Raw genomic sequence first — 107,261 nt, 5'->3', positions numbered from 1 at the left:
TCTTCGGCGCCTCCTCAACCACAGCAGCTTCCTCCGCTACAACAGCAGCATCAGCCGCAGGCGCTTCAGCATCAGCCTTCTTAGTGGTGCGACGACGCGTAGTCTTCTTCGGCGCCTCCTCAACCACAGCAGCTTCCTCCGCTACAACAGCAGCATCAGCCGCAGGCGCTTCAGCATCAGCCTTCTTAGTGGTGCGACGACGCGTAGTCTTCTTCGGCGCCTCCTCAACCACTGCGGCAGAATCAGTTGGTGCTGCGGTAGCAGCATCAACTGCGGCCGCTGTGTCAACAGTTGGTGTTGAAACGCGACGGCTGCGACGCTTCGGAGTTTCGGTCTCGGTTGTTTCTTCAACCATTTTTCAGTCCTTCCAGACGGGATAGTAAATCACGCAAATGCTCAGCTGAGCACATTCCAAACTGCGTGTTATTCCGTAGTAAATAGTGTTAGCCAGTTAACCGCGCGACTGCGCAAATTGCTAAACAACTTCTTCTACTGTAGCACCTTGAATATCGACAGCCAGCACTAAACGCTGCCAATCGGGCGCGTTTTCAGTAACATAATCGACCGCTTCAAGCCTCTGACTTGAACTTTCGTTCAACACCAAAATTGACGGGCCAGCACCTGAAACTACCGATGGGAACCCTTGTGCACGCAGCGCAGCAACCAGATCTCGGGTGCGTGGCATAGCCTCGCCACGATAGTTTTGATGCAGTTTGTCTTCTGTCGCGGCAAACAAAAGATCCGGGCTTTGAGTCAGCGCTGCCACCAACAGTGAGGAGCGCGAAACGTTAAACACAGCGTCAACGTGGGGCACACTGTCCGGCTGCAGGGAGCGGGCAAGTTTAGTTGAGACTTGAAAATCTGGCACCAAAACCAACGGCGCGATACTCCTGTGCACAGCAAGTTTTTTTGCCCGCGGGCCGTTCTCGCTCGTCCAAGCAATAGTTAACCCGCCCATAAGAGCCGGCGCAACATTGTCAGGATGCCCTTCCAGCTCTGTTGCGTAATCCAACAGAGCCTGATCCGAAAGCTCCACCTCGCCAGCAAGCAAACCCTTCGCCATCATCACACCCGCAACAATTGCGGCGCCAGAAGATCCCATACCGCGTCCGTGCGGGATCCGGTTGTGCGCATGAATTTCAAGCGGCGGCACTTCCCGACCCACCCGTTTGAACACATGCGCAACCGACTTTGCCATCAGGTTGCTGGCATCGGTGGGAAGCTCTCCAGCACCGTTACCGCTGATCCGCACAACTGTTTCAGAGCCTGCCGGTAGCACCTCAGCGGTGTGCTCGTCAGCGTATGAGAGCCCCAGTCCAAATGTGTCAAAGCCCGGCCCTAAGTTAGCGCTCGTGGCGGGCACACGCACCCGTACTTTGCGCATTATGCAGAGACCTCAGCAACACGCAGAGTGCTGTCGACAGACAACACAGCATCAAGCGCAGCGATTCTTTCTAGGGTTGCTTTTAGCTCCGCCTCGCGCGCACGATAGGTTCCGATAACAAGAGTTGCGGCGTCTGCAGTATCTTTGCTCGGGCTCTGCTGCACCGTCGCAAGCGAGACGTTATTCTCAGCAAACACACCGGCGATCTGTTGCAGCACACCAGGTTGATCGGCAACTGTCAGCCGCAGCTGATATGCGGTGAGAATCTCCCCGATCGTAAGCACCGGCAGATTTGCGTAACTCTTAAACGAGACACCCGGCCCGCCTGCTACATGGCGGCGCGCAGCGGAAACCAGATCACCCAGCACAGCAGAGGCGGTTTCCACACCGCCGGCTCCCGCACCGTAAAACATTAGCTCGCCGGCGCTCTCAGCTTCGACAAAGATCGCATTCTTTCCGCCGTGCACAGCAGCCAGCGGATGCTCACGGGAGATTAGCGCCGGATAAACACGCGCTGATACGCCCTCAGATCCGTCTTCGCGCTCGACACGCTCAACCACCGCGAGCAGTTTAATAGTCTGCCCGTTCTGTTTTGCTGTCGCGATATCTTCAGCGGTTATCTTCGTGATTCCCTCACGATAAACTGCGTCTGCGGGCAGCTCCGTGTGGAAGGCAATACGCGCCAGAATTGCTGCCTTCTGTGCGGCGTCATAGCCTTCGACGTCGAGGGTCGGATCCGCTTCCAGATAGCCAAGGTCGCTGGCAATCTGCATTGCCTCCTCTGTGGTCTGCCCAAAGCGATCCATGCTGTCGAGAATATAGTTAGTTGATCCGTTTACGATCCCCATTGCACGCTTAATATTGTCGCCTGCGAGGCTGTTCAAAAGCGGTCGAATGATCGGAATCGCCCCCGCAACCGCTGCCTCATAAGACAGCTGCGCGCCAACACGATCAGCGGCTGCCTGCAGCTCTTCCCCGTGCGCCGCAAGCAGAGCCTTATTGGCGGTGATCACATCTGAACCCTGCTGCAGTGCGGTAAGGATCAGGGTTCTTGCCGGCTCAATACCGCCCATAACCTCCACAACAATATCTGCGCCGAGGATCAGCCGCTCGGCGTCGGTTGTGTAAAGCTCCTGCGGCAATTCAACATCCCGCTTAGCATCCAGGTTGCGCACGGCAATTCCGGCGAGCTCCAGCTTTGCACCGATCCGAGCGGAGAGCTCTTCGCTGTGTTCAAGCAGCAACCTCGCCACTTGAGAACCAACCGATCCGCTTCCCAACAGAGCCACCCGAAGATTGCGCAATTCGCTCACGAAACTCACTCTTTTCTGATTCGTTTATTTGGGTAAAAGTCAATGTTAAAAGTTTAGTAGACGCTGCGCGCCACCAAGTCTTTAATTGTTTCTCCGCGCACTATCAAGCGTGATTCACCGTCTCGCACAGCAACCACTGCCGGGCGCGGCACATAGTTGTAGTTGCTCGCAAGCACCCAGCCATAAGCGCCTGTTGCCGCAAACGCGAGCAGATCCCCTTCACTAATATCACTCTGCAAAAGCGCGCGGTGCAGCACGATATCGCCCGTTTCACAGTGTTTACCAACAACACGAGACAGGGCGGGTGGCGCACTGCTTGTCCGGTTTGCGAGGCGTGCAGTGTAGGTGGCGTTGTAGAAAGCCGGGCGAAGGTTGTCACTCATACCGCCGTCGATACTGATGTAGCGACGTTCGGTATAACCCAAATCTGCCGGGTCAGCTGCCTTGTCACTAACGGTGAGGTCAACGGTTTTAATATTTCCTACCGCATAGAGGGTGACTCCCGCTGGGGCGGCAATTGAACGACCCGGCTCAAAGCTTAAGAGCGGCACCGGAATGCCGGCGCGTTCACAGGCGACAGCAACTGTATCTGCCAGCTGCTTGGCAAGCTCGAAAATGTTTGGCGCGCTCTCTACCTCAGCCTCATTGTAGGCAATACCAAAACCGCCGCCGAGATTCAGCTCTGGCACCGGGCCCGTTTTGCTCAGCTCGGCAACCAGCTCAGTCATGCGGGCAGCCGATTCAACAAATCCATCAACCGCGTGAATTTGAGAGCCAATGTGGCAGTGCACACCGCGCAGATCCATGTTTGCATCAGAGCGAATACGCTCGATCAACTCAGCTGCCTGCGTCAGCGGTACCCCAAATTTTTGATCCTCATGCGCGGTTGCTAGGAAACTGTGGGTTGTTGCGTGCACACCGCTGTTGACCCGCAAGAAAACACGCACTGTCTTGCCAAGCTTCGCAGCCTCCTCACTCAGCCGCTCAATCTCATGCGCGCTATCAATGACGATGCTGCCGATACCAATTTCGATCGCTTCACGCAGCTCTGCACGCGACTTGTTGTTGCCCTGCATGGCAATAAGCTTCGGGTCGATACCCGCCGCCAACACAACAGCAAGCTCACCGCCACTGGCAACATCAATGTGGAGCCCCTCTTCTATCGCCCAGCGTGCAACCTCAACACACAAAAATGCTTTGCTTGAGTAGTAGACTTTTGCGTCCGCACCAATACGCTGAAACTCAGACCGCAGCGCTGTGACGGTGTTCTTCGCGCGGGCACGAAACTCTCGCTCATCAAACACAAACAGCGGAGTGCCGTAGTCAGATGCGAGCGCGGTTGCTGCCACTCCCCCAATCTCCAACTCACCTTCGGCATTGCGGGCTGCGGTGCTGGGGAATATCGCCTGATTGATAGCGTTGAGGTCGGTGCTCATGGTGCTCCTCATGGTTGTGGCTGGTGTTGAAATTAGTGCTCAGCGCAGGTGCCGGGTTGTCTTTTCTGCGGATCGCGGAGAAACTCCGGATCAATTTGGAAACTCGCCCGCACCTCTTTCTCTGTCACAGCTACGCGACGCAGCTGCAAACCCTGTGGGATGTAGTTGATAAAGCAAATATCGTAAGGCTCAATGAAGCTGGATGCGACTTCACCGAGTAGGCCGCCAGAGAGGTGGCTCAGCTGTTCTGGGGTTGTTGTGATCCCGCCGGCGCTAATCTGCACCGGGTTCAGCAGCAGAGTCTGCCCCGCACCGGCTAAGGGTTGCACCTCAACACTCGCATCGACGCTTGAGCCAAAAGCGGTCAAAGACTTATGCACGATAATGCGGTTGTCATGAAATTCAACGTCATCAACCCAGTCACCGGCCAGGGTTTTTGCCATTTCACGGAACTGTTCGTGAGTCATACTCACATACGCCCACCCGTTATCTAGCGTGCTCGCAGTTGGGTTTACTCCGATTCCAGCAAAGGTTGCGTTCACGTTGACAGTAACACCGTCAGCAACGGTGTAGTTTGGCACCTGCAGACCCACATTGCGAAATTTTCCGGTCAGCAGCTGCCATGTCAGCGAACCATCGAGATCCACCTCAACAGGAACTGTCGCAGGTATGTGCAGGTTTTCTCGGATTGCGCCAGCAGCCACACTCTTTACTAGGGGCCGCCCCGCAATCTCAACCACGGCCACGATCATGCTGACTATGCCAACCACAACCGCGGTTGTGATAAGCCAGCGCTTTCGCTTACTCACCTAGAGCCGCTCCGGTGCGCTAACACCGATTAGATCGAGACCGTTTGCTAGCACCTGCTGAGCTGCATCGTTTAGCCACAGGCGGGTTTGGTGCAGAGGTTGGATAGCCTCATCACCCTGCGGCAGCACCCGACACTGGTCATACCATCTGTGGTAGCTGCCCGCCAGCTCTTCAAGGTAGCGTGTGATCCGATGTGGCTCACGTAATTGTGCGGCGCCAGCGACAATCCCCGGATACTGCTGCAGCTTACCGAGAAGTTCGGTTTCGCTCGTATGGGTGAGCAGTTCCGGCTGAAAAACATCACGCTGCAGCCCCACAGCGGCAGCATTGCGGTCTACAGCGCAGGTGCGTGCGTGGGCGTACTGCACATAAAACACGGGGTTGTCGTTTGTGCGGCTGCGCAGTTTTTCGCCCTCTAGCGACAGCGGCGAGTCGGCCGGGTAGCGAGACAGCCAAAAACGCAAGGCATCTGAGCCGACCCACTCGAGCAGATCGTCAAGCTCCACAATATTGCCGGCACGTTTAGACAGGCGAGCACCGTTCAGCATCACCAGCTGACCGATCAGCACGGTCATTTGGCGTTCTGGATCCTCGCCCGCAACAGCGGACAGAGCTTTTAGTCGCCCCACATAGCCGTGGTGGTCTGCGCCTAACAGATAGATCTTTTCATAGGAGCCGCGAGACGATTTAGAAAGCAGATAGGCGGCGTCGGCGGCAAAATAGGTGTAGATGCCGTTACCGCGGGTGAAGACCCGATCTTTATCGTCGCCGAAGGTGGAGGTGCGCACCCAAGTGGCGCCGCCCTCTTCATAAACATGCCCGGCTTCACGCAAGCGGTCGAGCGCGATTTCGATTTTGCTTTTGCCGCCGTCCGTCTGTTCGTGCAGAGTGCGCTCTGAAAACCACACATCAAAGTTGACGTTGAAGTTTGCCAGAGAACTCTTAATCTCACCTAACTGCAGGCGATAAGCAATTTCAGTTGTAACGTCAAGCTGCTCTGCTGGGCTCAATTCAACGAGGTCTGGGCGCTCTTTAAGAACTTTTTCACCGAGCACCTGAATGTATTTACCCGGATACCCGTCTTCTGGTGCTGGTTGGTTTAGTGCCGCAGCGAGCACTGAGCGCCCAAATTTCTGCATCTGGGCGCCTGCGTCGTTAATGTAATACTCGCTGACAATGTCTGCGCCGGCCGCTTTCAGAACTCGCGCGAGCGAATCACCGAGCGCCGCCCAGCGGGTGTGCCCGAGATGCACGGGGCCTGTCGGGTTCGCAGAAACAAACTCAAGGTTAATGCTCTGCCCGGAAAGCAAACTGTTGCGTCCGTATGCGGCACCTGCCAGCACAATATCTTGCGCGATTTGACCGGCCGCAGCAACATCTAGCGTGATATTAATAAAGCCCGGCCCTGCTATCTCAACGGCTGCAATGCCGTCTACCAGTTTGAGCTCAGCCGCAATCTGCTCAGCAAGAGCGCGCGGGTTCATTCCGATCCGTTTGCCAAACTGCATCGCCGCGTTTGACGCCCAGTCTCCGTGCGCACGATTCTTTGGTCGCTCAGGTTGCAGCTGCTGTTCGGTAATCTCAATGTCTGCGCTGTTTGCGGCGGCTATCGAGGTGAGAATTCTATGCAGTTCACTGGCGATTTTGTCTGGAGTCACAGTTTAACCTTAGTTCTTTTCTTGTTTTGCAACAATGCCGCGCCGAGCGATGAATGTCACGATAAAGCCAATCAACAGCGCCACGATAACACCGAGATTAGCCCACGCCCAGTCACCTTCACGCCCACCCAATCCGAGCGGCCCCAGCAGATATCCCTGCCAGTTATTCCAGGCCACTGTCTCAGCGTATGAGTTGACAACAAGCCCCCAGCCAACAAACATCGCAAACAGCATCGTGCCAACGGAGATCCAATCAATAGATCCGTAGCGACCGCGCGCATCAAACAGGGCGGCTTCATCATACGGCTGCTTCCGCAGGGCGATATCTGCGATCATGATACCCGCCCATGCTGCGATTGGCACGCCGAGGGTGATGAGGAAGGATTCGAAAGGATCGCGGAAGTTTGCAGCAAAGAACACAACATAGATAGTGCCCAAGGTCAGGATAGTGCCGTCGATACCAGCCGCCGCCGGGCGCGGTAGCTTCACGCCCAAACTTAACAGGGTGAGACCGGATGAGTAGATTCCAAGCACCGCTCCAGAAACCAGTGCGAGCACGGAAGCAATCAGAAACGGCAGCAGCACCCAGGTTGGCAGGAGGTCTGCCAGGGTGCCGATCGGATCGTAGGCAATACCGTCCATTAGTTCCGGGTTGCTGCCGATGATCAAACAACCGCAGATGACCAGAATGATCGGGGAGGTCGCGCCACCGAAGGTGTTCCAGAACACTATTTTGCTGTTGCTCGCATCACGTCGCTGGTAGCGTGACCAGTCTGCGGCAATATTGATCCAGCCCAAACCAAACCCGGTCATCACCATCACTAAGGCACCGATAACCTGGGTAGATCCACCAGACTCCATTGCAAGCACCCGCTGCATGTCGATGCTCGGCGCAACCAAAACAACGTAAATAATCGTAATCGCCGCAGTAACCCAGGTAAAGATCTTCTGCAGTCGCATAATGATGTGATACCCGGCTACGGAGGCTCCGACAATGAGCGCAGCTATGACGATAGTCGCGATAATTTTTATTAACAGCTCACCCTCAAGACCCAGCCGGGTGAGAATCGTGGCGGTTGCGAGCACCGCAAGAATTGCAAGAATTGTTTCCCAGCCCATCGAGATAAGCCACGAAAAAATGCCGGGTATTTTCTGACCCTTCACGCCGAAAGCAGCGCGCGACAGGATCATGGTTGGTGCAGAACCGCGTTTACCTGCGATAGCGATAACACCGCACAGCAGAAACGAGATGGTGACACCAATCACGGTAACCACTGTTGCCTGCCAGAAAGAAATGCCGAAACCGAGCACCCAGGCCGCATACGAGATGCCAAACACCGAAACATTCGCAGCAAACCACGGCCAAAACAGATCACGCGGCCGTGCTGTGCGCTCATTTTCGCTGACAACTTCGATTCCGGCGATCTCCACGCCGGTGTGCTTCGCAGAGATAGTCATAAGCTAATCTTTGCCGGAATTTGCGCGCTTTTCAACTTGGTTACCGTAATTAACGAGCGAGTGCGAGCCACAGCAGGGTGAAAAATGATTTGCGCCCCCGAGAGGAATCGAACCTCCGACCTACGGTACCGGAAACCGGCGCTCTATCCACTGAGCTACGGGGGCAAAAGCGCATCTGTTGCAGACGCACCAAAGCAACCGCTTTAGTCTACCCGATTTTAGACTGTGTCGCGCCCTCGGCAACTCTGATATAGCTGAGATCGCGAATGTTGCGCCCCTTCGCAATGCCTTTTTTCTCAAATGCGGTGAACACGCGTCCGTTGAAACGCTCAGCCCAATCGCCGTTGAAGCCGCGCTTAAAACCGTCTGCTCTGTCAAACACCTCACGCATCTGCTCAGCGTATTCTTCCCAGTCAGTCGCCATGCGCACTATCCCACCGGGCTGTAAGGCGCGAGCGATGAGCGGCACAAAACTATCGTTAATTAAACGACGTTTATTGTGCCTAGCTTTGTGCCACGGATCTGGGAAAAATATCCAGATCTCATTGGCAGAGGCTGCGGGCAGCAAATGTTCCAGCACTTCCGGTGCGTTTGCTTCTATCAGGCGCAAATTGTGCACATCAAGCTGCTCTGCCAGCACCATTGTGCGCGCCAACCCGCCAGTAAACACCTCAAGCGCCAAGAAGTCACGCTCAGGTGTGGCAGCGGCGGCGTGTGTTATTTGGTGCCCCTGCCCCGATCCGATCTCCACTACGAGCGGAGCTTTGCGGCCGAACCAGCGAGCCGGATCGGTTTCCTGATCGGCAGCAATTGAAGTTACTCCGTCACCTCGCTTAGGCTCTATCAGATACTCGGGCGCAAGCTCGTTTAAGGCCCGTTCCTGCCCGGAGGTGAGACGGCCGCCACGACGCACAAAAGACAGCAACCGATGCTGTCGGTTTGCGCCGGTAGCTGCCGATGAGTTTTCAGAGGTAGCATCATTCACCCCTCCACCCTAGCGCAGTGACTGCGGGCTACTGCAGCGTAATGGGCTTGACGAGGTCAGCGTATATCAACAGCAGGCTCATAGCGCCAAAAACGAGCACCATCGCAAAGGTGAACGGCACCATCTTGGCCGTATCTATTTGGCCGGGATCTGGTTTTCCAAAAAGCCTGTAGAGGCGGCGCTTCGCTGATTCGTAGACGGCGCCGGCAACGTGCCCACCATCGAGCGGCAGCAGGGGGATCAGGTTAAACACGAAGAGAGCAATATTTAAACCGGCGAGCAAGCCCACCATCGCCGAGATTTTGCTCTTTAGTTCAATCCCGTCATGGCTGGCAATTTCACCAGCGATGCGCCCCACCCCGACAACACTGATCGGGCCGTTCGGGTCGCGCTCTTCCGCACCAAACGCCGCGTTCCACACATCTATTAAACGCTGCGGCAGGTGCAGAATCACATTCACAACACCCGAAACGTTATCACCCACATAGCGCGGCACCGCACTCAGCGGCTGACGTTGAATCGCGGTCTCAGGCAGCGCACCGATCATTCCCACAGATTCAAGCTGCGGATCACCGTTTGCATCAAGAACGGGCTGCCCCGCGTCAGTGTATACGGCGCGCTCCGTGAGGGCGGGTGTGAGCACAGTCGAGCGAGTTTCACCCGCCCGTTCGTAGGTAATTTCAAGCGGGGTGTTTGGGTTGGCGGCAATAATTTCGCGCAGTTCATCCCATGTGTTGATATTTTTCCCAGAAATCGCTGTGATCGTGTCCCCTGCGGCTAATCCAGCAGCCACTCCAGGTGCGGTCGGATCACCGGGTGCACAGGTCTGTTCTGCAGCTGTGACCGGTTTTAGACATTCGTTCAGCGCGGCAACAGTTGTTGTAGTTGAGGCGACTCCGATGCCTGAGAGCAGCACCGCATAAAGCACCACGCCAAGCACAAGGTTCATTAGCGGCCCGCCCAGCATGATGATTATCTTTTTCCATGCCGGCAAAAGATAAAACGACCGCTTCTCGTCTCCCGGAGTAATGGTTTCAGCGCTAAACTCTCGCGCATCGTTCGCCATTGAGTCTAGGAAACCAGTAGAGGCTTCACGTGGAGCCTCACCCGGTTTCTTTGGTGGATACATGCCAATCATTTGCACGTACCCACCAAAGGGTAAAAGTTTTATTCCGTATTCGGTTTCACCACGCTGTTTAGACCACAGCGTCCGGCCAAAACCAACCATGAAACGGGTTACTTTAACCCCAAAAACTTTTGCAGGAACCAGGTGCCCAACTTCGTGCAGTGCAATAGATGCGGCGACACCGAGCGCCACAATGAGCACACCTACTATGAAAGGCACCAGGTCTTGCAAAAGCGCCACTCGCCGCTACTTGTTCTGGGCGCCAACGATGTCTAGCACAAACACCATCACATCGTCTTCTGTGCCACCCTGCTGCTTATTCCAGTCTGCGCCATAGCCCTCAGCGGGCGGCACGAGCACGACCACACGGGAGCCCACCTTCTGACCCTCAAGTGCTTTCCGGAAGCCTTCGATCACGCCGTCAGTTGGGAAGCTAGCTGCCTTCCCGCCACGTGACCAGCTCGAGTCGAACTCTTTCCCGGTTGACCACAGCACACCCTTATAGTGCACATAGGTCAGTGCGCCAGGCTCTACGGTCTCGCCATCACCCTCAATTAGGTTTGCAACTTTAAGCTCAGTTGGTTTTGCTGCGGCATCTTTAATCGTGATTGTTGGTTCACCGTTTTTGGCTACGTCAACCTGCGGGAAATCGGCCGGAAGCTTAGCCGCTTTTCCTTCTGCCTGCGGCAGGAGCTGATCGTCAGTCAGCGGTGCCGGCACCTTACCTTCATAGTCGACTTCTAAGACCACAGCGTCGTCGCCAGCAAGATCTTGGAACATTTGATCTGCGGTTGGCCAAACATCGCTGGCCTTAGTAACAGTCAGTAATTTACCGTTGTCTGTCACGCAACCGGCAACATTAGTGAGGAATTTAAGCCCGGATGACTCACCGACAGAAGTCTGCACCGGCTGCTGCACAATCTGCTTTCCGGTGTTGCCGTTGTATGCGGTTATTACAAGTTTGTACTGTTCGGTGCGGCCCTCTACATCACCGATAACTTTGCCGCCATCACCCTTTTCCACAACAAACACCTGCTGGGTTTCAGGAGCGGTGATTGGCAGCTTGCCCTTCAGCATATTCTGGCCGTCTTCGCCCGGCGCAACCTCAATCTTCTTTAAGGTCGCGCTTTCCGGCACAACGCAGCCGGCGCCGGTAGCGAGGGTTTGATCTGCACATGCCCCGAGGGTTAACACGGTTGCTGCTCCTGCAACAAGGGCGAGTGAACGCTTCAAAATAATTCCTATCCTCTTCATAGCACGTGCGCAGCACGGCATTTTCAGAGCGGATAAACCGCATTTAACACTAAGAGTCTGTAGCAACTAAATATGAATTAGCTGAACCCGCGCCGACAATCTCTACTATTTTTCGTTCAGTGCGCCACGACGTGCACTATCTTTCATAGCTGTCACCATCGCATACAGTTCTCGTGCCGGAATACCACTGGTTGCAGCAACTGCACGCGTCGCGTCCTTGACGCGCTCACCGCTTGCCACTCGCTCAAGCACCCGCTGAAGCGCAGTTTCCGGAGTATCAATTTGCGGATCTGCCCCGGCCACAACCAAGACAATCTCGCCGCGCACACCCGCTGCCGTCGCAGCTGTTAGCTTCTGCAGCGTGCCTCTGATGACCTCTTCATGCAGCTTAGTAAGTTCCCGACACAGTGCGGCCTGCCGCTCTGCACCAAAATACTGCTGCATAGCCTGCAGCGTCTCATGCACCCGGTGCGGGCTCTCAAAAAACAGCATGGTGCGCGTTTCGTTTGCGAGCGACGCAAACAGTTTGCGCTTGTCACCGCTTTTACGCGGCACAAACCCTTCAAAACTCCAGCGGTCTGTGGGAATCCCAGACACAGCAAGCGCCGTCACTGGCGCGCTAGGCCCGGGAATGCTGCTAATCTCAACGTCACGCGCAATAGCCGCAGCAACCACCCGAAATCCAGGATCAGATACGGTTGGCATACCGGCGTCACTCACAAGCACAACCAGCTGTGTCACCGCAGCTGCTGCAAGCTCATCCGCTTTCTGTCGCTCATTGTGATCGTGCAGGGGCACAAGCTTCGCACTGTGGTTGATGTCGAGCAGCTTCAACAGCTGCCCGGTGGTACGGGTGTCTTCGGCTGCGATAATATCTGCCGCGGCGAGCGTCTCACGCAGTCGGGGTGAGGCATCACCGAGGTTGCCAATCGGAGTTGCCGCGAGAATTAGCATGTCCTTCAGTCTACTCTGCCACTCGATTACCGCGGCTAAGCATAAAATTGAGCGTATGCGACCACTCGGTTCTAGTTATTTTTTGCTTTCTTTTGCGGCACGTTTTCCGTTTGCAATGCTTATAATCGGGTCGCTGACAGTGGTTGTTGCCGCCCGAGAGTCTGTCACCCTTGGTGGCTACAACGCCGCAGTTCTCGGCATTGGGCACGCCTCATTTGCCGGTGTTATTGGGGCGTTAGCAGATCGTTTCGGGCAGCGCCGGGTGGTGCTCAGCGCAACCATTGTGAACACACTAGCGATGCTAAATCTCGCCGTCCTCGCATACAGCTCTGCGCCTGACTGGCTGCTACTAATAGGCGCGTTTGTGCTGGGTGCTTCTGCCCCCTGTGTCGGGCCACTCTCCCGCACCCGCACTGCCGCCGCAACACCTAATCTGCACGACCGAAACCGCGCGTTTGCAACAGAGGCGATGCTCGATGAGATCAGTTTTGTGTTCGGCCCACTCGTGGTGGGTATGCTCGCAACAGCCTTTAGTGCGGCAACTCCGTTAGTTGTGGCAGCGGCGCTAACAATCGTTCTGTGCACCGCCTTCGCCCTGCACAGCTCCGCCAATGCTGTCACAGCTGTGACGCAAGCTACCGCGCCCACCGTACCGCTGAGTCACCTGCTGCACCGCCCTGTTTTAACCACAGCGCTCGGCCTTCTCGCTATCGGATTCTGTTTCGGCAGCACTCTGGTCTCACTGACCGCACTGATGCAGCTGAGCGGCGAGGAGAGTCAAGCGGGTATCTGGTATTCACTGATGGGGGTTGGGTCAGCAGTCTGCGCCTGGCTAGTGGGTCGCCTACCCGCACACATCTCACAAAATCTACGCTGGCTGGTGGCAGGGGTGATAGTAATTGCTGGTGCTGTGCTCTACTCTGTCACCCCAACGGGTTTTGGGCTTGCGGCAGCAATGCTCCTCATTGGTGTTGGGGTCGGCCCTGCGTTAGTCACAATCTACAGTCTCGCGTCTTTACGCTCGCCGGCCGGGCGCGCAGCTACGGTGATGACTGTTTTGGGAGCTGCGCTGACACTCGGTCAGTCTGTCAGCTCTGCGTTGACAGGTTTTGCAGCGGATCGCTGGGGTGTTGAGCTGGCGCTGCATTTACCGCTTGCAGCGGGCGGGCTAATGCTGCTGATCGCCGTTTGGGATGCTCTGGCCGAACGGGCGCGGCGGGCGCGGCAGATTCCAACCACGCGAGTATGACAGTAAACGCAGGGTGATCCCAAAAATAACGCCGACTACGCTCGCAAGCACAATGCGGCCCGTCAGCATCTGCAGAATTGCTGCGACAAACGCTCCCGTAAACGCAGACACCGCATACAGTTCACGAGTGAGCACACCAGGCACCTGATTCACGAGCACATCGCGCACAACTCCGCCACCGATTGCGGTGATTGTGCCCACAAACACCGCAGTTAGCAAGGTGTGCCCCTCTGAAATTGCCCAGGCTGCGCCATTGGCGCTGAAAAGCCCGAGCCCCCACGCATCAAAGACCACCTCGAAGTGACGGTTGCGGGTGATGCCGGGGTGAAAGAAGAACACCAGCAGTGAGCCGGCAACTGCGACGGCTGCATTCGGCCAAAACACAAGACTCGTAGGTGGGTTGATTCCGAGCAGCACGTCGCGCAGAATGCCTCCACCGATTCCGGTTGAGGAGCCCACTACGATGATGCCAAGCAGATCAAGATTCTGTCGCACACCGACGAGCGCGCCAGAAATCGCAAAGGCCAAAATTCCCGCAAATTGCAAAATCTGGTTTATTACTTCGCCGTACACGCCTCTAATTTTAGCGAGCCTTTCGCGTGCGGCGAACACTCTAGGTTTCATTCGGGCAGGGGTGCCAGAATAGAAGCACTATGACTTATCGTGCAGAGTTAGAACTTGCTAAGTTACGGGCGGCAGCACCGTTTTCCCCCACCGAGGTAGCAGAGCTGCGACAGGATTTCAGCGCATTTGCAGCGGATCGCGCAATCTACCTTGACACTGCTGCAACAGCACAGCGCCCAGAAACAGTAATTAATGCAGAAAATAAATTCTTGCGCGAAAACAATGCGGCGGTGCACCGCGGCACGAGCGCCGTGGTTGGCGCAGCGACGCTCGCTTTTGAGGGCGCGCGCGATAAAGTGCACAAGTTCGTTGGTGCACCAAGTGATGCAACAGTTGTGTGGTCGAGCAACGCAACCGATGCGCTAAACACTCTCGCAGGTGGCTTTAGTGAGGCCAGCCTCGGTGTCACCTCCCCCGCTCTGGCAGTGCCAGGCTCTGACCGTTTCGCGCTTGATAGTGACGCTGAAATCGTTGTTACCGCCGCCGAACACCACGCGAATCTTATTCCCTGGCAGCGACTAGCGCAGCGCACAGGTGCAAAACTGGTTGTCGTGCCGGTAACCCCTGACGGTATTTGGGAGCTCGATGAGTTCGTCGCGAGACTCAATAACCGCACAAGAATCGTTGCATTCACCCACATTTCAAACGTCACCGGCTGGATCGCACCGGTGCACGAGGTTGTTGCTGCAACACGCAAACACGCAAATGAGCGTGCGGTTATTGTGCTCGATGCCTGCCAGTCGGCGCCACACATTCCAATCAACTTCACCGATCTCGGTGTTGACTTCATGACTTTTTCAGGTCACAAACTGTTTGCACCATACGGTATCGGGGCGCTGGTGGGCAAAACCGAGCTTTTAAACGCTCTGCCACCAATCCGGGTTGGCGGTTCTGCGATTACCAAGGTGTCGCTCGAGCACGCCGAATTTTTGCCAGCTCCCCACCGTTTCGAACCGGGCACCCAACCCGTGTCACAAGCAGTCGGGCTGGGAGCTGCAATTGACTATCTAGACAGTGTCGATGCCGGCCGCGCTGCCGCAACAGAACACCAGCTGGTCACACAGCTTGTCGAGGGCATCGCCGGTTTAAACGGTGTGCGTTTGCTCGGGCCGAGCAACCCAGAGCAGCGTGTTGCGCTCACAGCGGTTGCTGTGAGCGGTATTCACGCACACGATATCGGGCAGGTTCTCGACACACTCGGAGTTATGGTTCGTGTTGGCCATCACTGCGCACAACCACTGCACCGCGAGCTCGGGATCACCGCCTCTGTGCGCGCGAGCATGCACTTCACAAATACGGACACTGAGGTTGAACAGTTCATCGCTGGATTGAAAGAAGCACAGCGTTACTTTGGAGGGGTGTAAACATGTCTGCACTTGATTCGCTCTACCAAGAGCTTATTCTCGACCACTCTAAGCGCCCACACGGCCGGGGTGAGCTTGAATCAGAGACGGGCCACACCGCATCACACCATGAATTAAACCCAAGCTGCGGTGACGAGATCACCTTCGATGTTGCCTATGATGCGCAAAGCGGCACGATCACAGAGGTTAAGTGGCGCGGGCAGGGCTGTTCTATCTCACAGTCGAGCGCTTCGATCCTCACCGAACTCCTCGAAGAAAAACCTCTGACTATCGCAGAAGCACAAGAGCGCATCGACGCTTTCCGCGAGATGCTACAGTCGCGCGGCGAGGGTGAACCGAATGAACAGCTGCTCGGTGATGCTGTCGCGTTTCAAGGCGTCGCAAAGTTTGTGATGCGCGTTAAATGCGCAATGCTCTCGTGGGTTGCGCTTGAGGCAGATCTGCGTCAGCTAGAAGCGCAGCTCAGCGAATAAACAGCGGCTTAAACTTTGCGCAGGTGCTTAACAGTTACGACTGTGCGCAAGGTTCATGTAGGTGTTTCTTAAGCCGCCCTATTTATACATCGCTTTTTCTCGGGCGCTCGGTTTTGCCCAATCTGCCGGCTCATCCTTGCCGTTCCAAACCTTCACCGCACCCCACACAACCGCAAGCAGAGGAGCTGCAAGCACAGCACCGAGGATGCCGTTGGTGACGGTACCCACAGCAAGAGCGAGCAACACAACAAGAGCGTGCAGACTGAGGGCGTTGCCCATCAGCACCGGCTGCAACAGGTTTCCCTCAAGCTGATTCACCAGGATCACAAGCGCGACCACAATCAGGGCGCTGGTGAGCCCGTTAGAGACCAATGCGACAAGCGCAGCGAGCACACCGGCGGTAACCGCACCAACGATCGGGATAAACGCAAGCACAAACACCAACACAGCTAACGGCAGCGCAAGCGGCACCTGCAGGATCAACAGACCGATCCCGATACCAACAGCGTCAACCAAAGCCACCATTGCTGTACCACGCACATAAGCCCCGAAAGTATCGACTGATGCGGCTCCGATGCGCTGCACTCGCGCATAGTTTTCACCACGGAATGGGCGGCACAGGAAAGCCCAAATCTTTTGTCCATCTTTCAAAAAGAAGAACAGCACAACGATAGTTAGCACGACAGCCGTTGCACCGGTACCAGCTGACGAGAGACCGCCGGCCACACCGCTCAAGAAACCGCTGCTCGTTGCGTATTCAACAGCCTGGTCGCGCACTTCTTCAAACCGATCGACCGGGATTTCAAAAGGCAGGTCTCGCACAAATACGAGCACCTTGTTATAGCCTTCTTCCGCACGCTGTGAGAGCTCGGCCCACTGGTTCTGCACCGCCCACACAATCAGCCAACCCATTCCGACGAAGGCTGCAAGAACGCCCAGCAGCACAATCAGCGTTGCCAGCACACTGGGCACTTTGCGAGCGCGCAACCAAACCATAACCGGGTTGAAGGTGCTTGCGAGAATCACTGCTATCAGAACAGGAATAAATATAGATTTTAGATAACCGAGACCTAGAGTTGCTGCAGTTGCAAGAATCAAGATGATAATAATCTGCAGGGAGCGAGTAGCAAATAGGCCAAAACCGTCACCCCAGGCGCCCACCATGCGGCGGGTGTCTTCAACCCGCTGCGCTTCTGTGTGTGAGCGGAATAGTCTACCTAGCACTTCTCTCCTAGCCTGTTCTCGGTCTAAAATTTTTCCATTATTCTAGCAACGGCTTGTGCGGCTTAGTTAACGGGCGCTCTATTAGCGCTGACAATTCAATCACCGCTAGAATTTGCGCCATGGGTGTTTATCGGGATCTGCGTTCTTCGCAAGGTGTTTATCGAGTACTCATAGCCCAACTTGTTGCACGTTTCCCTTGGGGGATGACGTCGCTCATCATCCTGTTGCATGTTGAGCAGCTCTTTCACCGCTACACTGAGGCCGGCATTGCGCTTGCAGCAAGCTCAATTTCTGCGGCTGTTGCTGGCCCCGTATTAAGCCGCATGATGGGCAAATACGGTATGCGCCCGGTGCTTGCTGTATCAACCCTCGTAACCGCCTGTGCTCTGCTTGCAATCGCTTACGCGCCGGCAAATATTATCTGGATCGTAGCTGCCGCTATCGTTTCCGGTTTCGCCCCGCCAGTCGCACCTGCGGCGCGGACAATCTATCCGAAGATGGTGCCCGGCAAGCAACTCTCTGCTCTTTACGCGCTCGATGCTGCCGCACAGGAGATAATCTGGGTTATCGGCCCTGTTGTTGCAGTTTTTACAGCTGTCCAGTTTGGCCCACCGTGGGGTCTCACAATTGCTGTTTTAATTCTTATCTTGGGCACGACCTGGTTCCTCTCTAACCCCGAAGTTAGTCGCGTCGCAATCCCGACAGCACGCAGGCGTTTTGGCGCTGTGCTGACTCGAAAAACAGTGCTATTCGCAACCCTTACAGGCTTTGCTTTCATAACCGCCTATGCGGCGCTTGAGGCGGGGATTGTGGCCATCTACGGCCACGAAGGTCTCGAGGGTGGCGTCCTGCTAGGAATGAGCGCAGCAGCATCACTGCTGGGTGGTGTCTTTATGGGCCATCGTGCACTGCACAAATGGAGTCTGCCAAGCCGACTTGGTATCGTCACTATCGGAATTGTAATGTGCATTTTCAGCACCAATTTTTGGTGGTTGGCGGCCTGGCTTATGGTTGCCGGGTTCGGTATGGCGCCAGCGTTAGCGTCTATCGCAAGTTTGATTTCATCAACCGTAAAATTTTCAGAAACCGCAGAAGCCTTCGGTTGGAGCAACACAGGCCAGCTGATCGGGGCAGCGCTCGGGTCAGCGTTAGCGGGTGTCTTCATCGACAGCCTCGGGCCGACCGGCGCTTTTGTTGTCGCAGCTGTAGCAGGGGCGCTAACCGTCTTTATCTCGCTGCTGGCAATCCCAGTGGTGCCAGATTTGCGCGGTCGCGATGCGAGCCCAATCGCAGACACCGAGCAGTTCACCGCGATTACCCCACCTGAGGCTATCGGCTAAGCGGTGAGGCAGTTTTTACTGTGTCCACCCAGCCGCTCTGAGTGTGTTTTCAGCGGATTTATGCAACACTATCTAGTGACAGTAGACACCGCTGTTTCACTGATTGGAGAAAAATGAACTACGCAGTAACCAACCCGGCTACAGGTGAAGTTGTCAAAACATACGACACCGCAACCGATGCGCAGATTGAAGCAGCGCTGGAAAGCGCACACGCGACCTATCAGAATTGGGGCAAAACAACCACTGTTGCTGAACGCGCAGAACTTTTGAAGAAGGTCGCCCAGCTGCACATGGAACGCCAGGACGAGTTAGCAGCAATCTTCAACCGCGAAATGGGAAAGCCGCTCGAGCAGGCGAAGGGCGAGGTAGAATTCTCAGCCGGAATTATCGAGGCTTTTGCAAACAATGCTGAAGAGTGGCTCAAGGATGACGAGCTCACGGTAGAAGACGGCTTGAAGACCGTAGTGAAGCGTAAGCCAATTGGTGCGATACTCGGCATCATGCCTTGGAACTACCCTGTCTACCAGATTGCTCGCTTTGCAGCACCTGTGCTTGCGGTTGGTAACACCGTTGTGCTCAAGCACGCCGACCAGTGCCCAGAGACAGCACTGTTCCTCGAGAAAATTTTCCGCGATGCTGGCTTCCCTGAAGGTGCATACGTGAATGTCTTTGCGACACACGACCAGATTTCAACCATTATTGCTGACGATCGCATCGCAGCTGTGTCACTGACCGGTTCAGAGCGTGCTGGCGCAATTGTTGCTGAGCAAGCAGGTCGCGCACTCAAGAAGTGTGTGCTCGAGCTTGGCGGCTCAGACGTTTTCATCGTGCTCGATGTAAAAGACGTAGACGCAGCTGTTGAGTATGCAGTTGGCGGCCGTATGGAAAACACCGGCCAGGCCTGCAACGGCTCAAAGCGCATTGTTGTGCTCGACACCGTTTATGACGAGTTTGCAGAGAAGTTCAAGGCTGCAATCGCTAACCAGAATGCAGACAACGGCGACTACGGCCCACTGTCAAGCGCAAAAGCAACCGAGACTTTGAAGCAGCAGGTGCAGAACGCAGTTGCGCAGGGTGCTGAGCTCGTTGTCGGCGATGCAGAGCCTGACGGCAACTGGTTCACCCCGAGCATTCTCAGCGGCGTGAAGCCGGGCATGGATGCCTACAGCGAAGAGCTCTTCGGGCCTGTCGCTCAGCTTTACAAGGTGTCAAGCGATGAAGAGGCTATCGAGCTTGCTAACTCCTCACAGTACGGGCTCGGCTCTGTCGTTATGTGCGACGATGTTGAGCGCGCAGAGCGTGTTGGTGACCAGCTCGAGGTGGGCATGGTGTTCATCAACGCTTCAGGGCTTGAGGGCGTCGACGTGCCATTCGGTGGCGTAAAGAAGTCAGGCTACGGCCGTGAGATCGGTAAGTACGGTATCGACGAGTTCACAAACAAGAAGCTCTACCGCTTCGCTGCGTAAGCTATCACATAATTGAGCTGCCGCTCTACGGCAGCATCGGGGTCAGCGCCGAGTCACTCTCGACGCTGACCCCTCTTGTATACCCGCTATATTTATCAGCTGTTACACATCAGTGCCGCTGTTGCGCTGCCCACACAACAGCTGGCGCGCCCAGGGATTCCAGCAGAGTGTTTGCGCTACTAAACGGACGGGAACCGAAAAACCCGCGTGACGCAGAAAGCGGAGACGGATGCGCCGACTCTATGATGCGCACAGCAGATGTAGCAGCAACGGTGCGGATGTCACAGTTGGAGCTTTCCGGCACTAACACACTCCGAAAACGCTGTGCGTGCTTCCCCCACAGAATTGCGACGAGCGGCAGTTGCTGCCCGCCCTTGGTGGTGCGCGTTGTCAGCGCTCGCACGAGGTGCTCGACGATAGCGTACCAACCAAACCGTGCGTGTGAGCCTGCCTCCCCCGCGCGCACTGTCAGCGCGGTGTTCAGTAGCAGCACCCCCTGCTGCTGCCAAGCAGCAAGATCCCCAGTTGCGGGAGCAGCAACGTTAAGGTCACTCTCCAGTTCTCTATAAATATTGCGCAGCGATGCCGGCAGCGGCCGCACATCAGCGGCGCACCCAAACGCAACCCCCACCGCATGGCTCGGGGTGGGATACGGATCCTGCCCGATAATCAGCACCCGCACACTGTCAAAAGGCTCCGCTAGGGCAGCGAAAACTCGCGCCGGCTCTGGCAGAATCTGTCGCCCTGCCGCGCGATCCGCAGACACTTTCTGCAGCACTTCTACTAACTGCGGGCGAATTTCATCAAGCACAGGCAGCCATGAGGCATGCACACCCGCAAGCACCGTGTTTACGGTGAAATCGGTGTTATTCACCCTCCAATGTTACAGAGTATGAATTTCAAGTAGCGCCCGTTTACCGCGTGAACTTAATATTCTTACAACACATCAATCGCATCGCACTAACCTCACAAGGAGCACAAAATGTCAGAAAACTGGAGCTTTGAAACAAAGCAAATTCACGCCGGCCAGCAGGTCGACCCAGCCACCAACGCTCGCGCGGTACCGGTGTATCGCTCAACCGCCTACCAGTTCAACAGCACAGATCATGCCGCTTCCCTCTTCTCGCTGTCTGAGTTTGGCAATATTTACAGCCGCCTCATGAACCCCACCAACGATGTGTTTGAACAGCGTATAGCTGCGTTAGAGGGCGGATCAGCTGCGCTCGCTGTTGGCTCCGGTCAGGCAGCAACAACTTTTGCAGTCCTGAACATTGCTAAAGCTGGTGACCACATTGTGTCATCAACCGCGATTTACGGTGGCACCTACAATCTTTTCAAATACACACTTCAGAAGCTCGGCATCGAGGTTACCTTTGTCGACCAGGACGATATCGCAGCGTGGCAAAAAGCAGTAAAACCAAACACTAAACTCTTTTTTGCTGAAACCATTACCAATCCACAAATTAGCGTGTTAGACATCGAGGCTGTCGCTGAAGTTGCGCACGAAAACGGTCTGCCACTGATTGTTGACAACACTATTGCAACCCCATATCTGATTCGCCCGCTCGAGCACGGCGCTGACATTGTTGTGCACTCAGCAACTAAGTTCTTAGGCGGTCATGGCACCACCGTTGCTGGTGTCATCGTTGACGGCGGTAAGTTTAAGTGGTCTGAACATGCCGAGCGCTACCCAGGCCTGACCGCGCCAGATGAGTCGTATCACGGAGTTGTTTACACTGACGCGGTCGGCGACGAAATTGCCTACATTATTAAGGCGCGCGTGCAGCTACTGCGCGACGTCGGAGCAGCTCTCTCAGCAGACTCATCATGGCAGCTGTTGCAGGGTGTTGAAACTCTGTCTCTCCGCATCGAACGGCACGTTGAAAATGCGCAGCAGGTAGCTGAATGGCTCGAGAACCACGATGCTGTTTCAACTGTTTTCTACGCTGGCCTGCCATCAAGCAGATGGTATGAGAATGCAAATAAATACGCTCCTAAGGGTGCTGGCGCAGTGCTGTCATTTGAGCTAAAGGGCGGGGTTGAAGCTGGCAAGAAGTTCATCAACGCACTCGAGCTTTTCAGCCACGTTGCAAACATTGGCGATGCACGCTCACTCGCAATCCACCCGGCCTCTACAACTCACCAGCAGTTGACCCCGGAGCAGCAGGCACAGGCAGGTGTCACCCCCGGGCTGGTGCGTCTCTCAATCGGTATCGAAAGCATTGCCGACATTAAGGCAGACCTAGAAAAGGCTTTGGCTGCCGCAACCGCATAAATCTCCCTCCTCAGGAAGTCGGGTGTGAGAGCCTCTAGCGCTCTCACACCCGATAAAATTATCTGCTAGAAAGACCATGGACTGGCAAACACACGAAGACTCGGCGCAGGCTGATTTTATTACGGATGCCCAACTGCGGGCACTCCTAGGCAAGCCACCGGTGACGGGAGCCTGGCGCACAGGTGACCCTGTTGGTAATCGAAAGTTTGTAAAAATCGGTGCGTTTGAAACTGAAAGCAAAGAAACCCTGCCCGAATCGGTCATCGCCTATGAGCAGTTTGGCGAGCTCAACGACACCCGGGACAACGCTATTCTCGTCTTTCACGCACTTACAGGCGACAGCCATCTGATCGGCCCGGCTGCACCGGGACATTCAACCGCCGGCTGGTGGGAGGATGTTGTCGGCCCCGGCAAACCACTCGATACTGAAAAATACTGTGTGCTCGCGCCCAACGTGCTCGGCGGCTGCCAAGGTTCAACCGGCCCCTCATCGCTGGCACAAGACGGCACTGAATGGGGCGGCCGCTTCCCGTTTCTCACAATTCGAGACCAGGTGAAAGCAGCTGCCGCCTGGGCTGATAAATTAGGTGTTCACAAATTCGCCGCGGTTATCGGCGGCTCGATGGGCGGCATGCACTCACTAGAGTGGGCGATAATGTTTCCCGACAGGGCTGAGCGCATCGCAACAATCGCAGCTCCCCCGGTGCTAACGGCCGATCAGATAGGGCTGAATCTCGTGCAGCTCGAGGCGATTCGGTCGGATCCAAATTTTCACGGCGGCAACTACTACGACCTACCTCACGGTCACGGCCCTCACAACGGGCTTGCCACCGCGCGCAGACTAGCCCTCTTAAACTATCGATCGAACACTGAGTTAGATTCCAGATTCGGGCGCGCATGGCAGTCAACACTAAACCCCTTAGGTGGCGGCGGTCGATTCGCTGTTGAGTCATACCTAGATTTTCACGGCAATAAATTCACAAGACGGTTTGACGCCGGCAGCTACCTCACTCTTGTGCAGGCGATGAACTCACACGATGTTGGGCGCGACCGTGGCGGTGTTGCCGAGGCCCTAAGCGTTATTACAGTTCCCACGCTCGTGGTCGGTATTCCGTCGGATCGTCTGTTTACCATTGATGGCCAGCATCGTATCGCAGCCGCAGTTCCCGGTAGCCTCACCGGCGAGACGGCATTGGAACTGGACAGCCCCTACGGCCACGACGCATTCCTCATCGAGCATGAACGAGTCGGCGCCGCACTGGCTGATCTACTCGATACGCAAACGACATAATCTTCCGGCAGGAATGCGCTAGCGGATCCGCAAGCTAACTAGCTGTAGCGGCGTCGTGTAGTTGCATCGTTAACCTCGCCCACCAATTCTTCGATAACATCTTCCAGAAACAGCACGCCGAGTTCCACGCCGGTGGAGTCGTGCACTCTAGCAAGGTGGGTGCCTTTGCTCTGCAGTCTGTGCAGCACATCTTCAAGATCCGTATCAGCGTTAACCGTCACCATTTGCCGCCACCTTTTAGCGGGGATCGGCTCAGCAAGACGCTTCTCACTCGTGCGTAAAAGGTCTTTAATGTGCACGTAACCAACAAGCTCACTGCTGCTGTCAACGATGAGATAGCGTGAGAATCCGTGCTTTGTGACCGCAGCTTCAACATCGAGCGGTGTTGCTTCTTCCGTTAGCATCACCAACTCATCGCGCGGCACAGCTAGATCTTTCGCCTGTTTATTCGTAAACTCAAAAGCTGCTTTGAGTGCCCCGGAACGATCTTCGAGCATGCCCTCGCGGGTTGAATTCGCTACGATACTCTCAACCTCTTCGAGCGTGAATGTCGAGTTAGCCTCAGACTTCGGTTGCACTCGAAACAGGCGCAGCACACCGTTCGCAATTGCATTCATAAACCAGATGATTGGCTTCACGGCGCGCGAGAGTGCAACCAGCGGCGGAGCTAACAACAGCACCGCGCGATCCGGAATCGAAAACGCCGCATTTTTCGGCATCATTTCACCAAAAACTACGTGCAGGTATGTCACCAAAAGCAGTGTCAGCACAAATGAAATAATCACCACCATGTCGGCGCTAAGCCCCGTGGCTTTAAGCGGCACCTCCAGCAGGTGGTGAATCGCTGGTTCAGATACGTTCAGAATCAAAAGCGAGCAAACGGTTATCCCCAGCTGGCTGGTGGCGAGCATCAACGTAGCATGCTCCATCGCCCAGAGCGCAGTCTTTGCGGCGCGTGAGCCGTTTTCAGCGTGCGGTTCAATCTGCGAGCGGCGTGCAGAAATAACTGCGAACTCGGCAGCCACAAAAAATGCGTTGCAGGCAAGCAGCACAAACAGCCAGATAATTCCAGCCCAGTCACTCATCGTTCCACCTCCCTGTCACGCAGATGCGGCAAAACTATTGTCCCAGTTTCAGTTGACTCACCATTTTCATAACCCTCAGGCAGCGGCGGCCCCTGATAGCGAATGCGCGCGATACGGCGCCCGTCCATTCGCTCCACGCGCAGTGTTGCGCCATCTGCGAGGGATATTTCATCGCCCGGCACCGGAATCTTTCCAAGCTCTGACAGCATAAAACCGGCCACAGTGTCGTATTCACCGCTCTCAGGGATCACAACACCCGATTGCTGCGCGAGTTCGTCTGGCCGCAGTTCACCAGGAATCAAGAGTTTATCGGCAGATCCGATAATTCCGGTCTGTGCGCGATCGTGTTCGTCGGCAACCTCACCGATCAGTTCTTCAACCAGATCTTCAAGCGTCACAAAGCCAGCTGTGCCGCCGTATTCATCAACCACAATCGCGCACTGATAGACGGCGTCGCGCAGCTCAGCAAGCAGCAGGTCGAGTGGCATAGTTTCCGGCACGCGCGTCACCTCTTCAGTGATCGCAGCAACCGGCACCTCACCGCGCTTCTCCCGCGGAATTGCAATTGCCTGCTTAACGTGCGCAACTCCAACAATATCGTCGCGATCCTCATCTATGACCGGGAAGCGAGAAAAACCGGTCTTACCCGAGAGCTCAATCAGTTCAGGCACCATCTCAAGACGCTGCACTGATTCCATCTTCAAGCGGGGTGTCATCGCATCGGCTGCAGCCAGCTCAGAAAGATGCAGGGTGCGGTCGAGCAGAGTTGCGGTGTCAGCCTCTAAAACTCCCGATGCCGCCGAGTGGCGCACCAAAGAGGCAAGTTCTTCTGCGGATCTCGCGCCAGAGAGTTCTTCCTTCGGATCTATCCCGATGCCGCGCAGCATAGCGTTGGCGCTGCCGTTCAAAACGATAATTGCCGGTTTAAAAATCGTTGTAAAAGCTGTTTGGATCGGCACAACAAGTTTTGCTGTTGCCAGAGGCACCGCAAGCGCAAAATTTTTCGGCACTAGCTCGCCGATAATCATTGACAGCAGTGTTGCAACTGCAACTGCGACAGGAACTGTGATGACCGGCAGCAAATTCTCTGCAACTCCAAGACTAGAAAGCGGCCGCGACAGCATCTTTGAAAACGCTGGCTCCAGCGTATAGCCGGCAAGCAAAGTAGTTAGAGTAATACCAAGCTGTGCGCTTGATAGGTGGGTTGAGGTGATCCGCAAGGCTTTAATAACTGGGCCCAGTCGCTTCTCGCCGGCCGCTTGCTGGCGTTCCAGCTCATGCCTATCTAAGGCAACTAAAGAGAATTCAGCGGCAACAAAAACACCGGTGCCAAAAGTTAGCACAATCCCGATTATCAGCAGAAGCCACTCGTTCACAGTAACTCCAAAAAGGCCTCGCCACACTGGCAAGGCTTACTACTTCGAGGCAATGAATCCATAACCGTATAACTGTACCTAAATTAGCTGTGAAAATTAACTTTTAGCCACCCACACGACCCTAAATTTTAGGTAGGCTAGACATACGTGTAGGCAAACTCCACTTGCCGCTTAAACACTCGTGGTAATACCAACGCAGCTATCCCCAGCAGAAAGAGGCAGCTACCGTGACTGATTCAGCATTTGGCGCTAACGCCTGGCTAGTCGAGGAGCTTTATAAGCAGTATCAGACCGATAAAAACTCCGTGGATGAGTCTTGGTGGCCGGTCATGGAGAAGGTTGCGGCAGCTGGTGGTGACATTGATAAGGTGACCGGCGCTTCTTCAGCATCGCAGGCTAGTAAACCGGCAAGTGCGCCAAGCCAGGCACAGCCAACAACTGCTCCTGCAAACTCAGGCCCAGCAGCAACGACGGGCAGCGCTGCTCCTACCGCAAATGCCAGTGTTGCTGCAAAAACTACAAATCAGGCACCACGCACCACCCCGATCCCCGCAGACGCTCCAAAAGTAGCCCCAAAGGGCGATGTTGAGGCTGCCGAAGATGTGATAACACCTCTTAAGGGTGTTGCTCGCACCATTTCAAAAAACATGGATGCGAGCCTCTCAATTCCGACCGCAACAAGCGTGCGCACTATTCCAGCAAAGCTGATGATCGACAACCGGATCGTGATCAACAATCACCTGCGTCGCACGCGCGGTGGCAAGGTGTCTTTCACCCATCTCATCGGGTGGGCCCTAATCAAGACGCTGAAACAGTTCCCAAGCCAGAACGTCGCATACACTGAGGTTGACGGCAAGCCGGCGCTCGTCACCCCTGCGCACATTGGTTTGGGGATCGCGATCGACCTGCCAAAACCTGACGGTTCACGCCAGTTGATGGTGCCTGCAATTAAGCAGGCAGAGACCCTCAACTTTAATGAGTATCTTGCAGCGTACGAAGATCTCGTTAAGCGCGCCCGTGCGGGCAAGCTCACAGCCACAGATTTCCAGGGTGCAACAATTTCTCTCACGAACCCGGGCGGCATTGGCACTGTGCACTCTATCCCGCGGCTAATGAACGGTCAGGGTTGCATAGTGGGCGCAGGTGCTCTTGAATACCCCGCCCAGTATCAAGGAGCTGCTGCAGAAACTCTTGCCAACCTCGGTGTCTCAAAGACAATCACTCTGACCAGCACCTACGACCACCGTGTGATTCAGGGTGCCGGCTCTGGTGAGTTCTTAAAAATTGTGCACGAGCATCTAATTGGCCAGCACGAATTCTATGAAGAAATCTTCGCTGCTCTTCGCCTCCCATACGCTCCGGTGAAGTGGGCAACCGATATTCATATTGACAGCCACCAGGGCAATGTTGACAAGAACGCGCGTGTGCAGGAGCTGGTTAACTCCTTCCGTGTGCGCGGGCATCTGATGGCAGACATTGATCCGCTCGAATACCAGCAGCACACGCACCCCGATCTTGAGATTGAGAACCACGGTCTCACCTTCTGGGATCTCGATCGCGAGTTTGTAGCTGGCGGCATTGGTGGTCGCAATGTTATGAAGCTGCGCGACATACTTGGCGTAATGCGCGACTCTTACTGCCGCAAGATCGGCATCGAGTACATGCACATCCAGGATCCTGAGCAGCGGCTCTGGTTGCGCGATCAGCTCGAGCGCCCGTATGAGAAGCCTGGAAAAGAAACCCAGATGCGCATTCTCGAAAAATTGAACGAGGCTGAGGCCTTTGAGACATTCCTGCAGACCAAGTACGTGGGGCAAAAACGCTTCAGCTTGGAGGGCGGCGAGTCGCTGATTCCGCTGCTTGATGCGATGCTCATCGATGCTGCTGAAGACGGCGTTGAGTCGGTTGATATCGGCATGGCTCACCGCGGCCGTTTGAGTGTGCTCTCAAACATCGCCGGGAAGAGCTACGGCCAAATCTTCCGTGAATTTGAAGGATCACAATCAGAGGCCGGTGCCTCCGGTGACGTGAAGTACCATCTCGGCGCTTCCGGTGTATTCACAGCGCCGAACGGCACTCAGGTGCCAATTCACCTGGCCGCAAACCCCTCACATCTTGAGGTTGTGAACGGTGTGCTCAGCGGTATCGTCCGCGCAAAACAGGATCTAAAACCGATCGGTTCGTTCGCCACTCTGCCGGTTCTTGTGCACGGCGACGCCGCATTCAGCGGTCAGGGAATTGTTTACGAAGTACTGCAAATGAGTCAGCTGCGCGGTTACCGCACAGGTGGCACGATTCACATCATCGTAAACAATCAGGTTGGCTTCACAACTCTGCCAATCGACTCACGCTCTAGTGTCTACTCAACCGATGTTGGCAAGACAGTACAGACACCGATTTTCCACGTTAACGGCGATGATCCTGAGTCGGTTGTGCGCGTTGCTGAGTTAGCGTTTAGGTTCCGGCAGAAGTTCCACAAAGACGTCATCATCGACCTGGTCTGCTACCGCCGTCGCGGTCACAATGAGGGTGACGATCCGTCGATGACCCAGCCTATGATGACCTCACTAATAGAGGCGAAACGCTCAACTCGAAAGCTCTACACGGAAGCACTTGTTGGCCGCGGTGATATCACCGAAGAGCAGTACGAGCAGGCAAAGCTAAGCTTCAGAAAGAAGCTCGAGCAGGCTTTTGACGAGACACATGTTGCGCAGACCGGTGTTATCAACACTGAGCTGGAGAAGGCCAAAGAGGTCCCATCTCTTGCCGATGCTGACCCGGTTGACACCGCTGTATCGACCGAAGTTATAGAGAAAATCGGTGACGCGCACCTGAACAAACCAGACGGTTTCACTGTGCATCCGAAGCTTGAACAGCTGATTCAGAAGCGTGCAAAGATGAGCCGTGATGGTGGCATTGACTGGGGCTTTGGCGAGATCCTCGCTCTTGGCTCTCTGCTGCTTGAGGGCACCCCGGTACGCTTCGCAGGTCAGGATGCACGGCGCGGCACATTTGCGCAGCGGCACGCCGCATTCCACGACTACAAGAACGGCCAAGAGTGGCTGCCTCTGCTGAACCTGTCTGAAGATCAGGCTCGTTTCTGGATTTACGACTCACTGCTGTCAGAGTATGCAGCGCTAGCTTACGAGTACGGCTACTCACTGCAGCGTGAAGACGCACTCGTAATCTGGGAAGCACAGTTTGGTGATTTTGCTAACGGTGCGCAGACGGTGGTTGACGAGTTTATCTCATCCGCTGAACAAAAATGGGGTCAGAGTTCTTCAGTTGTTATGCTCTTACCGCACGGCTATGAGGGTCAGGGGCCAGACCATTCTTCAGCACGTATCGAACGTTACCTGCAAATGTGTGCGCAGGAGAACATGATCGTTGCGCGGCCTTCAACCCCGGCAAACCACTTCCACCTGCTGCGTCGCCAGGCATATCAGCGGCCGCGCAAACCGCTCATTGTCTTCAGCCCGAAGTCAATGCTGCGCCTGCGCGGTGCGACAAGCGGTGTCGCCGAATTCACACAGGGTCGCTTCCGTCCGGTGATTGGCGATAACACTGCCGATGCAACCAAGGTAAAGCGTGTGCTGCTCACCGCCGGCAAGGTCTACTACGACCTGAAAAACGAGATTGCAAAACAGGGCGAAGATCGCATCGCTATCGTGCGGCTGGAGCAGTTCTACCCGCTCCCTGAAACGGAGCTGCTCTCTGCGCTTGAGCGCTACCGCGGCGCCGAGTTCGTTTGGGTTCAGGATGAGCCTGAGAATCAGGGGGCTTGGCCGTTCTTGCAGAACAAGTTCCGCCAGATTCCGACGCTCGCCGAAACCCGTGTTGTATCTCGCCCGGAGGCGGCATCGCCGTCCACAGGTAGCGCGAAAGTGCACGCAGTTGAGCAGGAGCAACTGATAGCTGCGGCAACTTCACTGTAAACACAGACAGCACCGCTAAAAGCGATCATAAATATTGTGGATTAACACAACAGAGCAAAAGGAGCACGAGTGACAAGCACTTGGCGTATGCCGATAGAAGGACACAAGCAGGAACGCCTCTGGATGGCGTGGCCTACCGGTGGTTATCTCCTTGGCGACACTGCTGAGTTTGCTGCGGAGGCACACACGACTTGGGCAGCTGTTGCTAACGCGGCGAGTGAGTTTCAAGCTGTCACCGTGGTTGTAAATCCTGGAGATGAAAAGATTGCTCGCAAGTATCTCAGCAGCTCTATTGAGCTTCTGACTGCACCGCTCAACGATGCTTGGATGCGCGACATCGGCCCGAGCTTTGTGCTCGATACAGATGGCCGACTGGGTGCGGTGAACTATGTCTTCAACGGCTGGGGCCAACAGGAGTGGGCAGAGTGGGATAAAGACCAACACATCGGCCGCATCATCGCCGAAGCAAGCGGAGCAACGCTTATCAACTCTGACATGGTGAATGAGGGCGGCGGCATCCAGGTAGACGGCACCGGCCGTGTCATCATCACAGAAACTGTGCAGCTTGATCCGGGTCGCAACCCCGAATACACGAAAGAAATGGTTGAGGCAGAACTCCAGCGCACTATCGGCACCGATAGCGTGCTCTGGCTCCCTCGTGGGCTGTATCGCGATCACGACGAGTTCGGCACCCGCGGGCACAGTGATATTCTCGCTGCGTTTGCAACCCCCGAGGTGCTGCTCATGCATGAGCAGCGTGACACCAGCCACCCAGATCACGAAATCGCACGCAATAATCTCGAAATCGCGAAGAAATGGCTTGCCGAACGCGGTGACAAAACAGAGATTATCACGCTGCCGGCACCGTCTCAGTTGCGCGATGCAGAGGATTTTGTTGATTACAGCTATATCAATCACGTTGTTATCAACGATGCTGTTATCGCTTGCGCGTTTGGAGACGCGGCTGCAGACGATTATGCACAGTCGGTGCTCGGGGAAGTCTACCCCGGCCGCAAGATTGTGGGAATAGACGCCCGCCCGATCTTCGCTCGTGGCGGTGGTATTCACTGCATTACCCAGCAGCAGCCACAAACCCAGGGTGATAACTAGCCCTCTGCGCTAACTGCGCTGTGCGCATAAAAAATCGCCACTTCCCAAACTTTTTAAATAAACAGGTCACGGGAAGTGGCGATTTTTAATCTAATTAAGACCTACCACATCACTGCAAGCGCTACGTTTAGCGCGAGCAAACCGGCAATACCACCGAGCACACCGGCTGATACATTCTCTTTTTTCCGGTTCGCAATCACTAGACCGAAAATTACGAGCAGCACGGCAGTCTTCACACCGATCTTCATGTTGTTCGGTTCGCTGCCGAGGGCGTAAATCAAGCCAACGAGCAGCAGCCCGGTCACCAACAACGCAGTGGTGGCGTGCATTATGCCATTAGAAATAACTGCTTTACCAGTTTTTGCGTTTTTAAACTGGCCAATTAATGCGCCAAAAATAGCACCGAATGATAAAAGATGCAGAACAAGAACAATACTTTTTAGAATAACCATTCTTCTACAGTAACCTTTTCACAGTTTTGACGTGCTCAAAATGAGTAGCTTTAGGTAAGCCTTCCAATACTAGTGGAAGAAGTGACGCTCGCCGGTAAAGTACATGGTTACCCCGGCTGCTTTAGCGGCAGCGATTACCTCTTCATCGCGCACGCTGCCACCGGGCTGCACTACCGCTGTCACACCAGCGTCAATGAGCACCTGCAAACCGTCTGCAAACGGGAAGAAGGCATCCGATGCAGCAACGCTGCCGGCGGCTCGCTCCCCCGCACGTGACACTGCGAGACGCGCTGAATCTACACGGTTTACCTGCCCCATGCCGACACCGACACTCGCGCCGCCAGCTGCAAGCAAAATCGCATTCGACTTAACAGCACGGCACGCCCGCCAAGCAAACTCTAGGTCGCTAAGCACCTCTGGCGCAGCAGGTTCACCCGCAGCAAGCTCCCACTGGCTAGCCGGCTTGAAGCTGCGATCCGCATCCTGCACCAGGAAGCCCCCAGAAACCGGGCGCACCTCAGTCTTTGACTGTGCAAAATCAGCCGGGAGCTGCAACAGGCGCAAATTCTTCTTCTGCGTCAGAATCGCTAACGCCTCCGGGGTAAACCCGGGGGCCACAATAACCTCAGTGAAGATCTCGGCAACAGTCTTGGCCATTTCCTCGGTCACCTCACGGTTCGCAGCGATTACTCCGCCGAAAGCTGACACAGGGTCGCAGGCGTGCGCAAGTTTATGGGCTGCAGCGATCGCATCTGCAGCATCTGCGGGCGCCACAGCAATGCCGCACGGGTTTTGATGCTTAATAATTGCAACCGCTGGCTGCTGGTGATCGTATGCCGCACGCAGAGCAGCATCAGCATCAACATAGTTGTTGTATGACATTTCTTTGCCGTGCAATTGCTCTGCCTGTGCGATACCGGTGGAGTCAAGATCAGCAAACAAGGCCGCCCGCTGGTGGCTATTTTCACCGTAACGCAAAACAGTTTCGCGAACACCGCTGAGATCATATGTCACCACAGCGTTTTCAACCGGCTCGAAAATCACATCAGCGTTATCTTCGGCGTCATAAGAGTCAACGGCAAGATCGCTCTCACCCCAAGCGTTTTGCTCCTGGTCGAGCATCCAGTTTGCAACAGCACCGTCATAGTTTGCGGTGTGAATAAAAGCTTCGGTCGCTAAGGCGCGACGCTGATTTAGGGTTGTGCCACCGTTTTCGATTGCGGCGATAATATCCGGGTAGCGGGAGGGTGATACAACGATCGCAACATTTGCGTGATTCTTCGCGCTCGCCCGCACCATCGCAGGGCCACCAATATCGATATTTTCGATGATATCTGCGGCTGGTTTACCCGCGCCAACCGTCTCTGCGAATGGATACAGGTTCACAACAACGAGCTCAAATCCGGCATAGCCGAGCTCTGCGAGCTGCTGCTGATGATCTTCAAGTCGAAGATCGGCGAGCAGGCCTGCGTGCACCGCTGGGTGCAGAGTCTTCACGCGCCCGTCGAGTGCCTCCCGAAAACCGGTCACCTCTGAGACATCTCGCACGGGGTAGCCTGCTGCACGGATCTGCGCTGCAGTTGAGCCGGTCGAAACAATCTCTACGCCCGCACTGTTAAGCGCCGCAGCAAGTTCAAGCAGCCCGGTTTTATCACTCACCGATATTAGTGCTCGTTTAACCGCAATCTGGTCGCGGTGCTTGTAGAGGCTCGGATCTTTGCTGGCTACTGCCACTGGTGCTCCTTTGGTTTTAGTTTCTTGCGGATCAGCGCTTTGCACACCCGCTTAGTCTCTGGCGCTAAAAATTACGTTCTCCGCGAGCGAATTGGGCGATCACTCGGCCGAGCAATTGTCGCTCTGCTACCTTGATGCGTTCGTGGAGGGTTGCTTCATCGTCGCCGTCTAATACTGGCACGGCCGTTTGCGCGATAACCGGGCCGGTGTCAACGCCCTCATCGATGTGGTGCACAGTAACCCCGGTTTCAGTAGCACCTGCTGCTAACGCATCACGCACGGCATGCGCACCCGGAAATAAGGGCAGCAGCGCTGGATGAGTGTTTATTAGACGCGGGCTAAACTCAGCGATAAAATTTGGTGGCAAAATACGCATCAAACCCGCTGACACCACCAGACCGTTTGCCGCATCGACGCCAAATTCTTTAATTTTTTCGGCGAATTCTGCACCCCAAGCGGCACGGTCTGTGTAGTCTGACGGCTTCACAATAAAGTTTGGAACACTGTGTGCTTCTGCGTGCGCGAGCCCCGGGGCATCACAATCGGCACCTACCGCTACCACCCGAAACGGCGCTCCAGCTGCGGCCTGTTCGAGCAGGGATTTTAGGTTGCTTCCAGAACCGGAGATGAGCACAACAATGTCTAGCACCATTTAATTTTAACTCGCTAACTCAGCCTGCGCATAGACTGCCCGAAGCTTTGCCACGTGATTGGCCGGGTCAAAATCTGTCGCGTCAATGACCGTCGCCTCGCTTGCAGAAAGCAGCTTAGCTGGATCGCGCACCAGCTCCACTATTTTTGCGGCAATCTCTGCTGGATTAGGCCCTGCAGCATAGATTCCACTGTGGGTAAGGCCCTCCCGCAGCTGCGGATCGCAAACTATAACCGGTCTTCTAGCGTGCACAGACTCAATAATTGTCACCGGTTGATTGTCAAAACCAAAACTTGTTAGCACCGTCGCGTGCGCAGCGCGCATTTGCTGCGTCACCTCTTCGCGCGACAGTCGGCCGGTGAAGGTTATCGGTAGGTGCGCAGCGCTCCTCCGTGCGGCGCGCTCCAGCGGCCCGGCCCCGATAATCTGCACAGTAAGCGCCGCAGATCCTAAAGTTTTAACAACTGCGTCGATAGCCTGAATAAACTCGAGCACACGTTTTTCTGCGACCAGTCGCCCCACCCAGACCAGACGTAAGGGTGCCTCCACTGCCGTTAGTGGCGCACCAAAATCACTGCGTGTGTTCACGTTCGGTATCACCCGCACTTCACCGACACCGGCAGCGCGCAGTTTATCTGCCTGATGAGCAGACGGTGAAATAGTGATATCTGCCCGGCTCGCAGCTGAGGCGGTTACCTCCTGCAACAGCGCATCGGTGCGTTTATTAGGCCATACCCCACTGCCGGGGGTGGCTTTTCCGAGCGCTGCTTCCCCGCGGGTTAACCAGTTTATTCCGCTGCGCACCGCAGCGGCACCGAGTATATCGATCGGCCCTGCAAGGCGCGCCTGCCAGAAGAAAGTGTGCACGGTGTGCACAACCGGAATATCCTCGTCGCGTGCCGCGCTCACCGCGGCAGCAGACAACCCAAACTCAGAGTGTGTGTGCACGATATCAATGTGCAGCCGCCGCAGGTAGTCTGCAAGCTGGGCACGCAAACCCGCTCGGTTGCGGATAATAGGAAGGTCAAGGCCTGGCAGCGTTCCAGCGGGTTTAATCGGTAGCGCACTGCCGCCCCACTCTTTAACCCAGGCATCGTCTTTGGTGCCGGGAGCGATAATCGTTACACGGTGCCCGTAACCAGCGAGCGCGTGCGCGTGATCTAAAAACGCGCTTTGAGCTCCCCCAAGGTATGACAGGGAATAGTCGATAACCAAAGCGACCCTGTGTATCGGGTTAACGCGAGCCTTAGTTAGTTCCACTCTCTAAGTTTACCCAGCCGTTTGCGTGGCGATATCCTCTATGCGCACGATCCGGTCGGCAACAAGCGCCGCCTCTTCTTTGTCGTGCGTAACAAAAATAGCGGTGGTGTTTTTGAGGAGCAGTTTCAGTTCGGCAGCCAAACGCACGCGCAGGTCTGAGTCGAGCGCAGAAAGCGGTTCGTCCAGCATCAGTGCGGCAGGTTTCGGCGCGAGGGCGCGGGCGAGTGCGATCCGCTGCGCTTGCCCGCCAGAGAGTGTTGAGGGGCGCCGATCCGCAAACCCTGACAGGCCCACCAACTGCAGCATTTCGTTAACGCGCAGCTGCCGCTGCTGCTTTGTAAGTCTGCTCCCGTCTGCCTGTCTAACCTCAAGCCCGTATGCGATATTCCCTGCAACAGAGCGATTTTCAAACAACTGCGCATCCTGAAACACCATACCGAAACCGCGTCGGTGTGGGGGCGTATCAAGCACCGATGCGCCGCACCAGCGAATATCTCCGCCGGTAACTTTTGCTAGCCCCGTCACAGCGCGCAGCAGGGTTGACTTACCTGAACCAGAGGCGCCAAGCAGGGCGATAGTCTCTCCGGAAACAACCTGTAAATTAACGTTTTCAAGCAGGGTGCGCCCGTCAGGGGCAGCAACTTTAAGATCAATAAGTTCAAGCAAAGCTGTGTGCCTTTCTGCTGCTCAGTTCAGCCATCAGCATTACCGTCGAGGCGATAACGCCGAGCAGCACCGCCGCCGCGATTGCGGTGCCGTAGTTAGCATCGCCCGGACGTGACGCTAGTTGACCAATCACGACCGGCAGTGTCGTGCTGCCCGGTCGCACCAAAAAACTGGCTGCCCCGAACTCGCCAAGCGCAATCGCAAAAGTGAAGCCGGCTGCCACTCCCAGCGCGTGACGCAGCTGCGGCAGTTCGACTGTGAAAAGACGTCTGACGCTACTCGCGCCGAGTGTTGCCGCCACCTCAAGCTGAGCTTTGGGAACTCCGCGCAGAATCGGTGTGAGCAACCGCAGCACCAGCGGCAGCGCGCCAAATGTTTGCGCAATTGCGATAACCAGTCCGCTCGAGCGCAGATCGAGCGTTGTGCCCCAGGGGTTGTGCATTGCGAGCAGCATACCGAAACCGAGGGTTACCGCCGAGATTCCGACCGGCAGCATCACCGCGAAATCAAAAGCGGAGACACTGAGTTTCCCGAACCTGGTTGCTGGGCGACGCGATGCCAGAATTGCCGCGGGCACAGCTAGCACGAGCGTCAAAACAGTGGCTATTGCCGCTAGCCGCACAGAAACAACAGCCGCATCGAGCACCGAACCACCAAAATTATTCATCGGGGTTGCAAGCGCACGATAGTTTTCAAACGTCCATCTGCCGTCCCGTTTCACTGAGCGCACGAGCAGCCCGATGATGGGGGTAATTTGCAGCACTGCTAAAACGGCCAGAGTGGCAACAAGCAGCGGAATATCCGTCACAGTAATCTGGCGCGCCTGCGAGACAGTGAGCTTTAAACCCTCACCGCGGCGACGCATCCGATGCGAGAGAGCAAGAGCGGCTGCGACAATAACGCACTGGAGCAGGGTCAGCGCGATAGCGGTTTCAAAGTCGAGGAACACTGTCGCGGCGGTGTATATTTCACTCTCGAGATTCGCAAATTTACGCCCGCCAAGAATCAGCACAATGCCAAAACTTGATGCACAGTAAAAGAATACAAGCGCTGCGGATGAGGCGATGGCCGGCAGCAGCTGCGGGAGCGTTACTGTGCGAAATGCCCGCCACCGGCTAGCGCCGAGCGTGCGGGCTGCTTGCGTCAGTCTCGGATCAAGCACCTCCCAGAGGGAGCCAGTGCTGCGGGAGATGAGCGTGATGTTAAAAAACGCCATCGCCATTAAGACCAGGATGAAACTGCGGTCAAGACCGAGCCACTCAAACGCACCACCCGGCCCGTAAAGAGCGCCGAAGGCGAGAGCCACCACCACCGTTGGCATAATAAACGGGATCATTAATAAACCCCGCAAAAGACGCACCCCAGGAAACCTGAGGCAGTGGGTGACAAACCCCGCAGGCACACCAATTACAACCGATATCATCGTTGCGCCGAGCGCCTGCAGCAGGGTGTTGCTCAATACTTTTAAAGTGCGTGCCTCGGCAAACACCGCCGCCGCGCTAAGCGGATCGCCGAGCCCGCGCGCGAGCAACACCCCGAGCGGCCAAAAGAAAAACAGCCCCAACAGCGCTACTGGAATTGTCGCCAGTAACACCCAAAAAATTAGGGTGCCAAGCTGTTGGAGCTGTTTTTGCATGCCTACTCGCTGAAGTTGTTCAGCCAGTCACGCACCCACGTTTCAATTTCTTTGCCAACGCGTTCTGCAGGCACATTCCAGCGAGTAGTTGGACGCGGTGCAAACTTTGCCCACTCTTCTGGCAGCTCGACAGAATCATCAACCGGGTACATGTACATGGTGTCTGGAATGGTTGCCTGGAATTCACCGCTCACCATGTAGTCAATCACGGCTTTCGCACCCGCTTCGTTAGATGCGCCGGCAAGCACACCTGCATACTCCACAACATCGGTGCATGTTTCGAGCAGCGCTTTGGTGCTAGATTCTGTGCCCTCATCGTTTACGGTCCAAGCTGGGCTTGACGCGTATGACAGCACGATTGGGAATGTGCCGTTTTCGCCGCCCTGAGTGAACTGACCGTTATAAGCTGCTGACCAGCCCTGTTCAAGGCGCGCACCGTTGTCTAGCAGCTGCTTCCAGTAATCGAGGTAGCCTTCTTCACCAAATTTAGCAACCGTTCCAGCTAGCAGTGCGCGGCCCGTATCAGAAGCGCTCGGATCGATGATAGCGGTGAGTCCTTTGTAGGTCTCTGCTGTTAGGTCTTCAAATGTTTTCGGCTCAGGAATACCCTTTTCCACAAACCAAGCCGGATCTATGTTGAAACACACCGAACCCTCATCGATAGGGGTTATGCTGTCAGCTTTATCAAACGCGAAATTAGCGGCGTTTGCTGACTGCTTCGCAGGCTTGTACGGCGCAACTGCGCCCTCTTCCACCAGTTTCGCCGCACGCAGGTTGGTCACGCCAAAGAATGCGTCAGCGATTGGGGCGTCTTTAGTCAAAACAAGCTTGTTCGCCAGCTCAGAGCCATCACCAGTTTCAACAACCTTCACATCATAACCGGTGGCTTTGCTCGCAGCGGCAGCAAATTCGTCACCGGGAAAGCTGTCGTGCACGGCTATTGTCACGGTTTTAGCCGCATCGCTGCTACTAGAGTCATCTTGAGAAGCGGTGTTGCCCGCGTTGCCCTGCGCGCAGCCGGCCAAAAGAACGGTTGCTCCCAAAACAGCAAGAATTGCGGTTCGATTGCGATATACGTATGCCAAAATATTCCTTCCTACGCTGGCATTACCCAGATCAGGTTTAACGGTCAGAGCAATAGGCGCTCTCTCTCAGCCCTCCAGTTAAGGCTCCCGTGCTGCTTCAAGTTGAAGCACTACAAAGTTAACACACTTCCCATGCTTGTATGCGCACTGAGCTGATCCATTCTCAGACAGTGTGCAAAAATTATCGGATCCTTAATTAACCAAAGCGCTCTAAGCACTCCTACGGGCTTTGGTCTTTGTTAAGCGCGGTCGTTTTTGTTCCACTCAAAGTTGCGCAGCAGTTCTGCAGTGTCATACTGTTCCTGCTCTTGGCCGACCACTTCGTCGAGGCTCTCATACTCCCCAAGTTCGGCGCTGTCATCTGAGCGCTCAGACGCGGTGTCGTTGGAGACCGGCGCATCCCGTTTAGATTCACGATCCTGCTCTGCTAGGAAATCCTCCCGCGCTCGTGCTGCAAGCAAACCGAATCCCGAATCGACATCTGTTGTGTCAAGCGGCTCAGTTTCCAGCGTCTGCGCCTCATCTGTTTCTGTCAGTGAGCGGCGCCTAAAACTTGTGAAAAATGTTCCAGTTTCCGTTAACTTTGTGAGCGGCGATGAGCGATATGCCCAAGCACCAAACGCTACACCGATTAAAACTTCAACCGCGATAGCGCTAGCAGCGCTAACCGGATCGCTGCCTGTGTAAACCAGAGTTCCGGGGCCTAAAGACCCTCGAGCGATTCCGAATAGGATAAACCCGCAAACCCACGAGAGCGCAGCTACCAACAGCGCCGTAGCCAGGCGTTGCCCTGCGGTCAGCCCTTTCAAACGCGACCTAAAAAGCAGTGTCATGCTCAGCGCAACCACAGTTACGATGAGCGGGGCGATAATGCCAAAGCTGCCCCAGTCTGCTGGCACCCACGCAAAAATTGGTAACGCGGGCAGGGGCCCTGAGGCAAGCTGGAATGGTGAAAACAGGGTTGCTTCGCCAATTGAGAACCCGACGCCAGAGACCCACGCAAGAGCCCAAATGAGCGCAACTGGCAAAAACAGCAGCTGCGCGAGAAAACTAATAATGACGCCCATTAGATCAAAGTGCAGGCTTTGGCTTAAGCGCACATAATCAACGAAATTAATAGCGATATTAAAGAACAGCAGCAGCGCGCTGAGCGCAACCAGGCCGAGCGCCACAGCAGCAAAAATCACTGCGGCGTTACCAAACACCTGCGATATCGAAAATGCTGCCTGCTGCTGCACCCCAAACTTGGGCAGTATTTTTTCTTCTATGAGATCAGGCAGCATCTCACGGGCAGACCACAACACACCACCAAACAGTGCCACTAAAAACAACCATAACGGCCTGAATGCGAGCATCCACATCGAGTGAGGCGAAAGGGAAGACGCCAAAGATGCCGCAATAGTTGAAATTAAAAGAAAACCAGCTGCGGCCGATCCGCACGAAATAAAGAGCTGCGCAGGGTTCGCGCCACCCGCCGCGTGTATACGGCGACCTGCCCGCACTCCCCCAGCAACAGTGAGGCAGGCGATGCCGAGCAGCGGCAGGGAGAGGGGGAAACGTACCGCCTCTTGCCCGGCACCGATATCAACTATCTGTTGGGCGGTGAAATCAAACTGCAGCGGTGCACCGTGCCCCCACAACCAGGCGCCAGAGACCAGTGCTGCTACAACCTCAGCACCCGCTGCGAGCTTGTAAGTGATAATCCACAACAGTGTGGCCGGCACCGCAATCACCGCAAGCCCTGACAGAGCTACTGCGAGCGCTTCAACAGCTGCTGCGATTGCGGCTAATAAGTACTTCATTAAACGCAGTTTACCGGGCCAGCACTGGAATGTGGATCGGGCGTGCGGCAGCTGCTAAGGAATTCGCGGTAAAATCTTGATGTCAAACTAGTTTGCGCATCAGCGCCGGCTTGCAGGCTTAACTTAAGGAGCTTTCTGTGGCACGTATCATCTACACCTATACCGACGAAGCGCCGATGCTGGCAACACACTCATTTCTGCCGATTGTGCAGGCGTTCGCAAAAACTGCGGACGTAGAAGTAGCCACCCGCGACATTTCGCTCGCCGGCCGCATCCTCGCCGCTTTCAATGATCTGCTCCCGGCAGCACAGCAGGTGCCCGACGCTCTCGCAGAGCTTGGTGACCTGGCAAAAACTGCGGAAGCTAACATCATTAAACTGCCCAACATATCTGCCTCTGTGCCGCAGCTCAAAGCAGCAATTGCTGAGCTGCAGGAAAAAGGTTTTGAGCTGCCTGACTATCCAGATGAGATAGAAAGCGATGCTGATAAAGATGTGCGCGCCCGCTATGACGCGGTGAAGGGCTCTGCTGTAAACCCGGTTTTGCGTGAGGGCAACAGCGACCGACGCGCACCTAAAGCAGTGAAGGAATACGCTAAGGCGCATCCGCACACTATGGGTGAGTGGTCGGCCGAGTCAAAGACGAATGTTGCGACAATGGGCGCTGACGACTTTGCGAGCAACGAGAAGTCGGTTACCTTCGATGCTGCTGACGAGCTTGTTATTCGCCACCGTGCAGCTGACGGCACAGAAACTGTTTTGCGCGAGAGCCTGAAGGTGCTTTCCGGCGAGATCTTGGACGCAACGTTTATGAGCGTGGCACGACTTGATGACTTCCTTGCTGCGCAGATCAAACGCGCTAAAGAAGAGGGTGTGCTGTTTTCGGTGCATCTGAAGGCAACAATGATGAAGGTTTCTGACCCGATTATCTTTGGGCATGTTGTGCGCGCCTACTTCGCTGAGACCTTCAAAAAATTTGGTGCTGAGCTAATCGCCGCAGGTCTGAATGGTGAAAACGGTCTGGGTGCGGTGCTCACCGGCATCCAGGGCTGGGAGAACGAGGCCGAGATTCGCGCCGCAATCGATTCCGATCTCGCAAACGGCCCAGCTCTTGCAATGGTAAACAGTGATAAAGGCATTACAAACCTGCACGTTCCGAGTGACGTTATTGTTGATGCTTCGATGCCTGCCATGATCCGCTCCTCCGGTCAGATGTGGAATGCAGCAGGCGCGCAGCAGGACACTCTCGCGGTTATTCCAGATTCTTCATATGCTTCGATTTACCAGGTGGTTATCGATGACTGCCGCAAGCACGGGGCCTACGATCCGCGCACCATGGGCACTGTGCCAAACGTTGGTTTGATGGCCAAGAAAGCGGAAGAATACGGCTCACACGACAAAACCTTCAAGCTTGAATCTGCCGGTGTTGTGGAAGTTGTGAACCAAGCAGGCGAGGTTGTGCTGTCGCACGAGGTGGCAGCCGGTGACATCTGGCGCGCCTGCCAGACCAAAGATGATGCGGTGCGTGACTGGGTAAAACTCGCTGTCACCCGTGCTCGTGCGTCTTTGACCCCCGCAGTGTTCTGGCTCGACAGCAGCCGTGCACACGATGCGGAACTCATTAAAAAGGTAGAGGTTTACCTCGCAGATCACGACACCGACGGTCTCGATATTCAAATTCTTGCGCCCGCGGCTGCTACCGCTCTCTCTGTCGAGCGCATTCGTCGCGGCGAAGACACCATCAGTGTGACCGGTAACGTGCTGCGTGACTACAACACCGACCTTTTCCCAATTCTGGAGCTCGGCACCAGCGCAAAAATGCTTTCGGTGGTGCCGCTGCTTGCCGGCGGTGGTCTCTTCGAGACGGGTGCGGGAGGATCAGCTCCGAAGCATGTTGAACAGGTTGTGACCGAGAACCACCTGCGTTGGGATTCACTCGGTGAGTTTATGGCGTTAGCAGAGTCTTTGCGACACGCTGGCGCAGACTCTTTAGCGGACGCACTTGAAACAGCAACCGCACGCTTCCTGAATGAAAATAAATCACCTTCACGTAAGGCTGGTGAGCTCGACAACCGTGGCAGCCACTTCTGGCTGACTCGCTTCTGGGCTGAGGCTGCAGCAGAGTCTAACGACGCTGAGCTTGCCGCAAAACTGGCTCCTGTTGCTGAGCAACTGGTTGCTGACTCAGAGACTATTGAGACTGAGTTGCTTCAGGCGCAGGGTGAGGCCGCTGACCTCGGCGGATACTACAGGGTAGACGCCGCTAAAACTGATGCGGTAATGCGCCCAAGCGCCACGTTCAACAAGATCATCGATTCGATCTAAAACCACAGCGGCTAGGTCCTTAAAGGGAGCGGGGTTCTTTTTAAGAGTCCCGCTCTTTTTATTACCCCGCACCGCTGGGCACCCAGCAAAGCAGGGCTAAGTTAGAACGTGTTTGAAACGCGAAAATGGCGGTTCGGGTGTTTCCGAACCGCCATTTCATAATCGGAGCTGGTCACTCAGGTGGCGCCCCGATCCTATATGTGCTTAGAGTGACGCGAAGATCTCTTTCATGAGGTTCGCGGTTTCGGTTGGTGTTTTACCGACCTTTACCCCAGCTGCTTCGAGAGCTTCTTTCTTTGCCTGCGCTGTGCCGGCAGAGCCTGACACGATCGCACCGGCGTGCCCCATAGTCTTACCTTCGGGTGCGGTAAAGCCTGCAACATAACCAACCACCGGCTTAGTTACATTCTCTTTAATGAACTCAGCTGCGCGCTCTTCTGCGTCGCCACCAATTTCGCCGATCATCACGATGGCTTTGGTCTCTGGGTCGGCTTCAAACGCAGCAAGTGCGTCAATATGGGTTGTGCCAATAATTGGGTCTCCGCCGATACCGATGGCGGTTGAGATACCAATCTCGCGCAGTTCGTACATCATCTGATAGGTCAGAGTGCCTGACTTTGACACAAGACCGATCGGGCCTTTCCCGGTAATGTTTGCCGGTGTGATGCCTGCGAGAGCCTCCTCAGGGGTAATAATTCCCGGGCAGTTTGGGCCGATGATACGAGTTTTGTTGCCCGTCGCTTTGGCATGAGCCCACAGTTGTGCAGTATCTTTTACCGGCACACCCTCGGTGATAATCACCAGCAGGCCGATCCCTGCGTCAATAGCCTCAATTGCAGCGTCTTTGGTGAAAGCAGGTGGCACAAAAGCGACTGACACGTCTGCGCCGGTCTGTTCCATCGCTTCTGCAACCGTTGCGAAAACAGGCAGCTCAACTGTCTCACCGGCTGCGTTTACGTGTGACACAGTGGTTCCGGCTTTACGGGCGTTGACACCGCCAACAATTTTGCTGCCAGCCGCAAGCATACGCGCAGTGTGTTTGGTTCCCTCACCGCCGGTGATACCCTGCACGATGATCTTTGAATCCTTAGTTAGGAAGATAGCCATTTTCTTAAATCTCCAAAAATCTCTTAGCGGGCGTTCGCGAGCTCAGCTGCCTTGTCGGCGCCCTCGTCCATAGTTGGCATCTGGATCACAAGTGGGTGGTTTGCTTCGTTGAGGATACGGCGCCCCTCTTCAACATTGTTGCCGTCCAGGCGCACAACGAGTGGTTTGTTTGCCTTATCACCGAGTTTTTCAAGCGCACCAACGATACCGTTTGCCACAGCATCACATGCGGTGATGCCACCAAAAACGTTTACAAACACGCTCTTCACCTGCGGGTCACCAAGGATGATATCGAGCCCCTGAGCCATAACCTCAGCTGATGCACCGCCACCGATGTCGAGGAAGTTTGCTGGCTTCACGCCACCGTGATTTTCACCAGCGTAAGCAACCACGTCAAGGGTTGACATCACAAGACCCGCACCGTTACCAATGATGCCGACTTCACCGTCAAGTTTCACATAGTTGAGGTCGTGCTCTTTAGCCTTGGCTTCGAGCGGATCGGTGGCGGCCTTGTCTTCGAGCGCCGCGTGCCCCGCCTGACGGAACTCTGCGTTCGCATCAAGCGAAACTTTGCCGTCAAGCGCAATAATGTTGCCCTCTTCTGTTAGAACAAGCGGGTTCACCTCGACGAGTGTTGCGTCTTCTGACTCATAAACCTTGTAGAGCTTCACGAAAACGTCTGCAACCTTCTGCTGCAGCTCCTCTGGGAAGTTCGCGGCTTTCGCAATTTCGAGCGCCTTTTCGGCGTCGATGCCTTTGATTGGATCAATCTCAACACGCGCGAGTGCTTCTGGCTTCTCTACCGCAAGCTGCTCAATCTCCATGCCGCCCTCAACAGAGCAGAGGGATAGCAGTGATCGGTTAGCGCGGTCAAGCAGCACTGAGAAGTAGAACTCCTGCGCGATGCGCGCACCTTCGGCAACCATCACGCGCTTTACCTCATGACCCTTAATGTCGAGCCCGAGGATCGCTTCTGCCGCGGCGTGTGCTTCGTCTGGATTCTTCGCAACTTTGACGCCGCCAGCCTTACCTCGGCCGCCCGTTTTCACCTGAGCTTTCACGACGACCACTCCGCCGCCGAGCCGTTCAGCGGCTTGACGCGCCTCGTCTGGAGTGTCTGCGATAATTCCGGCAAGCACTGGCACATCATAGGACTCGAACAAGTCTCGTGCTTGGTATTCGTATAGATCCACGCTATTCCAATCAATTTTTGCCGCGCAGACAATTGCCCGCACTGGCAATGGTTTGAGGTTTCTTGCCCTCCCAGTTTACACCGGCGAAGACTTGAATTTCTGCCGTTGTAACGGCTTTTATCTGTGAAAACTATTAGAGGTTTAAGCCTCTCTAAGGCGAGCTTTACTGGTCGAGTTTGCGCATCGGAGCGAGCGACACGAGCAGTTTCTTTTCACCGACTTCTGGGAAGCGCACGAAGGCCACCTGCTTTGCACCGGTTCCCGCAAGTTTAAAGACCTCGCCGACACCGTACATATCGTGCTCAACGCTATCGCCGACGGCTAGATTGACCCCGGCTGCTGCGGCTTTACTCGGGTCGATGATATTTGTGAAGCCCTGCCCCTTAGACAGCCCCTGTCGCGCTTCTCGCTTGCGCTCTTCCCACTTAGCTGTTGCGCTATTATCGCCGCGCACACGACCTCGTCGCTGACCCGCAGATTTTTGTGAGAGGCGTCTAGAATACCCGAGCGAGCTGTCTGCGTCACCGCTCCAAACATTTTCGGAGGATCTACCAGAACCCCAACCGTAGTTTGAATTTTCGGATCCACCCCAGCCCTCGCCGCTGCTAGTCGCCACCGCGCTCGACCACCCGCCGCGAAATCCGGTCGCACCTGAGACTTCATCAATATGTTGACGCCAAACTATCAGATCTTCGGGAATATCATTCAGGAAACGAGATTCAGCTGTTGGGTGCGTTTCACCTGTGTAGGTGTCCCTGGTTGCAGCCAGGGTAATGTAAAGCTGCTCTTTTGCCCGCGTGATACCAACGTATGTAAGACGCCGCTCCTCACTGATTCCGCCGGGCTCTTCAACACTTGTTGCGTGCGGCAGCAGCCCCTCCTCGAAACCAACAAAAAACACTGTCGGAAACTCGAGCCCTTTGGCCGAGTGCAGTGTCATCAACGAAACTTCACCAGAACCGTCTTCGCTCTGCCCGCCGTCTGACACAAGCGCAACCTCTGTCAGAAAATCAATCAGGGTTGCCTCGGTGTTTTCTGCATCGAACTCATTGGCGTGCAGCATAAACTCTTCCACGTTTTCGGCGCGTGCATGCTCCTGCGGGTCAGGTTTTGCTTTCAGCTTTTCAACGTATTGGGTTTCTTTCATCAAGTACTCAACGATGGCGCCCGCACCTTTTGGTTGCAATTCTTTTTCTGCGTTTCCGAAAGCCATCTCACTAGCGGCGGCAAACATTTCGCCAAGCGCCCGCACGGTTTTCAACTTTTGACCGGTGATCCCCGGAATCTCAGCTGCTCTAAGCATTGCCTCGTGGAAGCTGATGTCGTTTTGCTCTTGAAACATTGCGATGGCCGCCTCAGCTGCCGGCCCGACACCCCGCTTGGGGCTTGAAAGCATTCGAGACCAGGCAATTGGGTCGTACGGATTCACGACGCAGTGCAGGTAAGCCAGCACATCCTTAACCTCGGAACGGTCGTAAAACTTCGTCCCCCCAAACACACGATATGGGATTGCAGAACGCACCAAAGCCTCTTCGAGCACACGCGATTGGGTGTTGGTGCGATACAAGATTGCAAGATCACCGTATGCACGGCCTCGATTTGCCAGTGTCTCGATTTCATCGGAAACAAATCTTGCCTCATCTCGCGGTGAGTATCCCGCAAAACCTTGAATTTTCTCACCGTCACCCAGATCAGACCAGAGCTTCTTGTCTTGTCTATCGAAGTTGTGTGAGATTACAGCGTTTGCGGCTGACAAAATATTCTGCGTTGAGCGGTAGTTTTGCTCTAGCACCACCACCTCGGCGTCAGGAAAGTCTTGCTCAAAGTCTTGGATATTGCGAATGTCAGCACCGCGGAAGGAGTATATTGACTGGTCTGAATCGCCCACAACGGTCAGGGCAGCAGAGGGAATTTCACCAAGTTCGTTCAGCTCAGCCACTCTAACCGGCGGCTGTAAATGATCCTGATTTTCTCTTCTAATTGGTTTTGTCAGCTCACTGATTAGCGCATACTGTGCACGGTTAGTGTCTTGATACTCATCAACCAAAATCCATCTGAATCGGCGTTGATAGCGGGCCGCCACGTCAGGAAATGCGCGAAATAGATGCACAGTTTGCGCTAACAGATCGTCAAAGTCCATTGCTCGAGCACGCCTAAGGCTCGCTTCATAATCGGTGAAAAGCTGCACAAACATAGCTTCACGCGGGTTGCTCATATCAGCTTCTCGCGCCACATCAGAAGCATCACGTAGCTCACACTTGGCTTTTGAAATGCGACTCAGCACACTGGCGGGCTTAAACCCAAACACATCCGCAGCGTGCTGCTTAATGAGTGATTTCATCAACGCACGAGTGTCCCCTGTGTCATAGATGGTGAACCCTGAGTTATAACCAAACCGTTCAGCTTCTTTTCGCAAAATGCGCACGCACGCTGAGTGAAATGTGCTGATCCACATGCGTTCAGCTTCTTTGCCAAGTAGCGCAGCTAACCGTTCTTTCATTTCAGCTGCCGCTTTGTTGGTGAACGTAATTGCAAGAATTTGGCTCGGCCACGCATCATGCTGTCGCACTAAATGTGCAATGCGGTGTGTCAACACCTTTGTTTTTCCGGACCCTGCGCCGGCCACAACCAAAAGCGCTCGAGAGCGAGACTCAACCGCACGCCGCTGCTGCTCATTAAGCCCTGCCGTCAGGCTCTCGCCATTACCTAAAAACTGCTCCCAACCGCTATCGGACGCGGATGCAGTAGTGCCAACGCGCTCACCCCATAAATTAAGAGCGCCGCTGTCTTCCGGAATGGTGAAATCTGTCATGTATTCAAGTCTATGAGAGTGGTCTATGACTTTATCTCGGACTTAAACTATCCAGCCGCATCTCCGCCCCTCTTATACTGTCGGCGCATCCGTTATTTATCACCGAAAAACTGGCTGTAAGCATCTTTGTGAGTCTTATCTTTCAGCCACTTTTCGACAAGACGCAATAGGCTATGTGCAATAGCTAACTCCTAATTGAGAGGATCATATTGAGCAGCCCAGCCCTGAGCAACAATCCGGCTTTCTCGAGTCGCACGCTCACCTCAGCAGAGCTTGAGAAACTTTATAACACTCCTGCCGCAGAGAAGACGGTGCAGCAAGATCCGAGCCGTCCGGCACCAACAGCTGCTGAGGTGCTCGGCGGCGCTTCGGATCCGATGACAATTGAGAACACGATCCAAAAGACAGTCGGTCTTTTTGCTATTCTCCTAACGACCGCTGTTGTTGGGTGGATCTTCCCGGCTGTGTCACTGCCAGCAGCTCTTATCGCTCTGGTGCTTGGTTTGGTTATCGGTTTCCGTAAAAAGATCTCACCAGGTCTCATCATGGCATACGCCGCAATCGAAGGGCTCTTCGTCGGTGGCATCTCCCGCATCTTTGAGGGAGCCTATTCAGGCATCATCTTTCAGGCGCTGCTCGGCACCCTGGTGGTTGTCGCCGTCACCCTCATCCTGTTCCGCAGCGGTAAAGTGCGCACCAGCCCTCGCATGAACAAGATTGTAATGATCGCGATCCTGTCTTATCTCGCCTTCTCGCTGATTAATCTCGCCCTGGTATGGACCGGCGCAATGAGCGATCCGTGGGGCTTGCGCGGCATCGAAATCTTCGGAATTCCACTCGGTGTAATAATCGGTCTGCTCGCAATTGGCCTTGCAGCCTACACCCTTGTAAGCGACTTTGAATTTATCGCAAACGGAGAGCGCAACCGCCTACCAAAAATTTACGGCTGGCAGGCAGCCTGGGGTCTGATGGTCACCATCGTTTGGATCTATGTTGAAATTCTGCGCCTAATCGCAATCCTGCGCAGCCAAGATTAACCACGCCCCAACAAAATAAATGCCGGCTCCAGGGCCGGCATTTATTTATTTATTCCCACTCAATAGTTCCTGGTGGTTTTGAAGTAACATCAAGCACTACACGATTTACATCTGGCACCTGGTTGGTGATCTTGTTAGAAATGCGTGCAAGCACATCGTACGGTAGACGAGTCCAGTCGGCGGTCATCGCGTCTTCAGACGACACCGGACGAAGCACAATCGGATGGCCGTAGGTGCGCCCGTCACCCTGCACACCAACCGACCGCACATCAGCGAGCAACACCACCGGGCACTGCCAAATTTCAGCATCTAACCCGGCCGCCGTCAGCTCTTCGCGCGCGATCGCATCGGCCGCGCGTAAGGTTTCAAGACGATCTTCAGTAACCTCACCGATAATGCGAATGCCCAGACCGGGGCCTGGGAAAGGCTGCCGAGAAACAATCACCTCCGGCAAACCGAGCTGTCGCCCAATCTCACGCACCTCATCTTTGAACAGGGTGCGCAGTGGCTCGACAAGCTCGAAAGTTAGGTCTTCTGGCAGCCCTCCCACATTGTGGTGACTCTTAATGTTTGCCGTGCCACTGCCGCCGCCAGACTCAACAACATCCGGGTAGAGTGTGCCCTGCACCAGGAATCGGATCGGGCTGCCATCACTCTCAGCAGCTTCAGCCACCAGCTGCGCCTCGGCTTCTTCAAAGGTGCGAATAAATTCACGCCCGATTATCTTGCGCTTTGTTTCCGGATCGGTCACACCCTGCAGCGCAGTTAAGAATTTCTCGCGCGCATCTACTGTGACCAAACGCACACCGGTTGATGCGACGTAATCAACCTCAACCTGCTCCCGCTCTCCCTGACGCAAGAGACCGTGATCCACAAAAACACATGTCAGCTGATCGCCAACTGCCCGATGCACGAGGGCGGCTGCCACAGCAGAGTCGACCCCGCCAGACAGACCACAAATCACTTTGCCGTTACCAACCTGCGCACGGATGCGAGCAACCTGATCTTCAATAACATTCTCAGCGTTCCACTCCGCCGGAATATCAGCGATAAAACGCAGGAAGTTTTCTAACAGAGCCTGACCGTGATCCGAATGTTTCACCTCTGGGTGCCATTGCACGCCGTACATACGACGTTCTTTAGATCCGAAAGCAGCTACCGGAGTTACAGCGGTAGAAGCCAAAACTTCAAAACCCTCTGGCGCCTGCTGCACAGCGTCGCCGTGGCTCATCCACACGTTCTGCTCAACAGGCTGGCCCTGCAGAATAGCATCTGCCGTATTTGACAGCACCACATCAGTTGCGCCGTATTCACGGTCACCGGTGTGACCCACTACACCGCCAAGGGCCTGCGCCATTACCTGAAAACCGTAGCAAATTCCAAATGTCGGAATGCCCAGCTCAAAGATACTGTCGTCAAAGGTTGGGGCACCTTCCGCATAAACTGAAGAAGGCCCACCTGAGAGCACAAGACCGAGCGGCTTTTTCGCAAGCACTTCAGCAGCAGTAATTGTGTGCGGCACGAGCTCTGAATAAACACCTGCTTCACGAACGCGACGCGCGATAAGCTGCGCATACTGTGCCCCGAAGTCAACTACGAGCACCGGGCGCGGCGCTTCAAGTGTTTGGTTTGTCATCGATAACCTTTCACAGGTTTAGCAACGGATTTATCTAATAAAAATCTACCGGGTTTTTAGGGAAGGATCATCGCCTGCCACGGTTTATTTAAACCGCGGGTGAGGCTTCACTATGATTTTGATTTTGAACTCGATCACGGCCGTCATTAAGTCTTGCTTCCACATCACGCACCACCCAGCGTTCGGCAATAAACGACACGATAATCACGCAACCTGCGAGTGCGAGCAAAATGAAGCGCCAGAAAGGCCAACGCATGCCGCTCCAGACAGTGAACGATGCGATGACATAAACAACATAGAACCAGCCATGCGCAATTAGGAATATAGTTGTGAAGTTAACACCGGCAGGCTCAAAATCAAGCTCCACACCTGCCGGCGGCAGCTGCACCAACTCAAATAGCGCATTACCTGTGTTGACATATACGTCTGAATGCATAAACCAGCGAATCCCTGAGATGATGTACAGACCGAACAGCATCACCCCGGTAATCATCGACGAAATCTTAAAAAATTTTAGAGATTTACGAATCGACGGATAGGTTTCAGGGCGTGGCAGTAATTCAGCCATTGAGTTTCTCCTCTTCTTGCAGTTTCAGTTCGTGCTCGCGCTCGTGCGCATCTCTGCAGAGTCGCACCCAAAAATACACCGCAAAGCCGGCAAACAGCACCCACTCCAAACCGTAAAACAAGTTTATCCAGTTCACGGTCTCAGGCGGGGTGGGGGGAATAGAATCAATTGCCTGCAGCCCGGATACCGCGCGCAGCCCGTTATCTGCTTCCAGCACAACGTAACCCGCGTAGGTCGTAGGCAGCGGATTTTGCCAGAGATTCAAAAGCTGCGCCGGAACAACGCTTGGGTAAACCATTAGCTCCCCCTGCATTTCAGGGGCGCCCGGTGTCTCAAGCGGATTGAGCCGCCCCTCATACAGCGTGCGGTTTTCGCTGATCCCCGCTGCTTCAAGTTTCTCAATAGCCGCAGCCGCTTCGTCAGCGGTAGCTGCCCAGCCAATCGCAACCGCCAGGTTGGCTAACTCTTTCGTATCATGCTCCGCTGCGACGGTTTCCGCATATGCTTGCGTTACAACCCAGTAGCCCACCGCACCGGAGTTAGCGCGATTACCGACAATCACAAATTCATTTGGAACAAGACTAGCGTTAATTGAGACTCTGTGCCCCGCAGCCACATCATTTAACGGTTGGGCCGGCTCAACCAATTCTGCAAGCGGTATCACAGATTCGGTGTCAATCTGCGCCTTATCGTCAAGGGTAATGGCGTTACCCAACTGCCACTGTGCCAGCCAAGCAAACCCCGAAGCAACGGAGAGCACCAAAATGAGCGCGAAAATCCACTTTGGGCGACGCATAATCTGCCCGAGCGTGGGCTCACCTGAATAACGAGGCCGTTTAGTATTTTTCGGGGCAGCCGGTGCTGAGGTCATATGCGGCACACTATCTATTTAGCGGTGTGCACAATTCCAACGCGCTGGAATTCTTTCAAATCTGAATAGCCGGTTGTCGCTAGCGCGGTGCGTAACGCTCCAATAAGGTTCGCGGTGCCATCAGCGATCTGTGACGGACCGTTCAGTATCTCAGAAAGCGGTGCAACCTGCTCCACTGCTACTCGCTGCCCGCGCAGCAGTGAATCATGATGCGCTTCTTGCCCCCAGTGCCAACCGCCTCCGGGTGCTTCAGCTGCGCGCGCAAGCAGCGAGCCGAGCATCACAGCGTCTGCGCCGCAGGCGATCGCTTTCACAACCTCACCTGAAGTTCCGAGGCCACCATCAGCGATCACATGGACGTAGCGCCCGCCAGACTCGTCAAGATAGTCAGAACGCGCTCCCGCCACATCGGCGATCGCAGTTGCCATTGGCTGACTAATGCCGAGAGTTGCTCGCGTAGTTGAGCTGGCACCCCCACCAAATCCAACAAGCACCGCGGCTGCGCCTGTGCGCATAAGGTGCAGAGCTGAACGATAGGTTGCAGCTCCGCCGACAATCACCGGCACATCAAGCTCATAAATGAACTTCTTGAGATTAAGCGGTTCTTTGCCCTCAACCGCAACATGCTCAGCTGAGACTGTGTTGCCACGAATCACGAACAGATCTACGCCGGCTTTTACAACGGTCTCATAGTGTTCTGCTGTGCGATGCGGCGACAGGCTGCCGGCTACCGTCACACCAGCTGCACGTATTTCCGCAATCCGCTCAGTGATAAGCTCTGATTTGATCGGTTCTGCATAAATTTCACGCATACGCTGCACAGCTTGTTTGCTGTTATCGAGCGAAGCCAGCTCATCAAGCAGCGGCTGGGGATCAGCATAGCGTGTCCAGAGGCCCTCAAGGTTGAGCACCCCAAGACCGCCCAGTTTGCCCAGCTCGATAGCAGTGGCCGGTGACATAACCGAGTCCATCGGCGCGCCGAGCACAGGGATTTCAAACTGATACGCGTCTAGGCTCCAGGATGTTGACACCAACTCCGGATCACGAGTGCGGCGGCTGGGCACCACCCCAATTTCATCAAATGAGTAAACGCGACGCGCACGTTTGCCGTGTCCAATTTCAATTTCGTTACTCAAACTGTCCCTTTATCTCTGCGCTTCTTGGCCTGCGACTTGCGCGCTAACCTCGGTAATTTGGTGCTTCAACAACCATCTGAATATCGTGCGGGTGCGATTCTTTCAAACCTGCTGACGTAATTTGCACGAAGTTGCCACGTTCCTTCAGCTCCGGAATTGTGCGGCTGCCGGTATAGAACATTGACTGACGCAAGCCACCGGTCAGCTGATACAGCACCGAAGCAACCGGGCCGCGGTAAGGCACCTGCCCCTCAATGCCCTCCGGGATCAGTTTCTCGTTGCTTGGCACATCTGCCTGGAAGTAGCGGTCTTTCGAGTATGAGGTGCGTTCACCACGAGTTTGCAGAGCACCGAGAGAGCCCATGCCTCGATAGTTCTTAAACTGCTTACCGCCTACGAACACAAGATCACCAGGGCTTTCGTCTGTGCCAGCCAGCAGTGAGCCAATCATTACCGAGCTTGCGCCCGCAACAAGAGCCTTCGCAATGTCGCCGGAATACTGCAACCCACCATCGGCGATGACCGGCACACCCGCTGGCGTTGCCGCTTTTGCTGCTTCGTAAACAGCGGTAACCTGCGGCACACCGACACCAGCGATAACACGAGTGGTGCAGATTGAACCCGGGCCAACACCAACTTTGATCGCATCTGCGCCGGCTTCAACAAGAGCCTTTGCGCCGCTGTAGGTTGCGACGTTACCGCCGATCACGTCAACGCCATTAAACGCAGAATCAGATTTGATCTTCTTGATGATGTCGAGCACACCGGCTGAGTCACCGTTCGCAGTGTCAACAACCAGCACATCAACTCCCGCCTCTAACAGGGTTGTTGCACGCTCCCAAGCGTCACCGAAGAAACCGACCGCAGCTCCAACCCGCAAACGACCGGCATCATCTTTCGTAGCATTCGGATACTGCTCAACTTTTTCAAAATCTTTCACAGTGATCAGGCCGGTGAGCTTGCCTGAATCATCAACGAGCGGCAGTTTTTCGATACGGTGTTTTTTAAAAAGCGACAGTGCCTCAGCGCGGCTGAGGCCGGTTTTACCGGTGACCAGAGGCATGGTTGTCATTGCGTCGCCAACTTTTGTGGTGGCTCGCGCAGCCGGATCAACCCAGCGCATATCTCGGTTGGTGATAATTCCCACCAGTTTTCCCGAGTTGTCGACGACCGGCAAACCGCTGACCTTGTACTCACCGCAGATCTTATCCACTTCTGCGACTGTTGCGTCAACGGTGGTGATCACCGGATTTGTGATCATACCGGCTTCAGACCGCTTCACAAGATCGACCATATTTGCCTGATCGGCAATCGACAGATTGCGGTGCAAAATACCAAGACCACCGTTGCGTGCCATAGCAATAGCCATACGAGTTTCGGTGACAGTGTCCATCGCCGCAGAAATTAACGGAACCCCGATGCGCACGTTGCGCGTCAGCTGCGTTGAAGTATCTGCTTCACTCGGAATTACGTCGGTGTGTGCCGGCAGGAGCAGCACATCATCGTAGGTTAGGCCTTTAAGTGCAAACGGGTCACGCTGTTCCATTGACAACCTTCTTCTCGAGACTGTTTCGGGTCTATATTATCTACCTGAAACAGGCTTCGACCCGGGTCTATTCCGCTGCTTTAAGTCTAATGCACACAGCACTAATGAATGAAGCCGCCCGAGTCTAAACCCGGACGGCTGCAATCGTAAAAAATTTAATTAACCCTCAACCACTGCGAGCAGATCCCGCACTGAGAGAATTAGGTATTCCTCGCCACCGTACTTAATTTCGGTGCCACCGTACTTTGAGTAGATAACCTTGTCACCTACTGCAACATCAACAGGCACACGGTTGCCGTTGTCGTCGATACGACCCGGCCCAACTGCAAGCACCTCAGCAATCTGTGGTTTCTCTTGCGCACTATCCGGAATAACAAGACCTGAAGCAGTGGTCTGCTCAGCTGCAACCTGACGGATAACAATGCGATCTTCGAGCGGCTTAATTCCAACCGACACGGCTGACCCCTTTTCTCTAAAGTCTGTTTCGCCCGCAAATTACCGGGCACTGCACACAAGTTTACGGCGGGGTTAGCACTCTCGCAAGGCGAGTGCTAACTTTTCATCAAAAACTAAGCAACTATTAAGCTTTTCTACCTCTGCCACAATTGAGATATGAATTTCCGCGCGGATCAGCTGCTCACCTCCTGGAGTAGGCTCACAACACCCCTCGGGCACACAGCACTCCAAGCAGCTGATAGCCTCGTAGCTGGCGGGGCTACTCCGGCAGATCTGCAGCGTGAATTACGCAAAAGTTTTAGTGACCCAGAGCTTGTTGCAGCGACGTTAGCGCAACAAGCTCTACGCACAAAAGCCGTAGCGAAATTTGGCCAAGCAGCAGCACAAATGCTCTTCACCCCCACCGGGCTCGAACAGGCCACGCGATTTCCTGTTGCGCAGCATCACGCGACACGGTTTAAGGCACACGGGATCACAAAAGTCTTAGACCTGGGAGCCGGAATCGGCGCCGAATCACTCGCGTTTGCGCAGGCAGGGTTACAGGTAACAGCGGTTGAGATAGATGAGCTGACCGCAACCTTTGCAGCTCACAATCTGCGGGAATATCCAAACGCCAAAGTGCTCTGTCAAAATGCTCTTGCGGTTGATCTCACTGAATTCAATACCGCAGATTCGGCCATTTTCATTGACCCCGCAAGGCGCACCCTCGGCAATCGCAACAGTCAGAGGGTGAGCCCAAGCGACTACTCTCCCAGCCTCGACTTCGTTTTTGCGGTCACCGCAGCACACAACACCGCAGTAAAACTCGGCCCCGGTTTTGATCGCGAACTAATTCCAGAGCACACTGAGGCCGAGTGGGTCAGCATCAACTCGCAAGCTCTTGAGACACTGCTCTGGTCGGGCACCTTGCGCACCCCAAACATCACGCGGCGAGCAACCACTTTTAAAGATAATCAGTGGCAGACAATCGCCGCTGCAGCAGACGCGCCCGACGCCGCAGTGCGCAACTTAGGCAGCTATATTTTCGAGCCCGATCCGACAATTATTCGCGCCAGACAGATTGGCGCTATCTCCGCTGAGCTTAGTGCCGGAATGCTCTCACCAGACATCGCATACCTGACAGGGGAGACGCAACCCCCCACCCCGCACCCGTTTGTCGCTTCTTTTAAAGTGCTCGATGTCACCTCTCTCAAACCAAAGGCCGTGCGTCAAGCTCTGCTCGAGCGCGGCGCAACCAGCGCTGAGTTAAAGAAACGCGGGGTGAGCGCAGACCTGCAGGAGTTTCGGAAAGCGCTCAAGCTGCCACCTGCAAAGAAAAAGGATCCGCGTTTGGAACTAACTGTTTTCCTAACGCGGATCCAAGATAAGCATGCAGCGATTATCGCTGCACGGGTTTAGTTTTATTCAGTAACACCTGCCATGCGCAGCTGATTTAGGATTTCCTGCACCTCAGCCTCACTCAGACCAAGGTTTCGCAGGGCTTCTGGGTCAGCGAGCATAGACAACGCCCAAACGCTGAGCAGAATCCACAGCACAACGAAAATCAAACCGATTGCACCGAGCACGATACCGGTGATCCACAGCCCTTTACGCTGCTTCTTCCGGCCTGCAAGAATACCTGTGATAACCGCTACGAGACCTGCTGGGCCACCAAAGAAAGTAACCCAGGAGAACAGAAAAGCGAGGATACCGGTAACCAGTGAGGTGATTGCCAGACCGTTGCCGTTTTTTTCTGTCACAGTGTATCCGTCAATAAGCGGCGGCTGCGCGGGCGCACTGTACGGCTGACTTGGCTGCTGGCTTGTGTTTTGCGGGTATTGTGGCGCGTCATGATTCATTTAAATGTCTTTCGTCGTCGTGTTCTCTAAGTGCACTAGCAGCGCCTAGACTGGCGGCGAGCGTGTTTTCCTATCATATCGACCGCTTGCTGTTAAGACCACTATTAAGTGCCAGATATTAATTTTCAATCTGCCAAAATAGACACATGCACACACTGCCAAAGCTGGTCGCCTTCGACCTTGACGACACCCTCGCACCATCAAAGTCGCCAGTACCCCAGCCCGTGCTAGAGATGCTCAGCAGGCTCCTCTCTGTGACGCAGGTCGCAATCATTTCAGGCGGTAATTTTCAGCAGTTTCAGACACAGTTGCTCACTGGGCTGACAGCGCAGCGACTCTCATCTGCGCAGCTGCAAAATCTGCACCTCCTTCCCACTTGCGGCACCCACTATGAGCGTTTTATAGACGGCAAGTGGCAAACTGTCTATCAAGAACAGCTGTCAGAGGCAGATCGCAAACTAGCTCTCGAAACGCTTGCAGCAACCGCGCGCGAGCAGGGGGTTTGGGAGGCAGACACTTGGGGAAATATTCTTGAGGATCGCCTCTCTCAAATTACGTTCTCTGCCTTAGGGCAAAAGGCTCCGGTCGCCGCTAAAGCAGCTTGGGATCCTGACGGCACGAAAAAGAACAGACTTGCTGCAGCTGTGCAAGAGCTACTTCCCCACCTCGAGGTGCGTTCCGGCGGATCAACCAGCGTCGACATTACCGCTAAGGGTATTGATAAAGCGTACGGTATGCGAAAGCTTAAAGAAGCGACGGGCATTGCCTTAGACGATATGCTCTTTGTCGGCGACAGACTCGACCCTGCCGGCAATGACTACCCGGTGTACGCGCTGGGCGTTAAAAGCCACTCTGTGCACGGCTGGGAGCAGACCGTAAAAAATCTCACCCGCCTCATTGAGACGGGTGAGATTACAGTGTTACCGCCGCTTTAACACCTAAACGGCTAAAGCTAGCGCTCTCTAACTGAGGGCGCGCTTAAGGGAATCTAGCCCCATAGTGCCCAGTTTCAGCGCTTCTGTGTGAAACTCTTTTAGGCTTTGGCCGCGGGCTTCGGCATCGGCACGCAACTGTTCCCAGACACGCTGACCGATCTTATAGCTCGGCGCCTGACCCGGCCACCCAAGGTAGCGGTTGAACTCGAAATCAAGCTGGCCCTTGCTGGTTGCGAGATTTATTTCCAGGAACTTATATCCGGCTTCTGCGGTCCACACGCCCGTAGCACCCACAGCTTCTTCCCACTCGGTAGGAATCTCAAAACCGCAGTGCACACCGATGTCGAAGACAACGCGGGCCGCACGCATCCGCTGCGCATCAAGCATGCCCATGCGATCTCCCGGATCGTCAAGATAACCGAACTCTTCCATGAGACGCTCAGCATACAGCGCCCAGCCTTCGCCATGACCGGAGACCCACACACCCTCAGCACGCCATTTATTCAGCGAATCAGCCATAGCGGTCGCGGTAGCGATCTGCAGGTGGTGTCCGGGCACACCCTCATGGTAAACAGTTGAGACCTCGCCCCAGGTTGTGAACTCTTCTTCGCCGGGTGGCACCGACCACCACATGCGGCCGGGACGCTCCCAATCACTTGATGGGCCGGTGTAGTAGATGCCACCATCTTGGGTTGGTGCGATCATGCACTCGAGGCGACGCATCGGCCCCTCAATTACGAAGTGCTCTTTAGCAAGCTCTGCCACCGCACGATCGCTCAGCTCTTGCATCCACTCACGCAAGGCCTTAGTGCCGTGCAGTTTCCGTGCTGGATCGCTGTTGAGCACCTCTTTCGCCTCAGCGATGGTAGCGCCCGGCTTAATCTCGTTTGCGACGCTCTCCTGCTCAGCGATTATGCGCGCGAGCTCCTCAACACCCCACTGATAGGTTTCAGCGAGGTCGATTGTTGTGCCGAGGAACGACCGAGAGTGCAGCTGATAGCGCTCAGCACCTACTGCGTCTTGTTCAGGTGCTTGATCTAGCAGTTCGTTGGCAAGAAACGTAGAAAAGTTACGGAACCCCTGCTTGGCGCTCTCTGCTGCGGCTGCGCCGCGTTCTTTGAGCTCAGGATCCGCCTCACTTGCAGCTGCCGCAAGATCGTCGAAAAAGCCGTCGTCAGCAGCGTACGCAGCAAACTGCTCACTGAGCAGGCGCACCTGACGCTTTGCAGCAACTTTGCCTTCAGCTGCACAGTCGCGTAGGTAATCGCCAAACTGTGTAATAGCGGCATTCACGTTTTCCAGTCGCCCAACGATATGCGCGTAGTCGGCTGCACTCTGCTTCGGCATCATGTCAAACACCGAACGAATTGAGTGCGCCTGCGTTGCTAAGGGGTTTAGCTCCCAGCTGCCGAGACCGGCAGCTGCGTGCTCCAAGATGAGGCCGAGACGTTCCTGCATCACATCGACAGTTACACGGTCAACATCATCAACCGGTGTCAGCTGCTCAAGCTCCTTAAGAGTTTCACGGGCGAGATCGACATATTTTTGCTCACCCGCGACAGAGTAGTCATCATACTCTGTCTCAAACCCTTTAACGCCAGAGTATGTTGCGCTAACCGGGCTCAACTCAAGCGACCGGTCATAGTAGCGGTTTGCAAGTTCGTCAATCGCGGTTTTCGCACGCTCTATTTTTAGAGCTTGCGGTAAATCGTGCACTGCCTCAGACATCTTTCCCCTATTCTCCACTCAAAAGCAATCGGCGGTTTGCTTCGCGACGCAAACGCTGCTCGTCTGGGTCTGGCACCGGCGCAGCAGCGAGGAGTCGTTTAGTGTACTCTTCACGCGGGTTGTGCAGCACGGTATCGGTAGGCCCTGATTCAACCTCACGACCCTCCTTCAGCACAACGACCTTATGCGCGAGCATGTCTACTACAGCAAGATCGTGTGATACGAAGAAGCACGCAAACTCATATCTGCTCTGCAGCTCAGCAAACATATCGAGCACAGCAGCCTGCACCGACACGTCAAGCGCTGAAGTCGGTTCGTCAGCAATCAGCACATCAGGATCAAGAGCCAAAGCGCGCGCAATTGAGATGCGCTGTCGCTGACCACCCGACAGCTCGTGCGGATAGCGGTTCACAACCGAGCGCGGCAGCTTCACAGCATCTAACAACTCATAAGCCCGCTCAATGCGGCTCTTCTTGTCACCAACGTTGTGAATCACCATTGGCTCGGTGATAACATCACCGATCGGGAAACGCGGGTCTAGTGAGGCAGCAGGATCCTGGAACACCACGCCGATTTGCTTCCGAATCTTGCGCAGCTCAGCCTTGCCCATGCTGGTGAGCTCTTTACCGTAGAGCTTCAACGATCCCTGTGTAATGGGCAACAACCCCAATACTGACTTTGCGATTGTTGATTTGCCAGAGCCTGATTCTCCAACCAGACCAAGAATCTCGCCGGGTGCGAGGGTGAAAGAAACATCGTGCACAACAACGTTCTTTTTGCCACGGTGCTCGTAGGCGATAGAGATATCTTTCGCCTCCACAGCATACTTCGCATCGACCTTCACAGAGTGTGTGACAGGTTCTGGCTCTGCCACCTCTAAACTGGTGCCGAGCTTTGGCACTGCGGCAAGCAGTTTTTGCGTATACGGGTGTTGCGGGGCTTTCATAACCTGCGCAACAGAGCCGGTTTCAACCAGCTCACCGCGGAGCATCACGCAGACTCGATCAGCCATATCAGCAACCACACCCATGTTGTGCGTGATCAGCAAAATACCGGTGTTGAGTTTATCTTTGAGGCTGCGCAGCAGTTCCAAGATTTCAGCTTGCACTGTCACATCAAGAGCTGTGGTTGGCTCATCTGCAATAATCACCTCTGGTGAGCAGGCTATCGCCATCGCGATAACGATACGCTGCCGCTGACCGCCCGAGAACTGATGCGGGTACTGCTTCAGTCGATTCTTTGCGTCGGGGATCCCGACCATGTCCAGCAACTCAATTGCGCGACGCTTCGCTTCTTCGCCGTAGGCAATGTCGTGCACAATCAACGACTCCGTCAGCTGATCGCCAACAGTGAGCACCGGATTCAAAGCGGTCATTGGCTCCTGGAACACCATCGCCACACGGCGACCGCGAATGCGGCGCAGCTGTTTCGCATCAAACCGGGTAATTTCGTCATCCCCCAGTTTTACGGAACCGCTGATGTTTGCATTCTTAGGGAGCAACCCCATTGCGGTTGAAGAGGTGACCGACTTGCCCGAACCAGACTCGCCCACCAGCGCAACAACCTCACCGGGTTTCACATCAAATGTGACGCCTTTAACAGCGTCCACCTGCCCGAAATCGGTTGTGAAGCTAACTCGCAGATCGGTAAACGTAAGAATCGGCTTGCCATCGCGCTCACTGTTTGGGTAAAGCACATCGTTCGAGGTAGTAATAGCTGTTTTAGACATTCTCAGACCCCTTAGCTGCTTTCTTAGTTACCGGTTTAAGCGCTTTTTCGCGGCTTGAGAGCCCGAGTAACCGCTTTCGCGATAGCTTTCCAGTTTGGCGCGGATCAAAGGCGTCTCGGAGACCGTCACCAATAAAGTTCACCGTCAGTGCGATTGTCAAAATCGTCAGACCGGGCCACCAGAACAGCCACGGACGAGTTGTGAACGCCTTCTCGTTTTGGCTGATCAAAAGACCCAGCGAAGTGTCTGGCGGCTGCACCCCGAAGCCCAGGTATGAGAGCGAGGTTTCCAAGAGGATCGCAGAAGATATTGCAAAAGTAGCGTTCACCACAATCACACCGATGGTGTTTGGGAGAAGGTGCTTAAAGATCACACGCGCTGGTTTTGCACCCATTGAGATAGCTGCAGCAACATACTCTTTTTCTCGAAGCGACAGCACCTCACCGCGCACAAGACGAGCAAGCCCCGTCCAGGTTACAAGTCCGAGCACAAATGAGAGAGTGAGAATGCCGCCGTTAGAGATTTTACCGAGCACCGCTGCAAGCACGAGCAGCGGAACAACAATAACGAGGTCGGTCAGACGCATGAGCACTGCATCAACCCAGCCGCGGAAGTATCCTGCGATAGCGCCGATCAACGCACCGAGAGTGGTCGAGACAATACCTACGATGAACGCCACAACCAGCGACTGTTGCGTGCCGCGCATCACCATCGCAAAGTAATCGCGGCCAAGACTGTCTTGCCCGAATGGGTGCCCGTCCGCAAAGCTTGGGCGACCACCGTTAACAACAGCTCCGGTCGCCGAAAACGGCTTGTCCCACCAGCCGGGAATTCCACCGAGTCCGATCGACGTGAAAGCGATCAAAACAATGCAGCCGAGGATGACGAGGGAAATCATCGCAGCGCGATGGCTGCGAAAACGTCTCCACACCAGCTGCCCCTGCGAGTATGACTTTCCGGTCATTTTACGCAGTTTGGCGTCTTCAACCTCTGCCAGATTGTGCAGGTCAACAGCAGTTGTGGCTGTCGAGAGCGCTCCGGTGTCTACTCCGGGAGCTTTTTCGTTCTCCATTTTTTCGTTCATCTAACTCACACTCGAATCCGTGGGTCAAGCACCGCATAGAGAATATCGGCGACGAGGTTAAAGAAAATTGCAGAAGCACCAGTGACTACGAAGAAGGCCATCACCGGGTTCGGGTCGACAGCGGTGAGCGCTTGCGAGAAGAGATCACCCATGCCCTTCCAACCAAAAACGCGCTCTGTAATCACTGCGCCGCCAATAAGACCCGCAAAGTCGAAGGCCATGATAGTGGTGATCGGAATCAAAGAGTTGCGGAAAGCGTGTTTGATAATCACCTGTCGCTCTGACAGACCTTTAGCGCGAGCAGTGCGAATATAGTCTTGCTTACTCACTTCAAGCATTGAACCGCGAGTGTAGCGTGAATAGCTTGCGATAGAGATCAGTGTGAGAAGAATTGTTGGAAGCAACAGCTGTGTGCCCTTGTCAATGAACTCCTCCCAAAATGTGCCGCTAAAATTCGGAGTTTCAGAACCAATGGTGCCGATCGGGCGAGAAATCCGGCCGAGGTAGACAGGCCAGTAGTAGACCAAAACTTTGTCAACAAGAATTATCAAGCCAGATACAAACGCGGTTATTGCCGCAACCGTAGAAGCTACTCGCTTCGAGAAACCACCCACCAGTTGGCCGATAATAATGCCCACAACAATGGTTGACAGACCCAGCAGAAGTAGCAGCGTCCAGTTAGGCTCCAACAGCAGCCCATGAGTTGCGTAATAGATCGGAAGGCTCAGCCCGGCAGAGATAAGACCCGCATAGAGAACACGACGGTTGTGCAAACCGGCTAACAGCACAGTCGCACCAACAGCGGTTGCTGCTGCGAGCAGCAGAACGACTGCAGGGCCCACACGCGGAGTGCGAGCAAAGTTGGTCCAGGCCAAAATCTGCAAGACCAAAACAACAAAGCCGAGTGTTGCTCCGAAAGTGAGAAGTCGCCGTTTTGCGTTACCACCCAGCACAGCCTGTGCAACAATTCCCAGAACTACCGCAATTATTAGTGTTGCGAGAAGGGGGTAAGTGGGGTTTGCGATCCAGTTATTAAAGCCGATCGCGAGATATTCCTTAAGCAGCACAGCCGCCCAGAACACAGGAAGTGAGAAAAATAGGAAAGTTAAGAATGTAACAGCGTAATCAAGCCCAGAATACTGTCTAATGGCGGTGATAATACCGACTGCAATACCGATGAAAATAGCTAACACAGTTGCAATAATCACCAGTCGCATTGTTGAGCTGACAGCCAAGCCAAGCAGGTCATTAACGTGCAGCCCCTGCCGGTTAAGCCCGAAGTCACAGGCACCAATCACACACTTACTAACTCCGGTAAGCCAAGTCCAGTAGCGCTGGTACCAGGGCAGATCGAGACCTAAGGATTTAGTACGCTGTGCGATCAGCTGTTCACGGTTACTAGAGGTACTTTCACGCAAGTCGGCGAGCGGGTCTCCGGAGTTGATGACGAGCACATACATCAAAAGAGATGCGCCCAACATCACAAGCAGAGAGCTGCCAAAGCGACGCAGAATAAATCTAAGCATTAACGATACTTTCTGTTACAGATGGAGTGCTCACAAAGCTGCTGGCACTATCTGTGCAAAAGCGCGGGGGCTTCTGCGGGTAAACAACTGTGGGGCCTTGGAAAATATCCTGAGCCCCACAGCTGTTCACAATAACTACGCGGAACTAACAGTTTGGTAGTAATTGTAACTTGTTTTTAACTCCGACTACTCAGCTTTGTCAACCCAGCTCCACTGAACCAGGTTCCAAACTAGACCAGACTGAGTTGAGTTTGCACGAACGTTTGCAAGCTTCGCATCGTTAGCAGCAACACCTGGCGCTGCGTAGAGAGGCAGGCTAAACAGATCTTTCCAGAGCTGCTTTTCTACATCCTGGACAGCAGCGGTGATTTCATCTTCATTCGTTGTGCTGGCTGCGCGCTCCCATGCTGCGTCAACCTCAGCGTTAGAGTAGCCACCGTAGTTTTGTGGCCTGTTTGTGGTCGAGATGTTTTGACCTGAAGTCTTCTGACCAGAACCAGCCCAAGCGAACAGTGCGATATCGTAATTTCCGCTTGAGAGGTCGCCGTCAGGAGAGAAGAAGTTTTGTGAACCGGCGTCCTGAATGTTAAAGCCGGCCTTGTCACATGAGTCCTTGATGAGGGCTACTGTGTTGGTGCGACGTTCGTTACCGTTTGAGCCGATACGCACGGTCAGGTCTTTAACACCAGACTTTTCGATAAGCTCCTTAGCGCGATCAATGTCAACCTCGTCATAGCGGCCGTCATAGATTGCAGAAACATACTCTTTGTAATCATCCTGGAAGTTGTAGCGCTCACCACGTGAGTTCAAAATCTCAGCTTCTGGGTTGATCGGCTTAATGATGTTGTCAACGATCTGCTGACGTGGCACACAGAGCGCAAATGCTTCACGCAGCTCTGGGCTGTCTGCGAAAATACCAGCCTTAAAGTTGTAGTCGAGGTGTTCGTAGGTCATTGATGAGAACTGGTGCACAATAACCTGATCACCAAGAGCATTGAGCTGGTTTACAGTGTCTTCGGTAGCCTGTGGCTCAATCGCGTTAACGTCACCGTTCTGCAGCGCCTGAGCGTGGGTTGAAGGGTCAGCTACACGAATTGTGACTGTTTCGGTAGCCGCCTTGTGCTTGCCCCAGTACTTGTCATTAGCTGTCAAAGTAACAGACTGACCTGGGCTAAATGACGTAAGTTTGTATGGGCCGTAAGACGGAATCAAGCTCTCATCAGGCAGAGCATTGGTGTAGTTCCAGCCGCTGTTCCAGAACTCGGCGGCTTTCTTAAGACCTTCGCCGTCCTTCTTCTTTGCCAGCTCAACCAGTTCTTCAACAGAAAGACCGGCCTGCTTTGCCACGACGTGAGCTGGGAGAATACCGCCCATCATGATCTTCCAGTCGGCGTACGGCTTTTCGTAGGTAACGGTGAACTCTTTATCGCCATTAACTTCAGGACCGTTCTTAATCAACTCACCGAAGTCAACTGAAACCGGATCGAACACGGTAGCACCGCTAGCGTCAACAGTTTCAGGGTTTTCAGCAGCCCACTTCAACCAGAAGTCATTTACGGTGATCGGGGTGCCATCTGACCAGACAGCGTCCTTGTTAATGGTGTACTTCACCTTAAGCGGATCTTCTGACACTAGCTCCATCTTGCCAAGGTCACCCTCTTCGTAAAGAGTGCCGTCGGTGCCGTAGTACACAAAGCCTGATGACATCAGATCATAAGCGTACCCGTTGTAGGTTGAGTAGTTATCAGAGTTCAGATAGTTGTAGCTGGTGACGTTGTCACCTGATGCCCAGCGAATCTCGCCCGGTTTTGTTTCGTAGTCGCCCAAATCAGCAAGACCGGTATCAGTAGGCTCTACTGTGTAAACCTGACCGCTGGTTTTGCTTGCATCGGCACTGTTATCAGTTGTTGGCCCTGCCGGCGCACAAGCCGAAAGCAGGAGTGTCGAGCTTGCAAGAATTGCTAACCCCGCGTATACCTTACGATTCTCCATTGAAATTTACTCCTTGTTTATAAAAAGGCGCGGACTAAAAACATAGTTTCAGCCTTGCTATAAAGATAGTCGATTCCAGGAGAGAATACGAACCCAGAAGAGTATGAAACCTAAATGTAATAATTGCTAGCTGCCCGGCACATCAAGATGTTTGCTTAATTCTTCAAGCAATACACGCAGTTGTGGCTCAATATAACGCACAACAGTTAAGCGAATCTGCGCCTGTAACTCCATTAGTGCAAAACACACTGCGGTGCCGGCTGCCTGTGATATCTGATCCGCCAGGTCAATCTCATAGCGCAGCCGTTCTTTTTCTTCCCGCGTCAGTGGCGGTTGTGGCAGCACCGGAGCCGCCGTCGCATTTGCCATATCTTCCAGCGTAAACAGAAAAGGCGCAGATGCGTCATCAGGCTCCGGATCAAGATCCATGCCGTCCAGCTCCGGGCCGAGACCTGTGCGCGGATCGAAACGACCGGCCTGCCACTGCTCCGCTGCTGTAAGTTCTGCGTGCAGCAGCGGAAGTTTTGCAGCGGTAACCTCAGCCACACGCTTATCTATCAGACGGTGAACGCGCGCAACCAGAGCGTGTTTCACCTGATGCGGCACATCATCCGGAAACCCGGCCGCAGCAACTATCGGAGAACCGTAACAGAGACGACACAGCCGCTGCCGAACCCGAGCACGGGACGGTTCCCAGCGCTGCGCCCACAGCGTCCATTCCGTTACTGCTTTTTTAATCTCAACTGCGCAATCCCAGTCTGCAGCATCATAAAAAAACTCAGTCATGGGGCCGCTCCGTGTCAAAGATCTCCTCTAATTCACGTTCGATAACCTCACGATTCTCCCAAGGCCACCTGGGAGTGTGACGCTTCGTAAAAATAAACCTAAACAGCACGAACCAGGCGATTACCTGTGAAACACTGAGAGATAAAGCAAGCGTGATGCCGAAAATCCAGGGTGTGTACCGGTTAATAAAAAGCCAGAGATGCAGCACCAAAATTGCGGGCAGCAGTATGTGCAGCACAGGAAAAGCGCGATCCGCCCGCAATAGTTTGAGACTCTGCAACCAAGCACTGTAAGCCATTATCGCTGCCGCAAGCGGCACTACTACCAGCAGCAGCCATCCGGGCGCAGGGGCGGTTACCGGTTCAAGATCTAAACCGAGCGCAATTAGCCCCCAGGAGGCAACCGTTAGAGACACCGTACCCGCTGTCGCAAATACGATTAAACCCAACACATACGCGCGAGTAGGCCGCCGCACCAAACTCGCAACGGGCGCTAGAGGCGATGAGCGCTCCATTGAGTTTGACACGACGGCCTCCCTAACTAAAACCGCTTATTTTGCAGTGAGCGCTTCACACTTGGCTTCATATTCTGCAACCGCAGCAGCGTTCTTTGCTTTAATGCGACGGCCGCGACCGCCGATCCAAGCGCCAAACCACACCGCTACCTCACGCGCAACAACACCGGCTGCGAGCACTCTGACGAGAGTGCCCACTTCAAGAGCGCCAAGCACCGCAGTTCTGTCAAGGCTGACGAGTGCGCGCAGTGAAACATCGATACCGTGCAGGTTGTGTGAAACTACGAACCCGAGCGTTGCTCCCACCCAGGCTAAAACACCGACGAGGAACCCACCGAGCACATACGCCCACCAGCCCGAACGACCAAACACAAGCACAAGCAGCACCATGCCGAGGAAGAATCCACCGACCGCACCAAAGAAACCGGGCGACAGCAGTGTTGGAATCAGATTGCTCTCACTCAAAAGCGCTTCAGGGCGGAAATAGCGCAGCTCGAATAGTGCAATCACTCCCGCATACACGGCCGCAAATATCACCGTTGCAAGAAGCGAGATAAGCACACCGGCGGCGCGATTTCCCTTAATAACTGGCGGCTCTGGTTCTTCACGGTAAAAGTTAGCCATTGGGTGATCAGCGGGGATCATCACTGCCCCGTCAGGCGTGGTGCTTGTGGCAGACGCACCGTTTACGCCTGCTCCTGCTGCGGCCATGCCGTCTGCCTGCAGCGCTGCCACCTCGGCCTCAGTGTACGGGCGAGTCTGGAATGCCGCGTAGTCAGTGCCGTCATCGGCTTGTGCAGCAGTCATCGAGCCGCTGTCCGCAGCAGCGGAAGGCAGCTCCACGGGTGCGATGTCTGTCTCTGCACTGGCTGCTTCTCCCCCGCTCTGCGCTGCAGCCTGCATTGCAGCAGCCTGTTCTGCTTCTTCCGCAGGCACGTTCACAACACCATCGACTGCGTCCTGTCCTGCAAGATCATCACCCGACTGTGTAGGGGCGCTAGCTGTAGCGCCCTCGGATGTTGCCTGATTTGCTCCTGCAACCTGTTCTGAATTTGCACGCGCAATCGCTTCGGCAACTTCATCAGGTGTTGGTGCTGTTTCATCAATAGGTGCACCCGGCAGCTGCGGATCACGATTCTCTGTCATTGCTTCGCCTCTCGTTTGACAGTAATTAAGCCAAAGCTACCAAGTAGTTACCTGGTTTGGCGGATAATTTTCCCGATTTGACAAATTTCGCCTCTAATTCATCAGATTTACACAGCGGCGCAAGCCCACGTTTTAACGAGAAAGCGCCCACCCGACTGTGTCGAGTGGGCGCTCATGCTCGTTATCTAGCTAGCGATTAGTCTAGCTCTCCAAGGTTAATCTCTTCTGCCTGATAGGTGTCGAAATCAACAAACGAGAGATCGCTTTCATCGAAAATGCCTTCACCAGCGAATAAGCGGTTCGGGTAGTTTTCCTGACGCGCTGCTTCGGTTGGCTCAACCTTAACCTGACGGTAGGTATCCAAACCGGTGCCGGCTGGAATGAGCTTACCGATGATGACGTTCTCTTTGAGGCCGATGAGCGGATCCTTGCTGCCCTCAGTTGCTGCTTGAGTAAGCACTCGAGTGGTCTCCTGGAAGGAGGCCGCAGAGAGCCAAGACTCAGTTGCAAGAGACGCCTTAGTGATACCCATAACCTCTGGACGCGCGGTGGCAGGCTTCTTGCCCTCCATCAGCGCCTCACGGTTAATGCGCTGGTAGCGTGCACGGTCTACTAACTCACCCGGCAGCAGTTCGGTTTCACCGTGGTCAACCACAGTAACCTTCCGCAGCATCTGGCGCACGATAACCTCAATGTGCTTGTCGTGGATCGGCACACCCTGTGAGCGGTAAACACCCTGCACACCACCAACGAGGTACTTCTGCACAGCTCGCTCACCAGGAACGTGCTTGCCGTTCTCGGTAGCGCCAACCTGGAGCACATCTTTCGGGTCGAGCGTGCCCTGAATAAACGGCTGCCCGAGCTCAACGTGATCGCCGTCTGCAACCAGCAGCGTCGCACGCTTCAGAACTGGGTAGATCTTCTCTTCTGAGCCGTCATCCGGGGTGAGCACCAGACGGCGCTGCTTTTCGGTGTCCTCGATAGTGATGCGACCGGACGCTTCCGCGATCGGTGACGCACCCTTTGGAGTACGTGCTTCAAAGAGCTCCTGCACGCGTGGCAGACCCTGAGTAATATCGTCAGCTGACGCAGAACCACCAGTGTGGAAGGTACGCATTGTGAGCTGTGTACCAGGCTCACCAATCGACTGCGCAGCGATAATACCCACAGCCTCACCGATATCAACACGCTGTCCGGTTGCCAGTGAGCGGCCGTAGCAGCTTGCACAAACACCGACAGCAGACTCACAGGTGAGCACTGAGCGCACCTTAATCTCAACGATGCCCGCGTCAATCATCTTATTGATAGCGATGTCACCAACATCGGTGCCGGCGGCAATCACAACGTTGCCATCAGCATCTACTGCGTCGGTAGCGAGTGTGCGCGCGTAGACCGAGCTTTCTACATCTTCGTGCAACACAAGCTCACCGGCTTCGTTCGCAGTTGCGATCGGGAAGTCCAGGCCGCGTTTGGTGCCACAGTCAGCTTCGCGAATGATGACATCCTGCGAAACGTCAACCAGACGACGGGTTAGATAACCCGAGTCTGCTGTGCGCAGCGCGGTGTCAGCAAGACCCTTACGCGCACCGTGAGTTGCAATAAAGTACTCGGCCACTGACAGGCCCTCGCGGTATGAGGAGACGATCGGGCGTGGAATAATTTCACCCTTCGGATCGCTCACCAGACCACGCATACCCGCAATGTTGCGGATCTGCAGCCAGTTACCACGGGCACCTGAAGAAACCATCCGGAAGATTGTGTTGTCTTCTGGGAAAGCCTCGCGCATCGCCTGCGCAACCTCATCGGTGGCTTCAGTCCAGATCTCAACGAGCTCGCGGTGGCGCTCAGCTTCGGTGATCATACCGCGGTCAAACTTCTTCTGCACGGCAGCTGCTTCAGCTTCATGCTTTGAAAGAATTTCAGCCTTGTTGCTTGGGGTCACGATGTCGCTCAACGCAACGGTTACCCCCGAGCGGCTCGCCCAGTAGAAGCCAGCATCCTTGATTGCGTCAAGAGTTGCCGCAACATCAACCTTTGCGTAGCGCTCTGCGAGGTCGTTCACCAGGTTTGACAGAGTGCCCTTATCTGCAACCTTATCGAAGTAAGGGTAATCAGCAGGCAGCGCCTCATTAAAGAGTGCGCGGCCGAGGGTGGTGTCAACAAGGGTGAGACCCTCAGCAACCTCGCCCTTCGCGTTGGTGTAATCCGCAATACGGATCTTTGCCATCGCGCCGAGATCCAGAGTGCCCTGATCAAACGCGAGAATCGCTTCAGCGATTGATCCGAAAGCACGCCCTTCGCCTGTTGCACCAGCTTTAACGGTTGTAAGGTGGTGCAGGCCGATAATCATATCCTGCGCAGGCAGGGTAACTGGGCGACCGTCAGACGGCTTCAGAATGTTGTTAGAAGCCAGCATGAGCATACGCGCCTCTGCCTGCGCCTCAACAGAGAGCGGCAGGTGCACAGCCATCTGGTCACCGTCGAAGTCGGCGTTAAATGCGGCACACACGAGCGGGTGCAGCTGGATCGCCTTACCCTCAACAAGCTGCGGCTCAAACGCCTGAATACCCAAGCGGTGCAGAGTCGGAGCACGGTTCAAAAGAACTGGACGCTCACGGATTACGTACTCCAGCACTTCCCAAACTTCAGCGTGCGCACGCTCCACCATACGTTTTGCAGCGCGCACGTTCTGTGCTAGAGAGAGCTCCATCAGACGCTTAATAACAAACGGCTTAAAGAGCTCAAGCGCCATCTGCTTTGGCAGACCACACTGATGCAGTTTCAGCTGCGGACCGACAACAATAACAGAACGGCCAGAGTAGTCAACACGCTTACCGAGCAGGTTCTGACGGAAACGACCCTGCTTACCCTTGAGCATGTCGCTCAGAGACTTCAAAGCACGGTTTCCAGTGCCGGTTACCGCACGACCGCGACGACCGTTGTCAAAGAGCGCGTCAACAGCTTCCTGGAGCATGCGCTTTTCGTTGTTTACGATCATCTCTGGCGCACCCAGGTCGAGCAGGCGGCGCAGGCGGTTGTTACGGTTGATAACGCGGCGGTAGAGATCGTTCAGGTCGCTGGTTGCGAAACGGCCACCATCAAGCTGCACCATCGGGCGTAGCTCCGGCGGCAGCACAGGAACTACGTCAAGCACCATTGCAGCTGGGCTGGCACCAGTCTGCAAGAAGCTATTCACAACGCGCAGGCGCTTAATAGCGCGGATCTTCTTCTGACCCTTACCCTCAGCAATCTGCTGGTGCAGGTCTTCGCTCTCGGCTTTCAGGTCGATAGCTTGCAGGCGACGCTTAATCGCCTCAGCACCCATGTAGGCCTCGAAGTAGTCACCAAAGCGATCCTGCATTTCGTTGAAGATCTCATCTTCACCCTTGAGGTCGCCCTCTTTCAGATTGCGGAACTCGTCCCAAGCTGTGGTGATGCGCTCAATTTCTTGGTTGGCGGCGCGGCGGATCTTAGCGATCTCTTTCTCAGCCTCGTTCTTCGCCTTATCTTTTTCGCTCGCCTTTGCACCCTTAGCTTCAAGAGCTTCAAGGGTTTCCTCGAGCGCCTGCTGACGTTTAGCAACAGCCAGATCGCGGTCGTCCTCAAGCTGCTTGAGTTCAAGACGCAGTTCTGCCTCGAGCTCAGCTAGATCTTCGTGACGGGCTTTCTCGTCAACATGAATAACCATGTAGGCGGCAAAGTAAATTACTTTTTCAAGATCCTTTGGCGCCAAATCGAGCAGGTATCCAAGACGTGATGGCACACCTTTGAAGTACCAAATGTGGGTAACGGGTGCGGCCAATTCAATGTGGCCCATCCGTTCGCGACGCACATTGGCTTTGTTTACTTCAACGCCACAACGCTCACAGACAACACCCTTATCGCGCACACGCTTGTATCGACCACAGGCGCATTCGTAGTCGCGGGTTGGGCCGAAGATCTGCTCACCGAACAGACCGTCGCGCTCTGGCTTGAGAGTGCGGTAGTTGATGGTCTCTGGCTTCTTAACCTCACCATATGACCAGTTGCGGATATCGTCGGCGGTTGCCAGACGAATCTGCAGCTCGCTAAAACTTGTTCCTTCGAGCACTTATTCTCCTCTGATGGAAGACTGAAAAATCTTATTTGAGTATGGTTGGCTGAGCTTAGATTTCTTCAGCAGAAGAAGTTTCGAAGCTGCTAGAAAGGTTGATCCCGATCTCTTCAGAAGTGCGTGCTGCCTCATCGGAAGAATCTTTCAGGACCACTGCGGCGCCGTCAGCACCGAGCACCTCAACATTCAGACCGAGCGACTGCATTTCCTTCATCAGAACGCGGAAGGACTCTGGGATGCCCGGCTCTGGAATGTTCTCGCCACGCACGATTGCCTCGTAGACCTTCACACGGCCGAGGATGTCATCTGACTTGACGGTCAAAAGCTCCTGCAGCGCGTATGCGGCACCGTACGCCTCAAGCGCCCAAACTTCCATCTCACCGAAACGCTGCCCACCGAACTGTGCCTTACCACCGAGCGGCTGCTGCGTAATCATTGAGTAAGGGCCTGTTGAACGAGCGTGAATCTTGTCATCTACCAGGTGGTGAAGCTTCAGGATGTACATGTAGCCAACCGAGATTGGGTATGGGAACGGCTCGCCAGAGCGTCCGTCAAACAGCTGTGTTTTACCGCTTGAATCAATCATGCGGTTGCCGTCACGGTTTGGCAGGGTTGAATCCAACAGCCCCGCGATCTCAGCTTCTGAGGCACCGTCGAATACAGGCGTAGCAACTTTCGTGCCAGGCGCTGCTTCAAGCGCGTCAGCCGGCAGCTGCGCAGCCCACTCTGGGGTGCCCTCGATCTTCCAGCCCTGCTTCGCGATCCAGCCAAGGTGGGTTTCAAGCACCTGCCCGAAGTTCATTCGACCTGGAATACCCAGTGGGTTCAGGATCACGTCAACCGGGGTGCCGTCTGCCAAGAATGGCATATCTTCAACAGGGAGAATCTTTGAAATAACACCCTTATTACCGTGACGACCGGCAAGCTTATCGCCCTCAGTGATCTTACGCTTCTGCGCGATAAATACGATAACGCGCTGGTTTACACCTGAGCCGAGAGCGTCATCGCCGTCCTCAGACTGCTCAAACACCTTAACGGCGGTAACCGTACCCGAAACACCGTGTGGGACACGGAGTGAGGTATCGCGCACCTCGCGACTCTTCTCATTGAAGATGGCGCGCAGCAGACGCTCTTCAGCGCTGAGCTCTGTCTCACCCTTCGGGGTCACCTTACCAACCAGGATGTCACCCTGACGCACCTCAGCACCGATCCGAATGATGCCTCGCTCGTCGAGATCTTTCAATGCTTCCTGTGAAGCATTTGGCAGGTCGCGGGTGATTTCTTCCTTACCGAGCTTGGTGTCACGTGCGTCCACATCGTATTCTTCGATGTGGATAGACGACAGGGTGTCGTCTTTCACCAGGTTTTGGCTCAGGATGATGGCGTCCTCATAGTTGAGACCCTCCCACGGCATAAACGCCACGAGCAGGTTCTTACCGAGTGCCAGTTCACCGTTTTCAGTCGCTGGGCCGTCAGCGATAACCTCGCCAGCTTCAACGCGGTCACCAACACGCACGATGACGTGGTGGTTGTAGTTGGTGCCCTGGTTTGAGCGGTCGAACTTGCGCATGTAGTAGGTCTTCGTGCCACCCTCATCGAGCTGCAGTGTGACCTTGTCAGCAGACACGGCAGAGACAATACCGGCTGCTTCAGCAGTAACTACGTCACCGGCGTCAATGGCAGCGTAACCCTCCATACCGGTGCCAACGAGTGGGCTCTCGGCGCGTAACAGCGGCACAGCCTGGCGCTGCATGTTAGCGCCCATGAGCGCACGGTTTGCGTCGTCGTGCTCAAGGAACGGAATCAGTGAGGTCGCAACAGAAACCATCTGACGTGGCGAAACGTCCATGTATTCAACGCTCTTCGCATCAACGAGCTGCACCTCAGAACCCTTTGGCCGGGCAAGCACAAAGTCGTCTTCAAAATTGCCCTGTGCGTCAAGCTTTGCGCCCGCCTGCGCGATCAAGAATTCGTCTTCTTCGTGTGCTGACAGGTAGTCGATCTGATCGGTTACCTGGCCGTTGTTGACACGACGGTACGGGGTCTCGATAAAGCCGAATGAGTTAATGCGTGCGAAGGTTGCAAGCGCACCAATCAGACCAATGTTTGGGCCTTCAGGGGTTTCAATCGGGCACATGCGGCCGTAGTGTGATGGGTGCACATCTCGCACCTCAACACCCGCACGGTCGCGTGACAGACCGCCCGGACCAAGCGCCGAGAGACGACGTTTGTTGGTCAGGCCTGCAAGCGGGTTGTTCTGATCCATGAACTGTGACAGCTGGCTGGTGCCGAAGAATTCCTTGATCGCCGCCATTACCGGGCGAGTGTTGATCAGAGTGTTAGGAATAATTGCTTCAACATCTTGCGTGGTCATGCGCTCACGCACAACACGCTCCATACGGCTCAGACCGGTGCGCAGCTGTGCTTGAATGAGCTCACCAACACCACGAATGCGGCGGTTGCCGAAGTGGTCGATATCATCCACATCGACGCGCACTTCAATCTTCTTGCCATCGCGCGTGCCCGGAATGGTTTCAACACCTGCGTGCAGTGCCACGAGATACTGCAGGGTCGCAACTATGTCATCGGTTGTCAGTGTTGACTCTGAGATAGGCAGCTCAAGACCGAGCTTGCGGTTGATCTTGTAGCGACCAACTTTGGCAAGATCGTAGCGTTTTGGAGTCTGGTAGCTGCTTGAGATGAGGGTGCGCGCTGCTTCCATAGCAACCTGCTCACCCGGACGCTGCTTGCTGTAGAGCTCCTTTTGTGCTTCTTCCTGCGTCTCAACGCTGTCTTTTTCCAGGGTGCTCAAAATTGATTCGTACCCTGCGAAAGCCTTGCGGATCTTCGCGCTGCTTAAGCCCAGAGCCTTCAAAAAGACAGTCGCGCTCTGCTTCCGCTTGCGGTCGATGCGCACAGAAACCTGGTCACGCTTATCAATTTCAAACTCCAGCCAAGCACCGCGGCTCGGAATAACACGCGCAGAGAAAACGTCCTTATCGCTGTTTTTCTCTGGGGTGCGCTCAAAGTAAACACCCGGTGAACGCACCAGCTGTGACACGATGACACGTTCAGAACCGTTGATAATGAATGTGCCGCGGTCGGTCATCAGCGGGAAGTCACCAATGAACACGGTTTGAGACTTGGTCTCACCGGTGCCTTTGTTAAAGAATTCAGCTTTTACGTACAGCGGTGCGGCATAGGTCTTGCCGCGTTCTTTACACTCGTCGATGCTGTGCTTTGGGTCACCAAGTGAAGGCTGACGCATAAACAGCTTCATCTGTTTGGTGTTGTCTTCGATTGGTGAAATCTCGTCAAAGACTTCCTCAAGACCGCTTCCCTGATTCTGATTTTCTTCGTTGCCAACAAGCCACTTAAAGCTCTGAGTCTGCAGCGCAAGCAGATCCGGAACTTCGATGGTGTCAGAAATTTTTGCGAATGAAAGCCGCTTGTGGTCGCGACCGTTCTTCGGCGTGTTGGTTGCAGTGTTTGCAGCAGCCAAGGAACCTACCTCCGTGAGCCTAATCAGGCTAATTTACTGAGTCTTTTTGTGAACTGCTTTGGGTCTTAAGACTCTGTGATGTCTGCGTGTAATTACCAACCACTATATGAAGGCACAACTCACCCAAAGCGCAAATACCCACATTACGCTAGAAAGATGGTAAATGCAAATGGCTATTTTGCATACTCTTCGATGAAACGCCCCAGCACTAAGTGGCTCGCGCGCACATCAGCCTCGTTCACGTGCTCAAGCAGCTCGTCAAGACGCGCCGGATCAAAATATCCGTGATCGACGTAGGCGTGAATGCGCTCACTGATTGCCGGCGCATCCATTTCCGGATGAAACTGTGTCGCATAGACATTGCGCCCGATCCGAAACGCTTGAATCGGGCAGCTCTGACTGGTTGCCAAAACTTCCACATGGTCGGGCACTGAACTCAGCGCTTCCTTATGCCCCACATACGCATAGAAACTCGGCGGCAGCTCAGCAAACAGGCGGTCACGCAAACCCGCTTCTGTCAGTCTTATCTCTGCTGCCTGAGTTGGTTCACCGTGAGTTTGATCCACCACCGCACCCTGGTGTCGGCCGAGCGTGCCAACCCCGTAGCAGACACCCAAAAACGGAATATCATCGGCAAGCACACGATCCAGCAGCCGTTGTAAATCAAGCTCCACTCGCTTCTCTACCGCGCTCTTTTTTTCGTCTGGTTCGCTCACCGTAAACGGCGATCCGGCCAGAATAATGCCGGAGTAGTCGTGCACGTTCACACTGTCTAGGCTTTGCGCTTCTGCGCGATGCCACACCATTTCGGCGTCAGTAAGACCGGTCAGTTTCTGATACGACCGCACCTCAGGAAGAACAACCGCGTCATCATCACGGGTTGTAATTAATAGGAACGGTTTCATAACTTCAAACTTTAGGGCGAGATTTTAAAACGAGCAACCATATTAAGATTTGTTACAAACTGCTTGCGGATCGCGCGCAACTGTGTCCATTTAAAAGCCGAAATGGCGCGTTAAAAATAAGTGAATATCGGAAAGTTCTGTGCGCCCGATAGAGTGCCCAATCCCTTTATATGTGTGCGCTTCAAGAGCTGTGTGCTGCGGCGCCCATGCGGCGGTCAACTCTACAGCCGCATGACCGATTGCAGGGTCTACAAGATCGCGCCCCCAAAACAGCGGAGTCTGCAGATCTTTCAGCGCTGCATCGCCCATAAACTCACCCGGCGCAATGTACCCGGAGCAGTTAACACCGCACACAAACTCTCCCGGCGCAAGCCTAAGCATTGTGGTGGTCATCACCCCACCCTGCGAAAAACCCATCGGCGCAATCTGCCTGATCCCACCGACCTGCTCCTTTAGCTGGTGCACCCAGTCAATAACCGCTTGCGCCGCCTGCACAGCCTCCGCTGCTCCCTGTTCGGGGGAAACCCCGCCCGGTTGCAGCGACAGCGGAAACCACGACCAGCCACCAAGAGTTGCATCAACCTCAGCCGCTTTTAACGGTGCGCGCAAACTCGCTATTACCAGCTCTTTTGGCAGAAAAGAGGCCAGCTGAATAAGGTCTTTTTCGTGTGATCCAAGCCCGTGCATCAACACTAATAGCGAGCTCCCGCCGGCGAGTGCTGTCAGTGCGTGCGGTGCGGAAGCGAGCTTACCGTCGACAGCCCACTGAGTTGCTGCAGTGTCGAGTGTGAGATGTGTCATCTAAGCCTCCGATCAGATTTCAGTTAATCTTATCCTTTGTAGGTTTAACCCTGCACCGTTGCAGACTGCAGCAGCCGGATTGTTTAATCGTCTGCAAGCCCTCCCGAGTCTAAGACTGTTTCAAAAGAAGTTACGTCACAAATCGAGGAGGATAAATTGTCAGAGTCTGCTGCAACAGGGCAGCCGAAACTGCGTCGGGCACTGGGACTGACCGGTTTAACTTTTTTCGGGATCACCTATATGACGGTGGTCACCGTTTTTACAACCTACGGCATTGTTAACAAGGTCACCCACGGGCATCTGCCGGCCGCCTACATTATGGCGGTTGTTGCAATGCTTTTTACCGCAGCAAGCTACGCCGCTATGGTACGCAAGTATCCTGTTGCGGGGTCGGCATACACCTATGCCCAACAGACATTCGGCGGCGGGGTCGGGTTTATCACCGGCTGGGTCATGCTGCTTGACTACCTGTTTATTCCGATGATCAATTTTATGCTCATCGGCATCTACTTAAACACACAGTTTCCGGCAGTCCCTGTTTGGGTTTTCACGCTCGCAGCGCTGCTGATTGTGTTCGCTTTTAATGTGCTCGGGATCAAACTGGTCAACGGCGCCAACTACACTGTTGTCGCTCTCTCGGTGCTGTTGGTTGTTGTATTTTTCGCGCTCGCGCTAAAGAGTGCGCTCGGCGGCGATATGTCTGTTGGGGTGCTTGAACCTTTCAGCTTTGGTGAGGGAGGGATCGGCAGCATTGCCTCCGGCGCGGCAATTCTTGCACTCTCATTCCTAGGGTTTGACGCGATTTCAACTCTTTCGGAAGAAGCAAAAAACCCGCGTCGTGATATTCCGCGCGCGATTATTCTCGCAACCCTAGTTGGTGGTCTGCTGTTTATTCTGGTTTCTTGGTCGGGAGCTCTGGCTTACAGCCCTGACTGGTCGGCTCTCAGCAAAGCCGAAATTGAAGCTGCTGGTGTGACGGTTGTGACCCACATCGGCGGCGAGGTGCTCGCAACTTTCTTTGTTGCAATCTATGTTGTTGGCTGTTTCGGCTCCGGCCTAACCGCGCAGGTTTCAGTGTCAAGAATCCTTTACGCCATGGGCCGTGATGGGATGCTGCCTAGCCCGCTAGCAAAACTCAACAAACGTTTCGGCACACCATACATTGCCACCGCTGTTGTGTCAGTCTTCGCTCTCTCAAGTCTTTTTGCAAGCCTCGACGCGGTTGCGTTTATGATCAGCTTTGGCGCTCTCACCGCGTTCGCGGTGGTGAATCTGGCGGTGATTCGCACCTACGTGTTCCCGTCAGGAGGCAGAGCCGAAAAGATTCGCGTCACGCAGATCTTGCGCTATCTCGTTTGCCCGCTGATAGGTTTCGCACTCACAATTTGGCTGTGGTCTGCGCTTGAAACAACTACCTGGATAATCGGCGGCGTTTGGGTGCTGATCGGTCTTGCGATTATCGCTTACGTGACGCGCGGGTTTAAAAAGCCTGTGCCGAAATTAGATTTTTCTGAAGCAGAGTAACCGTTTAAAAAACGTGCCGCGGGCAGATCCTTGTGAGACCCACCCGCGGCACACGCCAGTTTGCTTTTATTTACAGCGCAAACTTTGCGAAGTTGGTGAGATTACCGAAACGGTGTGCGGTGATCGACACTGCCTGCTCACGGAGGTGCGGGAGCATTTCAACCCGCCCAGCAGAAACAACTTCTCCGCCGTAGACCGCAATATCCGGCTTGCCGTTTGCCGCAGCATACACCTCTGCTACCTGCGCAGCACGTGATGCGCCCGCAACAATACGGATACGGGCTGCTGCCTTAGGCCCCTCAACTGCTGCAAGCTTGGCAACGCGCTGCTGCCACGCGGTCTCATCCTGATGATCGACAGTCACCCCGGCGCGCTTGAGCTCTACCTGCACAGGCTCAGGCAGCGCGGTTGGTGTGCTCACAACAGGCTTTGCGCCGGCAGCCAATGCCGCACCGAGCACACGAATAGCGTCGCGAAGTTGCGCGTCGGCAGCGATCCTAACGTGTGTTGTAACCGGCAGGTAGCGCAGCATGTTCCGCTCCACGATCAGCTGTGAAGCGTCTCGCGCGATACCGAACTCTTCGTTCCAAGCATCAGTATCAGAGGCGAAAGCTCCGGCCAACCACGCTAGATCAGACTCTGACAGGCCGGCCTGCTGCGCGGCTGCGTATAGCCCGGTCACCTCTGGGCGCGGATCCGAAAGCTGTGCGGCTGTAATTGGCGCGTCGGCCCAATCTCCAAGCCCGTGCAGGTAGTTCGGCCCGCCAGCCTTGGTGCCTGCTCCGATGGCGCTCTTCTTCCAACCGCCAAAACTCTGACGACGCACAATAGCACCGGTGATGCCGCGGTTGACGTAGAGGTTGCCGGCCTCGATACCGTCGACCCACTGGCGTAGCTCATCAGCGTCAAGTGAGTGCAGGCCGCTGGTCAGACCGTAGTCGATCTCATTCACGATCTCGATTGCTTCTGCGAGGGTTGCAGCGGTCATGATGCCCAGGATCGGACCGAAGTATTCGGTCATGTGGTATTCACTGCCGCGCTTTACGCCGTCGCGCACACCGGGGCTCCACAGTTTTATGTCACCGTTCTTATCGCGGGCCAGCGGGCTGCCGTTGTCAATCGGTTCTGGTTTAATCAACCATCGCTCGCCAGAGCCGAGTGTTGTGAGCCCCCGCAGCAGTTTGCCGCTCGGAGCGGTGACCACAGTGCTCATTTGGGTGCGCAAATCTTCCGGTGTTCCCACGCTAATTGAACGCACCGCATCGAGCAGCTGTGCGCGGAAGCGTTTTGAGGTGGCAACGGAACCAACAAGAATCACCAGCGAAGCTGCTGAGCACTTCTGACCCGCGTGACCAAACGCTGACTGGGCAACATCTCGCGCTGCCAGATCAAGGTCTGCGTTAGGGGTCACAATAATGGCATTCTTGCCACTGGTTTCTGCCAAAATTGGCAGATCCTGACGCAGTTCGCGGAAGGCTACAGCGGTTTCGTATGCGCCGGTGAGGATCAGACGATCAACTCGCGGATCGGCAACCAGCTGTGACGCCAGATCGCGATCAGCAAACTGTACGAACTGCAGCACCTCTCGTGGCACACCGGCCTCCCACAGGGCTTCAATCATCATTGCGCCCGAGCGTGCGGTGTTGGTTGCTGGTTTGATAATCACCGCTGCCCCTGAGGCCAAAGCAGCAAACACGCCGCCTGCGGGGATTGCCACCGGGAAGTTCCATGGCGGGATGACAGCGATCAGCTTCTTTGGCTGATACTTCGCTCCCGACACCTGCTCAAGCTGCTGGCCGAGCATTGCGTAGTAGTTGGCAAAGTCAATCGCCTCTGACACTTCCGGATCGCCCTGATCGAGGGTCTTGCCACACTCTGAACCCATCACTTCAAGCAGTTCTGCACGGCGCTGCTCTAGCTTTTCACCGGCAAGCATCAGAATGCGGGCGCGCTCATCAGCGCCCAGCGCCTGCCAAGCGTCTGCGGCGCTAACACCGGTTGCAATGATTTCTTCGAGTTTGTCAGCGCTTGCAACCTGCGCATCGCGCACCAGGTCGGCACCAAGCTGTGACTCGACCATGCGCTCAGCGATTGCCCGCCCCCACGCGCGGTTTCCCGGCAGATCTGGGTCGGTGTCTGGAACGTTCTCAAATTCACCGCGCGCTCCCGCTGCAACACGCTCTGCAACGCGGTCAGCTGCCTTTTCCGGATCATATTTACTGCGATCCTGCTGCCGGTTTGCAGGCGGCACTGCGTAATTTTCTGCAGCACCGTCAGCGGTGATAGCTGCTAGATCTGCCAGGCTAGCGAGGAAGCGATTCTTTTCACGCTCAAAAAGTTTTTTGTTGTCGTTAAGCTCAAACACGGCCGACATAAAGTTGTCTTGGCTTGCGCTTTCTTCGAGACGACGGATGAGGTAGGCGATAGCCACATCGAACTCTTGTGGGTGCACAACTGGGGTGTAGAGCAGCAGGGATCCCACTTCTCGCTTCACTGCCTCAGCCTGTCCGGTTGCCATGCCGAGCAGCATCTCAAACTCGATACCGTCTTGTGCTCCCCTGGCTTTTGCCAGCAGCCAGGCCAGTGCCACGTCGAAGAGGTTGTGGCCGGCAACGCCGATCCGAATGTTTTTTACGCGCTCTGGGTGCAGTGCGTAATCGATAACCGCCTTATAGCTGGTGTCAGAAGCCTGCTTGCTGTGCCAGGTTGCTAGAGACCAGCCGTGAATTGCCGCGTCTACCTGCTCCATTGGCAGGTTTGCGCCCTTTACGATACGCACCTTAATTGGTGCACCGCCGTCGGCAACACGCTGCGCGGCCCATTCCTGCAGGTTCATCATTGCGCCGAGCGCATCCGGCAGATACGCCTGCAGCACGATACCGGCTGAGAGGTTATGGAATTCTGGCTTTTCTAACAGCTTCTTAAACACCGCGATCGTAAGATCGAGATCTTTGTATTCCTCCATATCGAGGTTTATAAACTTCTTCGGAGTGCTGTCGTTTGCCAGTTTGAAAAGCGGCGTGAGTTTTTCGGTGATGTGGGCGACCGCCTCATCAAAAGCCCAATGGTTGTGCGGGGCTACGGTTGCCGAAACCTTAATTGACACATAGTCAACGTCATCGCGAGACAGCAGCTTTTCAGTGCCCGCAAGACGACGCGATGCCTCGTGCTCACCGAGGATAGCTTCACCGAGCAGGTTGATGTTCAGACGCACATCGTCTTTTTTAATTTTTGCGATTGCCGGGCCGAGCTTATTATCTGAGGCATCGATGATGAGGTGGCTCACCATTTCGCGCAGCACTTTGCGTGCTGTTGGCACAACCACGCCCTTTAATGGTTTGGCAAGCAACCCTCCCAAACCGATCGCGCCGCGCATGTATCCCGGTAAGAACTGTGGTGTCAGCGGGGTTAGTTCTTTGAGTTTCTTTGCGGCCGCACCAAGATCTTCCGGGCGCACCACGCCGTCAACGAATCCAACTGTGAAGTCTAGGCCGTTTGGGTCGCGCAAAACACCAGCGAGGCGTTCAGCAGATTTATCTGCGGGATACTGTGATGCTTCTTTAAGCCACCGTTTAACGAGCGCGATTGCGTCGTCAGCGAGGTCCTGCGGGCGAGTGTTGCTGCCAGCTTTTGCGGTCATAACGTTTGCCTTTCACGATTTTTGTTGCGCGCATAAAAAACGCACCGATATGGCAATAATGCATGTTCTTTGTCAATAAGTAAAATGAGATAATCTTATGATTATTATTTAATTTTACTTAACTAATTTTTTAGTACCGGCGCGGCTTGTTTGGGCGCCGCCACAGCCCCAAAACCGTTCAAAGGAAACCCTCTATGCTCGATGTGAAACGTCTTCGACTGCTTTGGGAGTTGGATCGCCGCGGCACTGTGATCGCCGTTGCAGACGCGCTGCACCAAAGTTCGTCAGCGGTTTCACAGCAGCTTGCGCTACTCGAGCGTGAGGTCGGGGTGACACTGCTGAGGCGCAGTGGTCGGGTTTTAGAACTCACCCCCGCAGCACAGGTGCTGGTTGCAGAAACTGAAAATGTGTTGCGCGCCGTAGAGCAAGCAGCTGACGCCGTGCAACAAAAACAACCACAGGTGACAGGGAAACTGCGCGTAGCCGCATTTCAGACCGCCATGCTAGCGCTCCTACCGCAAGCTATTCAAAGAATCAGGCGCAACCACCCAGGTGTGCACATTGAGCTCATTCAGTATGAGCCGGAGCTCGCGCTGCGCGAAACCTGGTTGCGCAATTTTGATCTGGTGATCGCTGAGCAGTACCCTGAGCACGCCACCGAACAGTTTGCAGGGCTTGAAAGCAAACCTCTAACGCGCGATAAAATTCAACTCGCACTGCCGCGCACCCCCGATAGCAGCCCCGAGTTTCAGAGCGTAAAAACGCTCAGCGACACACAACACCTGCCCTGGGTAATGGAGCCGAAGGGCACAGCCACCAGACATTTTGCAGAGCAGGCATGTCGACTAGCAGGATTTGAGCCGGATGTCAGATTTGAAACAGCAGATCTGCAGGCGCATGTGCGCCTCGTCGCTACCGGAAATGCGGTTGCCCTGCTTCCAAGCCTTGTGCACTTTGGGTCGCCGTATTCTAAAGCAAACGATATCAAGCTGCTCGACCTGCCGGGGTCTCCGCGTCGCACGATCTTTACCGCCGCGCGAAAATCTAGCCGGAAGAACGCCGCCCTTAAAGCTTTTCGGCAGGTGCTAGAAACTGAGGCTGCGGCGCTTCAAACAGAGACAATCTAACCGTCAGAAGCTCTCGAATCTAGCACCACGTGCCGTCTAGTCGCGGGTCACAGCGTGATCAACAATGTACTGACGCCCCGCACCAACCTCCACTTCAGAGCCAAGGATCTCGTCAAACTCTGGTGCTAGGCGGTCGCGCTTTGGGTGGTCAAGCCACTCCTGGTAGCCGCGCTCATCCGGCCAATTCGCAGTTACTAGTATCTCGCCGCTGCCATCAGCTGCAACAGCAATATCACTGCTCACCTGGCGTGTGAGGTTGAGCGACTCACGCAAAACCTCTTCATCACGATACAGCTGCAGTAACTTCTCTGCCTGTTCCGGAGTCGTTTTAATAGTCAGTATTGAACGATACATTTCCACTCGTTTCTAATGCTTTAATCTGCCAAAATTGCTTCGCTAGTGCCGGGCAGTGTGCCGAGCCCGTCGACCGCCGGAATCGAAGCTAACAGCTTTTTCGTGTAATCCTGGCGGGGATTATCCCACACCTGCTGCGCGGTGCCAGTTTCTACAAGCTGGCCCCGTTGCATCACCGCGACCTGGTCTGCGATGATCCGCACCACCGCGAGATCGTGACTGATAAACAACAGCGATGCCCCGCTCTGCAGCGCAAGATTTCGCATTAGTGTCGCAACTTTTGCCTGCAGACTCGCATCGAGCGACGCGATGGGTTCGTCACCGATTAACAGTTCTGGCCCAGAGGCAATAGCTCGCGCAATTGCGATACGCTGGCGCTGCCCGCCCGAAAATTGATGCGGGTAGCGCGACTGCACACTGGCTGGCAGCTCCACTTCTTCTAACAACCCAGCAACAGACCAGCTGTCTTTATGCGGGTTAATGCGCAGTCCGTCAGCAATCTGGCTACCAATCGTGCGCCGCGGGTTTAGCGAAGCATAAGGGTTTTGAAACACCATCTGGATGCGCAGCAGTTCCGGATCACGACGCCGCATCCCGAGCGGCTTAATCTCTTTCCCTTTGAAGATGATCGCCCCGGCGGTAATCGGTTCTAAACCGGAGATAGCGCGCGCAAGCGTGGATTTCCCACAACCGGATTCGCCAACCAGCCCAACCACCGAAGATTTATCGACGTTCAGGCTAACCCCGCGCACCGCCTCAAGCGTGCCCCCACCCGGCAGCTTATATGTGACACGAACGTCATCGACAGACAGAAACTGTGTGCTCATATTAGTTCCCTCTCTCACCTGCGCTCAGCTGCTTAACGGTAATAACCTCTGTTGCGGTTGCGGCTACAGCACCTGCAAGGAATGGTTCATGATTCGGGAGCGCTTCAACCAGAGCGCGAGTATAGGCGTGCTGCGGCCGACGCAGCACCTCATAGCGCGGGCCGCTCTCCACGATCTGCCCCTGCCGCATAACGTAAATAGTTTCTGCGAGGCTGCTCATCACCCCGAGATCGTGTGTGACAAGCAAAACCGCAAGCGAAAGTTTTTCCGCAAGCTGTTTTAACAGACGCAGCACGCCTGCCTGCACAGTCACATCAAGCGCGGTTGTTGGCTCGTCAGCGATCAAAATTTCAGGCTCACATATAATCGCGATCGCGATAGCAACGCGCTGCAGCTGCCCGCCAGAGAACTGATGCGGATACTTCTTTATCGCTGTTTTTGGATCGGGGACCTGCACAAGCCGCAGTGTTTCTACCGCTTTTTCGAGAGCTGCTTTTTTCCCAATCCCGGTGTGTGCCCGCAGATGATCCGTCAGCTGCCGGCCGATTGTCAACATCGGATGCAGGCTAGCGGTCGGATCCTGGAAAACCATGGCAATCTTATTGCCGCGCAGTTTATTTTGCTCTTTTTCGCTGTTTTTTAAGAGATTCTTGCCGGCAAACTGAATCTGCCCTTTAGTTCTCGATCCTTCCGGTAATAAGCCCAAGATTGCCAAGCCGGTCATCGACTTACCCGAGCCAGATTCGCCAGCAAGTCCGGTAATTTTTCCGGGCTGCAGTGAGATATCGATACCCTGAATAATCTCTTTGCCGTTAATCTCCAGCTCAAGGCCTGTAATTTGTAGTCCTTCTGCGCTCATTTATACAGCCCTCCCCTGCACCGCTCCCTTAGTGCGCGGATCCAAAGAATCACGAAGTGAATCGCCGATAAAGTTGAATGCCATCACAACTGTGAATATCGCTAAGCCGGGGAAGGCAGCCAGCCACCAGGCAGAAAACTGCTCAACACCGGCAGCGACCATCGCACCCCAGTCAGGGGCAGGCGGCACAGCACCGAGGCCGAGGAAGGACAGCCCCGCCAGCAAGAGGATAGCCGTGCCGAAGTCGAGCATCGCCAACACAAACACTGGCGCGAGCACGTTTGGGAGCACATCGCGGCGCAGCGAGGTAAAAGGGCCTGCGCCGAGCAGCCTACCGGCGACTACGTACTCCTGTTTGCGAGCGGTGATCACCAGCGACCGCGTCACGCGTGCATAGGCAGGCCAGGTCACAATGAGCATCGCTATCACAGCATTTGTCAGGCTGGGGCCGAGCGCGGCTGTAATAACCATTGCGAGAATGATCGTGGGGAACGCAAACACTAGGTCGGCGATACGCATAATGATTTCATCCACGAGCTTGCCAAAATAGCCGGCAATCGCTCCAAGTAGGCCCCCAACGCACATCGCTGTCAGCACGAGCCCCAGCGCCAATGGGAGCGAGATACGACTGCCGTAAACTACGCGACTAAACACGTCACGCCCAACTTGATCCGTACCGAAAAGATGCTCAGCGCTTGGCGGCTGCAACCGGTCAAACGCCTGGGATAGTGGATCTGCTGGCGCTATTAACGGCGCAAAAATAATTACTATCAGCCACAGTGCGAGCACAATACCGCCGGTGATCGCAAGCGGTTGCCTGAACGCTTCTGGAATTGGCAGTCGCTTTCTGCGCCCAGCGGTTGCAGTAAGTATGTCTGTCATGTTTGTCTCCTACTGCACGCGAACGCGCGGGTCAATCAAGCCGTAAAGCACATCAACCACGAAGTTCAGACCGATATAAACAATGCCAACGATCAAACCGACCCCCATAATTGCGGGCAGATCAAGTTTGGTCGCCGCCGCAAATGAGTACTGGCCGATCCCGTTCCAGCTGTACACCTGCTCCACCAGCACTGTGCCAGATAGGAGGGATCCGAAAGCAAGACCGAGCACGGTGATAATTGGCACGGTGGCCGCGCGCAACACATAGCCGAATGTCACTGTTCGCTTCGACAGCCCTTTAGCCCTTGCAGCTTTAACGAAATCAAGATCAAGCACCTCGAGCACCGCAGAGCGCGCAAACCTGGTCAGAAGCCCGATTGTGTAGAGCGCGAGCACGGAAGCTGGCAGCACTAAGTGATAGAGGGCGTCTGAGAAAACATCGAACTGTCCTGCTAGCAGAGCGTCGATAGTGTACATCCCAGTGACGTGCGGGGGCGGAATCAAAACTGGATCGAGCCGCCCCGATCCCGGAAAAATACCGAGCAGGAAGAAGAACACGTAGTAAACCACGAGCGCGAGCCAGAAAGTCGGCCAAGACAGTCCGATCAAACTGATAACGCGAATTACCTGATCGGTAAATTTGCGACGCTTCAAAGCCGCCCACAGGCCCAGACCTACTCCAAGCAGAGCCGATCCGACAATCGCTGCAAGCGCCAGCTCGATAGTGGCTGGAAATGCTCTTGCGAGTTCCTCTGCCACGGGCTGCCGGGTTTGTGTTGAAGTGCCTAAATTGCCCTGCACGAGGTTGGTCACATAGGTGATGTACTGCACCGGCAGTGGCTTATCGAGCCCCTGCTCCGCACGAAACTTCGCGACAATTTCTGGATTAGCAGCTGCCTGCTCCCCAAGCGCTGCCTGCACTGGATCGGAAGGCACCAGGTTGGTGAGGGTGAAGGTAACAAGCGTCACCCCGAGCACTAGGAGGATTGAGACCCCCAAGCGCACACCGATGTAGCGCAGCAGCGGCGGGATACCCCGGCGACGCGTTTGCGGTGTGCGCTCTAAGGTTTCGATCGCAACGGTATTAGTCGATGAGCGCAAGGTCTACAGTCCAAATCGGATTTGCAACTACACTGCTGATGCTCTTGCTCGTCACGATGCTCTGCCCAGGCTGCAGCAGTGGAATGAACGGTCCAGCCTCATTCTGGTATTCCTGCCATTCTTTGTATGCAGACTCCACCTCAGATTCGCCTGCGGTTTTGGCTGCGTTAGCGAGTGCGACCATCTTTGGATCAGCTTCGCTCTCCCAACCGGCACGCAAACCTACCAGCTGACCGGGCGAGAACACGAGGTAGTTTGATGGGTGCGGGAAGTCAGGACCCCAGTACCACAGACCAATTGTTTCTTGGCCGTTGCGGTATGCATCAAGCTCGGTTGCTACCGGGGCTGGCGCAAGCTGAATATTAATTCCGATTTCAGCCAGCTGTGCTTGCAGGCTTTCAGCAATACTGGTGAAAGAAAGCCCCTGCACCGTAATATCGTTCGGGAAGTTCAGCGTCACTGCTTCTCCGTTGTAGCCTGAAGCTGCGAGCGCTGCCTTTGCTGCGGCTATATCACGCTGGTTGCCAGCGGCTGCGTCGAGCGCACCAACAAACAGGGATGGGATCGGCCCGCCTGGGCGCACAGCACCCTCACCTGCGAGCGCGACAATTTTGTCATAATCGACGCCGAGCTTAACCGCCTGCACGAAGTCGGGGTTGCTGGTCCATGCGTTGACGTTTTTATTCTGGTTCAGGAAGAAGAAAATCATATAGCGCGATGCGTTGCTGGTGATGTTAACGTTGGCACCAGCTAACTCAGCTACCTGATCTGGGTTTAGATCAAGAGCCAGCTGTGATTCACCCTTTTCCACATTTAATTTCTGTGTTGGGCCTTCAACGTTGCGCAGCACGATACGCTCGTATTTCGGTTTTGTGCCCGTATAGTTTTCGTTTGCGGTTAACACGACCTGCTTTGCAGCGTCGAATGAGTCAAGCACATATGGGCCAGACCCAGCAGATTCACTGTTGAGGAAGCTTTCTGCGCTATCAGCTTCTGTGTTGGTGCCGCCATGCGCCTCAACCGTCTCCTGATTAACAACAGAGAGCGCACCATTTGGCAAAATAAATGGGAGTTCTGGTCGCGGTTCGGGACTGGTTATAGTTAGAGTCTTGTCATCTACTTTTTCGATGGTGAGCCCATCAAGCAAGAACGATGGGTTGCCTTTAATACCCTGCAGTCGGGTCAGTGAGAATACGGCATCATCAACCGTGACCGGGCTACCGTCAGAGAAAACATGACCGTCTTTCATGGTCAGCGTCATCACGGTGTTGTCGGCGTTCATCTCATAGCTTGCAAGCCCGTCTACCGGAGTGGTGACGTCTGAACCCTTGAAAGTGAGCAGTGTCTCATACATTGCTTTCGCAATGATCTGCCCGGTGGTCTCGTAGGAACGGTTTGGGTCTGCAGTTTTCAGGTCAAACGAGGCGTCAACAACAAGAGTTTTGCCCGCTTGGCTGCTGGCGCTACCCCCCCCCCGCACAGCCGGCAAGACCGATTGTCACCGCGGTCACTAAGCCTGCCGCTGCAACTGCTTTCTTAAAAGAAAACTTCATTGAATTCTCCTAATTCACTTTCTTTCTCTAAACCAGCACATGTTTCAGAGATTGTTTTAAAATTACTGGAAATTTCCCAAGAGATCCAAGAGAAATAGGAAAATTTGGAGTTTCGTACACTACTTCTCGCAATTTGATTACATATTTTCCAGATTTTTCGCTGTTTTAACGCATATTTTTGGAATAATCTAACCATGAAATTAGATAGCACCCATCTGCAAATGCTTGACCTGCTGCGCAGAGACAGCAGGCTCTCGATAGCAGCGCTCGCCGAAAAACTCAGCATTTCACGGTCCAACGCATATCAGCGGTTTGAGGCGTTAAAAGAGGCCGGGGTGATTATAGGCGCGACAATCGACATCGACTTCAACGCGGTGGGAGTTGGGGTGTGTGCGTTGGTGTTTGTGTCACTGCAGCAAAATCAGTGGCAAAGATTTAGAGAAAAGCTTGTGGATCTAGCGGAGCTTGAGTATTTTGCGGTCATCACCGGCAGCTATGACTGCATGCTGCTGGTGCGCACAACTAGCGTGTCTGGCGTGCACAATCTTGTGACGAACAAGCTCTCCCAATGGCCCGAGATCAAAACCACTGAAACAGTTTTCATCATGGATGAGGGCTGGTCGCTTGTGGATATTGCGCGCACACTTGAAAACAGCCCGTCTGCACAGGAGTATCCAGCAGCAGACGGCATGCTGCGCTATATAAAACGAAAATAGGTCGTATTTTCTGCCTAGGTTTAGGGGCCCGTAAGGAAAATAAAACCCTAGTGAAATATTATTTTTGTCGGGCTAGCCGGATTTGAACCGACGACCCCTTGTCCCCCAGACAAGTGCGCTACCAAGCTGCGCTATAGCCCGTAGTTGAAAACTTCAACCAACCCATTCTAGCGCTTAACCTGCAGCATTAGGGCAAGATGCAGCAATAAATTCTGCATCCCAACCAGTGCGCCACACACAGCGCAAGCTATCTACGACCGCGCGGTGTTTTTTCACGGATCCGCATATTCACAACCAGCGGCGATCCCTCAAACCCGTAGCGTTCACGCAGACGGCGCTGCATAAAGCGGCGGTACTGCGGATCCAAAAACCCGGTAGTGAACAAAACAAAAGTTGGTGGGCGGTTTGAGACCTGAGTGCCAAAAAGCACTCGCGGCTGTTTACCACCGCGCAGTGGGTGCGGATGCTCCTGCACTAGCTCCGCCAAGAAAGCATTAAATTTCGCTGTTGGAATGCGCGTATCCCAACTCTCCAACGCAAGCTCCAGAGCCGGCACCAGTTTTTCAAGATGCCGGCCGGTGCGCGCCGAAATGTTCACACGCGGCGCCCAATCAACGTGCGAGAGATCCTGCTCAATTTCCCGCTCAAGGTAGCGTCGCCGCTCATCATCAAGCAGATCCCACTTGTTAAAGGCCAGCACAAGTGCACGGCCAGACTCCAGCACAAGATCAATAATGCGCAGATCCTGATCGCTAATCGGCTCTGTGACATCGAGCAGCACAACCGCAACCTCAGCCTTTTCTAACGCGGTTGCTGTGCGCAGTGAAGCATAGAAGTCTGCTCCCTTAGTCATATGCACCCGCCGCCTGATACCTGCGGTATCAACAAACGTCCAGATGCGTCCAGCGATCTCCACCTGCTCGTCGATCGGGTCGCGGGTGGTGCCGGCAAGATCGCTCACAACCGCACGCTCTTCACCAGCGGCTTTATTCAGCAGCGAAGACTTCCCAACATTGGGGCGCCCCAACAGTGCCACGCGGCGCGGTCCGCCGGCTTTTGGCACAGCAACAGCAGACTCTTTCGGCAGCTTCTGCATGAGCGCATCAAGGAGGTCTGCCACCCCACGGCCGTGCAGCGCAGAAACTGGGTGCGGTTCACCGAGCCCCAGCGACCACAGCACCGCGGCCTCTGGTTCAAGCACCGCATCATCAACCTTGTTTGCAACAAGAAACACTGGTTTCTTCGTGCGGCGCAGCAGCTGCACAACCCGCTCATCGGTTGCCGTCGCACCAATCCGCGCATCAACCACAAAAAGCACGGCATCGCACAGTTCCAAAGCAACCTCAGACTGCAGCGCTACAGAGCGGTCGATCCCTTTAGCATCGGGCTCCCAGCCGCCAGTATCAACCAGCGTAAATTTCCGTCCCTGCCACTGCGCGCTGTATGACACACGATCGCGAGTAACACCGGGCACATCTTCAACCACCGCTTCACGACGACCGATAATACGATTCACGAGCGCGGATTTGCCCACGTTTGGCCTGCCAACGATAGCCACAACCGGCGGGTTTTCAAAATGCTCTGCAAACTCAAGCGGCGTTTCAACATTCAGCAGCTCAAGATCTTCTTCGCTTAAGTCAAAGTCTGCAAGGCTGGAGCGCAGCATCTCGGTGCGCTCTTCATCGGTCACCGCATCTGCCAGCGCCGCAAAATCTATGTCGTCGAAGTCACCTTCGATCAGCTCACCGCTGTTAGCGTCAGCTTCGTAATTCTGCTCTTCATTCATAACTACCCCAGCTTACCGGCGCGTTCCTGGGCATACTCCACAACCGCCGCCACCGAGCCAGCAAAATCAAGCTCGCTGGTGTCAATCAGTTTCACACCGGGTGCCGGATCAATAAAATTTACGACCTTTAAATCAGCTTCGTCTCGCACCCGCAAATCTTCTAACACCTGCGCAAAAGTCATCTGCGGCAACTGTTTTTGACGGCGGGCGGCGCGCACCTCGGGGCTGGCTGTCAGAATTATGCGCACCTTGGCATCCGGCATCACAACTGTCGTAATGTCACGCCCTTCAATAACAACTCCGGGCAGCCCGCTCACAGATACATATTTCCGAAACCAACGGTTTAGCTCATCGCGCACAGCTGCAATCGCAGACACATGCTTAATAGTTTCGGTTGTTTTCGGATCTCGGATTTGCGCCGCTATATTTTGGCCGTTCAGCCGAATCTCACCGTCTGCTGCAAGAGGCAGCTCAAGCTGCCAATTTTTTAGCACCGCAAGCGCATCTGCTGCAAGGTTAGCGCGGTCTGCGAGCGCCCCCTGTTGCAGCAGCAGCCATGTGAGTGCACGGTAGGCGGCGCCGGTGTCAAGAAAACCGTAACCGAGTTCCTTAGCCACCGCCCGCGCAACCGATGACTTTCCGCTACCGGCAGGGCCATCGATCGCAACGATAATCGGCCCTTCCCCTGTCACAAGATCCTCCAACCACGCTCCCCGAGCGCTGTCCGGGCGCGATCAGCAACCTCAGGGAGCACCGCAACGTTCGCAAAACCGATTTCTGCGCCGGGTGAGTGTTCGAGACGAAGATCTTCCATATTAATTTTCAGCTCTTCCAGGTCTGTCAGGAGGCGCGCAAGCTGACCGGGGCTGTCAGCAACAATAACCTGCAAATTCGCGAAAGCAAGCGTGGAGCCGTGTTTTCCGGGAAGTCTTTCAACCCCTCGATTACCCGCGTCGATGAGATCTGCGAGCGCGCTGCGTGACCCACGCTGGTCTGGGTTTTCAATGGCTGTGGCGACTGTCTCTAGATCCTCTGCAAAACCACGCAGCAACGGCGCTATTTCAGCGTGGTTTGCTCCTAAAATCTGCACCCACAGCTCCGGGTCGCTTTTGGCGATACGAGTTGTGTCACGCACACCACCACCCGACAGGTTGAGGTTGCGCGCCTGCGCTTTATTGAGCTGGGCGGCGAGCACGCTGGCAACTATCTGCGGCAGGTGCGACACCATCGCCACCGCCGCATCGTGCTCCTGCGGCTCCCATTCGGTTGGCACGGCTCCGAGTTCAATAGCGAGCGCTTCCACCGCGTTGAGTGCGGCAGCGGGGGTTTCTGCGTCGCGACAGATCACCCAAGGGCGGCCCACAAACAGGTCTGCGCGCGCCATTACTGCGCTTCCCTTTTCACGACCGGCCATCGGGTGCGATCCTACATAGCGGGTGGTGTCGATCCCTGCGGCACGCAGCTCTTGTAGCGCGGGCAGTTTCACGCTGGCAACATCTGTGACCACCGCTTTAGGCCAGGTTTTTAACGCTGCGGCAACCACCGTTGCAACAGTTTCTGGTGGGGTCGCAACAATCACCAGCTGCGGTTCCCCCACGGCACTGAGTATCTCATCGTTTAGCGGGGTGCCCGCGCCGTAGTCGGAAGCGAGCGCAAGCGCCGTTGGCGAGTTGTCTGCGAGCGTTACAACTGTGCCCTTCTGGGTGAGATTGAGCCCAATTGAAGCCCCCAGCAGCCCGGCGCCGATAATGTGCACATGGCCGGTCACCCGATTGGCCAATCCTGTCACGGCCGATCCCCCGTAGTTCATTTGCGCACACCTTTTTTCTGCGCATTTGAAGCTTTTTTGTTTGTCACTCTTTTAGCTGCCTTCTGACGCACCGGTTTCGGTTTTGCGACACCGCGCAGCCCGCGAGCGCCGGCCCCGTCACCAGGGCGACCGGCAGTTACCGGGCGTTTAGTTTTTGTGTCAGTCTCAGCTGCGGTCAGCAGCGCATTACGCTCTCCGGTCGAGAGTTCACGCATCTGCCCCAATGCTAGGGAGCCTAGGTGGAGCGGCCCGAACTGGCGGCGCACGAGCGCAACCACGGGGTGACCGACCGCTGCCAGCATGCGGCGCACGATCCTGTTACGACCGGAGTGGAGGGTCAGCTCAATGAGTGAAAAATCGCGGTTGCTGCCGGGGAGCACCTTCGCAGCGTCTGCCTGAATATAGCCGTCTTCAAGCTCAAACCCCTGCAGCAGCTTTTTGACTGTGCCCGGCGCCACCAGCCCCCGCACTTTTGCAACATAGGTTTTCTCGACCCCAAAACTTGGGTGCGCCAGTTTGTGTGCGAGGCTGCCATCATTTGTCATGATTAACAGCCCTGAGGTGTCGGTGTCGAGCCGGCCAACATTGTAGAGCCGCTCCCCGATCTCGGCGCCGTATTCGCTCAAATCGCGCCGCCCCTGATCGTCTGACATCGTGGAGACAACGCCGGTTGGTTTGTTGAGCACGAAATAGCGTTTTGCGACATCCAGCTGCACGACGGTGTTATCGACGCGCACCTCATCAGTTTCGGTGTTGATGCGGGTGCCAAGTTCGGTTACGATCCGCCCGTTAACGCGCACCCGGCCGCGCGTAATCAGAATCTCGCAGGCGCGGCGGCTGGCAATGCCGGCGTTGGCGAGCGCTTTTTGCAGCCTTTCTTCTGTCTGCGTCACGTTACACGACCACCCCGCGCACGACCATTTCACGCGCGAGTTTTAGATAGGCTTCGGCTGCGGCGTTGTCCGGTGCATAATCGAGGATCGGTTTCGCCGCCACAGAGGCGTCGGGGATGCGCACTGTGCGACCAATAACAGTGTCAAACACTTTGTCGCCGAAGGTATCAACGACTCGCTCCAGCACCTCTCGCGAGTGCAGTGTGCGACTGTCGTACATTGTGCCGATAATGCCGTCAAGCTCAAGCGCTGGATTGAGTCTGTCGCGCACTTTCTCAACGGTGTCAATAAGAAGCGCAACACCGCGCAGCGCAAAATATTCACACGCCAGAGGTATCAAAACCCCGTGACTCGCAGTCAGCGCATTGACAGCAAGCAGGCCGAGTGACGGTTGGCAGTCAACCAGGATCACATCATATTCGTTTTGCACTTTACGCAGCACACCGGCCAAAATCTGCTCGCGTGCAACCTCGTTTATCAGGTGCACTTCAGCCGCTGACAGATCAATGTTGGCGGGGATCACGTCTAGGTTTGTTACCGCAGTTGTTTGAATCGCATCGTGCGGGTCTTTCACGCTGCCGAGCATCAGGTCATAAATAGTTGGCACGTCGTGCGCCTGCACACCGAGACCGGCAGACAGCGCGCCCTGGGGATCAAAATCCACCGCGAGCACTTTGCGGCCGTAGCGAGCGAGAGCCGCCCCGAGGTTAATAGAAGTGGTTGTTTTACCCACCCCGCCCTTTTGGTTGCACAGCGAAATGATACGCGCCGGGCCGTGCTTGGCGAGCTTGGCTGGCGGAGCAAAAAAGCGTTCTGGGCGACCAGTCGGGCCGATCTCCTTTTTCGCAACCACTGGGGATCCTTTCCACTACCGGGTGTTCTAATCAATCCTACCCGAGATTATCGGCATTTTTGCGGGCGGATCCGCGCTGCAAGCTCTAACCTAGACATACCTATGCGCGATACTACTAAGGCTCCTCACAATCTGCTTCGCAGCGGGGCGATTGGGGTTGCCCTCACCGTTATCTGCGTTTTCATCCTGCGCTTTGCAACCGATCGCCTGCCCGCGACGGCTGCGCCAACGGTGCTGCGCGATCTTGGCACCCTGGCCGCCGGGGTGTTCATTGAGTCACTGCCGTTTGTTATTTTGGGGGCGCTCATCGCGGTTGCGGTGCAGCTGTGGGTGCCCGCCACGATGCTGTTCAAGCTGCTCCCTAAAAACGCTGTGCTGCGCCGCGCAGCGCTTTCTATTCTCGGTGTTGTGCTCCCGGTGTGTGAGTGCGGCAATGTTCCCCTCGCGCGCGGACTCCTGCGCAAAGGTTTGTCACCCGCTGAGACGCTCACTTTCGTGCTCGCCGCACCGATTCTCAACCCGGTCACAATCATCACCACCTATCAGGCGTTCGGGTTTAGTGATGGCATCCTCATTGCACGCATTATGGGGGGCTTTCTGATAGCCAATCTGATTGGCTGGGTTTTCTCACACCACAGTAATCAGCAGCTTATTTTAGAGCCAGACTTTGCGGTCAGCTGCGCGAACCACGATCACGCTCATGAGCACAGCAGCGATGCCGCGAAACTACCTTGGAAGTCGCAATGGCAGCGCGCATCCGCAAGTTTTACAAGCGAGCTCCTGCTGCTCATGCCCGCCCTAGCGCTTGGTAGTCTGCTGGCGGGGGCGATCCAAACGGGCATTCCAACTGATTTTCTGGCGGGTCTGGGTGCACACCCGATTTACAGTGTGCTTGCTCTGACAGTTCTCGCGTTTACCGTTTCGATCTGCTCAACCGTTGACGCTTTCTTCATGCTCGCATTCGCAAGCATCTTTTTACCTGGCGGGATCGTCGCCTTCCTGATTTTTGGGGCGATGATAGACATTAAAATGCTGCTCCTGTTACGCACAACGTTCACCACGAGAACTCTCGCTGCTGTCACCGCGCTCGCTCTGCTTGGGGCTCTCGCAATCGGATTTGGGGTGAATCTCTTTGTCTAAAAAATCACCCCTCCTAAAGTCTGAGTTGATCGGCTGGGCACTGGCCATCGTCGGCATCGCAAGTCTTATTTATCTTGTGCTGACGGGGAAGTTGGGGATGTATGTGCATCCGCGTTACACCCTGTTTACCACCGCGATGGCGATTATCGCACTGCCGTTAATAATCAGCGCGGCAGCTCGTAGACAGCGGGCGCAACAAGCGCAACCGAATCGCAGCTCTGCGCTGCAAACTGTTGGGGGATTTATCGCGCTCTTGCTCGTGGTCCCCCTGGTGCTGCTGCCCACCGCCACGCTCTCTACGGATCGTGCGCTCTCAACAAGCAACACACCTATTTCTGGCAGCAGCACACCAGCTGCACCGCCAGCCTCAGATATCGCAGATGAAAATCGCACTGTGCTGGATTGGGCGCAGGAGCTTGCTACCGGTGCCGATGCAACGGCGCTCGCCGGGCGCAGCGCAAAGCTCTTGGGCTTCATAACACCAGACCCTGATGTGCCGGAGGATTTTTTCCGTCTCAACCGATATAGTGTCACCTGCTGTGTTGTTGACGCACAGGCTGTGTTCGTCACCGTCTACGCCCCCGATTGGCAGAAAGATTTTACAGCGGGTGATTGGGTTCAGCTGTCCGGGTATTTTGCGAGCAGTCCGAGCGCAGAAACTGCAGCAGCTACTGTGCTTGTATTAGACACGATCACCCCCGGTCTTGAGCCCGCAAACCCGTACCTAACAACTGACGGGAGCGGTCTATGACGGGCGCACAACCGCAAAGACGTTTTCAACTGGTGGCAGCGCTAACTGGCTTAGTTCTCTTGCTGCTCACGGTAGCCGGTGCCGCAACCGGGGCCGTGCGCGCACCGCAGCTGCGCGATACCGGGATCCAGCCGGAAAGAGTTGTGGAACTTGCCGGGCAGCGACTCACTCTGACGTTTAACCAGCCACTATCTGCCGCACCCACAAACTTGGCGATTGCCTCAGAAACGCACTCCCCTGAGTTTGACGTTAGTGCGAGCGGCGCGCAAATCACCGTCACCTTTCACGAACCGCTGTTGGCTGCACAGGAATATCGCGTCACCGGTGACGCGACCAGCCTTGCCACCGGGGCTTCTGGCGTGTTTTCAACAAGCTTTAAAACAGCTGCGCAGCGCCTTGTGACTCGCGTCGGAGATGGCCCAGGCAGCAGAATCGTCGCATACGAAGTGCCCGGCGGAAAACCCAAAGAGGTGCTTACAGCAGACGGGATCTATGACTACGCAGTTGGCGGAAACTGGGTTGCGGCCGCCCGCGAGCGAGCTACCGGCGACTTCGTGCTGACAGTGAAACAGCAGGACAGCTCCGAACAGGTCGAGCTGCCGATTTTTAAGTCAGAGCGCGATCATCAAATTCAATTCAGTCCCGACGGCACCCTGCTTGGCATGAAATATGACCTGGTGTCACACGATGTGTTGGCACTGCAATCGCTCGCAAACATTAGCACCTTCGGTGGGCGGGTTGTGCAGCTCGATGAGGTGACCCAGCTAAAGGTTGCAGACTGGTATTTCGAGCAAAATAGCAACACAGCGCACGTGCTAACCCAGAGCGGTGACCACTATACGGTTGGGCTTGATGGCGTGCCACAGCTGACAGACGATCCTTGGATTCCGCTGGCGGATCGCAGTAAACCGCAGTGGAACGGATCCGAGCTGCATATTGAGTCTGAGCGCACTGTTGTTAACGCACAGGGTGAGATTATTTACCAGCCCGCAGCACCAAGCTCGAAAGTTTCACGTATTTGTTTGAGCCCAAACAAACAGTTTGTTGCCGTTGAGGTGGTGCCAGCAGACAGCGGTGAAGCATCCGCTACCCCGCAGCAGGCCGTTATAGCACGCAGCACTGGGGCGCTGCTTGCTACCCTGCCGGGCACCGCTGCTTCGTGGTGCGGCTAACTATAAAACAAGCTATTTGCGTGGGTGCGCTAACTGATAGTGTTCCTGCAGTGTCGCCCGGGACACATGGGTATAAATCTGGGTTGTGTTCACGCTCGCGTGACCGAGCAGCTCTTGCACTGCCCGCACATCCGCACCCCCTTCAAGAAGGTGTGTTGCAAAACTGTGCCGCAGTGAGTGCGGGGAAATTTTCTGCTTAATACCAGCCACTTCTGCCGCTCTCTGAATCACCAGCCACGCCGTCTGCCGACTCACCCGCCCGCCGCGGGGACCGAGAAACAGCGCACCGCGGGCGTCGGCCTTCACCCTGCCAGTTGCGCTCTGCGCCGCAAAAATCGGTCGCGCTCTTGTGAGGTAGGCCCCTAACGCGCGGCCGGCATACGACCCAAACGGTACAAGCCGCTGCTTTCCACCCTTTCCCTGCACACGAATAAAGCCGCCGTCAGCCAAGTTTTCAAATGCCTGACCGGCGGTGTTAAAAAGATCATCAACATCAAGCGCCAGCGCCTCACTAACACGCATCCCGCTGGCATACAAAAGCTCAAGCAGTGCGCGATCGCGCAGCGCAACAGGGGATGCTGCTGCATCGTTTGCGCCGTCACCGCCAACCGCTGCGAGTAAAGATTCAACTTCGCCAATGGTTAGGGCGTGCGGCAGATTCTTTGCTGGCTTTGGGGAGCGCAACGCGCTGGCCGCAAACTCAGTCACACACCCTTCAAGATACAAAAACCGATGCAGACCGCGCACGGTCGAAATACGCCGGGTCAGTGTTGCTTTACTTGCGCGCCGCTCCGCTGAAATTGTGGTTACAAAATCATTCAGATGCGCCTTTGTAACCGCCTCAAGATCGTCGATCTGCTGCTCTCGCAGCCACTCGCAGTAGACTGCAAGGTCGCGCTCATAGGCCAGCTGCGTATTTTTGCTGATCCGCCGTTCAAGAGACAGATATTTAAGATACCTGTTGGCTCCCGCTTCCGGACTAAGCACCGGTCTTACGCGCAATAGCTGCGCCTGCCAAACCAGCAAACAGCGGATGCGGATCGCTCGGACGACTCTTTAGCTCAGGATGCGCTTGGGTTGAAATATAGAATGGGTGCACCTCGCGTGGCAGTTCAACAAACTCAACCAGCTGGCCGTCTGGGCTGGTGCCTGAGAAAACAAGACCGGCATTCGCAATCTGCTCACGGTATTTGTTGTTTACCTCGTAGCGGTGCCGGTGCCGCTCCATAGCGCTGTCTGCGCCATACAGTTCTGCTGCGAGCGATCCCTCAGTAAACTTTGCTTCATACTGTCCGAGCCGCATGGTGCCACCGAGGTCACCACCGTCGATGTGCGCCAGCTGCTCCTCCATGGTTGCGATAACCGGCACTGGCGTCTCAGGATCAAACTCAGTGGAGCTTGCACCTTGGAGCCCGGCCATATTGCGCGCGTATTCCATCACCATTGCCTGCAGCCCCAGGCAGAGACCGAGGGTCGGGATCTTATTTTCGCGCGCGTAGCGCAGCGCACTAATTTTGCCGTCAACACCGCGCACTCCAAAACCGCCGGGAACACAGATTGCATCGACGTCGCTGAGCTGCTCTGCAGCGCCGGCTTGAGTCTCGCAATCGGCTGACACAATCCACTTAATGTTGACTTTTGAACCGTGCGCAAAACCACCGGCGCGCAATGCTTCAGTAACTGAGAGGTAGGCGTCTGGCAGGTCGATGTATTTACCGATCAGACCGATGGTGACCTCATGCTTCGGGCTCTCTACCGCATCAAGCACCGGCTGCCACCGGGTCCAGTCTACTTCCCGAGCTTTGTCTTGCAGCTGCAGATGCTGCACGATTGTCTCGTCAAGACCTTGGGAGTGCAAAAGGCTTGGTAGATTGTAGATGCTTGGCACATCTATCGCGTTAACAACCGCTTTTTCGTCAACGTCACACATGAGTGCAATCTTGGCAAGGTTGTCGGGTGTGACCGGCCGATCACTGCGCAGCACGAGCGCATCCGGCTGAATACCTATTGAACGCAAAGCCGCTACAGAGTGCTGGGTGGGTTTGGTCTTCTGCTCACCCGAGGCCCCCATGAACGGCACCAGTGAGACGTGCACAAAGATCACGTTGTTTCGGCCTAGCTCATGTCGCACCTGACGAGCGCTCTCGAGGAAGGGCTGCGACTCAATATCACCAACAGTGCCGCCAACTTCTGTAATAATCACGTCTGGTTGCGGGTCTTCTTCCGCCTGCAGACGCATACGACGCTTAATTTCGTTGGTAATGTGCGGGATCACCTGCACCGTCTGCCCAAGATAGTCACCGCGGCGTTCGGCGGCTATTACCTCTGAATAGACTTGGCCGGTTGTGACGTTAGCAGCACCTGATAGATTGTGTCCGAGAAATCTCTCATAATGGCCAATATCGAGATCGGTTTCAGCGCCGTCGTCGGTCACAAAAACCTCACCGTGCTGAAACGGGTTCATTGTGCCAGGGTCGACATTCAGATACGGGTCAAGCTTTTGCATCGCAACGCGCAGACCGCGTGCCGTCAGAAGATTACCGAGGCTCGCCGCCGTCAAACCTTTGCCAAGCGATGACACAACACCGCCGGTAACGAAAATTTGCTTTGTGATTTTAGCTGTATTACCCACGGACTTCTATCCTATCAGTAGTGACTGAGTTTTATCTTTCGTCCTGACGCGGCACCCACACCTGCTTCACGATCATCAGCAGCGCAGCGGTCACAGGGATCGCAGTTAGCGCACCCAACAACCCCAGGAGCGTACCACCGGTCAGCGCGCCGATCACAACAAACGCCCCGGGCACCGACACAACACGACGCATCACGATCGGAGTCAAAACGTATGCCTCAAGCTGCATGTAGATCAGGTAGTAGATAAGCGCTATCAGCGCGGTGCCCGGAGAGTTGAACAGGGCGATAAGGGTTACGACAGCGGTTGCAGAGATCGCACCAATCAACGGAATTAGCGCCAGCATAAAAACCACCACGGCGACAACCGCAGCATATGGCACCCCAATAATGCTCATCATAATGAAGCCCAGTGTCGCGTTTGTTGTCGCAATAATTACCTGCCCGCTAATAAACCCGCCGACAGATTCTGTCACCTGTTCGGTGATATCGATGACGCGGGCCCGCTTGCTGCGCGGGCTCACAAGGTAAAAACCGCGCTTCATTGCTGGCAGAGATGCCAGGAAGTAGAGGCTCAAGATGAGCACAATTATCGTCGCGGTGACACCGTTTGCGATCCCAATTCCAGCCTGCCAGACTCCACCGGCCACGGTTGTTAGGTTGTCTGGGTTTGAAACGAACTCCCTGGAAATACGAATTATCTCATCGAAATCAGCGTATTCACCAAACCGCTGTTGCACATCGTGGAACCAACTCTGGCGCGGCAGCGAGCTCAAATACCCCGGTGCCAGCTGCACAACCTGTGTCACCTGCTCGATAATCGCCGGCAGGATAATGCTAATCACGCCTGCGATAAGCCCGAGGAACACAACAAAAACCGTGGCGATTGCCAGTGGTCGTTTAAACTTCCAAGATTCAAGCTTGCGCACCACCGGATCCAGCCCGAGCGCAATAAACAGAGCACCGGCGATATACACAAGCACTGTGCTCGCCGACTGGAGTGCCGCGATTAACCCTAAAGCGGTGAGCACGCCAAGCGCGGTCACAAAACCCAGTTGAAAGGGTGCACGAATAAAGAACTGTTTTGGACGTTCAGCATTCGGGTTGGCGGCCTCACGCTCCGCATCTTCTGCCGCCTGGCGCGCATCCAGATAAAGCTCGGTGGTCTTCTCGTCGAGCTTTTCGATATCAACCCGCTTAATCTCGGGGTGTTCCTCTTTAACGGGTAAGATTTGCTGCAGCTTCACCTGCTGCGGCATTTTAAAACGGACGGGAAGTTTCATAGTTTAACAATAGCGGCGCGCACTATAAGTTACTAACGCCCATATCAAGAAGCTCTCGCGCATGCTCCCGCGCCGAGTCTGAATCGGTAAGACCGGAGAGCAGACGCGCTATTTCTTTTTCGCGCTCTTCTCCCACAAGCTGCTGACAGCTGCTTTCGGTGTATCCGCCGGCGCTGTCCTTGAGCACCCGCAGGTGATTATCGGCAAATGCCGCAACCTGCGGTAGATGTGTCACTACTATAACCTGCGCGGTTTGGGACAGTTTTTTCAAACGTCGCCCCACCTCAATCGCTGCCGCCCCACCAATGCCGGCGTCAATTTCATCAAACACGAATGTTGGAACAGGATCGGTGCCCGCTAGCACCACCTCGATTGCGAGCATTATGCGTGACAGCTCACCACCGGATGCGGCGCGGGCAAGCGGTGCCGGTGTCGCGCCCTGATGAGAACGCAGCAGAAAAAGCACTTCGTCTGCGCCGTGTGAGCCTGCTTCACGCGGCGCTACAGAAATCTCCAGCGCTGTCTCAGGCAGAGCAAGATGCTTTAATTCCGCTGTTACAAGTTGCGACAGACGGGCAGCTGCCGTGCTGCGCAGTTCGCTTAGTTCGGTGGCAGCTACTGCGTGCTCTTCCCTAGCGGTGTTAAGTTCGCTCTCTAAAATAGCAAGTCGGTCGTCGTCTTGATCCAGCAGCAGCAGCCGGTCGTTCGCTGCTGCAAAATAGGCGAGCACATCGCTTAATTCCGGGCCGTAATTGCGCTCTAACTGCTTCAAATCAGCCAGTCGCTGCTGGGCGGCCGCAAGCTCTGCTGGCCCACCTGCTTCAAGATCTGCGCCGTACGCAAAAAGATCCCGCGCCACGCTCTGCGTCTGCGCCAGCACGCTTTCCAGCTCGTTGAGACTGTCTGCAAGCGTGCTGTCGATGTGTGCGCCCTCGCGCACCCGCTCGATAGCGATAGAGAGAATTGAGAGCGCATCAACACTGTCAGCGCCAGAGTCATCACCGGAGAGCGCATTAGCTGCGCCAGCTACCGCAGCACGCAGTTGTTCTGCGTGCGCTAGCTTCTCTACCCGTGCGGCTACTTCAGCAGTCTCATTTTCTTGCGGATCTACTGCGCTTATCTCGTTGATTTCAGCCCGCAACTGCTCTGCTTCACGACGCCTCGCAGCACCATTTTCGGCAATCTCACTAACCTCTTGCTGAAGCGCAGACAGACGCTCATATGCGGAAATGTATTTGGTCAGCGCCTCACCAATCGCAGATCCGCCGAATCTATCTAAGGTCTCACGCTGTTCAGTTTGCGAGCGCAGACGAAGCTGATCAGACTGCCCGTGCAGACAAAATAAGTGCTGTGCGAGTTGTGACAGCACCCCAACCGGCGCGCGCACACCGCCAACTGTTGCACGGCTCGCTCCCTCAGCCCGCACGGTTCTGCTTAAAAGCAGCTCATCCTCTTCAATCTCGCCGCCTGCTTCGTCGACCAGTGCCGCGATGGCGGGAATGTTGAGACGCCCGATGACACCGCCGATCCGCGCCTGCGCAGCGCCACTGCGCACGAGCGAGCTATCGCTGCGCGCCCCCATTAAGAGACTGAGCGCAGTAACAACCATCGTTTTACCTGCGCCAGTCTCACCGGTAATAGCCGTAAACCCCGGGCCGAGCGGCAGCGTTGTTTGCGCGATAACACCAAGATCTTTAATTTCAAGCTCTTCGATCATGCTGCCGTACCTCGCCACCCTTCGACCGGGAGTTTAAATTTATTGACCAGGCGATCAGTAAAGACGCCCGTGTCCAGCCGTGCAAGTCTTAACGGTTCGCTGCTGCGTTTAATTACCGCCCGCTGCCCGGGCGCAAGCGCAATGCGGCGCCGGCCATCACACCACAGCGCAGCACTGTCTTTGTTGCGTCGCTGATAACGAATCTCCACTACCTGATTTGGGCCCAGCACCAGTGGGCGATTAAAGAGCGCGTGCGCAGCGAGCGGCACAACCAGCATCGCATCAACCTCAGGCCACATCACCGGCCCACCTGCCGAGAAGCCGTAGGCGGTAGACCCGGTTGCTGTAGCAACCACAACACCATCACACCCAAATGCGGTGAGCGGGCGGGAGTCAACTCCGACGGCAACCTCTATCATGCGCGAGGTTTTTTCAACCGTTGCTTCGTTTACCGCAAATGTTTTATGCACAGTGTCGTCACCATCGTGCACTGCCACGTCCAGGGTTGCGCGCTCTTCAACCGTGTATTCACGGGCGAGCACACGGCGCACGGTTTCAGCAAGATTGTGGTGTTCCATCTCTGCCAGAAATCCGACATGGCCAAGATTCACACCAACAATCGGCACTTGCGATCCGCGCACAGTTTCTGCCGCTCGCAAAATAGTTCCGTCACCGCCGAGCACAATAGCCGCTTCAATATCGGCTAACTCTACCTCGGTGTGCAGTTTCCGAATTTGCGTTGTTTCCACATGGTTTGCAAAATCAGCAATATCTGATGCAAGCATCACCGGCACAACACCGTGTGCGTGCAGCTGCGCCAGAGTTTCTCTGGTTGCGCTGATGGCCTCCGGGCGGGCAGTGTGGGAGGTTACAAGCATTTTGCGATTGTTATCGGGCGACACAGCTATGACTCCTCTCGCAAACAAACGGACGCAACTTCTGTCTTCCATTCTTCCGTGTTTGGGGCACTGCTTGGTACCCACTGCGCCAAAAACTCTATGTTGCCCTGGTTGCCCGCGATCGGTGACCGTGCAAAAGCTGTTAGCTGCAGGCCGTTAGCGGCGGCAGCCTGCACTACCTCCCACACCGCCTCAAATCTGGCTTGCGGATCGCGGAGCACCCCGTCTTTCACACGCTGTTTACCCGCTTCAAACTGTGGTTTGATCAGCAGCACTGCGCTCGCGCTCGGGTTTTTCCCCAATAGTTCTGTCACTACGGGAAAGATGAGCTGCAGTGAAATAAACGACAGATCACCGACTATGAGCTGTGGCAAGGGTGCCGCTGTGAGCTGCTGCCAGCGGCGGCGCGTTAAGTCTCTGGCGTTTTCACCCTCAATATTTGTGACGTTTGCAAGGCTTGCAACACTCGGGTGCATCTGCCCGTGACCAACATCAACGGCCAGAATATGTGCCGCTCCTCTTTCTGCGAGCACCTGCGTAAACCCACCCGTTGAAGCGCCCAGATCGAGGGTTGAGAGATCTTCAGGGTCTATCTGAAATTTTGTTAGCGCGCTTTCCAGTTTTTGTGCGGCTCTGCTGACATAGCGGTGCGCTCCCTGCAGCGTCAGCAGCTGCCCTTCGGTTACGCTGTAGCTGGGTTTGCGCTGCACTCTGTTAGCGACAAGCACCAGCCCAGCAGCGATAACCGCCTGTGCTCGATTGCGGGTGTCAACCATGCCCGTCGCGACCAAAGCACGATCTAAGCGCGTTTGCGGCCCTCTCCACACAGTTTCTGCAGAGTGGGCAACAAAACGAGCTTCCTGTTGACTCAAGATCGCTGCAACACTCATACATCTACCTTAGATTGTGCACGCTCACACTGATCACAGTTGCCCAGCCAGAGACCACATCTGAGCTTAGAATTTGCTGTAAATGATATAATTATGACCATTGGCTAACGCTAAAACACGAATTAATTCACACACGGAGGTCACTGTGACCGCTGCAAAGCGCACTGAAAACGAAAACCTGTTTGCGCAGGGCACCCGCCCACGCGCCTCATTTAGCACAATTTTACTCTTCATCGTCGCAGCGGCACTTGTGTTCGGCGGCTTCGCACTGTTCGGTCACGCTTTCGATATTGCTTCAGTATCTGAAAACAACACAATTGAGCCCGGCGGCTGGAATGCATTCACCGTCTTCGCAGCAGGCTTGCTCTGCGATGCTATCGGGTTCTGGCTCGCTTTCAGCTTCATTCCAGGGCGTGAAAAGATGGCGCTGGATCAGTAATCTACTAGCTTTTAAAACGTCCCCGATGCTAAGCAGTATCGGGGACGTTTTTTATTATCCCTAATAATGCCCCTCCTGAGCTCCGCACCCTGACACCCTTGGCACTCTGACGGCCCTGCGCTCTTGCACCCCTGCGCCTTACGCGCCTTTACACCCTTACGCCCTTACGCGACACTACAGCAGCTTGTGTAGCACCTCTGCGCTGCGCACAGTTTCCCCATACAGCACAGAGCTTCCGTGTAGCACCGAGACTTTCCATACAGCACACTCTGCCAGCACAGAGCACTCTCTCAGTGCAATTCACAGCGCGCAGCAAAATACCCGCTACATCAAAAAGAAGTAGCGGGTATTAAAAGTTTGATTACTGCCGGATAAAACTTATGGCAGACGCACGATGGTGTGGTAGAAAGATGGCATTGATGGGCCACCGGTGAACTCAGCTGTCTGGAAGCCGTTCCAGCCACCGTGAACAGCTGTGCCGTTACCTGCGTAAATTGATACGTGACCACCTGAAATCATGATGTCACCAGGCTGTGCGTCAGAAAGCGCTACTGGAGTGCCGTATCTTGCGAAGTCCTGCACACCGTGGTCGTAGCCACCCTGATCGCGTCGAGTGGTGTAACCGAGTGCTGCCAGGGCGTTCTGAACCATGTCAGTACAGTCCTGGTTAAT

Annotated in this window: 83 protein-coding genes, 2 tRNA genes, 2 pseudogenes and 1 riboswitch (1 of these 88 cut by a window edge); of the genes and pseudogenes, 20 read left to right on the top strand and 67 right to left on the bottom strand. The window is 55.0% G+C overall.

Translation table 11 applies throughout. The annotated features are described in order from the left end of the window. From HCR00_RS05475 to rsmI, 12 genes and pseudogenes are all read right to left on the bottom strand, one after another. A pseudogene (locus tag HCR00_RS05475) lies at window positions 1-355 on the bottom strand (transcription termination factor Rho); the annotation flags it as partial. A gap of 120 nt (window positions 356-475) precedes the next feature. Continuing rightward, window positions 476-1,384 carry a homoserine kinase gene (gene thrB, locus HCR00_RS05470; RefSeq protein WP_166985522.1) on the bottom strand — a complete coding sequence of 303 codons (909 nt, stop codon included), beginning with the start codon at window positions 1,382-1,384 and terminating at the stop codon, window positions 476-478. Further along, the gene (locus HCR00_RS05465; protein ID WP_167141734.1) at window positions 1,384-2,697 is read right to left on the bottom strand and encodes a homoserine dehydrogenase; all 1,314 of its coding nucleotides are present in this window, start codon (window positions 2,695-2,697) and stop codon (window positions 1,384-1,386) included. The genes thrB and HCR00_RS05465 overlap by 1 nt, the downstream gene beginning before the upstream one ends. Before the next feature lie 53 nt (window positions 2,698-2,750). Beyond that, window positions 2,751-4,133, bottom strand: a complete 1,383-nt coding sequence (lysA, locus tag HCR00_RS05460; RefSeq protein ID WP_243854466.1) for a diaminopimelate decarboxylase — start codon at window positions 4,131-4,133, stop codon at window positions 2,751-2,753. Between the two features lie 32 nt (window positions 4,134-4,165). After that, window positions 4,166-4,942 carry an LmeA family phospholipid-binding protein gene (locus HCR00_RS05455; RefSeq protein WP_167143432.1) on the bottom strand — a complete coding sequence of 259 codons (777 nt, stop codon included), beginning with the start codon at window positions 4,940-4,942 and terminating at the stop codon, window positions 4,166-4,168. Then, window positions 4,943-6,601: an arginine--tRNA ligase gene (gene argS / locus HCR00_RS05450; RefSeq protein WP_167143430.1), complete on the bottom strand. Its 1,659-nt coding sequence runs from the start codon at window positions 6,599-6,601 to the stop codon at window positions 4,943-4,945. A gap of 9 nt (window positions 6,602-6,610) precedes the next feature. Further along, complete coding sequence (locus HCR00_RS05445; protein ID WP_166985537.1) at window positions 6,611-8,059, bottom strand: purine-cytosine permease family protein; 1,449 nt, start codon at window positions 8,057-8,059, stop codon at window positions 6,611-6,613. Between the two features lie 92 nt (window positions 8,060-8,151). Then, window positions 8,152-8,224, bottom strand: a tRNA-Arg gene (locus HCR00_RS05440). A 43-nt stretch (window positions 8,225-8,267) separates the two neighbouring features. Beyond that, on the bottom strand, window positions 8,268-8,984 hold the full coding sequence (trmB, locus tag HCR00_RS05435; RefSeq protein ID WP_424945199.1) for a tRNA (guanosine(46)-N7)-methyltransferase TrmB: 717 nt from the start codon (window positions 8,982-8,984) through the stop codon (window positions 8,268-8,270). A gap of 88 nt (window positions 8,985-9,072) precedes the next feature. Further along, entirely contained in the window at window positions 9,073-10,401 is a 1,329-nt protein-coding gene (locus tag HCR00_RS05430) for a M50 family metallopeptidase (RefSeq protein ID WP_167143491.1), read from the bottom strand. 15 nt (window positions 10,402-10,416) lie between these two features. Beyond that, complete coding sequence (locus HCR00_RS05425) at window positions 10,417-11,403, bottom strand: FKBP-type peptidyl-prolyl cis-trans isomerase (protein WP_167143424.1); 987 nt, start codon at window positions 11,401-11,403, stop codon at window positions 10,417-10,419. Between the two features lie 126 nt (window positions 11,404-11,529). Next, window positions 11,530-12,378, bottom strand: a complete 849-nt coding sequence (gene rsmI / locus HCR00_RS05420; protein WP_167143421.1) for a 16S rRNA (cytidine(1402)-2'-O)-methyltransferase — start codon at window positions 12,376-12,378, stop codon at window positions 11,530-11,532. A 55-nt stretch (window positions 12,379-12,433) separates the two neighbouring features. Between rsmI and HCR00_RS05415 the strand changes: the two genes are divergently transcribed. Further along, window positions 12,434-13,627 (top strand): MFS transporter, encoded by a 1,194-nt coding sequence (locus HCR00_RS05415; protein WP_167143418.1) that lies wholly within the window; start codon window positions 12,434-12,436, stop codon window positions 13,625-13,627. On the opposite strand, the gene HCR00_RS05410 is transcribed toward HCR00_RS05415, so the two are convergent. Continuing rightward, the gene (locus HCR00_RS05410; protein WP_166985552.1) at window positions 13,547-14,200 is read right to left on the bottom strand and encodes a trimeric intracellular cation channel family protein; all 654 of its coding nucleotides are present in this window, start codon (window positions 14,198-14,200) and stop codon (window positions 13,547-13,549) included. The genes HCR00_RS05415 and HCR00_RS05410 overlap by 81 nt on opposite strands. 80 nt (window positions 14,201-14,280) lie before the next feature. On the opposite strand from HCR00_RS05410, the gene HCR00_RS05405 reads away from it, so the two are divergent. Beyond that, window positions 14,281-15,615: an aminotransferase class V-fold PLP-dependent enzyme gene (locus HCR00_RS05405; RefSeq protein WP_167143412.1), complete on the top strand. Its 1,335-nt coding sequence runs from the start codon at window positions 14,281-14,283 to the stop codon at window positions 15,613-15,615. A gap of 2 nt (window positions 15,616-15,617) precedes the next feature. Beyond that, window positions 15,618-16,088: a Fe-S cluster assembly sulfur transfer protein SufU gene (sufU, locus tag HCR00_RS05400; RefSeq protein WP_167143409.1), complete on the top strand. Its 471-nt coding sequence runs from the start codon at window positions 15,618-15,620 to the stop codon at window positions 16,086-16,088. Window positions 16,089-16,166: 78 nt separating this feature from the next. On the opposite strand, the gene HCR00_RS05395 is transcribed toward sufU, so the two are convergent. Then, on the bottom strand, window positions 16,167-17,312 hold the full coding sequence (locus tag HCR00_RS05395; RefSeq protein ID WP_243854559.1) for an AI-2E family transporter: 1,146 nt from the start codon (window positions 17,310-17,312) through the stop codon (window positions 16,167-16,169). 119 nt (window positions 17,313-17,431) lie between these two features. On the opposite strand from HCR00_RS05395, the gene HCR00_RS05390 reads away from it, so the two are divergent. Next, window positions 17,432-18,652 carry an MFS transporter gene (locus HCR00_RS05390; protein ID WP_167143406.1) on the top strand — a complete coding sequence of 407 codons (1,221 nt, stop codon included), beginning with the start codon at window positions 17,432-17,434 and terminating at the stop codon, window positions 18,650-18,652. A 113-nt stretch (window positions 18,653-18,765) separates the two neighbouring features. Then, the gene (locus HCR00_RS05385; RefSeq protein ID WP_166985564.1) at window positions 18,766-20,118 is read left to right on the top strand and encodes an NAD-dependent succinate-semialdehyde dehydrogenase; all 1,353 of its coding nucleotides are present in this window, start codon (window positions 18,766-18,768) and stop codon (window positions 20,116-20,118) included. Between the two features lie 109 nt (window positions 20,119-20,227). Here the strand turns inward: HCR00_RS05385 and HCR00_RS05380 are convergent, their stop codons facing one another. Continuing rightward, entirely contained in the window at window positions 20,228-20,992 is a 765-nt protein-coding gene (locus HCR00_RS05380; protein ID WP_243854558.1) for a uracil-DNA glycosylase, read from the bottom strand. A gap of 108 nt (window positions 20,993-21,100) precedes the next feature. Between HCR00_RS05380 and HCR00_RS05375 the strand changes: the two genes are divergently transcribed. Further along, window positions 21,101-22,393 (top strand): bifunctional o-acetylhomoserine/o-acetylserine sulfhydrylase, encoded by a 1,293-nt coding sequence (locus HCR00_RS05375; RefSeq protein WP_166985567.1) that lies wholly within the window; start codon window positions 21,101-21,103, stop codon window positions 22,391-22,393. Between the two features lie 76 nt (window positions 22,394-22,469). Then, window positions 22,470-23,684 carry a homoserine O-acetyltransferase MetX gene (gene metX / locus HCR00_RS05370; RefSeq protein WP_167143403.1) on the top strand — a complete coding sequence of 405 codons (1,215 nt, stop codon included), beginning with the start codon at window positions 22,470-22,472 and terminating at the stop codon, window positions 23,682-23,684. A 38-nt stretch (window positions 23,685-23,722) separates the two neighbouring features. On the opposite strand, the gene HCR00_RS05365 is transcribed toward metX, so the two are convergent. Beyond that, window positions 23,723-24,769, bottom strand: coding sequence for a hemolysin family protein (locus tag HCR00_RS05365; RefSeq protein WP_166985573.1), 1,047 nt, complete (start codon window positions 24,767-24,769; stop codon window positions 23,723-23,725). Then, complete coding sequence (locus tag HCR00_RS05360) at window positions 24,766-26,145, bottom strand: hemolysin family protein (protein WP_166985576.1); 1,380 nt, start codon at window positions 26,143-26,145, stop codon at window positions 24,766-24,768. The genes HCR00_RS05365 and HCR00_RS05360 overlap by 4 nt, the downstream gene beginning before the upstream one ends. Window positions 26,146-26,369: 224 nt before the next feature. Between HCR00_RS05360 and HCR00_RS05355 the strand changes: the two are divergent. Both HCR00_RS05355 and HCR00_RS05350 read left to right on the top strand, forming a co-directional pair. After that, window positions 26,370-30,080, top strand: a pseudogene (locus HCR00_RS05355) (multifunctional oxoglutarate decarboxylase/oxoglutarate dehydrogenase thiamine pyrophosphate-binding subunit/dihydrolipoyllysine-residue succinyltransferase subunit); the annotation flags it as partial. Between the two features lie 87 nt (window positions 30,081-30,167). Beyond that, the gene (locus HCR00_RS05350; RefSeq protein WP_166986540.1) at window positions 30,168-31,190 is read left to right on the top strand and encodes an agmatine deiminase family protein; all 1,023 of its coding nucleotides are present in this window, start codon (window positions 30,168-30,170) and stop codon (window positions 31,188-31,190) included. 101 nt (window positions 31,191-31,291) lie between these two features. Here HCR00_RS05350 and HCR00_RS05345 read toward each other — a convergent pair whose 3' ends face one another. The 8 genes from HCR00_RS05345 to HCR00_RS05310 form a co-directional block, all read right to left on the bottom strand. Beyond that, entirely contained in the window at window positions 31,292-31,642 is a 351-nt protein-coding gene (locus HCR00_RS05345) for a hypothetical protein (RefSeq protein ID WP_166985582.1), read from the bottom strand. A gap of 69 nt (window positions 31,643-31,711) precedes the next feature. After that, the gene (gene purH, locus HCR00_RS05340) at window positions 31,712-33,376 is read right to left on the bottom strand and encodes a bifunctional phosphoribosylaminoimidazolecarboxamide formyltransferase/IMP cyclohydrolase (RefSeq protein WP_167143398.1); all 1,665 of its coding nucleotides are present in this window, start codon (window positions 33,374-33,376) and stop codon (window positions 31,712-31,714) included. Window positions 33,377-33,440: 64 nt separating this feature from the next. Next, window positions 33,441-34,025 carry a phosphoribosylglycinamide formyltransferase gene (purN, locus tag HCR00_RS05335; protein WP_167143396.1) on the bottom strand — a complete coding sequence of 195 codons (585 nt, stop codon included), beginning with the start codon at window positions 34,023-34,025 and terminating at the stop codon, window positions 33,441-33,443. Window positions 34,026-34,034: 9 nt separating this feature from the next. Continuing rightward, window positions 34,035-35,288 (bottom strand): glycosyltransferase family 4 protein, encoded by a 1,254-nt coding sequence (locus tag HCR00_RS05330; protein ID WP_167143392.1) that lies wholly within the window; start codon window positions 35,286-35,288, stop codon window positions 34,035-34,037. A 9-nt stretch (window positions 35,289-35,297) separates the two neighbouring features. Then, window positions 35,298-35,954: an ABC transporter ATP-binding protein gene (locus HCR00_RS05325; RefSeq protein ID WP_167143390.1), complete on the bottom strand. Its 657-nt coding sequence runs from the start codon at window positions 35,952-35,954 to the stop codon at window positions 35,298-35,300. Next, window positions 35,947-37,590: an ABC transporter permease gene (locus tag HCR00_RS05320; protein ID WP_166985597.1), complete on the bottom strand. Its 1,644-nt coding sequence runs from the start codon at window positions 37,588-37,590 to the stop codon at window positions 35,947-35,949. Before HCR00_RS05320 ends, HCR00_RS05325 begins: the two co-directional genes overlap by 8 nt. 2 nt (window positions 37,591-37,592) lie before the next feature. Then, window positions 37,593-38,675: a thiamine ABC transporter substrate-binding protein gene (locus tag HCR00_RS05315; protein WP_243854557.1), complete on the bottom strand. Its 1,083-nt coding sequence runs from the start codon at window positions 38,673-38,675 to the stop codon at window positions 37,593-37,595. Beyond that, window positions 38,667-38,776: riboswitch (TPP riboswitch) on the bottom strand. Its footprint overlaps the gene before it by 9 nt. Before the next feature lie 138 nt (window positions 38,777-38,914). Further along, entirely contained in the window at window positions 38,915-40,477 is a 1,563-nt protein-coding gene (locus HCR00_RS05310) for a cell division protein PerM (protein ID WP_167143387.1), read from the bottom strand. Between the two features lie 137 nt (window positions 40,478-40,614). Here HCR00_RS05310 and HCR00_RS05305 point away from each other — a divergent pair, with 137 nt between their 5' ends. Beyond that, window positions 40,615-42,801: an NADP-dependent isocitrate dehydrogenase gene (locus HCR00_RS05305; protein WP_167143384.1), complete on the top strand. Its 2,187-nt coding sequence runs from the start codon at window positions 40,615-40,617 to the stop codon at window positions 42,799-42,801. Between the two features lie 204 nt (window positions 42,802-43,005). Here the strand turns inward: HCR00_RS05305 and sucD are convergent, their stop codons facing one another. The 3 genes from sucD to HCR00_RS05290 form a co-directional block, all read right to left on the bottom strand. Next, window positions 43,006-43,908: a succinate--CoA ligase subunit alpha gene (gene sucD / locus HCR00_RS05300; RefSeq protein ID WP_167143380.1), complete on the bottom strand. Its 903-nt coding sequence runs from the start codon at window positions 43,906-43,908 to the stop codon at window positions 43,006-43,008. A 23-nt stretch (window positions 43,909-43,931) separates the two neighbouring features. Continuing rightward, window positions 43,932-45,101 (bottom strand): ADP-forming succinate--CoA ligase subunit beta, encoded by a 1,170-nt coding sequence (gene sucC / locus HCR00_RS05295; RefSeq protein ID WP_166985609.1) that lies wholly within the window; start codon window positions 45,099-45,101, stop codon window positions 43,932-43,934. A 163-nt stretch (window positions 45,102-45,264) separates the two neighbouring features. Beyond that, a complete protein-coding gene (locus tag HCR00_RS05290; protein WP_167143377.1) occupies window positions 45,265-47,913 on the bottom strand; it encodes an ATP-dependent helicase in 2,649 nt (882 codons plus the stop codon). 209 nt (window positions 47,914-48,122) lie between these two features. Here HCR00_RS05290 and HCR00_RS05285 point away from each other — a divergent pair, with 209 nt between their 5' ends. Continuing rightward, entirely contained in the window at window positions 48,123-48,950 is an 828-nt protein-coding gene (locus HCR00_RS05285) for a Bax inhibitor-1/YccA family protein (RefSeq protein WP_208317303.1), read from the top strand. A 49-nt stretch (window positions 48,951-48,999) separates the two neighbouring features. Here HCR00_RS05285 and guaA read toward each other — a convergent pair whose 3' ends face one another. The 6 genes from guaA to groES form a co-directional block, all read right to left on the bottom strand. Further along, window positions 49,000-50,586, bottom strand: coding sequence for a glutamine-hydrolyzing GMP synthase (guaA, locus tag HCR00_RS05280; RefSeq protein ID WP_167143374.1), 1,587 nt, complete (start codon window positions 50,584-50,586; stop codon window positions 49,000-49,002). 88 nt (window positions 50,587-50,674) lie between these two features. After that, window positions 50,675-51,154 carry a DUF3817 domain-containing protein gene (locus tag HCR00_RS05275; protein WP_167143372.1) on the bottom strand — a complete coding sequence of 160 codons (480 nt, stop codon included), beginning with the start codon at window positions 51,152-51,154 and terminating at the stop codon, window positions 50,675-50,677. Further along, window positions 51,147-52,025 (bottom strand): SURF1 family cytochrome oxidase biogenesis protein, encoded by an 879-nt coding sequence (locus HCR00_RS05270; protein WP_167143369.1) that lies wholly within the window; start codon window positions 52,023-52,025, stop codon window positions 51,147-51,149. The genes HCR00_RS05275 and HCR00_RS05270 overlap by 8 nt, the downstream gene beginning before the upstream one ends. Before the next feature lie 14 nt (window positions 52,026-52,039). After that, window positions 52,040-53,161, bottom strand: a complete 1,122-nt coding sequence (locus HCR00_RS05265) for a GuaB3 family IMP dehydrogenase-related protein (RefSeq protein ID WP_167143366.1) — start codon at window positions 53,159-53,161, stop codon at window positions 52,040-52,042. 43 nt (window positions 53,162-53,204) lie between these two features. Beyond that, window positions 53,205-54,707: an IMP dehydrogenase gene (gene guaB / locus HCR00_RS05260; protein WP_167143363.1), complete on the bottom strand. Its 1,503-nt coding sequence runs from the start codon at window positions 54,705-54,707 to the stop codon at window positions 53,205-53,207. A gap of 159 nt (window positions 54,708-54,866) precedes the next feature. Then, window positions 54,867-55,163 (bottom strand): co-chaperone GroES, encoded by a 297-nt coding sequence (gene groES / locus HCR00_RS05255; RefSeq protein WP_166985631.1) that lies wholly within the window; start codon window positions 55,161-55,163, stop codon window positions 54,867-54,869. A gap of 156 nt (window positions 55,164-55,319) precedes the next feature. Here groES and HCR00_RS05250 point away from each other — a divergent pair, with 156 nt between their 5' ends. After that, window positions 55,320-56,561, top strand: coding sequence for a class I SAM-dependent methyltransferase (locus tag HCR00_RS05250; RefSeq protein WP_167143360.1), 1,242 nt, complete (start codon window positions 55,320-55,322; stop codon window positions 56,559-56,561). Window positions 56,562-56,563: 2 nt separating this feature from the next. Here the strand turns inward: HCR00_RS05250 and HCR00_RS05245 are convergent, their stop codons facing one another. Next, a complete protein-coding gene (locus HCR00_RS05245; RefSeq protein ID WP_167143358.1) occupies window positions 56,564-57,001 on the bottom strand; it encodes a DUF4190 domain-containing protein in 438 nt (145 codons plus the stop codon). A gap of 146 nt (window positions 57,002-57,147) precedes the next feature. Here HCR00_RS05245 and HCR00_RS05240 point away from each other — a divergent pair, with 146 nt between their 5' ends. Beyond that, window positions 57,148-57,936 (top strand): HAD-IIB family hydrolase, encoded by a 789-nt coding sequence (locus tag HCR00_RS05240; RefSeq protein ID WP_166985640.1) that lies wholly within the window; start codon window positions 57,148-57,150, stop codon window positions 57,934-57,936. A 27-nt stretch (window positions 57,937-57,963) separates the two neighbouring features. Here HCR00_RS05240 and HCR00_RS05235 read toward each other — a convergent pair whose 3' ends face one another. The 12 genes from HCR00_RS05235 to HCR00_RS05180 form a co-directional block, all read right to left on the bottom strand. After that, a complete protein-coding gene (locus HCR00_RS05235; protein WP_166985642.1) occupies window positions 57,964-59,664 on the bottom strand; it encodes a DUF885 domain-containing protein in 1,701 nt (566 codons plus the stop codon). Between the two features lie 7 nt (window positions 59,665-59,671). Continuing rightward, complete coding sequence (locus tag HCR00_RS05230) at window positions 59,672-61,393, bottom strand: ABC transporter ATP-binding protein (RefSeq protein ID WP_166985645.1); 1,722 nt, start codon at window positions 61,391-61,393, stop codon at window positions 59,672-59,674. Beyond that, window positions 61,386-62,477, bottom strand: a complete 1,092-nt coding sequence (locus HCR00_RS05225) for an ABC transporter permease (RefSeq protein ID WP_424945198.1) — start codon at window positions 62,475-62,477, stop codon at window positions 61,386-61,388. The genes HCR00_RS05230 and HCR00_RS05225 overlap by 8 nt, the downstream gene beginning before the upstream one ends. A 5-nt stretch (window positions 62,478-62,482) precedes the next feature. After that, complete coding sequence (locus HCR00_RS05220; protein ID WP_166985648.1) at window positions 62,483-64,003, bottom strand: ABC transporter permease; 1,521 nt, start codon at window positions 64,001-64,003, stop codon at window positions 62,483-62,485. A gap of 186 nt (window positions 64,004-64,189) precedes the next feature. Then, window positions 64,190-65,995 carry an ABC transporter family substrate-binding protein gene (locus HCR00_RS05215; protein WP_166985651.1) on the bottom strand — a complete coding sequence of 602 codons (1,806 nt, stop codon included), beginning with the start codon at window positions 65,993-65,995 and terminating at the stop codon, window positions 64,190-64,192. 126 nt (window positions 65,996-66,121) lie between these two features. Then, window positions 66,122-66,781: a spermidine/putrescine ABC transporter substrate-binding protein gene (locus tag HCR00_RS05210; protein ID WP_166985654.1), complete on the bottom strand. Its 660-nt coding sequence runs from the start codon at window positions 66,779-66,781 to the stop codon at window positions 66,122-66,124. Continuing rightward, window positions 66,774-67,307 carry a hypothetical protein gene (locus HCR00_RS05205; protein ID WP_166985657.1) on the bottom strand — a complete coding sequence of 178 codons (534 nt, stop codon included), beginning with the start codon at window positions 67,305-67,307 and terminating at the stop codon, window positions 66,774-66,776. The genes HCR00_RS05210 and HCR00_RS05205 overlap by 8 nt, the downstream gene beginning before the upstream one ends. Window positions 67,308-67,331: 24 nt before the next feature. Then, complete coding sequence (locus tag HCR00_RS05200) at window positions 67,332-68,441, bottom strand: hypothetical protein (protein WP_166985660.1); 1,110 nt, start codon at window positions 68,439-68,441, stop codon at window positions 67,332-67,334. Window positions 68,442-68,637: 196 nt separating this feature from the next. Then, window positions 68,638-72,531: a DNA-directed RNA polymerase subunit beta' gene (gene rpoC / locus HCR00_RS05195; protein WP_166985663.1), complete on the bottom strand. Its 3,894-nt coding sequence runs from the start codon at window positions 72,529-72,531 to the stop codon at window positions 68,638-68,640. 55 nt (window positions 72,532-72,586) lie between these two features. After that, window positions 72,587-76,036: a DNA-directed RNA polymerase subunit beta gene (gene rpoB / locus HCR00_RS05190; RefSeq protein ID WP_167143355.1), complete on the bottom strand. Its 3,450-nt coding sequence runs from the start codon at window positions 76,034-76,036 to the stop codon at window positions 72,587-72,589. Between the two features lie 173 nt (window positions 76,037-76,209). Then, window positions 76,210-76,941, bottom strand: coding sequence for a glutamine amidotransferase (locus HCR00_RS05185; protein ID WP_166985669.1), 732 nt, complete (start codon window positions 76,939-76,941; stop codon window positions 76,210-76,212). Window positions 76,942-77,031: 90 nt separating this feature from the next. After that, window positions 77,032-77,742 (bottom strand): alpha/beta hydrolase, encoded by a 711-nt coding sequence (locus tag HCR00_RS05180; protein WP_166985672.1) that lies wholly within the window; start codon window positions 77,740-77,742, stop codon window positions 77,032-77,034. A gap of 156 nt (window positions 77,743-77,898) precedes the next feature. Between HCR00_RS05180 and HCR00_RS05175 the strand changes: the two genes are divergently transcribed. Further along, entirely contained in the window at window positions 77,899-79,266 is a 1,368-nt protein-coding gene (locus HCR00_RS05175) for an APC family permease (RefSeq protein WP_166985675.1), read from the top strand. 70 nt (window positions 79,267-79,336) lie between these two features. On the opposite strand, the gene HCR00_RS05170 is transcribed toward HCR00_RS05175, so the two are convergent. After that, window positions 79,337-82,906: a proline dehydrogenase family protein gene (locus tag HCR00_RS05170; protein ID WP_166985678.1), complete on the bottom strand. Its 3,570-nt coding sequence runs from the start codon at window positions 82,904-82,906 to the stop codon at window positions 79,337-79,339. Window positions 82,907-83,100: 194 nt separating this feature from the next. Here HCR00_RS05170 and HCR00_RS05165 point away from each other — a divergent pair, with 194 nt between their 5' ends. Next, window positions 83,101-84,033, top strand: coding sequence for a LysR family transcriptional regulator (locus HCR00_RS05165; protein ID WP_166985681.1), 933 nt, complete (start codon window positions 83,101-83,103; stop codon window positions 84,031-84,033). Window positions 84,034-84,069: 36 nt separating this feature from the next. Here HCR00_RS05165 and HCR00_RS05160 read toward each other — a convergent pair whose 3' ends face one another. From HCR00_RS05160 to HCR00_RS05135, 6 genes are read right to left on the bottom strand one after another with little or no spacing between them, the layout of a single operon-like run. Then, window positions 84,070-84,387 carry a hypothetical protein gene (locus tag HCR00_RS05160; protein WP_166985684.1) on the bottom strand — a complete coding sequence of 106 codons (318 nt, stop codon included), beginning with the start codon at window positions 84,385-84,387 and terminating at the stop codon, window positions 84,070-84,072. 20 nt (window positions 84,388-84,407) lie between these two features. After that, entirely contained in the window at window positions 84,408-85,214 is an 807-nt protein-coding gene (locus HCR00_RS05155; RefSeq protein WP_166985687.1) for an ABC transporter ATP-binding protein, read from the bottom strand. A 1-nt stretch (window position 85,215) separates the two neighbouring features. Continuing rightward, window positions 85,216-86,073, bottom strand: coding sequence for an ABC transporter ATP-binding protein (locus HCR00_RS05150; protein WP_166985690.1), 858 nt, complete (start codon window positions 86,071-86,073; stop codon window positions 85,216-85,218). After that, complete coding sequence (locus HCR00_RS05145; protein ID WP_166985693.1) at window positions 86,074-86,955, bottom strand: ABC transporter permease; 882 nt, start codon at window positions 86,953-86,955, stop codon at window positions 86,074-86,076. Between the two features lie 9 nt (window positions 86,956-86,964). Beyond that, a complete protein-coding gene (locus tag HCR00_RS05140; RefSeq protein WP_243854556.1) occupies window positions 86,965-88,056 on the bottom strand; it encodes an ABC transporter permease in 1,092 nt (363 codons plus the stop codon). After that, complete coding sequence (locus tag HCR00_RS05135) at window positions 88,040-89,536, bottom strand: ABC transporter substrate-binding protein (RefSeq protein WP_167143352.1); 1,497 nt, start codon at window positions 89,534-89,536, stop codon at window positions 88,040-88,042. Before HCR00_RS05135 ends, HCR00_RS05140 begins: the two co-directional genes overlap by 17 nt. A gap of 267 nt (window positions 89,537-89,803) precedes the next feature. On the opposite strand from HCR00_RS05135, the gene HCR00_RS05130 reads away from it, so the two are divergent. Next, window positions 89,804-90,325 (top strand): Lrp/AsnC family transcriptional regulator, encoded by a 522-nt coding sequence (locus tag HCR00_RS05130; RefSeq protein ID WP_167143349.1) that lies wholly within the window; start codon window positions 89,804-89,806, stop codon window positions 90,323-90,325. A 67-nt stretch (window positions 90,326-90,392) separates the two neighbouring features. Here HCR00_RS05130 and HCR00_RS05125 read toward each other — a convergent pair. The 6 genes from HCR00_RS05125 to HCR00_RS05100 form a co-directional block, all read right to left on the bottom strand. Next, window positions 90,393-90,466 (bottom strand) — tRNA-Pro (locus HCR00_RS05125). 106 nt (window positions 90,467-90,572) lie between these two features. Next, window positions 90,573-92,111 (bottom strand): ribosome biogenesis GTPase Der, encoded by a 1,539-nt coding sequence (gene der, locus HCR00_RS05120; protein WP_167143346.1) that lies wholly within the window; start codon window positions 92,109-92,111, stop codon window positions 90,573-90,575. A gap of 2 nt (window positions 92,112-92,113) precedes the next feature. After that, the gene (cmk, locus tag HCR00_RS05115; RefSeq protein WP_243854555.1) at window positions 92,114-92,803 is read right to left on the bottom strand and encodes a (d)CMP kinase; all 690 of its coding nucleotides are present in this window, start codon (window positions 92,801-92,803) and stop codon (window positions 92,114-92,116) included. After that, the gene (locus tag HCR00_RS05110) at window positions 92,800-93,921 is read right to left on the bottom strand and encodes a prephenate dehydrogenase (RefSeq protein WP_208317302.1); all 1,122 of its coding nucleotides are present in this window, start codon (window positions 93,919-93,921) and stop codon (window positions 92,800-92,802) included. Before HCR00_RS05110 ends, cmk begins: the two co-directional genes overlap by 4 nt. Continuing rightward, window positions 93,918-94,814, bottom strand: coding sequence for a pseudouridine synthase (locus tag HCR00_RS05105; protein ID WP_167143340.1), 897 nt, complete (start codon window positions 94,812-94,814; stop codon window positions 93,918-93,920). Before HCR00_RS05105 ends, HCR00_RS05110 begins: the two co-directional genes overlap by 4 nt. A 1-nt stretch (window position 94,815) precedes the next feature. Continuing rightward, complete coding sequence (locus HCR00_RS05100) at window positions 94,816-95,667, bottom strand: ParA family protein (RefSeq protein WP_166985708.1); 852 nt, start codon at window positions 95,665-95,667, stop codon at window positions 94,816-94,818. 102 nt (window positions 95,668-95,769) lie between these two features. Here HCR00_RS05100 and HCR00_RS05095 point away from each other — a divergent pair, with 102 nt between their 5' ends. The 3 genes from HCR00_RS05095 to HCR00_RS05085 are packed head-to-tail and all read left to right on the top strand — an operon-like array spanning window position 95,770 to window position 98,730. Further along, a complete protein-coding gene (locus tag HCR00_RS05095) occupies window positions 95,770-96,807 on the top strand; it encodes a permease (RefSeq protein WP_167143337.1) in 1,038 nt (345 codons plus the stop codon). Further along, a complete protein-coding gene (locus HCR00_RS05090; protein ID WP_167143334.1) occupies window positions 96,800-97,558 on the top strand; it encodes a TIGR03943 family putative permease subunit in 759 nt (252 codons plus the stop codon). The genes HCR00_RS05095 and HCR00_RS05090 overlap by 8 nt, the downstream gene beginning before the upstream one ends. Next, window positions 97,555-98,730, top strand: coding sequence for an Ig-like domain-containing protein (locus tag HCR00_RS05085; RefSeq protein WP_167143331.1), 1,176 nt, complete (start codon window positions 97,555-97,557; stop codon window positions 98,728-98,730). The genes HCR00_RS05090 and HCR00_RS05085 overlap by 4 nt, the downstream gene beginning before the upstream one ends. 12 nt (window positions 98,731-98,742) lie before the next feature. Here HCR00_RS05085 and HCR00_RS05080 read toward each other — a convergent pair whose 3' ends face one another. Genes HCR00_RS05080 through HCR00_RS05055 form a run of 6 tightly spaced genes read right to left on the bottom strand, consistent with a single transcriptional unit; the run spans window position 98,743 to window position 106,150 of the window. Then, window positions 98,743-99,732 (bottom strand): site-specific tyrosine recombinase XerD, encoded by a 990-nt coding sequence (locus HCR00_RS05080; protein ID WP_243854554.1) that lies wholly within the window; start codon window positions 99,730-99,732, stop codon window positions 98,743-98,745. Continuing rightward, window positions 99,710-101,362 carry a CTP synthase gene (locus HCR00_RS05075; RefSeq protein WP_279586802.1) on the bottom strand — a complete coding sequence of 551 codons (1,653 nt, stop codon included), beginning with the start codon at window positions 101,360-101,362 and terminating at the stop codon, window positions 99,710-99,712. Before HCR00_RS05075 ends, HCR00_RS05080 begins: the two co-directional genes overlap by 23 nt. 31 nt (window positions 101,363-101,393) lie before the next feature. Then, the gene (locus HCR00_RS05070; protein ID WP_166985719.1) at window positions 101,394-102,644 is read right to left on the bottom strand and encodes an AI-2E family transporter; all 1,251 of its coding nucleotides are present in this window, start codon (window positions 102,642-102,644) and stop codon (window positions 101,394-101,396) included. A 22-nt stretch (window positions 102,645-102,666) separates the two neighbouring features. Beyond that, window positions 102,667-104,361 carry a DNA repair protein RecN gene (gene recN, locus HCR00_RS05065; RefSeq protein WP_167143328.1) on the bottom strand — a complete coding sequence of 565 codons (1,695 nt, stop codon included), beginning with the start codon at window positions 104,359-104,361 and terminating at the stop codon, window positions 102,667-102,669. Further along, window positions 104,358-105,239 (bottom strand): NAD kinase, encoded by an 882-nt coding sequence (locus HCR00_RS05060; RefSeq protein WP_243854553.1) that lies wholly within the window; start codon window positions 105,237-105,239, stop codon window positions 104,358-104,360. The genes recN and HCR00_RS05060 overlap by 4 nt, the downstream gene beginning before the upstream one ends. A 26-nt stretch (window positions 105,240-105,265) precedes the next feature. Further along, window positions 105,266-106,150: a TlyA family RNA methyltransferase gene (locus HCR00_RS05055; protein ID WP_167143322.1), complete on the bottom strand. Its 885-nt coding sequence runs from the start codon at window positions 106,148-106,150 to the stop codon at window positions 105,266-105,268. Window positions 106,151-106,295: 145 nt separating this feature from the next. On the opposite strand from HCR00_RS05055, the gene HCR00_RS05050 reads away from it, so the two are divergent. Continuing rightward, window positions 106,296-106,589 carry a hypothetical protein gene (locus tag HCR00_RS05050; protein WP_167143319.1) on the top strand — a complete coding sequence of 98 codons (294 nt, stop codon included), beginning with the start codon at window positions 106,296-106,298 and terminating at the stop codon, window positions 106,587-106,589. Window positions 106,590-106,967: 378 nt separating this feature from the next. On the opposite strand, the gene HCR00_RS05045 is transcribed toward HCR00_RS05050, so the two are convergent. Beyond that, a protein-coding gene (locus HCR00_RS05045; protein ID WP_166985731.1) for an NlpC/P60 family protein crosses the window boundary here: on the bottom strand, window positions 106,968-107,261 show its final stretch. The gene runs 432 nt beyond the window's last position; only the last 294 of its 726 coding nucleotides appear in the window; its start codon lies beyond the right edge, outside the window; the stop codon is at window positions 106,968-106,970.

This window comes from Canibacter zhoujuaniae, from assembly GCF_011752005.1.
Lineage (GTDB): Bacteria > Actinomycetota > Actinomycetes > Actinomycetales > Microbacteriaceae > Canibacter > Canibacter zhoujuaniae.
The sequence above is the reverse complement of the archived record's forward strand: the minus strand, read 5'-3'. Positions and strand labels throughout refer to the sequence as shown.

Coding starts and splice junctions, on each gene's coding strand:
- thrB (WP_166985522.1), bottom strand. CDS start 1,384: ATGCGCAAAGTACGGGTGCGTGTGCCCGCCACGAGCGCTAACTTAGGG.
- lysA (WP_243854466.1), bottom strand. CDS start 4,133: ATGAGCACCGACCTCAACGCTATCAATCAGGCGATATTCCCCAGCACC.
- HCR00_RS05445 (WP_166985537.1), bottom strand. CDS start 8,059: ATGACTATCTCTGCGAAGCACACCGGCGTGGAGATCGCCGGAATCGAA.
- rsmI (WP_167143421.1), bottom strand. CDS start 12,378: ATGCTAATTCTCGCGGCAACTCCGATTGGCAACCTCGGTGATGCCTCA.
- HCR00_RS05415 (WP_167143418.1), top strand. CDS start 12,434: ATGCGACCACTCGGTTCTAGTTATTTTTTGCTTTCTTTTGCGGCACGT.
- HCR00_RS05405 (WP_167143412.1), top strand. CDS start 14,281: ATGACTTATCGTGCAGAGTTAGAACTTGCTAAGTTACGGGCGGCAGCA.
- sufU (WP_167143409.1), top strand. CDS start 15,618: ATGTCTGCACTTGATTCGCTCTACCAAGAGCTTATTCTCGACCACTCT.
- HCR00_RS05390 (WP_167143406.1), top strand. CDS start 17,432: ATGGGTGTTTATCGGGATCTGCGTTCTTCGCAAGGTGTTTATCGAGTA.
- HCR00_RS05385 (WP_166985564.1), top strand. CDS start 18,766: ATGAACTACGCAGTAACCAACCCGGCTACAGGTGAAGTTGTCAAAACA.
- HCR00_RS05375 (WP_166985567.1), top strand. CDS start 21,101: ATGTCAGAAAACTGGAGCTTTGAAACAAAGCAAATTCACGCCGGCCAG.
- metX (WP_167143403.1), top strand. CDS start 22,470: ATGGACTGGCAAACACACGAAGACTCGGCGCAGGCTGATTTTATTACG.
- HCR00_RS05365 (WP_166985573.1), bottom strand. CDS start 24,769: ATGAGTGACTGGGCTGGAATTATCTGGCTGTTTGTGCTGCTTGCCTGC.
- HCR00_RS05350 (WP_166986540.1), top strand. CDS start 30,168: ATGCCGATAGAAGGACACAAGCAGGAACGCCTCTGGATGGCGTGGCCT.
- HCR00_RS05345 (WP_166985582.1), bottom strand. CDS start 31,642: ATGGTTATTCTAAAAAGTATTGTTCTTGTTCTGCATCTTTTATCATTC.
- HCR00_RS05320 (WP_166985597.1), bottom strand. CDS start 37,590: ATGCAAAAACAGCTCCAACAGCTTGGCACCCTAATTTTTTGGGTGTTA.
- HCR00_RS05310 (WP_167143387.1), bottom strand. CDS start 40,477: ATGAAGTACTTATTAGCCGCAATCGCAGCAGCTGTTGAAGCGCTCGCA.
- sucD (WP_167143380.1), bottom strand. CDS start 43,908: ATGGCTATCTTCCTAACTAAGGATTCAAAGATCATCGTGCAGGGTATC.
- HCR00_RS05290 (WP_167143377.1), bottom strand. CDS start 47,913: ATGACAGATTTCACCATTCCGGAAGACAGCGGCGCTCTTAATTTATGG.
- guaA (WP_167143374.1), bottom strand. CDS start 50,586: ATGACAAACCAAACACTTGAAGCGCCGCGCCCGGTGCTCGTAGTTGAC.
- HCR00_RS05275 (WP_167143372.1), bottom strand. CDS start 51,154: ATGGCTGAATTACTGCCACGCCCTGAAACCTATCCGTCGATTCGTAAA.
- HCR00_RS05270 (WP_167143369.1), bottom strand. CDS start 52,025: ATGACCTCAGCACCGGCTGCCCCGAAAAATACTAAACGGCCTCGTTAT.
- guaB (WP_167143363.1), bottom strand. CDS start 54,707: ATGGAACAGCGTGACCCGTTTGCACTTAAAGGCCTAACCTACGATGAT.
- HCR00_RS05250 (WP_167143360.1), top strand. CDS start 55,320: ATGAATTTCCGCGCGGATCAGCTGCTCACCTCCTGGAGTAGGCTCACA.
- HCR00_RS05245 (WP_167143358.1), bottom strand. CDS start 57,001: ATGAATCATGACGCGCCACAATACCCGCAAAACACAAGCCAGCAGCCA.
- HCR00_RS05240 (WP_166985640.1), top strand. CDS start 57,148: ATGCACACACTGCCAAAGCTGGTCGCCTTCGACCTTGACGACACCCTC.
- HCR00_RS05235 (WP_166985642.1), bottom strand. CDS start 59,664: ATGTCTGAGGCAGTGCACGATTTACCGCAAGCTCTAAAAATAGAGCGT.
- HCR00_RS05230 (WP_166985645.1), bottom strand. CDS start 61,393: ATGTCTAAAACAGCTATTACTACCTCGAACGATGTGCTTTACCCAAAC.
- HCR00_RS05225 (WP_424945198.1), bottom strand. CDS start 62,477: ATGAACGAAAAAATGGAGAACGAAAAAGCTCCCGGAGTAGACACCGGA.
- HCR00_RS05220 (WP_166985648.1), bottom strand. CDS start 64,003: ATGCTTAGATTTATTCTGCGTCGCTTTGGCAGCTCTCTGCTTGTGATG.
- HCR00_RS05215 (WP_166985651.1), bottom strand. CDS start 65,995: ATGGAGAATCGTAAGGTATACGCGGGGTTAGCAATTCTTGCAAGCTCG.
- HCR00_RS05210 (WP_166985654.1), bottom strand. CDS start 66,781: ATGACTGAGTTTTTTTATGATGCTGCAGACTGGGATTGCGCAGTTGAG.
- HCR00_RS05200 (WP_166985660.1), bottom strand. CDS start 68,441: ATGACAGAGAATCGTGATCCGCAGCTGCCGGGTGCACCTATTGATGAA.
- HCR00_RS05185 (WP_166985669.1), bottom strand. CDS start 76,941: ATGAAACCGTTCCTATTAATTACAACCCGTGATGATGACGCGGTTGTT.
- HCR00_RS05180 (WP_166985672.1), bottom strand. CDS start 77,742: ATGACACATCTCACACTCGACACTGCAGCAACTCAGTGGGCTGTCGAC.
- HCR00_RS05170 (WP_166985678.1), bottom strand. CDS start 82,906: ATGACCGCAAAAGCTGGCAGCAACACTCGCCCGCAGGACCTCGCTGAC.
- HCR00_RS05165 (WP_166985681.1), top strand. CDS start 83,101: ATGCTCGATGTGAAACGTCTTCGACTGCTTTGGGAGTTGGATCGCCGC.
- HCR00_RS05160 (WP_166985684.1), bottom strand. CDS start 84,387: ATGTATCGTTCAATACTGACTATTAAAACGACTCCGGAACAGGCAGAG.
- HCR00_RS05155 (WP_166985687.1), bottom strand. CDS start 85,214: ATGAGCACACAGTTTCTGTCTGTCGATGACGTTCGTGTCACATATAAG.
- HCR00_RS05150 (WP_166985690.1), bottom strand. CDS start 86,073: ATGAGCGCAGAAGGACTACAAATTACAGGCCTTGAGCTGGAGATTAAC.
- HCR00_RS05145 (WP_166985693.1), bottom strand. CDS start 86,955: ATGACAGACATACTTACTGCAACCGCTGGGCGCAGAAAGCGACTGCCA.
- HCR00_RS05130 (WP_167143349.1), top strand. CDS start 89,804: ATGAAATTAGATAGCACCCATCTGCAAATGCTTGACCTGCTGCGCAGA.
- der (WP_167143346.1), bottom strand. CDS start 92,111: ATGAATGAAGAGCAGAATTACGAAGCTGACGCTAACAGCGGTGAGCTG.
- HCR00_RS05110 (WP_208317302.1), bottom strand. CDS start 93,921: ATGAACTACGGGGGATCGGCCGTGACAGGATTGGCCAATCGGGTGACC.
- HCR00_RS05095 (WP_167143337.1), top strand. CDS start 95,770: ATGCGCGATACTACTAAGGCTCCTCACAATCTGCTTCGCAGCGGGGCG.
- HCR00_RS05085 (WP_167143331.1), top strand. CDS start 97,555: ATGACGGGCGCACAACCGCAAAGACGTTTTCAACTGGTGGCAGCGCTA.
- HCR00_RS05070 (WP_166985719.1), bottom strand. CDS start 102,644: ATGAAACTTCCCGTCCGTTTTAAAATGCCGCAGCAGGTGAAGCTGCAG.
- recN (WP_167143328.1), bottom strand. CDS start 104,361: ATGATCGAAGAGCTTGAAATTAAAGATCTTGGTGTTATCGCGCAAACA.
- HCR00_RS05060 (WP_243854553.1), bottom strand. CDS start 105,239: ATGCTTGTAACCTCCCACACTGCCCGCCCGGAGGCCATCAGCGCAACC.
- HCR00_RS05055 (WP_167143322.1), bottom strand. CDS start 106,150: ATGAGTGTTGCAGCGATCTTGAGTCAACAGGAAGCTCGTTTTGTTGCC.